The sequence below is a fragment of the Actinacidiphila glaucinigra genome (assembly GCF_900188405.1).
Classification (GTDB): domain Bacteria; phylum Actinomycetota; class Actinomycetes; order Streptomycetales; family Streptomycetaceae; genus Actinacidiphila; species Actinacidiphila glaucinigra.
The window spans coordinates 1-114025 of record NZ_FZOF01000020.1 but is presented as its reverse complement, the minus strand read 5'-3'; the positions used below and the strand labels follow the sequence as shown (position 1 = coordinate 114025).

100 protein-coding genes, 1 tRNA gene and 5 pseudogenes (1 of these 106 cut by a window edge) are annotated in these 114025 nt (G+C 72.4%); 61 read left to right on the top strand and 45 right to left on the bottom strand.

Annotated elements, in window-relative coordinates; genetic code table 11:
• Positions 1-270, bottom strand: a pseudogene (locus tag CHF15_RS30265) (Tn3 family transposase) (it extends 2865 nt beyond the left edge of the window).
• 255 nt (positions 271-525) lie between these two features.
• Between CHF15_RS30265 and CHF15_RS30260 the strand changes: the two are divergent.
• Together CHF15_RS30260 and CHF15_RS30255 are read left to right on the top strand one after the other, a co-directional pair.
• The gene (locus CHF15_RS30260; protein ID WP_089227084.1) at positions 526-1881 is read left to right on the top strand and encodes a M14 family metallopeptidase; all 1356 of its coding nucleotides are present in this window, start codon (positions 526-528) and stop codon (positions 1879-1881) included.
• Positions 1882-2016: 135 nt separating this feature from the next.
• Entirely contained in the window at positions 2017-2394 is a 378-nt protein-coding gene (locus CHF15_RS30255) for an MmcQ/YjbR family DNA-binding protein (RefSeq protein WP_089227083.1), read from the top strand.
• Here the strand turns inward: CHF15_RS30255 and CHF15_RS30250 are convergent.
• Positions 2372-2987, bottom strand: a pseudogene (locus CHF15_RS30250) (DUF4291 domain-containing protein). The gene CHF15_RS30255 and the pseudogene CHF15_RS30250 sit on opposite strands and share 23 nt — an antisense overlap.
• On the opposite strand from CHF15_RS30250, the gene CHF15_RS45130 reads away from it, so the two are divergent.
• The 3 genes from CHF15_RS45130 to CHF15_RS30240 all read left to right on the top strand — a co-directional run bounded on the left by CHF15_RS45130 (position 2889) and on the right by CHF15_RS30240 (position 4565).
• Positions 2889-3092 carry a hypothetical protein gene (locus CHF15_RS45130; RefSeq protein WP_179280022.1) on the top strand — a complete coding sequence of 68 codons (204 nt, stop codon included), beginning with the start codon at positions 2889-2891 and terminating at the stop codon, positions 3090-3092. The pseudogene CHF15_RS30250 and the gene CHF15_RS45130 overlap by 99 nt on opposite strands.
• 71 nt (positions 3093-3163) lie before the next feature.
• A complete protein-coding gene (locus CHF15_RS30245; protein ID WP_089227082.1) occupies positions 3164-4309 on the top strand; it encodes an inorganic phosphate transporter in 1146 nt (381 codons plus the stop codon).
• A 19-nt stretch (positions 4310-4328) separates the two neighbouring features.
• The gene (locus tag CHF15_RS30240) at positions 4329-4565 is read left to right on the top strand and encodes a hypothetical protein (protein WP_089227081.1); all 237 of its coding nucleotides are present in this window, start codon (positions 4329-4331) and stop codon (positions 4563-4565) included.
• 31 nt (positions 4566-4596) lie between these two features.
• On the opposite strand, the gene CHF15_RS30235 is transcribed toward CHF15_RS30240, so the two are convergent.
• Complete coding sequence (locus CHF15_RS30235; protein ID WP_245939104.1) at positions 4597-5337, bottom strand: PIG-L deacetylase family protein; 741 nt, start codon at positions 5335-5337, stop codon at positions 4597-4599.
• 327 nt (positions 5338-5664) lie between these two features.
• Here CHF15_RS30235 and CHF15_RS30230 point away from each other — a divergent pair, with 327 nt between their 5' ends.
• Positions 5665-6093: a peptidase inhibitor family I36 protein gene (locus CHF15_RS30230; protein ID WP_089227080.1), complete on the top strand. Its 429-nt coding sequence runs from the start codon at positions 5665-5667 to the stop codon at positions 6091-6093.
• 150 nt (positions 6094-6243) lie between these two features.
• On the opposite strand, the gene CHF15_RS30225 is transcribed toward CHF15_RS30230, so the two are convergent.
• From CHF15_RS30225 to CHF15_RS30190, 8 genes are all read right to left on the bottom strand, one after another.
• The gene (locus CHF15_RS30225) at positions 6244-6789 is read right to left on the bottom strand and encodes a hypothetical protein (protein WP_089227079.1); all 546 of its coding nucleotides are present in this window, start codon (positions 6787-6789) and stop codon (positions 6244-6246) included.
• 5 nt (positions 6790-6794) lie between these two features.
• Positions 6795-7148 (bottom strand): ArsR/SmtB family transcription factor, encoded by a 354-nt coding sequence (locus CHF15_RS30220; protein WP_089227078.1) that lies wholly within the window; start codon positions 7146-7148, stop codon positions 6795-6797.
• The gene (locus CHF15_RS30215; RefSeq protein ID WP_179280032.1) at positions 7145-7621 is read right to left on the bottom strand and encodes an SRPBCC family protein; all 477 of its coding nucleotides are present in this window, start codon (positions 7619-7621) and stop codon (positions 7145-7147) included. Before CHF15_RS30215 ends, CHF15_RS30220 begins: the two co-directional genes overlap by 4 nt.
• Positions 7622-7732: 111 nt before the next feature.
• Complete coding sequence (locus tag CHF15_RS30210) at positions 7733-8464, bottom strand: tyrosine-protein phosphatase (RefSeq protein WP_089227077.1); 732 nt, start codon at positions 8462-8464, stop codon at positions 7733-7735.
• Between the two features lie 29 nt (positions 8465-8493).
• Complete coding sequence (locus tag CHF15_RS30205) at positions 8494-9966, bottom strand: FAD-binding protein (protein ID WP_089227076.1); 1473 nt, start codon at positions 9964-9966, stop codon at positions 8494-8496.
• A gap of 156 nt (positions 9967-10122) precedes the next feature.
• Complete coding sequence (locus CHF15_RS30200) at positions 10123-11424, bottom strand: hypothetical protein (protein ID WP_089227075.1); 1302 nt, start codon at positions 11422-11424, stop codon at positions 10123-10125.
• A gap of 77 nt (positions 11425-11501) precedes the next feature.
• Positions 11502-12026, bottom strand: coding sequence for a SigE family RNA polymerase sigma factor (locus CHF15_RS30195; protein WP_089227074.1), 525 nt, complete (start codon positions 12024-12026; stop codon positions 11502-11504).
• A gap of 35 nt (positions 12027-12061) precedes the next feature.
• Positions 12062-13162: an MFS transporter gene (locus tag CHF15_RS30190; RefSeq protein ID WP_179280031.1), complete on the bottom strand. Its 1101-nt coding sequence runs from the start codon at positions 13160-13162 to the stop codon at positions 12062-12064.
• Between the two features lie 138 nt (positions 13163-13300).
• Between CHF15_RS30190 and CHF15_RS30185 the strand changes: the two genes are divergently transcribed.
• A complete protein-coding gene (locus CHF15_RS30185; protein ID WP_179280030.1) occupies positions 13301-13570 on the top strand; it encodes a DUF6343 family protein in 270 nt (89 codons plus the stop codon).
• Between the two features lie 91 nt (positions 13571-13661).
• On the opposite strand, the gene CHF15_RS30180 is transcribed toward CHF15_RS30185, so the two are convergent.
• Both CHF15_RS30180 and CHF15_RS30175 read right to left on the bottom strand, forming a co-directional pair.
• A tRNA-Met gene (locus tag CHF15_RS30180) sits at positions 13662-13735 on the bottom strand.
• A gap of 15 nt (positions 13736-13750) precedes the next feature.
• On the bottom strand, positions 13751-14146 hold the full coding sequence (locus CHF15_RS30175; RefSeq protein WP_245939103.1) for a hypothetical protein: 396 nt from the start codon (positions 14144-14146) through the stop codon (positions 13751-13753).
• Positions 14147-14415: 269 nt separating this feature from the next.
• Between CHF15_RS30175 and CHF15_RS30170 the strand changes: the two genes are divergently transcribed.
• Positions 14416-16029, top strand: a complete 1614-nt coding sequence (locus CHF15_RS30170) for an ABC-F family ATP-binding cassette domain-containing protein (RefSeq protein ID WP_089227071.1) — start codon at positions 14416-14418, stop codon at positions 16027-16029.
• A gap of 79 nt (positions 16030-16108) precedes the next feature.
• Here CHF15_RS30170 and CHF15_RS30165 read toward each other — a convergent pair whose 3' ends face one another.
• Positions 16109-16735, bottom strand: coding sequence for a hypothetical protein (locus CHF15_RS30165; RefSeq protein ID WP_089227070.1), 627 nt, complete (start codon positions 16733-16735; stop codon positions 16109-16111).
• 208 nt (positions 16736-16943) lie between these two features.
• Here CHF15_RS30165 and CHF15_RS30160 point away from each other — a divergent pair, with 208 nt between their 5' ends.
• The gene (locus CHF15_RS30160) at positions 16944-18395 is read left to right on the top strand and encodes a helix-turn-helix domain-containing protein (RefSeq protein WP_089227069.1); all 1452 of its coding nucleotides are present in this window, start codon (positions 16944-16946) and stop codon (positions 18393-18395) included.
• Positions 18396-18507: 112 nt separating this feature from the next.
• Here CHF15_RS30160 and CHF15_RS30155 read toward each other — a convergent pair whose 3' ends face one another.
• Positions 18508-18804, bottom strand: coding sequence for a DUF4190 domain-containing protein (locus CHF15_RS30155; protein ID WP_179280029.1), 297 nt, complete (start codon positions 18802-18804; stop codon positions 18508-18510).
• 28 nt (positions 18805-18832) lie between these two features.
• The gene (locus tag CHF15_RS45125) at positions 18833-18988 is read right to left on the bottom strand and encodes a hypothetical protein (protein WP_179280021.1); all 156 of its coding nucleotides are present in this window, start codon (positions 18986-18988) and stop codon (positions 18833-18835) included.
• A gap of 140 nt (positions 18989-19128) precedes the next feature.
• On the opposite strand from CHF15_RS45125, the gene CHF15_RS30150 reads away from it, so the two are divergent.
• Both CHF15_RS30150 and CHF15_RS30145 read left to right on the top strand, forming a co-directional pair.
• The gene (locus CHF15_RS30150) at positions 19129-19758 is read left to right on the top strand and encodes a TetR family transcriptional regulator (RefSeq protein ID WP_089227068.1); all 630 of its coding nucleotides are present in this window, start codon (positions 19129-19131) and stop codon (positions 19756-19758) included.
• A gap of 44 nt (positions 19759-19802) precedes the next feature.
• The gene (locus CHF15_RS30145) at positions 19803-20714 is read left to right on the top strand and encodes a YceI family protein (protein WP_089227067.1); all 912 of its coding nucleotides are present in this window, start codon (positions 19803-19805) and stop codon (positions 20712-20714) included.
• Positions 20715-20729: 15 nt separating this feature from the next.
• Here the strand turns inward: CHF15_RS30145 and CHF15_RS30140 are convergent, their stop codons facing one another.
• From CHF15_RS30140 to CHF15_RS30125, 4 genes are all read right to left on the bottom strand, one after another.
• Positions 20730-21524, bottom strand: a complete 795-nt coding sequence (locus tag CHF15_RS30140) for a VOC family protein (protein WP_089227066.1) — start codon at positions 21522-21524, stop codon at positions 20730-20732.
• A gap of 83 nt (positions 21525-21607) precedes the next feature.
• Positions 21608-22399, bottom strand: coding sequence for a VOC family protein (locus tag CHF15_RS30135; RefSeq protein ID WP_089227065.1), 792 nt, complete (start codon positions 22397-22399; stop codon positions 21608-21610).
• A 95-nt stretch (positions 22400-22494) separates the two neighbouring features.
• On the bottom strand, positions 22495-23265 hold the full coding sequence (locus tag CHF15_RS30130) for an ABC transporter ATP-binding protein (RefSeq protein ID WP_245939102.1): 771 nt from the start codon (positions 23263-23265) through the stop codon (positions 22495-22497).
• Positions 23258-24175 (bottom strand): ABC transporter permease, encoded by a 918-nt coding sequence (locus CHF15_RS30125; RefSeq protein WP_089227063.1) that lies wholly within the window; start codon positions 24173-24175, stop codon positions 23258-23260. The genes CHF15_RS30130 and CHF15_RS30125 overlap by 8 nt, the downstream gene beginning before the upstream one ends.
• A gap of 148 nt (positions 24176-24323) precedes the next feature.
• Between CHF15_RS30125 and CHF15_RS30120 the strand changes: the two genes are divergently transcribed.
• Positions 24324-24938 carry a TetR/AcrR family transcriptional regulator gene (locus CHF15_RS30120; RefSeq protein WP_089227062.1) on the top strand — a complete coding sequence of 205 codons (615 nt, stop codon included), beginning with the start codon at positions 24324-24326 and terminating at the stop codon, positions 24936-24938.
• Between the two features lie 27 nt (positions 24939-24965).
• On the opposite strand, the gene CHF15_RS30115 is transcribed toward CHF15_RS30120, so the two are convergent.
• The 3 genes from CHF15_RS30115 to CHF15_RS30105 all read right to left on the bottom strand — a co-directional run bounded on the left by CHF15_RS30115 (position 24966) and on the right by CHF15_RS30105 (position 28048).
• Positions 24966-25496: a SixA phosphatase family protein gene (locus CHF15_RS30115; protein WP_179280028.1), complete on the bottom strand. Its 531-nt coding sequence runs from the start codon at positions 25494-25496 to the stop codon at positions 24966-24968.
• Positions 25493-26218 carry a hypothetical protein gene (locus CHF15_RS30110; RefSeq protein WP_089227060.1) on the bottom strand — a complete coding sequence of 242 codons (726 nt, stop codon included), beginning with the start codon at positions 26216-26218 and terminating at the stop codon, positions 25493-25495. The genes CHF15_RS30115 and CHF15_RS30110 overlap by 4 nt, the downstream gene beginning before the upstream one ends.
• 1281 nt (positions 26219-27499) lie before the next feature.
• The gene (locus CHF15_RS30105) at positions 27500-28048 is read right to left on the bottom strand and encodes a hypothetical protein (protein ID WP_089227059.1); all 549 of its coding nucleotides are present in this window, start codon (positions 28046-28048) and stop codon (positions 27500-27502) included.
• A 147-nt stretch (positions 28049-28195) separates the two neighbouring features.
• Here CHF15_RS30105 and CHF15_RS30100 point away from each other — a divergent pair, with 147 nt between their 5' ends.
• Genes CHF15_RS30100 through CHF15_RS30070 form a run of 7 tightly spaced genes read left to right on the top strand, consistent with a single transcriptional unit; the run spans position 28196 to position 35968 of the window.
• Positions 28196-28738 carry a (2Fe-2S)-binding protein gene (locus CHF15_RS30100; protein ID WP_089227058.1) on the top strand — a complete coding sequence of 181 codons (543 nt, stop codon included), beginning with the start codon at positions 28196-28198 and terminating at the stop codon, positions 28736-28738.
• Positions 28735-31128 (top strand): xanthine dehydrogenase family protein molybdopterin-binding subunit, encoded by a 2394-nt coding sequence (locus tag CHF15_RS30095; RefSeq protein ID WP_089227057.1) that lies wholly within the window; start codon positions 28735-28737, stop codon positions 31126-31128. Before CHF15_RS30100 ends, CHF15_RS30095 begins: the two co-directional genes overlap by 4 nt.
• On the top strand, positions 31125-31982 hold the full coding sequence (locus CHF15_RS30090) for an FAD binding domain-containing protein (protein ID WP_089227056.1): 858 nt from the start codon (positions 31125-31127) through the stop codon (positions 31980-31982). Before CHF15_RS30095 ends, CHF15_RS30090 begins: the two co-directional genes overlap by 4 nt.
• A 16-nt stretch (positions 31983-31998) precedes the next feature.
• Positions 31999-33081, top strand: coding sequence for an AAA family ATPase (locus CHF15_RS30085; RefSeq protein WP_410169667.1), 1083 nt, complete (start codon positions 31999-32001; stop codon positions 33079-33081).
• Positions 33078-34217, top strand: a complete 1140-nt coding sequence (locus tag CHF15_RS30080; RefSeq protein WP_089227054.1) for a vWA domain-containing protein — start codon at positions 33078-33080, stop codon at positions 34215-34217. The genes CHF15_RS30085 and CHF15_RS30080 overlap by 4 nt, the downstream gene beginning before the upstream one ends.
• Positions 34210-35322: an XdhC family protein gene (locus CHF15_RS30075; protein ID WP_089227053.1), complete on the top strand. Its 1113-nt coding sequence runs from the start codon at positions 34210-34212 to the stop codon at positions 35320-35322. The genes CHF15_RS30080 and CHF15_RS30075 overlap by 8 nt, the downstream gene beginning before the upstream one ends.
• 13 nt (positions 35323-35335) lie before the next feature.
• Positions 35336-35968 carry an SRPBCC family protein gene (locus tag CHF15_RS30070; protein ID WP_089227052.1) on the top strand — a complete coding sequence of 211 codons (633 nt, stop codon included), beginning with the start codon at positions 35336-35338 and terminating at the stop codon, positions 35966-35968.
• A gap of 558 nt (positions 35969-36526) precedes the next feature.
• Here CHF15_RS30070 and lpdA read toward each other — a convergent pair.
• Both lpdA and CHF15_RS30060 read right to left on the bottom strand, forming a co-directional pair.
• Entirely contained in the window at positions 36527-37927 is a 1401-nt protein-coding gene (lpdA, locus tag CHF15_RS30065; protein WP_089227051.1) for a dihydrolipoyl dehydrogenase, read from the bottom strand.
• Between the two features lie 154 nt (positions 37928-38081).
• Positions 38082-38786 (bottom strand): glycoside hydrolase family 75 protein, encoded by a 705-nt coding sequence (locus tag CHF15_RS30060; protein ID WP_089227050.1) that lies wholly within the window; start codon positions 38784-38786, stop codon positions 38082-38084.
• Positions 38787-38984: 198 nt separating this feature from the next.
• Here CHF15_RS30060 and CHF15_RS30055 point away from each other — a divergent pair, with 198 nt between their 5' ends.
• The 15 genes from CHF15_RS30055 (at position 38985) to CHF15_RS29985 (ending at position 61469) form a co-directional block, all read left to right on the top strand.
• Positions 38985-39983, top strand: a complete 999-nt coding sequence (locus CHF15_RS30055) for a polysaccharide deacetylase family protein (RefSeq protein WP_089227049.1) — start codon at positions 38985-38987, stop codon at positions 39981-39983.
• Positions 39984-40155: 172 nt separating this feature from the next.
• Positions 40156-42648, top strand: a complete 2493-nt coding sequence (locus CHF15_RS30050) for a SpoIIE family protein phosphatase (RefSeq protein ID WP_089227048.1) — start codon at positions 40156-40158, stop codon at positions 42646-42648.
• A 510-nt stretch (positions 42649-43158) separates the two neighbouring features.
• Complete coding sequence (locus CHF15_RS30045) at positions 43159-43527, top strand: DUF485 domain-containing protein (protein ID WP_089227047.1); 369 nt, start codon at positions 43159-43161, stop codon at positions 43525-43527.
• Positions 43524-45149, top strand: a complete 1626-nt coding sequence (locus tag CHF15_RS30040) for a sodium/solute symporter (protein ID WP_089227046.1) — start codon at positions 43524-43526, stop codon at positions 45147-45149. The genes CHF15_RS30045 and CHF15_RS30040 overlap by 4 nt, the downstream gene beginning before the upstream one ends.
• A 284-nt stretch (positions 45150-45433) precedes the next feature.
• Positions 45434-46270 carry an ABC transporter ATP-binding protein gene (locus tag CHF15_RS30035; RefSeq protein ID WP_089227045.1) on the top strand — a complete coding sequence of 279 codons (837 nt, stop codon included), beginning with the start codon at positions 45434-45436 and terminating at the stop codon, positions 46268-46270.
• On the top strand, positions 46263-46979 hold the full coding sequence (locus tag CHF15_RS30030) for an ABC transporter ATP-binding protein (RefSeq protein WP_089227044.1): 717 nt from the start codon (positions 46263-46265) through the stop codon (positions 46977-46979). Before CHF15_RS30035 ends, CHF15_RS30030 begins: the two co-directional genes overlap by 8 nt.
• On the top strand, positions 46980-47855 hold the full coding sequence (locus CHF15_RS30025) for a branched-chain amino acid ABC transporter permease (RefSeq protein ID WP_089227043.1): 876 nt from the start codon (positions 46980-46982) through the stop codon (positions 47853-47855).
• 7 nt (positions 47856-47862) lie between these two features.
• Positions 47863-48957, top strand: coding sequence for a branched-chain amino acid ABC transporter permease (locus tag CHF15_RS30020; protein WP_179280027.1), 1095 nt, complete (start codon positions 47863-47865; stop codon positions 48955-48957).
• A gap of 88 nt (positions 48958-49045) precedes the next feature.
• Positions 49046-50362 carry an ABC transporter substrate-binding protein gene (locus CHF15_RS30015; RefSeq protein WP_089227042.1) on the top strand — a complete coding sequence of 439 codons (1317 nt, stop codon included), beginning with the start codon at positions 49046-49048 and terminating at the stop codon, positions 50360-50362.
• 79 nt (positions 50363-50441) lie between these two features.
• Entirely contained in the window at positions 50442-51161 is a 720-nt protein-coding gene (locus CHF15_RS30010; protein WP_089227041.1) for a TetR/AcrR family transcriptional regulator, read from the top strand.
• A 416-nt stretch (positions 51162-51577) separates the two neighbouring features.
• Positions 51578-51805, top strand: coding sequence for a type A2 lantipeptide (locus CHF15_RS30005; RefSeq protein WP_089227040.1), 228 nt, complete (start codon positions 51578-51580; stop codon positions 51803-51805).
• A gap of 104 nt (positions 51806-51909) precedes the next feature.
• Positions 51910-52716 (top strand): HlyD family efflux transporter periplasmic adaptor subunit, encoded by an 807-nt coding sequence (locus tag CHF15_RS30000; RefSeq protein ID WP_089227039.1) that lies wholly within the window; start codon positions 51910-51912, stop codon positions 52714-52716.
• Entirely contained in the window at positions 52713-54971 is a 2259-nt protein-coding gene (locus CHF15_RS29995; RefSeq protein WP_089227038.1) for an NHLP family bacteriocin export ABC transporter peptidase/permease/ATPase subunit, read from the top strand. The genes CHF15_RS30000 and CHF15_RS29995 overlap by 4 nt, the downstream gene beginning before the upstream one ends.
• 1 nt (position 54972) lies before the next feature.
• A complete protein-coding gene (locus CHF15_RS29990; protein WP_089227037.1) occupies positions 54973-57840 on the top strand; it encodes an NHLP bacteriocin export ABC transporter permease/ATPase subunit in 2868 nt (955 codons plus the stop codon).
• Between the two features lie 728 nt (positions 57841-58568).
• Positions 58569-61469: a S8 family serine peptidase gene (locus CHF15_RS29985; RefSeq protein WP_245939101.1), complete on the top strand. Its 2901-nt coding sequence runs from the start codon at positions 58569-58571 to the stop codon at positions 61467-61469.
• A 138-nt stretch (positions 61470-61607) separates the two neighbouring features.
• On the opposite strand, the gene CHF15_RS29980 is transcribed toward CHF15_RS29985, so the two are convergent.
• Entirely contained in the window at positions 61608-62129 is a 522-nt protein-coding gene (locus CHF15_RS29980) for a universal stress protein (RefSeq protein WP_179280026.1), read from the bottom strand.
• Positions 62130-62452: 323 nt separating this feature from the next.
• Here CHF15_RS29980 and CHF15_RS29975 point away from each other — a divergent pair, with 323 nt between their 5' ends.
• Entirely contained in the window at positions 62453-63640 is a 1188-nt protein-coding gene (locus tag CHF15_RS29975; RefSeq protein ID WP_089227034.1) for a low temperature requirement protein A, read from the top strand.
• Between the two features lie 49 nt (positions 63641-63689).
• Positions 63690-64091 (top strand): hypothetical protein, encoded by a 402-nt coding sequence (locus CHF15_RS29970; RefSeq protein WP_089227033.1) that lies wholly within the window; start codon positions 63690-63692, stop codon positions 64089-64091.
• Between the two features lie 13 nt (positions 64092-64104).
• Here the strand turns inward: CHF15_RS29970 and CHF15_RS29965 are convergent, their stop codons facing one another.
• The 8 genes from CHF15_RS29965 to CHF15_RS29930 all read right to left on the bottom strand — a co-directional run bounded on the left by CHF15_RS29965 (position 64105) and on the right by CHF15_RS29930 (position 75798).
• Positions 64105-64440: a hypothetical protein gene (locus CHF15_RS29965; RefSeq protein ID WP_089227032.1), complete on the bottom strand. Its 336-nt coding sequence runs from the start codon at positions 64438-64440 to the stop codon at positions 64105-64107.
• Positions 64441-64489: 49 nt separating this feature from the next.
• Complete coding sequence (locus CHF15_RS29960) at positions 64490-64819, bottom strand: hypothetical protein (protein ID WP_089227031.1); 330 nt, start codon at positions 64817-64819, stop codon at positions 64490-64492.
• Positions 64820-64979: 160 nt separating this feature from the next.
• The gene (locus CHF15_RS45120) at positions 64980-65936 is read right to left on the bottom strand and encodes a hypothetical protein (protein ID WP_179280025.1); all 957 of its coding nucleotides are present in this window, start codon (positions 65934-65936) and stop codon (positions 64980-64982) included.
• Positions 65937-66008: 72 nt separating this feature from the next.
• Positions 66009-67103 (bottom strand): mechanosensitive ion channel family protein, encoded by a 1095-nt coding sequence (locus tag CHF15_RS29950; protein WP_089227030.1) that lies wholly within the window; start codon positions 67101-67103, stop codon positions 66009-66011.
• A gap of 343 nt (positions 67104-67446) precedes the next feature.
• Complete coding sequence (gene fusA / locus CHF15_RS29945; RefSeq protein WP_089227029.1) at positions 67447-69462, bottom strand: elongation factor G; 2016 nt, start codon at positions 69460-69462, stop codon at positions 67447-67449.
• A gap of 413 nt (positions 69463-69875) precedes the next feature.
• Positions 69876-73664 (bottom strand): nSTAND1 domain-containing NTPase, encoded by a 3789-nt coding sequence (locus CHF15_RS29940; RefSeq protein WP_089227028.1) that lies wholly within the window; start codon positions 73662-73664, stop codon positions 69876-69878.
• Positions 73665-73880: 216 nt separating this feature from the next.
• Complete coding sequence (locus tag CHF15_RS29935) at positions 73881-75392, bottom strand: NlpC/P60 family protein (protein ID WP_089227027.1); 1512 nt, start codon at positions 75390-75392, stop codon at positions 73881-73883.
• A 145-nt stretch (positions 75393-75537) separates the two neighbouring features.
• Positions 75538-75798, bottom strand: coding sequence for a hypothetical protein (locus CHF15_RS29930; protein WP_089227026.1), 261 nt, complete (start codon positions 75796-75798; stop codon positions 75538-75540).
• A 390-nt stretch (positions 75799-76188) separates the two neighbouring features.
• Between CHF15_RS29930 and CHF15_RS29925 the strand changes: the two genes are divergently transcribed.
• The gene (locus CHF15_RS29925) at positions 76189-76728 is read left to right on the top strand and encodes a GNAT family N-acetyltransferase (protein WP_089227025.1); all 540 of its coding nucleotides are present in this window, start codon (positions 76189-76191) and stop codon (positions 76726-76728) included.
• Positions 76729-76747: 19 nt separating this feature from the next.
• Here CHF15_RS29925 and CHF15_RS29920 read toward each other — a convergent pair whose 3' ends face one another.
• Positions 76748-77326, bottom strand: a complete 579-nt coding sequence (locus CHF15_RS29920; protein WP_089227024.1) for a TetR/AcrR family transcriptional regulator — start codon at positions 77324-77326, stop codon at positions 76748-76750.
• 309 nt (positions 77327-77635) lie between these two features.
• On the opposite strand from CHF15_RS29920, the gene CHF15_RS29915 reads away from it, so the two are divergent.
• Positions 77636-79084, top strand: coding sequence for an MFS transporter (locus CHF15_RS29915; RefSeq protein WP_089227023.1), 1449 nt, complete (start codon positions 77636-77638; stop codon positions 79082-79084).
• Positions 79085-79481: 397 nt separating this feature from the next.
• Here the strand turns inward: CHF15_RS29915 and CHF15_RS29910 are convergent, their stop codons facing one another.
• Positions 79482-80759, bottom strand: coding sequence for a nucleotidyl transferase AbiEii/AbiGii toxin family protein (locus CHF15_RS29910; RefSeq protein WP_089227022.1), 1278 nt, complete (start codon positions 80757-80759; stop codon positions 79482-79484).
• A 150-nt stretch (positions 80760-80909) separates the two neighbouring features.
• Between CHF15_RS29910 and CHF15_RS29905 the strand changes: the two genes are divergently transcribed.
• From CHF15_RS29905 to CHF15_RS29885, 5 genes are all read left to right on the top strand, one after another.
• Positions 80910-81812, top strand: a complete 903-nt coding sequence (locus tag CHF15_RS29905) for a metallophosphoesterase family protein (protein ID WP_089227021.1) — start codon at positions 80910-80912, stop codon at positions 81810-81812.
• A 269-nt stretch (positions 81813-82081) separates the two neighbouring features.
• Positions 82082-82279 carry a hypothetical protein gene (locus tag CHF15_RS29900; RefSeq protein WP_089227020.1) on the top strand — a complete coding sequence of 66 codons (198 nt, stop codon included), beginning with the start codon at positions 82082-82084 and terminating at the stop codon, positions 82277-82279.
• 191 nt (positions 82280-82470) lie between these two features.
• Complete coding sequence (locus CHF15_RS29895) at positions 82471-84378, top strand: alkaline phosphatase family protein (RefSeq protein WP_089227019.1); 1908 nt, start codon at positions 82471-82473, stop codon at positions 84376-84378.
• A gap of 238 nt (positions 84379-84616) precedes the next feature.
• Positions 84617-85378 carry an alpha/beta hydrolase family protein gene (locus CHF15_RS29890; RefSeq protein ID WP_089227018.1) on the top strand — a complete coding sequence of 254 codons (762 nt, stop codon included), beginning with the start codon at positions 84617-84619 and terminating at the stop codon, positions 85376-85378.
• Positions 85379-85433: 55 nt separating this feature from the next.
• Positions 85434-86294 (top strand): alpha/beta fold hydrolase, encoded by an 861-nt coding sequence (locus CHF15_RS29885; RefSeq protein ID WP_089227017.1) that lies wholly within the window; start codon positions 85434-85436, stop codon positions 86292-86294.
• Here CHF15_RS29885 and CHF15_RS29880 read toward each other — a convergent pair.
• Both CHF15_RS29880 and CHF15_RS29875 read right to left on the bottom strand, forming a co-directional pair.
• On the bottom strand, positions 86289-87182 hold the full coding sequence (locus CHF15_RS29880) for a class I SAM-dependent methyltransferase (protein WP_089227016.1): 894 nt from the start codon (positions 87180-87182) through the stop codon (positions 86289-86291). The two genes, CHF15_RS29885 and CHF15_RS29880, sit on opposite strands and share 6 nt — an antisense overlap.
• 133 nt (positions 87183-87315) lie before the next feature.
• Entirely contained in the window at positions 87316-87858 is a 543-nt protein-coding gene (locus CHF15_RS29875; protein ID WP_089227015.1) for a glycine-rich domain-containing protein, read from the bottom strand.
• A gap of 707 nt (positions 87859-88565) precedes the next feature.
• On the opposite strand from CHF15_RS29875, the gene CHF15_RS29865 reads away from it, so the two are divergent.
• The 4 genes from CHF15_RS29865 to CHF15_RS29850 all read left to right on the top strand — a co-directional run bounded on the left by CHF15_RS29865 (position 88566) and on the right by CHF15_RS29850 (position 92497).
• Positions 88566-88841: a hypothetical protein gene (locus tag CHF15_RS29865; RefSeq protein ID WP_143681660.1), complete on the top strand. Its 276-nt coding sequence runs from the start codon at positions 88566-88568 to the stop codon at positions 88839-88841.
• 167 nt (positions 88842-89008) lie between these two features.
• Positions 89009-90889 (top strand): ABC transporter ATP-binding protein, encoded by a 1881-nt coding sequence (locus CHF15_RS29860; RefSeq protein ID WP_179280037.1) that lies wholly within the window; start codon positions 89009-89011, stop codon positions 90887-90889.
• Positions 90890-90961: 72 nt separating this feature from the next.
• Positions 90962-91624 (top strand): Type 1 glutamine amidotransferase-like domain-containing protein, encoded by a 663-nt coding sequence (locus tag CHF15_RS29855; RefSeq protein ID WP_089227012.1) that lies wholly within the window; start codon positions 90962-90964, stop codon positions 91622-91624.
• A gap of 198 nt (positions 91625-91822) precedes the next feature.
• Entirely contained in the window at positions 91823-92497 is a 675-nt protein-coding gene (locus CHF15_RS29850; protein WP_089227011.1) for a GAP family protein, read from the top strand.
• Between the two features lie 572 nt (positions 92498-93069).
• Here the strand turns inward: CHF15_RS29850 and CHF15_RS46460 are convergent.
• Positions 93070-93204 (bottom strand): hypothetical protein, encoded by a 135-nt coding sequence (locus CHF15_RS46460; RefSeq protein ID WP_265737412.1) that lies wholly within the window; start codon positions 93202-93204, stop codon positions 93070-93072.
• A 139-nt stretch (positions 93205-93343) separates the two neighbouring features.
• Positions 93344-93505, bottom strand: a pseudogene (locus CHF15_RS46755) (helix-turn-helix domain-containing protein); the annotation flags it as partial.
• An 846-nt stretch (positions 93506-94351) separates the two neighbouring features.
• Between CHF15_RS46755 and CHF15_RS29840 the strand changes: the two are divergent.
• The 3 genes from CHF15_RS29840 (at position 94352) to CHF15_RS29835 (ending at position 99954) form a co-directional block, all read left to right on the top strand.
• Complete coding sequence (locus tag CHF15_RS29840) at positions 94352-94885, top strand: hypothetical protein (protein ID WP_245939100.1); 534 nt, start codon at positions 94352-94354, stop codon at positions 94883-94885.
• Between the two features lie 237 nt (positions 94886-95122).
• Positions 95123-95419, top strand: a complete 297-nt coding sequence (locus tag CHF15_RS44505) for a hypothetical protein (RefSeq protein WP_143681659.1) — start codon at positions 95123-95125, stop codon at positions 95417-95419.
• A 275-nt stretch (positions 95420-95694) separates the two neighbouring features.
• Complete coding sequence (locus CHF15_RS29835; RefSeq protein WP_143681658.1) at positions 95695-99954, top strand: hypothetical protein; 4260 nt, start codon at positions 95695-95697, stop codon at positions 99952-99954.
• 63 nt (positions 99955-100017) lie between these two features.
• On the opposite strand, the gene CHF15_RS29830 is transcribed toward CHF15_RS29835, so the two are convergent.
• Positions 100018-101148 carry an SMI1/KNR4 family protein gene (locus CHF15_RS29830; protein ID WP_143681657.1) on the bottom strand — a complete coding sequence of 377 codons (1131 nt, stop codon included), beginning with the start codon at positions 101146-101148 and terminating at the stop codon, positions 100018-100020.
• Between the two features lie 1083 nt (positions 101149-102231).
• On the opposite strand from CHF15_RS29830, the gene CHF15_RS29825 reads away from it, so the two are divergent.
• Together CHF15_RS29825 and CHF15_RS29820 are read left to right on the top strand one after the other, a co-directional pair.
• The gene (locus CHF15_RS29825) at positions 102232-103851 is read left to right on the top strand and encodes a tannase/feruloyl esterase family alpha/beta hydrolase (RefSeq protein ID WP_089227007.1); all 1620 of its coding nucleotides are present in this window, start codon (positions 102232-102234) and stop codon (positions 103849-103851) included.
• 44 nt (positions 103852-103895) lie between these two features.
• On the top strand, positions 103896-104486 hold the full coding sequence (locus CHF15_RS29820) for a DUF308 domain-containing protein (RefSeq protein ID WP_089227006.1): 591 nt from the start codon (positions 103896-103898) through the stop codon (positions 104484-104486).
• Between the two features lie 86 nt (positions 104487-104572).
• Here the strand turns inward: CHF15_RS29820 and CHF15_RS29815 are convergent, their stop codons facing one another.
• On the bottom strand, positions 104573-104848 hold the full coding sequence (locus tag CHF15_RS29815; protein ID WP_089227005.1) for a hypothetical protein: 276 nt from the start codon (positions 104846-104848) through the stop codon (positions 104573-104575).
• Positions 104849-105165: 317 nt separating this feature from the next.
• Between CHF15_RS29815 and CHF15_RS29810 the strand changes: the two genes are divergently transcribed.
• Both CHF15_RS29810 and CHF15_RS29805 read left to right on the top strand, forming a co-directional pair.
• A complete protein-coding gene (locus CHF15_RS29810; RefSeq protein ID WP_089227004.1) occupies positions 105166-105642 on the top strand; it encodes an LppU/SCO3897 family protein in 477 nt (158 codons plus the stop codon).
• A 74-nt stretch (positions 105643-105716) separates the two neighbouring features.
• Entirely contained in the window at positions 105717-106601 is an 885-nt protein-coding gene (locus CHF15_RS29805) for a metallophosphoesterase family protein (RefSeq protein WP_089227130.1), read from the top strand.
• On the opposite strand, the gene CHF15_RS29800 is transcribed toward CHF15_RS29805, so the two are convergent.
• The gene (locus tag CHF15_RS29800; RefSeq protein WP_089227003.1) at positions 106602-107450 is read right to left on the bottom strand and encodes an endonuclease/exonuclease/phosphatase family protein; all 849 of its coding nucleotides are present in this window, start codon (positions 107448-107450) and stop codon (positions 106602-106604) included.
• A gap of 220 nt (positions 107451-107670) precedes the next feature.
• Between CHF15_RS29800 and CHF15_RS29795 the strand changes: the two genes are divergently transcribed.
• A complete protein-coding gene (locus CHF15_RS29795) occupies positions 107671-108762 on the top strand; it encodes a DNA polymerase III subunit beta family protein (protein ID WP_179280024.1) in 1092 nt (363 codons plus the stop codon).
• A gap of 419 nt (positions 108763-109181) precedes the next feature.
• On the top strand, positions 109182-109433 hold the full coding sequence (locus CHF15_RS46750) for a helix-turn-helix domain-containing protein (RefSeq protein WP_089227001.1): 252 nt from the start codon (positions 109182-109184) through the stop codon (positions 109431-109433).
• Between the two features lie 297 nt (positions 109434-109730).
• On the opposite strand, the gene CHF15_RS29785 is transcribed toward CHF15_RS46750, so the two are convergent.
• Positions 109731-110720, bottom strand: coding sequence for a helix-turn-helix transcriptional regulator (locus tag CHF15_RS29785; protein WP_089227000.1), 990 nt, complete (start codon positions 110718-110720; stop codon positions 109731-109733).
• 95 nt (positions 110721-110815) lie between these two features.
• On the opposite strand from CHF15_RS29785, the gene CHF15_RS29780 reads away from it, so the two are divergent.
• From CHF15_RS29780 to CHF15_RS29760, 5 genes and pseudogenes are all read left to right on the top strand, one after another.
• Positions 110816-111214, top strand: a complete 399-nt coding sequence (locus tag CHF15_RS29780) for a VOC family protein (RefSeq protein WP_089226999.1) — start codon at positions 110816-110818, stop codon at positions 111212-111214.
• Between the two features lie 41 nt (positions 111215-111255).
• Positions 111256-112083, top strand: coding sequence for an alpha/beta fold hydrolase (locus CHF15_RS29775; RefSeq protein ID WP_089226998.1), 828 nt, complete (start codon positions 111256-111258; stop codon positions 112081-112083).
• Positions 112076-112387, top strand: coding sequence for a hypothetical protein (locus tag CHF15_RS45115; protein ID WP_179280023.1), 312 nt, complete (start codon positions 112076-112078; stop codon positions 112385-112387). Before CHF15_RS29775 ends, CHF15_RS45115 begins: the two co-directional genes overlap by 8 nt.
• On the top strand, positions 112384-112752 hold the full coding sequence (locus tag CHF15_RS29765) for a hypothetical protein (protein WP_089226997.1): 369 nt from the start codon (positions 112384-112386) through the stop codon (positions 112750-112752). The genes CHF15_RS45115 and CHF15_RS29765 overlap by 4 nt, the downstream gene beginning before the upstream one ends.
• Before the next feature lie 42 nt (positions 112753-112794).
• Positions 112795-113681 (top strand): annotated as a pseudogene (locus tag CHF15_RS29760) (IS5 family transposase).
• A gap of 15 nt (positions 113682-113696) precedes the next feature.
• On the opposite strand, the pseudogene CHF15_RS45505 reads toward CHF15_RS29760, so the two are convergent.
• Positions 113697-114025, bottom strand: a pseudogene (locus tag CHF15_RS45505) (hypothetical protein); the annotation flags it as partial.

Below are 114025 nucleotides of genomic sequence, written 5' to 3'. Positions count from 1 at the left end.
GGCGTCCTCGATGCCGAGCTGCCCGGCCAGGTACTCCACAACCTCCCACGGCACCGCCAGCGGGTCCTCACCCAGGAATCGGCCGACGTAGCGGACCGTGCCGATCTGCACCGCCATCCCCAGCCGGTGCGCGTCCATACGACGCAGCGCGATCAGGTCGCGGTCGTCATCGTCGAGGAAGAAGAACCGCTCCAGCTCCGGACGCGTGGGCACCTCGGTGAACGTCCCGTACGCCTCGGCGTGCTCATCAGTTAAGAATTCCACCGGCATGCGGCGGACGGTAGCCATGCCCCGGCAGCGATCGAGGATCTTCCTCCGAACCCCCACACCAATCCGATCACGTGCGCTAGACGACCATGATCGTTCTCACCGGGATTTCCTGTACCTCAACTACTCACACCCGCAATCCGGCGGAGGATTCCGGGCGTTCGCAAGCGAAGCACGCATTCCGCCTTGACGCGCGCATGCCATGCCCGCACGATCGGTTCGAACTCCTGCGCCACCCCCACACCCAGGAGGACGACCATGCGCATCCCCAGGACCGGCAGACGGGCGACGGTCACCGCCGCGCTGCTCGCCTGCGCCCTCGCCACCTCGCTCGCCGTACAGGCCGACGCCTCGCCGTCCACCGCGGACGGCCGTCCCGTCGCGGCCGCCGCCGACGAAGTCGTCCGGCAGTACGAGGTGGCCGGCGCCGGCACCGTCGCCGCCCGTACGGCGCTCGCCGCGCACGGCGTGTCGATCGACGCGGCCCGCAGCCACTCCACCGTCGTCACCGCGAACGCCGCCCAGGCCGCCGCGCTGCGCTCCGCGGGCTACCGCCTCACCGCACTCCCCGCCCCGCCCGCGGCGAGCGCCGCCGGCCGCGGCACCGAAGGCGACGCCTCGGTGCTGGACTTCCCCGGCTCCGACTCCGGTTACCACAACTACGCGGAGATGACCGCGGACATCAACGCCCTGGTCGCCGCACACCCCGCCATCATGCGGCAGCAGGTCATCGGGACCTCCTACAGCGGACGGAACATCGTCGCCGTCAAGATCAGCGACAACGTCGGCACCGACGAGGCCGAGCCCGAGGTGCTCTTCACCCACCACCAGCACGCCCGTGAGCACCTCACCGTCGAGATGGCGCTCTACCTGCTGCACCAGTTCGGCGACGGCTACGCGACCGACAGCCGCATCGCCGGGATCGTCGACTCCCGCGAGATCTGGATCATCCCGGACCTCAACCCGGACGGCGGCGAGTACGACATCGCGACCGGCTCCTACCGCAGCTGGCGCAAGAACCGCCAGCCCAACTCCGGCTCCTCGGCCGTGGGCACCGACCTCAACCGCAACTGGAACTACCGCTGGGGCTGCTGCGGCGGCTCCTCGGGCACCAAGTCGAGCGAGACCTACCGGGGCGCGTCCGCCGAGTCCGCGCCCGAGGTCAGGCTCGTCGCGGACTTCGTACGCGGCAGGGTCGTCGGCGGCAGGCAGCAGATCACCGCGGGCATCGACTTCCACACCTACAGCCAGCTCGTGCTGTGGCCCTTCGGCTACACCACCGCGAACACCACCACCGGCATGACGGCCGACCAGTACAACACCTTCGCCACGTTCGGCCGCACCATGGCGGCCACCAACGGCTACACCCCGGAACAGTCCAGCGACCTCTACATCACCGACGGATCGATCATCGACTGGCTCTGGGCGAACCAAGGGGTCTGGGCGTACACCTTCGAGATGTACCCCGGCCCGAACGGCTCCTCGGGCTTCTACCCGCCCGACGAGGTGATCCCCGCCCAGACCAGCCGCAACCGCGAGGCGGTGCTGCTGCTCCTGGAGAACGCGGACTGCATGTACCGCGCCATCGGCAAGCAGGCGCAGTACTGCTCCTGAGCCGGACGGTACGACCGGCCTCGCGGCGCCCCGCGCGTCGCGGGGCCCGCATGCCCGGGGACGGGGCCGGCACCGGCCTACCATCGGGCGTACGCGTGCCCGTCGACCGCCGTCCGCGTCCGCCCGGGAGGCCCCGTGACCAACGACCACGACCCGCTCGCCGTGCGCGCGAAGGTACGCGCCTTCGCGCTCACGCTGCCCGGCGCGGGCGAGGAGTTCCCCTGGGGCGAGAGCGTCGTCAAGGTCAACAAGAAGGTCTTCGTCTTCCTCGGCGTCGGCGACGGAAGTCACCCGCCCGGCATCAACGTCAAGCTCAGGGACCCCCAGCTGCACGAGCACGCCCTGTCGGTGCCCGGCGCCCAGCCCTCCGGCTACGGCCTCGGCAGGGCAGGCTGGGTCTCCGTCCCCCTCACCGGGGACGCACCCGCCGTGGAGGTGCTGTGCGACTGGGTCGAGGAGAGCTACCGCGTGGTCGCCCCGAAGCGGCTCGTCACGGAGCTGGACGGTCGCTAGGCTCCGTCGTCGCGCCGATCACGGCGGCGGTCTGCGCGTCGAGGGGATAGGGCCGCTCCCGCGGCAGGAGTGCCGCGGCGGCCTCGCGGTCCCCGGAGCGCACGAGCTCGTGGACGCGGTGGGCGAGCCCGGTGACGTCCCGGATCCCGACGATCCAGTGGTCGGCGTAGTCGCGCGTCGCCCGTCCGGTGAGCCCGAGCTGCAGCGAGCGGTACGGCAGCGGACGCAGAAAGAGGTCGCGCTCCGGGTCCCACTGGACGCGGACCTGCGTGCTGCGCACGCGCTCGGCCCAGGTCTCGCGGTCGGGGTACACCGAGCGGTCGAAGTGCGACAGGCAGGCCCGGCGGAGCGCCGAGTCGAAGCCGTCGCGGCACCCGCTCCTGCCCCTCCTTACGGCCCCAGCCGCTGCGGTACATCATCCACAGGAAGGACGGCTTGATCCACGTCATCCGGGAGCGGCTCCAGCTCTCCGGGAAGCGGCCGTGGAGTGCGGCGTGATCACCGATCCCGGGGCGGTACGCCTGATAGACCGTCACGGTGTCGTCGGTGTGCGCGGCCCTGATCATCCGGCGCGGCATCTCGGTGTTCTCCATGATGCGGGCATCCTGCCCACCGCGTCCGCCGTCGCGCCACGGGTTTTGCCCCGGTCCGACCCCGGCGGCGGGCCGCGCGATGCGGACCACCGGCACGTCGCCTAGCCTGGAATCCCGAGCCGCCATCCGTACGGAGGGCCTGGTGAACCGCACCGCACCCGGGTGGGAGGTACGCGGTGGGCACTGTCTCCTTTCTCATCGTCGTCGTCATCGTCACGGCGCTCGCCTTCGACTTCACCAACGGCTTCCACGACACGGCCAACTCCATGGCGACGTCGATCGCCACGGGCGCGCTCGCGCCCCGGGTGGCCGTGGCCGTGGCCGGCGTGCTGAACCTGCTGGGCGCCTTCCTGTCCACCGAGGTCGCCAAGACCATCTCCAACGGCATCGTCGACGACGCCAGGGTGTCCGCCGTGATGATCTTCGCCGGGCTGGTGGGGGCCATCCTGTGGAACCTCGTCACCTGGCTGCTCGGCCTGCCCTCCAGTTCCTCGCACGCGCTGTTCGGCGGGCTCATCGGCGCGGTCTGGGTGGGCGCGGGCATGTCCGCCGTCAACGCGGGCGAGGTCCTGGAGAAGATCGTCATCCCGGCGGTCGCCTCACCGGTCGTGGCCTGCGTGGTGGCGATGCTGGCCACCTACCTGGCCTACGTGATCACCAGACGGACCCGGCGCGACAAGGTGAAGCGGGGCTTCCGGGCCGGCCAGGTCGGCTCCGCCTCGCTCGTGGCGCTCGCCCACGGCACCAACGACGCCCAGAAGACGATGGGGGTCATCACGCTGACGCTCATCTCGGGGGGCCTGCTCGCGCCCGGTTCCGGCCCGCCGTGGTGGGTGGTGCTGAGCGCCGGGCTGGCGATCGCGCTCGGCACGTACGTGGGCGGCTGGCGGATCATCCGCACCATGGGCAAGGGGCTGACCGACATCCAGACCCCGCAGGGCTTCGCCGCGGAGACCAGCGCGACCTCCGTGATCCTCGCCTCCTCGCACATGGGCTTCGCGCTCTCCACCACCCAGGTCTGCACCGGCAGCATCCTGGGCGCCGGCCTGGGCCGCAAACTCGCCCACGTGCGCTGGGGAGTCGCCGGGCGGATCGCGGTGTCCTGGGTGCTGACGCTGCCCGCGGCGGCGGCCGTGGGCGGAGTGGCGGCCTGGGTCGCGGACCACGGCGACCTGGGCGTCGCACTGGTGGCGGGTGTGGCGGTCGCCGCCGCGGCGGGCTTCTACCTGCTTTCGCGGCGCCGCCCGGTGAACGCGGACAACGTCAACGACACGCGGCCCGGCGCGCCGGAGCCGAGCCCCGCCGGCCAGTCGGCCCGGTAGCGGTGAGGAGGGGATCCGCATGGACATCAAGTGGGGCAACCTCGGCAGCGTGTTCGGGGCCAGCCTCGGCATCACGATCGCCGTCGTGGTGATGTTCTCGCTGGGCGTCGCCGCGTGGGGCCGCGCCGGCAGCGGCCCGCGCGACGGGCAGCCGCGGGACGGGCAGGAGAAGGCGGCCCTGGCCGTGGCGGCCGTGTGCTTCGCGGCGTGCCTGGCGGTGGCGGCGTACGGGATCGACCTGCTCGTCCCCGGCTGAGGCGGGCGGGCCCGGCCGCTCCGGCCGGCCGCTACCGCGGGTAGAGCTGGAACGCCACCGCCGGACGGTCCCCGAAGCCCCGCGCCGCGAGGTCCATGGTGCGACCGAGGAATTCGCGCGCGTAGTCGGCCGGTTCCTGGTCGCTCAGCGCACGGATGTACGCCTGGTGCTCGGCGAGGGACGCGACGGCCCGCTCGACGTCGGTGTCGCCGACCTCGACCGCGTGCGTGGGGTACGGCGATCCCGCGACGGCCATCCAGCGGATACCGCCCCAGGGTTCCAGGCCCTCGTCCCGGGTGAGTTCGGGGAAGATCCACCGGTTGCCGGCGTCACCCGCGGCGTCGAGGGCGGCCCGGCCGACGGCGCGGTGGTCCGGGGTGTTCCAGACCGTGCCGCCCCAGGTGTCGTGGTGGTTGAACGTGATCAGCAGCTCGGGGCGGTGCCGGCGGATCGCGGCGGCGATGTCGCGGCGCAGGGCCGGACCCTCCTCGATGACGCCGTCGCGGTGCTCGAGGAACTCGACGGTGCCCACGCCGACCGCCTTCGCGCTCGCGCGCTGCTCGGCCTCCCGTATGCGCGCCGCGTCCTCGGGGGGTATGCCGTCGATGCCGGCCTCGCCGCGGGTCGCCAGCAGGTAGCCGATCTCGCGGCCGGCCTCCGTCCAGCGGGCGATGGCCGCGGCGGCACCGTACTCCAGGTCGTCGGGGTGGGCGACGACGGCGAGCGCCCGCTGCCAGTCCTCCGGCATGGGGTCGAGGTGCTGCTCGGACACGGGGTCCGCCTCCTTGGATCCGGAACGGCGTCAAGGCCCCGATCATGGCACCCCGCTCCCCCGCTCCCTTCGGCGGCCCCTTCACCGCGCGGGCTCCGCCGGCGGGCCCGAGCGGACCGTGGGCTGGCGCCGGCGCGACTCCGGCGGCGATCCACCGGGTGACGGCGGAATCGTTTATCGGCAGGACTGTTCGGAATATGCGTGACAGCAAATTGCATATGAGTGCCGATTTGACTCCCCGTCGAGGTTGTTTATTCTTAAACCAGAGCTTCCGGATCCACCGGCCGCCTCTCGAGTTACTTGAGGAAACAAACCGCGAAGAAGAGAATGGGCGTGCTCGCAGCCGCGTTTGCCGTTGCCGCGACCGGCGCAACGCTCTCGGCGACCCCCGCGTCCGCGGCCGACAACTGCCGGGCGGGATACCTCTGCCTGTACAGCCAGACCAATTTCCCGGCCGGCGTCGGCGCAGGCTTCATCGTGGGCAACGGCGTCTCGAACAGCGATCTGCGCTATGCGCACTACCCCGAGAACAATGACGCGGTAAACGACACCGTGTCGTCCGTCATCAACAATACGGGACACACGATTCGCCTGTACGAAAGCACGGGATACCAGGGACGGTACATCAATGTGCCGCCGCTCGGGAGGGTCGCAGACCTGCGGCAGCGGGCACTCACGGTCTACCACAACAACGGTTCGATTTTCGCCAATCCCGGCGAATTCAACGACGTGACGTCCTCTTTCAAGGCTCTGTAGAGCCTTCCGCCCGGAGAATTCCGGTCGAACCCCCGCCGCCCCCTCCGGCAGGTTTACCGCACCATCCGGGAACGAACACGACGGGGCCCCTGATCCAGGATCAGGGGGCTCCGTCGTGGGAGCGCGCTACGGCAGCGGCGCCTCGGCAGGTCAGGCCGGGTCGCCGTCCGGCGCCGTGGCGGGTGCGGGCAGGGGCGTGACGGTGCCGCCCTCGTTCCCGACGGGCTCCGGAAGCGGGGCGGCGGCGGAGGCCTGCCCGGCGCCGTGCTTCTTCTCCACGACCTTCTCCGCGGTCTTGCCGCCGAAGTAGAAGCCCACCATCACGATCATGAAGGTGTTGAAGCTGCCGTAGACGTCGTCGAGGAAGCCGGACGTGTCGGCCATCGCCCGCGCGACCTCGTTGTTGAACGAGGCCGCGACGAAGCCGAAGTAGAGGACCGTGAAGGCGGACATCACGGCGGTGCGCACATCGCGGGAGTCGGTGAAAAGCACCAGAAAGGTGCACAGGCTCATGGCGGGCAGCGCCACGGACAGCCCGGCGATGCCGATGTCCTGACCGAAGAACCAGAAGGTGGAGGCCACGCCCAGCGCGAGCAGCACCACGTTCACCACGACGAGCAGCAGGCCCACCTGCCAGTTGATCCGGCCGTCGCCGATGCGGCCGGAGAACTTGTCCGGCGGCCTCTCCCCGTTCACGGCGCTCAGGTTACACCGGGGTCCCGCGAAGCGGGCTCCTCCGCAAGGCGCTTGATGGCCGACAGCCGCGCGTCCCAGCGGGCGGCGACGCGGTCCATCCACCGCGCCGCCGCGACCAGCCGTTCGGGCCGTACCGCGTACCGCATCTCGCGGCCCGCGCGCCGCCCCGCGACGAGCCCGGCGCGGTCGAGCACGGTGAGGTGCTTGACGATCGCCTGGCGGGAGACGGGGAGTTCGGCCGCGAGCACGGTGGCGGTGGCGTCACCGTGCTCGGCGACGGCGTCCAGGATGCGCCGCCGCATCGGGTCGGCCAGCGCGGCGAAGACGTCCTCCTCGCCACCGGTGCGGGTCTGCGTCATGCGGGCAGCTTCTCCACGTACGTCGCGAGTCCGGCCGTGACGTCCACCCAGCCCTGCGAGTGGCTCTCGTACCCGGCGTACGGGATGCGGTCCTCGGGGATGTCGAGGGCCGCGAAACCGCTCTCGACGACCCGCAGGCGGGTGCCGTCCCCGTCGGCGGTGAGGGTGAACTCGACGAGGGTGGAGTTGTCCTCCGAGGCCTCCTGGCCGGGGAAGGCGGTGGCCCAGCGGTAGGAGAAGTAGCGCGGCGGCTCCACGCTCACGATGCGGCTGGGGTAGGCGCCGAAGCCGTGGTCGATCACGAAGGCGCCGCCCGGACGCAGGTCCACCTCCGCGGGCGCGCCGCCGCCCCCCAGGTCCTCGCCGAACCAGCGGCCGATGTGCTCGGGCCGGGTCAGGACGTCCCACACGCGCTCGACCGGAGCGGCGATGCCGATCTCCCGCTCGATCCGGTCCGGGGTCTGGATGCTCATGATGGTTCCTCCGTCGCTGGACAGCTGGACAGCCTTGCGTGCAACTCCAGGGTTGCACGCAAGGACTCATCGCGCAACCGAAAGGTTGCACGTTGCGGGGTCCGCCGTCGGTCAGTCGGTGAGCAGTGCCTCCCGCAGGGCGGTGATCAGGGCGTCGTCGGTGCCGAGTCGCGCGCGGGCGTACCCCTCGACGCCGCCGTGCTCTGCGGCCAGTCCCGCGAGGAAGATCCGAATCGCGTCGGCGGGCGCCCTCCCCCAGCCGGGCCAGCGCAGGCTCCGCCCGGGGTTGGCCGCCGTCCAGTCCGCGAGCAGCCGGGCGGTCGCCAGCTCGCTCAGCGCGTAGTCGGCGACGATGTCCTCCTCCGGCACCCCCAGCAGCCCGAGCACGAGCGCCGCCAGCAGCCCCGTACGGTCCTTGCCCGCCGCGCAGTGGAAGACCAGGGGTCCGCCGCCCTCCGCGGCGATCAGCTCCAGCGCCCGCGCCAGTTCCTTGACGCCGTCGGCGGCGACCTCCGCGTGCAGCCGCGCGTAGAAGGCGGTCGTCTCGACCTCCGGCCCGAACGCGGTCTGGTCATAGGGCCGGTGCTCGATGCTGAGGTTGTGGTAGACGACTCCGGTGGACTCCGGGACCCTGCCCTTGGCCTCGATCTCGAAGGGGTAGCGCAGGTCGATGACCGTGCGCACCCCGAGGCCGGTGAACCGCTCCAGATCCGCGCCCCCGAGCTTCGAGAGCGCGTCGGAACGGTAGAGCCGCCCCCAGCGCACCGTGCGGCCCTCGGCCGTGCGGTAGCCGCCCAGGTCACGGAAGTTGTGCAGTCGCTCGAACGCCATGTGTCTCCCCATGGGGGGACCCTACGGGCCTGCCGTCCGCTTCAGAAGATGCCCTGACCGGGGACGAGGATCCCCCGCGGGTCGTAGCGCCGTCTGGCCGCCGCCAGGGCGGGCCACGCGGAGCCGAAGTGGACGCGCCAGTCGGCACGGCCGAAGGGGATGGAACCGACCGGGTACTGCGTGCCGCCGGCCGCCCGGGTGGCCTCGAACGCGGTCCGGTTGGCGGCCAGGAGGCGGTCGACCGTCGCGGTGTCCTGCGGCGGGGTGGTGCGCAGTACGGCGAGCAGGTACGGAACGGGGTCCTGGCCGGTCCGCAGCAGGGGCCGGTGCAGGCGTTCGCGCAGCAGCGGGTAGAGCAGCACGACGCCGGGGCCGAGGTCGGCGGGTGTGAGCGCGTCGAGGATGCCACCGGCCACCTCGGCCGCCTTCTCGCCCGGGATGAGCAGGTTGAGCCAGGGGTGGGCGAAGTCCCACAGGCCGGCGGCCTTGAGTGCCGCCACCGAGGCGGCGAGCCGGTCGAGGAAGTCGAAGTAGCCGAGGTCCTCGGTCTGCACACCCGCGGCGTCGTGGTGCAGTCCCGCCAGCAGCGCGGCGTCGTCGGGCGCGGCGTCGTAGGAGACGGCCTCCAGGACGTAGCCGCGGAAGGCGCCGTCGGCGTCCGGGACGACCTGGCCCTCGACGTAGCCGAACCGGCCGTCGGTGACCAGCAGTCGCTGGTCGGCCAGGAAGGTGCCGAGGTCGTGGTACGGCAGCAGATAGTGCCGGACCGTCGTCGGGGCCTTCACCAGGCGCAGCGTGGCGGAGACGATGACGGCGCACTGGCCCAGGCCCGCCAGCACCGCCTCGAACAGGTCCCGGTGCCGCGACGGGGAGCAGCGCACCAGCTCGCCCGCGCCGGTGACGACCTGCAGTTCGGTGACGTTGTCGACCTGCGCGCCGTGGTGGTGGCTCTGGCCGCCGAGGCCGCCCACGGACAGCGTGCCGCCGACGGAGAGTTCGAGGTAGTCCGTGAAGACGGGCGGCGTGAGGCCGTGCGCGAGGGTGGCCCTGGTGACGTCGCTCCACTTGGCCCCGGCGCCGACCGTGACGGTACGGCTGCGCGGCCCGACCGGGCCGATCCGCGCCAGCGGCGTCGTCTCGACGACCAGCCCGCCGTCCACCTGCGCCTGGCCGGACGTCCCGTGGCCCTGGCCGCGCGGCGCCGCCTTCAGCCCGTGCCGGTTGCAGAAGCGCACCATGGCGACCACGTCGTCCACCGACCCCGGCCGCAGCACCGCGACCGGCGTACGGTGCACGATGTGCCCGAAGTCGTCCGCGGCGGCGCCGAGGGAGGCGTCGTCGGTGAGCAGCGTCCCGTCCAGGTGGGGCAGCCCCACCAACGTGCCGTCCGCCCGGTCCGCGGCGGTCGCCGCCGCGGCCCAGGTCCTGCCGATCGGGTCGAAGCCGACGACCACGGCGCCCGCGGCCGTCGCCGCCGTCCGCAACATGGCACGCCTGGACGGGAGTTGGGACATTCGGGCTCCCCCTGAACGGGTCGGTTCACGGTGCGACAGTTGGGGATTCTAGGCCTGGTGCCGCCCCGTCAGCAGGAAGTCGGTCGATCCCGTGGGGCCACCGCGACGTTAACCGGCCCCGGGGCGGGCGGCCCCCGGTGTGGGCCGCTCAGGTGATCACTTCAGCTCCGCCCACCGGGGATCGGTGGCGGCCTTCACGAGTTCGTCCATGCTGACGCCGGGCGTCTTCCGGGTCACGGGGCGGTGGTAGCCGTCGGAGTTGAAGGCGGTGACGGCGACCCGCAGCCCGCCGGGGCGGATGGTGTCGGCGGTCCACCGCACGATGCCGGCGCCGCCCTTGTCCCCGGCGCCGCTGCGCTTGACCAGCTTCGTCCCGTCGGAAAGTACGGTCGCCTTCGTGAAGATCGGGTCGTCCACGTCTGCGGGATCCCATCGCTGGAAGTCGATCTCGACGAAGGTGGCGCCGTGGCCGTCGTCCACGGTGATGTGCTGGTACCCGGCCTCCTGCCCGCCCGGCTCGAGGACCTTCAGCCTCTGGGGCAGAACGTCCTTGAGCAGGGTCGTGATCTTCGCGGCGCTCGGCAGCCCGGTACCGGGCTGTGGGGGCTGGGCCGGGGCCTCGGGGATGTCGGAGAAGAACCTGTCCCACCGCGTGGAGAGCACGAGGTCGCCGAGCTGGGCGGCGCTCAGCGGTGGGTTCTCGCGGGTGGTGGGCTTGCCCTTCTGTGCCGGTGCGTTCCATTCGTCGGCCTGGATCTGACGGCCGTCGGGGGTGGTCAGGATCGCCCGCCAGTCCTTGGGGCCCGTGCGGTTGTCCTGGTATTCCCAGCCCTTGATGACGACGAGCACGGCCTCGCCGGGGAGTTCGGTGCGCTTGCACGTCGTGCCGGGCTTCATGAGCGCGAGGTCGGGGCACTCGTCCTGCCGCTGTCCGGCTTGGGCGCGGCTCAGGCTGACGGAGATCGTCGAGGCGCCGTTGCCGTCGTCCCAGACGGCCTGGGCGAAGGTCGCTCCCGCGTTCGGGGTGCCCTCGGCGTCCGAGGCCAGCCCGCTGAGGATCCTGCCCTCGGGAAGCAGGTGCCGCAGGACGGTGAACAGCTCCGACTGCGGGGCACCGCCCAGGGTGGCGCCGTTGCCGTCGCTGCTGCCGTCGCCCTTGTCCTTGTCCTTGCTGCTGTCGTTCCCCTTGTGCTGGTCGTTGTCGATGCGGCTGCTCGTCGGGTCGGGCGTACTCGGGTTCGCCGGCTTCACCTCCCGTGCGGTGCCGCCCGGTACGACCAGACCGGCGGTCACCACCGCCGCCGCCACGGCGGCCACCGTGCCCACCACTGCGACGGTGCGGCGTCGGCGGACGCTGCGGCCCTGGGCCAGGCCGGCCGCGGCAAGGGCGCGGTTGTCGGTGCTGAAGGTGTCGCCTGTCTGCCTCAGCGCGGCGCCGAGGTCGTCTTCGAAGGGCATGGTGAGCCACCGTCCGGAGGAGAAGCGGGAAGCAGGAGGGAAGGGGTGATGGTCGGGGGGATGGTCGGGGGATGGGGTCAGTGGGAGGAGACGAGTTCCGCGAGGCTGTCGCCGAGCAGTTCACGGAGCTTGGCAAGGGCACGGACCGACCGGGTGCGTACGGCGCTGGAACTGACCCGCATGGCGTCGGCGGTCTCCTCGATGCTCCGGTCCTCCCAGTAGCGCAGCACCACGACCGCGCGGTCCTTGGGCGCCAGCCGGGCGAGCGCGTCGAGGAGCGTCAGCCGCAGCAGCGCCGTGTCGCTGTCGGATTCGCCGGAGCCCGTGGGGACGTCGGGGAGCTCACCGACGGGGGCCTCGCCGCTGCTGCGCCGCCTCCGGTGGGTGAGGAAGGTGCGGACGAGCACGGTCTGGGCGTAGCCGGCGGGGTTGCCGACCCGGGACGCCCGCCGCCAGGTGACGTACATCTTGCCGAGGGTCTCCTGCACCAGGTCCTCGGCGAGGTGGGTGTCCCCGCCGGTGAGCAGGCATGCCGACCGGAAGAGGGGTGCCGCGCGGGTCGCCGCGAAGTGCAGGTACTCCTTTGTACGGTCCTCGTGCATGCCCCACCCCGTTGTCGTCCGGCACCGCCTTCACCTCACTGACGTCGTGAGGGCCGGAAAATGTTGCACCGCCACAGCAGAAGCACAGGAAGCAGCAGCGGAAGCGCCGCCAGGGCGAACAGCGGTCCCGGCCCCGACCAGTGCGAGCCCAGGGCCCAGAGGCCGAAGAGCAGCAGCGCCCCGGCCTCGGAGCCCAGGCCCGCCAGGGAGGTGACCGTCGCGCGGGTGCGGTCGGTGATGCGCTCCTGGAGGGCGGCGTCGGCGGCCGTCGTCGCCCAGTCGAGGAGGCCGAAGGCCAGGGCCACCAGGGTCAGGCCCGCCGGATGCGCGCCCGCCGCGCCCGCGGCCAGGCAGACCGCGGCCACCGCCGGTGCGAGCGGTGTCCAGCGCGTTCCGCGACCGGCGAGCCAGCCGCCGGCCGTGGCTCCCGCGGTCACCAGGAGGACGAGCAGGGGAACGTAGGACGGCCGCACACCGGTGGCCTGCGCGAGCAGGGGGACGTACTCGTCGAGCGCGGTCGCGCCGGCCAGCAGGGAGACGACCGCCACCCTGCGCCCGGCGCCGGGGGTGTGCCGGGCCTGGCCCAGGGCCTCGCGCAGCAGCCCGGCGTACGAGGCGGCTGCCTCGCCCTCGGCCGCGACGGCCCCGCGGCCGCGGGGCTCCGGCAGCGCGAGGGCGGCCACGGCGGTCAGCACGGTCACCGCGACGCTGGTCAGTCCGACCGCGCGGTCGCCGCCGGCCGCCAGGAGCGGCCCGGCGAGCGCGGTCGCGACCAGTGCCGCCGTGGTGCCGAGTGCCTGCGCGCGGCCGGTGAGGCGGGCGTAGGCGTGGCGGGCGCCGACGCGGGTCAGCTCCTCGTGGACGAGGGCCTGCAGCGCTCCGGAGCGCAGGGCGGACCCGGCGCCCCACAGGACGAACCCGGCCGCGAAGGAGGCGTAGCACGGCCACAGCGTCCACAGCGTGAAGCCCGCCCCGGCCAGCAGGGGCGCGACGGTGAGCAGGGCGCGCCGGGAGAAGCGGTCGGCCCACACGCCCGAGGGCACCTCGAGCAGGAACGCCGTGAGCGACCACACGGCGAACAGCGAGGAGATCCCGGCCTCGGACAGCCCGGCGTCGGCGAAGAGCACCGCGTACACCGGGTAGAGCGGGATCAGGTCCTCGAGGAAGGCGTAGGCGTAGAGCCTGCGCGCCAGTGGTGACTCCGGTGAGGATCAATGTCGCCATGTCATGGGACGAGCGTAGCCGGGTACGAACCGGATGAGGAGGCGTTTTCCATGCGCATGGGACGTACCGGGAATGAGCCCCTGCGGGCTCGCAGCGCATTGCGGATGCGGCTGGCGCTGGCGGCCTTCGGGCTGGCCTGGGCGATCGCGGGGACGGTGCTCTTCGCGGACCTCGGGCGCACCGGGTGGGCCGTGTTCTTCGGCCTGCTGGCGCTCGCCGCGGCCACCGACCTCGTCGTGATCGTCCGGCACATCCGCCAGGGGCCGCACTGGCAGCCGGGGCGCGACGTCCCGCCCTACGAACCGCTCCGCAAACGCTGAGGGGCTGAGGCACGGCCCGGCCGCACACGGGTGGGTACGGGCATGCAAAGACCGAGGGCCCGGTGCTGTTGCACCGGGCCCTCGGCTTCAGTAGCGGGGACAGGATTTGAACCTGCGACCTCTGGGTTATGAGCCCAGCGAGCTACCGAGCTGCTCCACCCCGCGTCGATGAACACAACCCTACGGGGTGTCGGCGCCAGGACCAAATCCATTTCCCGTCAGCCACCGCCAGCGGGGTGTCTCGGCCACCACGGCGGCCGCCGCCAGCACGCTGACCAGCGCCGCGACCGGGGTGGGCCAGGCCGCCCAGGAGGAGACGACGGCCGCGCCGAGCTGCAGCAGCACCAGTGCGACGGTCACCGCTCCGGGGACGGGGACGATCACCTGCGCCTTGTCGCCGGGAGTGGCGAACACCGTCGGCAGGCCGATCAGCACGACCACGGAGAGCGCGGCGAGCAGCCAGGAGTGCCCGGACAGGGCCCACGGGGTCGCGACCCAGGCCACGAGCTCGGTGGTGAAGCGGAGGGCGGCAGCGGTGCGCCCGCCGGGGGCGGTGGCCGGGGTCGGGGAGATCACGGCGTCACCCTGCCACGGGCCGGGCGCCCCGTAAATCCGTTGCCGGGGGCCCCGTCCCGGCGTAGCTTCGGCCCCGGCCCTGCCACCGTCCGATTGGAGAAGGCCGTTGCTCTTCTGAGGTCTGGGACACCGTGCCCGCGGCGCCGAACCGGCGACCGCGCGGGCCTGTGTGCGACCTCGGCCGTGAGCAGCCGCCTCCGTGCAGCGCCCGCCTTCCGGTGTCCCCGTGTGCCGACCCGTCGTCATTCACGAGCACCCCGGAGGACCACATGGGACATCCCACCCTCTCCGTCACCTGCACCGACCTCTCCTTCGCCTGGCCGGACGGCACTCCCGTGCTGGACGGCTTCCAGCTCGCCGTCGGCCCCGGCCGCACCGGCCTGATCGGGCTCAACGGCTCCGGCAAGTCGACCCTGCTGAGGCTCGTCGCGGGCGAACTGACGCCCACCGACGGCACGGTGCGTGTCGCCGGCGAAGTCGGGTACCTGCCGCAGGACGCCGTCCTCGACACCGCGCTGCGGGTGGACGAGGCCCTGGGCATCGCCGACGCGCGGGCCGCCCTGCACGCCATCGAGGCCGGTGACGTACGCGAGGCGAACTTCGCGGCGGTCGGCGACGACTGGGACGTGGAGGAGCGGGCGCGCGCCGGGCTGGACGGCCTCGGGCTGGGCCACGTCGGCCTCGACCGGGTCGTCGGCGAACTGTCCGGCGGCGAGTGCGTCCTGCTGCGGCTGGCGGCCCTGCTGCTGCGCCGGCCCGATGTGCTGCTCCTCGACGAGCCGACCAACAACCTGGACCTGGCGGCCAGGCGGCGGCTCCACGAGGCGGTCGCGGGCTGGAACGGCGTGCTGGTGGTCGTCTCGCACGACCGCGAACTGCTCCGGCACGTCGACCGGATCGCCGAACTGCGCGACGGCGGGGTCCGCTGGTACGGGGGCGGCATCGAGACCTACGAGGAGGCCCTGGCCGTCGAGCAGGACGCCGCCGAGCGCATGCTGCGCGTCGCCGAGTCCGATGTGCGGCGGCAGAAGCGGGAGTTGGCCGACGCCAACGTCAAGCTGGCCCGCCGGGTGCGGTACGGGCAGAAGATGTACGACACCAAGCGGGAGCCGCGTGCCGTGATGAAACTGCGCAAGCGCAGCGCCCAGGTGTCGGCGGGCAAGCACCGCGTCCTGCACACCGAGCGGCTGGCGGAGGCGAAGGAGCGGCTGGACGAGGCCGTCGAGGCGGTGCGGGACGACGACGAGATCCGCGTCGACCTTCCGCACACCGCGGTCCCCGCCGGCCGGACCGTGCTGACGCTGCGTTCGCTGCGGACGGCGTACGGGGCACCGGCCGGGGATCTGGAGCTGCGCGGCCCGGAACGGATCGCGCTGGTCGGCCGGAACGGCGCCGGGAAGACGACGCTGCTGCGGACGATCACCGGCGAACTGCCCCCGGCCGCGGGTGAGGCGCTGGCACACGTGCCGCTGCGCTTCCTGCCGCAGCGGCTGGACGTCCTGGACGACGAGTTGTCGGTCGTGGTCAACGTGGCGCGGTTCGCCCCGGAGGCCACGGGCAACCGCATCCGCGCGTCGCTGGCCCGCTTCCTGTTCCGCGGCGGGCGGGCCGACCAGGCGGCCGGTTCGCTGTCGGGCGGGGAGCGGTTCCGGGCCTCGCTCGCGGCGCTGATGCTCGCCCAGCCGGCGCCGCAGCTGCTCCTGCTGGACGAGCCGACGAACAGCCTGGACATGGCGAGCGTGCGGCAGTTGACGACGGCGCTGGCCTCCTACGAAGGGGCGCTGATCGTGGCGAGCCACGACCTGCCGTTCCTGCGGGGCATCGGCGTCACGCGCTGGCTGCGGCTCGACGCGGAGGGGCTGAGCCTCGTCGAGCCGCTGTGACGGGTGCGGTGCCGTTCCCGGCGGCGGGGCGCCCCCCGGTGCCCCGCCGCCGGTGTCCGTGGGCCGCCTGGCGGCTCCGTCAGCGGTACAGCTTGTTCACGGCGGTCCGGGTGGTCTTCTTGAAGGCCTTCAGCGGGATCTGGTCGAGGGTTCCCATCTGGCCCCACTCGACGACGGTGACGGTGCGGCCGTCGCGGCCGATGCCGTACAGGCGGACGTTGTGCTCGGACTCGGGGGGCGCGACGTGGACGCCGTAGACGTGCGCGCCCTCCTCCACGGCGAGGCCGCCGAAGTCCTTCCAGTCGGCCTGTGCGCCCGGGTTCTGCTCCAGGAAGCGTGCGACGCAGCCCCGCACGGACTTGCGGAGCTTGGCGGCGAGGTCGCGCGCCGCCTTGGTGTTCTTGGTCGTGAAGGTGACCTGCTGGGCGTTGGTGTCCAGTTCGGTCCAGAAGGAGCGGTGCGAGACGCCCTTGCGGGGCAGGCCGCGCAGGGTGCAGGCGGTGCCGCCCTCGGGCAGGCCGCTCTTGACCCGGTCGGCGTACCAGGGCGAGTTGGGGTACGGCGGCAGTTCCTTCGGCGCGAGGAACCTCGGTGCCGCGGTGGGCGCGGCTGCGCCGGCCTCCGCGGAACCGGCGGCCAGGAGCGAGGTGGCCGCGACCGTGGACATCACGGTCACGGCGGCGCGGCGGACGAGTGTGCGGTTCAAGGTGGTTCCCCCGTGGTCAGGTCGTGGACGAGGACCGCCGCCGACGGGCGGCGGTGCTGGTTCCCAGCCTGCGCGGCGCCGTCACGGCCCGGCAACAGCCGCAGCGGCTTCCGGGACGCCGGAACGGTTGCGCGTACCCTGGCCTGGGGAGACGTGAGCGCCCTGGAACGGGCGGCCGGGACACGGGAAGGCGTCGGGGGCGCGGGACATGGGTGGTACGGCGGCGGGCAGTGAGCACTTCGCCCGGAATTTACGTGAGCTGAAGGACCGTTCGGGGCTGAGCTACGGGCAGCTGGCGCGCCGGCTGCACGTCAGCACCTCGACCCTGCACCGCTATTGCAACGGCGACGCCGTGCCGGCGGACTACGCGGTCGTCGAGCGTCTGGCACGGTTGTGCGGTGCGGGGCCGGAGGAACTGGTCGAGCTGCACCGCCGATGGGTGCTCGCGGACGCGGTCCGGCGCGTGGGCAACCGCGGGGGCGGCGGCACCGGGGCGGAGCGCGGTGGACAGGGCGACGACGAAGAGGTCGGCAAGGACGGGGAGGTCGGCAGCGAAGGGGAGCTCGGGGGCGAAGGTGAAGGCGGCGCGGACGGCGGCGAGGGCGCCGCGCCCGCGGGTGACGACCCCGCCGGGCCGGCGCCCTCGCCCGAGGCGGCCGCTGAGGCGGCGGCCCCGGTCACGCCCGCGGAACTGGAGCCGATCGGCACCGTCCCGCCGCCGCGGCGGCCGCGTTCCTGGCGCCGCCGGCTGTCCCGGCCGGCCGTCGCCGGTTCGGTGGCCGCGCTGGTGCTCACCGGCGCCGTGCTGGCGATGACCGACGGCACCGGCGGCGAGGGCGCGCCGGCCCGTGCCTCGTCCTCCTCCCCTTCCGCGCGTCCCGGCGGTGCGGACGGCACGACCCCCTCGCCCGGCCGTACGGGCACCGTCCCGGTGTCACCCGCCGTTTCCCCCTCCGGGCGGGCCCCGTCCACCAGGCCGCCGGTGAAGGACACGAAGGGCGTTCCGCGCTCCCCCAGCGGTGGTACGGCCTCCCGGGCCCCGGTGCCGGCGCGGCCGCTGGTCTGGAGCGTGCGCTCGCACGTCTGGGAGAACGGCTGCGGGCACCACTACCTCATCGACCGGCCGCCCGCGGACGTCCCTCCCCCGCCCGTCTCCCAGGACGCGCGCGCCTGGGCCACCGCCCTGGGTGCCGTGCACGGCGCCACGACCATCGTCGAGACCACGATCCGCGGGCGCGGATCGGCTCCGGTGGTGGTGCAGGCCCTGCACATCCGTGTCGTCGAGCGCCGAGACCCGCCGCGCTGGTCCTCGTACTCGATGGACAACGGCTGCGGCGGAGCGCTGACGCCCGCCGAGTACGCGGTGGACCTCGACGCGGCCCGTCCGCAGCCGCGACCGCGCGACGGCAACGACAGCGAGCACACCCTCCCCGTGGTGCGTCTGCCCTACCAGGTCTCCGCGCAGGACCCGCTGGTGCTCAGGGTGCACGCCCGCACGGTGCGCTGCGACTGCGACTGGTTCCTGGAACTGGAGTGGAGTGCCGGAGGCAGGTCGGGCACGGTCCGCGTCGACGACGGCGGGCGGCCCTTCCGCACCAGCGGCGTCAAGGGCCGCCCCGAGTACGAGTACTGGTCCCCCGCGGGCTGGACCCCGAACTGAAAGAACCCGCCTGCGCGCCCCGGACCGGTCCCGGTGGTACGGAAGGGTCCCCACTCCCCCCGTGCGGAGTGGGGACGCTCTCCCCCGTTCCCGTCGGCCGCGTCCCTCGCGGTCAGAAGCCGAACGGCCAGATGAAGCCCTTGTTCATGGTGATGAGCACGACCAGCACCATCAGGTCGGCCGCGCCGAGCACCAGGCCCGCGATCGCCCGGACGGGGCGCTCGGTGCCCCGGACGAGCGCCATGCCGCCGAGGATCAGGGCGAAGGGGCCGAGCACGATGTTGAAGGCCAGCAGGCCGACCAGGCCCAGCGCGAACGAGGCCACGGCCATGCCGTCGGAGCCGTCCGAGCCCGACCGGGCCTGCCTGGCGCGCAGTTCGCGGTCACGAGCGGGTACGTAGGAGTCCATGGGTGGGTTCCCCCCTGGGAGACGTGGGTCAGCGGTGGCGGTGGCGCCCGACGCGCTCGCGGACGCAGAACGTGAGCAGCCAGGCACCGACCACGCCCGCGGCGACGAGGAAGACGGGGAGCGGGGTGTAGGAGACGGTGCCCAGGAGGATTCCCATGGCGACCAGGACGACGAGGAGGGTCACGGACGGGTGCCTTTCTCGGTTGCCGGACGGCACTGCGGGATGCGGACGTCAGAACTCAGTGAACAACTGGAATAACAGTTGTTCACTGAGTCGGTAGCCTACTCTCGCACAACTCGGCGAACAGCTGTTTACTGGATGACATGAGTCACACCCTCGGGGCCCGTGAGGCCCAGAAGCAGCAGACCCGGCGGGCCCTCCTCGACGCGGGCCTGCGCCTGCTGGAGAACCAGAGCCTGAGCAGCCTGGGACTGCGCGAGGTCACCCGCGAAGTGGGCGTCGCGCCCGCCGGGTTCTACCGGCACTTTCGCGACATGGGCGACCTCGGGGTGGCCCTGGTCGCCGAGTCGCTGGGCAGTCTGCACGCCATGATCCGGGCGATCCTGGCCGAACAGGACGACGCCGAGGAGGTCATCGCGCACTCCGTCCGGCTCATCGCCCTGCATGTGCGCGACCACCGGCCGCACATCCGCTTCATCGCCCGCGAGCGGCACGGCGGGGTGCAGGCCGTCAGGGAGGCCATCGCCGCCGAACTCTCACTCTTCGCCGACGAGGTGGCCGAGGCGCTCGGCACACAGCCCGTCGCGCAGGGCTGGTCGCCCGAGGACGTGCACATGCTCGCCGAACTGTACGTCGACCGCATGCTGACGACGGCGATCGCCTTCATGGAGGCGCCGGCCGACGACACCGCGGCCGAGGAGGGCATCACGCAACGGGCCCGCAAGGAGCTCTACCTGATCCACCTGGGACGACGGCACTGGCTGGACACCTGAGGACGAATTGACACTTGCGTGGATTCGCCATCCAAGGTGATCACATGGCTTTCGCACTCTTTAGGCGCAATCGGACGGTCAACGGCTCCGCGGACCCCGGGCTGTTGCCACCGATCGCCGAGGGCGCGGGACTGATCAGCTGTCAGGTGCTCGACCCCGCGGGCCGGCCGCTGGGCGGCGCCGAGGTCACCGTGTCCGACGTCCGCACCCACCGCCCGCTGGTGACGGCGACCAGCGACCCGTACGGGACGTTCCTCGCCACGCTGCCGCCCGGGCACTGCTCCGTCATGATCAGCGCGGACGGCATGCAGCCCTACCGGGGCACCGTGGAGATCGCGGAGGGGCTCCAGTCCCCCATGGGGGCGGTGCGGTTGGCGCCGTCGCCGGCACTCGAACTGCCGCCGCCGGGAACCTGGTTCTTCGACCCTCCGCACACGGCCGTCCGGTTCATCGCCAAGCACGTCGGCATGGCCCATGTGCACGGCCGCTTCGACCGCTTCACGGGCGGTATACGCGTCGCGGAGCGCATGGAGGACTCCCACATCGAGATCACCATCGACGCCGCGAGCATCAACACCGGCAACCGGACCCGGGACAACCACCTCCGCTCGGGCGACTTCCTGGACGTCGCCGCCTACCCCTGGATCCGCTTCGCGAGCGACCGCTTCGTGCACGAGGGCGGCTCGCGCTGGGCCGTCCACGGCCACCTCGGCATGCACGGCATCACCCGCTCGGTGACGCTGGACACCGACTACCTGGGGCTGGCGACCGGCGGCTACGGCGAGGAGTTGCGCTGTGCGGCCCTCGCCACCGCCGAACTGCACCGCGACGACTACACGCTCAACTGGCAGAGCATGCTGGCGCGGGGCATCGCGGTGGTGGGCCCGACCATCAAGCTGGAACTCGACGTCCAGGCCATGTTCTCCCGCCACGACACCCCGACGCCGCCGCAGTAGCCGCCGGGCGCCTCCTCAGCCCGCGGAGGCCGGGGGTGTGATGACGCCGAAGGCCGCGCCCTGCGTGTCGACGATCTGGGCGAAGCGCCCGACCTCCGGCACGTCCGTCGCGGGGACGCGGATCGTGCCGCCGGCCGACACGGCCCTGGCCAGCGTGGCGTCGCAGTCGGCGACGGCGAAGTACGGCAGCCAGTGCGGGCCCGCGCCCGCCGCGAGCATCTGCTCGTCGAGCTGCATGACGCCGCCGTGGGCGTCGCTCTCGCCGCCGCCCGCCGGGGAGACCAGGGTGTAGACGCCACCGGGCATCCCTGAGTCCTCGGTCCTCCAGTCGAACACCGAGCGGTAGAAGGCCAGCGCCGCGGGCGCGTCCGTGGTGAAGAGCTCCGTCCAGTACAGCGTCCCGGGCTCGTTGACGACGTCCAGGCCCTTGTTGGCACCCGGCTGCCACACGCAGAAGCGGGCCCCGGTCGGGTCGGCGTAGGCCGCCATCCGCCCGAGGTCGAAGACCTCCATGGCGGAGAAGCGCACGCCGCCGCCCGCCTGCTCGACGGACTTGGTGGTGGCGTCGGCGTCGGCCGTCTGGAAGAACGGCTCCCAGGCCGCGGTCGTGACACCGGGTTCGTTGTTCGGGCCGATGCCGGCGACCGTCCGGTCGGCGATCCGGAACATGCCGTAGCCGCCGGCCTCCGGTCCGGCCGAGACGAAGTCCCAGCCGAAGACCTCGCGGTAGTAGGCCACGGAGGCGTCGACGTCGGGAGTGCCCAGGTCGAGCCAGTTGGGCGCGCCGGGTGTGTAGTCGGTGCTGAGCATGCGGTGCTCCTTCGACGGGGGTGCTGTGCCCTGGTGACTCCCAGTCTTGCAGCGGGCACTGACAGTGCCCCCGCCTCGCCCCGTCAGCTCTGCTGCGGCTGGCTGGCGATGACCGCGAACAGCGCGCCGAAGGGGTCCGCGAGGTGCGCGAAGCGGCCGACGCCCTCGGCGTGCCGGGGCGCCATGACGACCCGCCCGCCGAGCTGCCCGGCCTTGGCCACGACCGCGTCGGCGTCCTCGACCTCGAAGTACGGCAGCCAGTGCGGGGTGACGCCGGCGTCCCTCATCTCGCCGGTGATCTCCACGATCCCGCCCAGGGACGCCTCCCGGCCGCCTCCCGAGGTCGACAGCACGGTGTACCTGGTCGTGCCGAGCGGTACGTCCTGCGCCTGCCATTCCAGGACCGCCCCGTAGAAGGCGCCGGCCGCCGCGGCGTCCGGTGCGTACAGCTCCGCCCAGCCGAGGCTGCCCGGCTCGGTGACCGCGTCGAGTCCCTTGGTGTCGCGGGGCTGCCACACGGCGAACTCCGCTCCCCCGGGATCGGTGAAGCCGGCCATCCGGCCGTTGGTGAAGACGTCGAAGGGCGCGAGCCGCACGGTGCCGCCCGCCTGCTCGACCGCCTTGGCGGTGGCGTCGGCGTCGGCCGTCTGGAAGTACAGCGTCCAGGAGGACCGCATGCCCTCCTCGCTGAGCGGCCCGAAGGCGGCCACGGTCTTCCCGCCGAGGCGGAAGAAGCCGTAGCCGCCGGCCTCGGGCCCGAGCGACTGCGCGTCCCAGGCGAAGAGCCCGGTGTAGAAGGAGACCGCCGCCCCGGTGTCCGCGCTGCCGAGGTCGATCCAGTTCGGCGCGCCGTTGACGTACTGGGTGGTGAGCATGGCGGTCTCCTTGGCCTGCGTGCGTGCCCGGTGCTGCCGTGGTCCCGATGTCCGTCCTCAGTCTGGCACCGGTGCCCGGCGCGCGCCGGGCGGCGTCACTTCGCCTGGGTGAACGCGTCGTAGGCCTTGATCACCTCGTCCGTCGGGCCGTCCATCCGCAGCGTGCCGTGCTCCAGCCAGATGGCGCGGTCGCAGGTGTCGCGGATCGACTTGTTGTTGTGGCTGACCAGGAAGACGGTGCCGGCTTCCTTGCGGAGCTCGCGGATCCGCGCCTCCGAGCGCTTGCGGAACCGGTTGTCACCGGTCGCCAGCGCCTCGTCGATCATCAGGACGTCGTGGCTCCTGGCCGCGGCGATCGAGAAGCGCAGGCGCGCCGCCATGCCGGAGGAGTAGGTCCGCATCGGGAGCGAGATGAAGTCGCCCTTCTCGTTGATCCCCGAGAAGTCGACGATCTGGTCGTAGCGCTCCCGCACCTCGTCCTGCGACATGCCCATCGCCAGGCCGCCGAGCATGACGTTCCGCTCGCCGGTCAGGTCGTTCATCAGGGCGGCGTTCACGCCGAGCAGCGAGGGCTGCCCCTGCGTGTACACCTTGCCGCTCTCCGCGGGCAGCAGCCCCGCGACCGCCTTGAGCAGGGTGGACTTGCCCGAGCCGTTGGAGCCGATGAGGCCGATGGACTCGCCCCGGTAGGCGGTGAAGCTCACGCCGCGCACGGCGTGCACGGTGCGGACGTTCGGGTTGACGCCCTTGCGGCGGACCAGCCGCGACAGTGCGTTGACCGCGGTGCCGCGGCCGCTGCCCGCACCGTGCACCCGGTACACGATGTGCAGGTCGTCCACGATCACGGTGGGGATGCGCTCAGCCACGGCCGTACCTCTCCTCAGCCTTCCAGAACCACACGAAGCCCCCGACGCCCATGACCACGGCCCAGCCCAGGGCGACCGCCCACACGTGGGGCGGCAGCTGCTCGGAGGTGAAGCTGTCGATCAGCGCGAAGCGCATCAGGTCGATGTAGACCGCCGCCGGGTTCAGGCCGAGCAGGATCTTCACGGCCTGCGGCGCGTGCGCCGCGACGTGGCTGATGCTGTACATCACACCGGAGGCGTACATCCACGTCCGCAGGATGAACGGCATCAGCTGCGCGAGGTCGGTCATCTTGCTGCCGAGCCGCGCCATCACCAGTGCCAGGCCCGCGTTGAAGACCGACTGCAGCAGCAGCGCCGGGATCACGAGCAGCCAGGACGGGCCGGGCAGCTCTCCGGTCATCAGGACGATGACGAAGAGCACGAGCATCGACATCAGGAGCTGCTGCAGCTGCATGATCGTCTGTGCGATCGGCAGGCTGGCGCGGGGGAAGTGCAGGGCCCGCACCAGGCCGAGGTTGCCCGAGATGGCACGGACGCCCGCCATCACCGAGGACTGGGTGAAGGTGTAGACGAAGACGCCGGTGACCAGGAACGCGATGTAGTTGTCCACGCCGCGGTCGGTGCCCAGCAGCAGGCCGAAGATCAGGTAGTACACGGCCGCGTTGAGCAGCGGGGTCAGCACCTGCCACAGTTGGCCCAGGCGGGCCCGCGTGTACTGCGCCGACACGCGGGCGGTGGCGTACGAGGTGATGAAGTGCCGGCGTCCCCACAGCTGCCGCACGTAGGCGCCCAGGCCGGGACGGGCCCCGCTGACCGTCAGGCCGTGCCTGGCCGCCAGCTCTGCGGGGGACGGCGCCGGAGCACCGGGCGGCGCGGTCGCCGCTGAGGAGGACTCGATGTCAAGGCTCACGAGGGTGGCGCTTCCGTTCGGGGGGTGAGGCGCGAGGGGGGCGGTTGTGCGCCGACGGAACGAGACCGTATCGTCGTTACCAGGACGTTAGACCACATGAGCGTTGGAACGCAACCGTTCCGTCCCGTCGTCGCGTAGGCTGCCGGACATGGCACCGGACACCGCACCCCCACGACGCGCCCCCGCCGGGGCGGCAGTGCTCCGAGACGATGTCACGGAGGCGATCCGCGCGGCCGTCTTCGCGGAACTCGCCGCGGTCGGGTACGGACGGATGTCCATCGAGGGCATCGCACGGCGTGCGGGCGTGGGCAAGGCCGCGGTCTACCGGCGCTGGCGCTCCAAGCTTCCGCTCGTCCTCGACGTGGTCTCCGCCGTCGCGGCGGTCGGCATGCCGGCGCCCGCCACGGGAAGCCTGCTGGGCGACATCCGGATGCTGCTGGAGGTGACGGCGCGGGCGCTGCGGCACCCCGTCGCCTCGCAGATCATCCCCGACCTGCTGGCGGAGGCCTCCCGCCACCCGGAGATCGCCGAGACCCTGCAGACCGCGCTGCGCGACACCCAGCGCGGTATCGCCACCGCCATCGTCGAGGCCGCCGTCGAACGCGGCGAGCTCCCCGCCGGCACGGACTGCGACCTCGCGCTCGACCTCATGGCCGGTCCCCTCTACTGGCGCCTCGCGGTCCTGCGCTCCCCCCTCACGCCCCGCTACCTCGACCGCCTCGCCGTCGCCACGGCCGCCGCCCTGGCGGCCTCGGTCCAGTAGCGCACCCCTCCCCGGGGGCGATCGGGATCAGCCGCGGGGGACGGCGAAGTCGTCGAGGCGGGCGTGTTCCGGGGTGAGGGAGGACCAGGGGGCGGGCCAGGTCAGGACGGCGAGGGCCGAGGTCGGGAACTTGTCGGCGGCGCGGAGCAGGGCGTCCGCGCGGGCCTCGCCGGTCAGGCGCAGGACGAGGTCCTGGACACCCGGGTTGTGGCCGACCAGCAGAAGGGTCGAAGCCTCTTCGGGGGCCTCGCGCAGGACGTCGAGGAGGGCGCGGGCGGTGGCCGCGTAGACCCGCTCGTCGAGGCGCACCGGCGCGGGCGGCCTGGCGCCCAGGGCCGCCGCGGCGAACTCCCAGGTCTCCTGGGTGCGCCGGGAGGTCGAGCAGATCACCAGGTCGGGGGTGTGCCCGGCGTCACGCAGCCAGCGGCCGACGGCCGGGGCGTCGCGCCGGCCGCGGGGGCCGAGCGGACGGTCGTGGTCGGGGACGTCCGGGGGCCAGGCGGACTTGGCGTGCCGCAGCACGACGAGCCGTCGCGCTCCCTCCGCGCGGCGCCTCACGACCTCACCCCGCCGACCTCGGCGGTCAGCTCCAGGGCGAGCACGCGGTCCGCCCGGGCGAACGTCTCGAAGCGGGAGCCGTCCGGCAGGGCGGTCTCCTCCTCCAGCCGGTCGAGGGCGGCCAGGCAGGCGGCGGTGTCGAGGTCCGTGCGCAGGGCCGCCTGGAGGCGTTCGACGTACTCGGCGCACATGGGCTTGGACGGCGACTGCGCCCAGCGGGCCACCGCGCCGCGCCAGTGCCGCAGGCCGTCCTCCGCCGCCTCGAGGCCTCGCGGGGTCAGTTCAGCGGGGGCCCGGCGGTCCAGCCGGAGCAGCGCGAGCCGTACCGCGGGGCCGGGGGCGGCTACCTCGTCCGGGTGAACGGGTCCGACGTCCAGGCGGGGGCCGCCGGTGTCCGTGCCCGCCGGTGCGACATGCACCCGGGCCGGTCCGGCGAGCGCCTCCTCGGCCTCGCGCCCGGTGTCGCCGCGGGCCTCGCGGGGCTTGATGCCCAGCGCCGCGGCGGCGGCGTCGAGTGCGGGGTCGGCCGGGCCCACCGAGGCGACCAGCACCTGGCCCCCGTAGGTCTCCGCGGTGCGCGCCAGCACGTCCGCGAGCAGCAGCACCCGCAGCGCGGCCGTCCGGCCCGCGGCACCGGTGTGGGCCAGCACCCTCAGCGGCGCGCGCCGCCCCGGGTCGAGTTCGACGGGCTCGCCGTTCCGGCCGTCCACGATGCGCAGCACGCCTTCGAATCTAACCTGTGCGGCCCACCGGCGCAGGTGCCCTTCGCGGGTGACGGGGTCTCGCACGGCGGGCCCGGCAGGACCGCCGGACGGCCGACGGGGGCACCCCCGCGCGCCCAAGTACCGCCGTCGCGGCGGAGGATGGGCCGCCGGGCAGGCCCGAACGGCGTCGGAGGCCATGCCGTCCCGGAACCAGCCTGTGCGGCGCCGTTGCGGTGGAGGTGCCCCTTGCGGCCGGTTGTTGTGTGCGGGTCGTTTGCGCCTGCGGCGGGCTGTCCCCCGCCCTCCCGCCCGATTGCCCCGGATGGTTGGTGCGGGCCTGCGCGCGGTTCGTGGTGGGCCGGGGGCGGGGCCTCCGGGGCTGGGCATTCTGTACCGCATATTTATGTGCATGGCGGGCACCCGCTCTTGCCGCCCCGGATGCCGCACAACAAATACACGTCAGCGTCCAGAACGCCCACCCCTACGACCCCGCCCCCTCCGTGTGTGTCGCGACCAACGGCCGGAGGAGGGTGATGGGGGGCACCCCTCCCCACACCGCTGGAAGCCGCCCTCCACAGGGGTCCCCGGCCGAAGGCCAAGCACCGGTGCACGCACCGGTGGCTGGCGGCACTTCCCGCGGGCGGTTGGGGACCCACAGGGGTTGCCTGCGTTACGGCGAGCCCCAGGATGGTGGGGGCGCACCCGCCCTGGCCTCCGGCGGGCCGCCGACCCGCAACCGGGTTCAGTCTTGGGACCACACTGACCGGGCCGGATGGGGCCGGCCCCCTGGCCGAAGGCTGAGGCAGGACACGCACGTGCACACGGCGGCAGGCCGCTCAGCGCCCGCGCGCCCCGATAACCCCGCCGGTCCGACCCACTCCGTTCCCTCATGGACGACCTAACAGTTGCGGGCGTTCGGTGAGACACGTGCGGCAACCCCGGACCGCCCTCTCACCACCCTCCGGCCGTCATGCGCCCCAACAAACGGGAGGGGGTGTGGCGGGGTGCGCCCATGGGGGTCCCCCCGGCCGAAGGCTGGGGGAGACGAGCGGCGAACCCGGGCGCCGAATGATGTCGGGCAAAACCGCGAGCGTTGAGGACGTGCGCCGGCGCGGCCCCGACCCAGCCACACGGTGCGAGGCGGTCACTGACCGCGCCGGGCAAACGGGAGGGAGGGCGGGAGACAGCCCGCCGCAGGCGCACACAACCCGCACACAACAACCCGGCAGCCCGGCGCAGCCGCCCGCACACAACAACGAACCGCAAGCGGCGACCCCGACAGCCCGGCGCAGCCGCCGCTCAGTCGCCCCCGCCGGACGCCGAGGCGTCGCGATCGGGCCCCTGCGCGCGGACGCGCTGGACGTGCTCAAGGGAATCGCGCAGGTCGCCGAGCCAGGTGTCGGTGTTGCCCCGGACGAGGCGGACGCACCAGGCGAGGGCCTCGCTGCGGCTGCGGGCGACACCGCCCGCGACAAGGGTGTCGAGGACCTGCCGCTCGGGCTGGCGCAGCCGGGTCATGACGGGGACGGAGACGGTGGTGTACATGGCCCGGCGCCCGCCGCACTCCACGCCCCAGGAGACCTTGCGCCCGAAGCGGTGTTCCGCCTCGCGGGCGACGGCGACGCGGTCCTCGCGGGTGCGCTCCCGGAACTCGGCGATCCGCCCGTCGAGCGCGGCCTCGCGTTCCACCGCCGACGCCTCGGCGCCGACCGCGGGTGCGGGGATGCGGCCGACGACGGTGATCTCCTCGCGGTCGACGGTCACGTCCACGAGCGCCTCGAACAGTCCTTCGGGGAGCCGTCCGGCGAGCCAGCCCCGCAGCGCTTCCTTCTGTTCGCTGGTAATCATGTAATCAACATTACGCCTCGGATTTCCGAGCACAAGAGGCCCGTGAAACTCGCGTCCGAGGCGTCGCGTTGTCCCCGGGCGCGACTTACAGTTGCGCGTATCAGAGCAGAACGGGGGATTCGCCACGCGGCGCCTCTGGGAGGGCATATGACCCGCATCTCGGTGAAGGTGGACGGCACGGCCTACGAGGACGAGGTGGAGCCCCGCCTCCTGCTCGTCCATTACCTGCGGGACCGGCTCGGCCTGACCGGTACCCCCGTCGGGTGCGACACCACGAACTGCGGTGCCTGCATGGTGGACCTCGACGGGAAGAGCGTGAAGAGCTGCTCGGTGCTCGCCGTCCAGGCCGACGGCGGCGAGGTGACGACGATCCAGGGGCTGGCCTCCGCGGACGGCGAGTGGCACCCGCTGCAGAGGGCCTTCCACGAACAGCACGCGCTGCAATGCGGCTTCTGCACCCCCGGCATGATCATGGCCGCGCGCGACCTGCTGCGGGAGAACCCCGACCCCACGCCCGAGGAGGTCCGCGAGGGCCTGGAGGGCAACCTCTGCCGGTGCACCGGCTACATGAACATCGTGCGCGCCGTGCTGGCGGCCGCCGCCGAGGAACGCCGGCACCAGGCGCCCGAGCCGGGCGCCGTCGCCGAGCACGCCGAGCCGAGCACGGCGGGGAGCGGGGCGCCGGTATGACCGACCAGCTCACCGGACGCGAACCCGAGGTCGGCCGGGCCCGGGTCCGCAAGGAGGACGCCCGGCTGGTGACCGGCCGGACCAACTGGACCGACAACATCACCGTCCCGGGCCTGCTGCACATCGCGATCCTGCGCAGCCCCATGGCGCACGCCCGCATCGAGCGGATCGACGTCACGCCGGCCCTGGAGCGGCCGGGGGTCGTCGCCGCCTACACCGGCCGCGACCTGGCCGAGGGGCTCGGGTCGCTGCCGTGCGCCTGGCCCGTCACCGAGGACATCGTGCTGCCCGAGCACCCGCCGGTCGCCGTCGACGAGGTCCGCCACACCGGCGACCCGGTCGCGGTCGTCGTCGCCCGGGACCGCTACGCGGCCGCCGACGCGCTGGAGGCGATCGACGTCGACTACGAGCCGCTGCCCCCGGTCCTCAACATGGAGGCGGCGCTCGCCGAGGGCTCCCCGCTGGTCCACGCCGACAAGGGCACCAACCGCTGCTACACCTGGCCGCTGGCCACCGGCGAGGACTACGCGACGGTGCGCGAGCGCGCCGACGTGGTGCTGCGACGGCGCTTCGTGCAGCAGCGGCTCATCCCCAACGCCATGGAACCGCGGGCCGTCGTGGCGGTCCCGCCGGACACCTCGGACCAGTACACCCTGTACTCCGCGACGCAGATCCCGCACATCGTGCGGGTGATGATGGCCGTCGTCACCGGCATCCCCGAGCACCGGCTCCGGGTCGTCGCCCCCGACGTCGGCGGCGGCTTCGGCTCCAAGCTCCAGGTCTACGGCGAGGAGGCGATCGGCCTGGCCGTCGCCCGCAAGCTCGGCCGCCCCGTGAAGTGGACGGAGTCCCGGTCGGAGGGCTACCTGGCCACCCACCACGGCCGGGACCAGATCCAGGACCTCGAACTCGCCGCGACGCGCGACGGCCGGCTGCTCGGCCTGAAGGTGGACCTGCTCGCCGACATGGGCGCGTACCTGATGATCGTGACGCCGGGCGTCCCGCTGCTCGGGGCGTTCATGTTCCCCGGCATCTACAAGATGGACGCCTACGACTTCACCTGCACGGGCGTCTTCACCACCAAGACCCCCACGGACGCCTACCGCGGCGCGGGCCGCCCCGAGGCGACGTTCGCGATCGAGCGCATGATGGACGAACTCGCCGCCGAACTCGGCATGGACTCGGTGGAGGTCCGCCGCCGCAACTGGATCGGCCACGACGAGTTCCCGTACACCACCATCGGCGGCCTCACCTACGACAGCGGGAACTACGAGTCGGCGACGGACAAGGCGCTCGCCCTCTTCGGCTACGACGACCTGCGGTCCGAGCAGCGCAAGCGCGAGGAGCGCGGCGACCCGGTGCGGCTCGGCATCGGGGTGTCGACCTACACGGAGATGTGCGGGCTCGCGCCCAGCCGGATCCTGCGCGACCTGCGCTACGGCGCCGGCGGCTGGGAGGCGGCGTCCATCCGCATGCTGCCCACCGGCAAGGTGGAGGTGCTGACCGGCACCAGCCCGCACGGGCAGGGCCATGTGACGAGCTGGAGCCAGATCGCGGCGGACGTGCTCGGCGTGCCCTTCGAGGACGTCGAGGTGCTGCACGGCGACACGCGCACGGTGCCGCAGGGCATGGACACCTACGGCTCGCGCTCGCTGGTGGTCGGCGGCGTGGCCGTGCACCGCGCGGCGCGGAAGGTGGTCGACAAGGCCCGCAAGGTCGCCGCGCACCTGCTGGAGGCGAGCGAGGACGACCTGGACTTCGCCGACGGCGTCTTCTCGGTGAAGGGCTCCCCGGACGCGCACAAGACCATCCAGGAGGTGGCGTTCGCGACGTTCACCTCGCACGACCTGCCCGACGGGCTGGAGCCGACGATCAACGCCGAGCACGTGGAGGACCCCGAGGCCTTCTCGTACCCGCACGGCACGCACCTGTGCGCGGTGGAGGTGGACACCGAGACCGGCCGGGTGCGGATCCGCTCCTATGTGTGCGTGGACGACGTGGGCAAGGTCGTCAACCCGATGATCGTGGAGGGCCAGGTGCACGGCGGCCTCGCCCAGGGCATCGCCCAGGCGCTGTTCGAGGAGGCGGTGTACGACGAGGAGGGCAACCTCGTCTCCGGCACCATGGCCGACTACCTGGTGCCCTGCGCGGCCGACCTGCCCGACTTCCTCACCGACCGCACCGAGACGCCGGCGACCACCAACCCGCTGGGCGTGAAGGGCGTCGGCGAGGCCGGGACGATCGCCTCGACCCCCGCGGTGGTCAACGCCGTGGTCGACGCCCTGCGGCCGCTGGGCGTCACGGACGTGCGGATGCCGTGCACGCCGGAGCGGATCTGGCGGGCGCTGCGGGACGCGCGGTCCGCCCGTCCGGAGGAGGGCAGCTCATGATTCCCGCGTCGTTCGAGTACGCCAGGCCGCGCACTGTGGAGGAGGCGGTGGGGCAGCTCGCCCTCGCCGGGGAAGAGGCGAAGGTGCTGGCCGGCGGCCAGAGCCTGCTGCCGATCCTGCGGATGCGGCTCGCCTTCCCCGAACTCCTCGTGGACGTCGGCCGGATCCCCGGCCTGCGCGGGGTGCGGACGGACGGGGACACCCTCGTCATCGGCGCCCTGACCTCGCACCACGACGTCGTGCACGACCCGCTGGTGCGGCGGCACGCCGGGCTGCTGGCCGCCGCCACGGCCACGGTGGCCGATCCGGCGGTGCGGCACCGCGGCACGATCGGCGGCTCCCTCGCCCATGCCGACCCGGCCGGGGACGTGCCCGCGGCCGTCCTCGCGCTGGACGCCGAGCTGGTCGTCCAGGGCCCGGACGGGCGGCGGAGCGTCCCGGCGCGGGAGTTCTTCACCGACTACCTGCAGACGGCGCTGCGGCCGGACGAACTGCTGGTGGAGGTGCGGGTGCCCAAGGCGGACGCCTGGGGCTTCCACTACGAGAAGTTCCAGCTCAGCGCCCAGGCATGGGCCGTGGTGGGGGTGGCCGCGCTGGTACGGCGCGACGACGGCCGCATCGTCGAGTCCCGTGTCGGACTGTCGAACATGGGGCCCACCCCGGTACGCGCCACCGCCTGCGAGGAGGCCCTCGCGGGCGCCGACGCCGCACCGGACGCGGTCGCCTCGGCCGCCGACAGCGCGGCGGAGGGCACCCGGCCGGCCTCCGACCTGTCGGCGTCCGCCGAGTACCGGGAGCACCTGGCGAGGGTGCTGACCCGCAGGGCCGTCCTCGCCGCGGCGGACCTGACATGAGGAGCGGACGCAGCGCATGACCTGGCCGGCGCACGGGACTCCGCCGGGGTGGACCACCCCGGCGGGCCCCTCCTGCGGGCCGCTTCCCGTGACGTCGGCGCGCGCCGGGGCGGTGGGGCCCCACGGCCCCGGCGCCCCGAGTTCCGGCCCCGCCACCGCCCCCGCCGCCTCCGGGATTCCCGCTGCCGCGCCCGCGGCCGGAGCGGCGGCGGGGATCGCCGGTCCCGGACAGATGCGGGCCCGGCTGGAGGAGACCGGCTACCTGGTCGACGACGGCCTCGCCGTCGCCTGCTACCTGGCGCTCACGCTGCACCGCCCGATCTTCTGCGAGGGCGACGCGGGCGTCGGCAAGACCGCGCTGGCGCACGCGCTGGCCGAGGCGCTCGGCGCGCCGCTGATCCGGCTGCAGTGCTACGAGGGCATCGACGCGTCGCAGGCGCTGTACGACTGGGACTTCCCCCGGCAGTTGCTGCACCTGCGGGCGGCCGAGGCGGCCGGCGTCAGCGATCCCGGGACGCTGGAGGGCGAGCTCTACAGCCGGCGGTTCCTGCTGGCCCGGCCGCTGCTGCGGGCCCTGGAGACCAGCCCCTCGGTGCTGCTGGTCGACGAGGTCGACCGGGCGGACGACGAGTTCGAGGCCTTCCTGCTGGAACTGCTGTCGGAGTACTCCGTCACCGTCCCCGAACTGGGCACCCTGCGGGCGCAGTCGCCGCCCGTGGTGGTGCTGACGTCCAACCGGACCCGCGAGGTGCACGACGCCCTCAAGCGGCGCTGCCTCTACCACTGGTTCGAGCACCCCGGCTTTGAACGGGAGCTGGCGATCGTACGGCGCCGGCAGCCGCACGTGGCGGCGCGGCTCGCGTCCCAGGTGACGGCCGTGGTGCAGTGCCTGCGGGAGCAGGACCTGGTGCGGCCGCCCGGGGTGGCGGAGACCATCGACTGGGCGGAGGCGCTGGCCGCCCTGGGCGCGACGGAACTCGACGCGGACCTGGCGATGACCACCCTCGGCTCGGTGCTGAAGTACCGCGAGGACGCGGAGCGGGCGCGCTCGCTCGACCTGTCCGAGATCCTCGCCACGCGCGCGGGCGGGTCGCGGTGAGCACGGTGCGCACGGTCACGGCGGACGGCACGGCGGGGGTGGTGGGCTTCGCCCGCGCCCTGCGGGCCGCCGGGGTGCCGGCGGGCCCCGACCGGGTGGCCGCGTTCCTCGCCGCGCTCGGCCGGCTCGACCCGGGACGGCGCCGCGACGTGTACTGGGCGGGGCGGCTCACGCTCTGCGGCGGGCCGGACGACCTGGAGCGCTACGACCGGGTCTTCGCGGCCTTCTTCGACGGCGAACGGCCGCCGCGCCGGGTGCGTCCGGCGGTCCGCCCGGTGCGCCCGCCCGCGGTGCCGCGGGCCGAGCCCGGGGAGCGGACCACCGAGGAGGGCGGTGAAGGTCCCACCGCGACCGCGCTCGCCAGTGCGACCGAGGTGCTGCGGCACCGTGACGTCGCCGTACTGACCGCGGCGGAGCGGGCCCAACTGAACCAGCTGCTGGCGGTGTTCGCCCTCGACGGCGAGCCGCGCCGCAGCTCCCGGCGCCGCCCGGCACGCCGCGGTGGCGTGGATCCGCGGCGTACCGTGCGGGAGTTGCTGCGCCGGGGCGGGGAGCCGGCCGTCCTGCTGCGGCGGGCCCCGGCCCGCAAGCCGCGCCGGGTGGTGCTGCTGCTGGACGTCAGCGGGTCGATGGCCCCGTACGCGGACGCGCTCCTGCGGTTCGCGCACGCCGCCGCGCACGGTTCGCGCGGCCGCACGCCCACCGAGGTCTTCACCCTCGGCACCCGCCTGACCCGCGTCACCCGCGAGATGGCGCGCCGCGACCCCGACGCGGCGCTGGCCGCGGTCGGGGCGGCGGTGCCCGACTGGAGCGGCGGCACCCGGCTCGGGGAGACGCTGCGGGCGTTCCTCGACCGCTGGGGCGCGCGGGGGACGGCGCGCGGCGCGGTGGTCGTGCTGCTGTCGGACGGCTGGGAGCGCGGCGACCCCGCCCTGCTGGCCGCGCAGATGCGGCGGCTGGCACGGCTGGCGCACCGCGTGGTGTGGGCCAACCCGCGCAAGGCCAGACCGGGGTACGCCCCGCTGGCGGCGGGGATGGCGGCGGCGCTGCCGAGCGTCGACGCCTTCGTGGAGGGGCACAGTCTGGGCGCGCTGGAACGTCTGGCCGCCGTGGTGAGAGGAGCCGACGGTGCGTGAGATCCTTCCTGCGCTGGACGACTGGTACGCCTCGGGAACCCCCTTCGGGCTGGCCACGGTGGTGGCGGTGAGCCGCAGCGCCCCGCGCGGGCCGGGCGCGGCCATGGCGGTGGGGCCCGGTGACGAGGTCGTCGGCAGCGTCTCCGGGGGCTGCGTTGAGGGCGCGGTCTTCGAACTGGCCAAGGAGGTCGTCGCGTCGGGCGAGGCCCGGCTGCACACCTTCGGCTACAGCGACGCCGACGCCTTCGAGGTGGGACTGACCTGCGGCGGCGAGCTCACCCTGCTGGTCCGTCCGGTCTCCCCGGCCACGGACGCGGGCTTCGGCGAGGTGGCGGCCTCCGTCGCCGCGCACCGCCCGGTGGTCACGGCGACGGTGCTCGACGGTCCCGCGCCGCGCGGCGCCACGCTCACGGTGTGGCCGGACCGGGTCGCCGGCACCCTCGGCTCGGAGGGCCTGGACGCGGCGGTCACCGACGACGCCCGCGGCGAGCTGGCCCAGGGCGCGACCGGGCAGCGCCACTACGGCCCGCACGGCGAGCGGCGCGAGGACGACGTGACGGTGTTCCTGCAATCCTTCGCCCCGCCGCCGCGGATGCTGGTGTTCGGCGCGATCGACTTCGCGGCGGCGGTGGCGCGCATCGGGCTGTTCCTGGGCTACCGGGTGACCGTCTGCGACGCACGTCCGGTCTTCGCGACCCCGAAGCGCTTCCCCGAGGGTGTGGAGGTCGTCGTCGACTGGCCGCACCGCTACCTGGGCGGCACGGAGACCGACGACCGCACGGTGGTGTGCGTCCTCACCCACGACCCCAAGTTCGACGTGCCGCTGCTGGAGGTCGCGCTGCGCCGCCCCGCCGCGTACATCGGCGTCATGGGCAGCCGGCGGACGCACGACGACCGGCTCAAGCGGCTGCGCGACACGGAGATGGATCCGGCCGAACTGGCCCGGCTGCGCTCGCCGATCGGGCTGGACCTGGGCGCGCGCACCCCCGAGGAGGTCGCGGTGTCGATCGCCGCAGAGATCATCGCGCTGCGCTGGGGCGGCAGCGGCACCCCGCTCTCGGGCACGGCCGGCGCGATCCACCCCCCGGTGCTCAGGCCGGTATGACGAGGAGGAGAGCATGGAACTGCACCACGAGTTCGGGGTCCCCGTCCCGGTGGCGGACGCCTGGCGGGCGCTGCTGGACATCGAGCGCGTCGCGCCGTGCATGCCGGGCGCGACGGTGGAGGAGTACGACGGCGAGACCGTCAGGGGCACGGTGAAGGTCAAGGTCGGCCCGGTGACGGTGACGTACCGCGGCACGGCGGTCTTCGAGGAGCGGGACGGCACCGCGCACCGCGTGGTGCTGGCCGCCCGCGGCAAGGAGGTCCGCGGCCAGGGCACGGCGCGCGCGACGGTGACCGGCACGCTGACGGAGAAGGACGGCGCGACGGTCGTCTCGGTGACGACCGACCTCGCCGTGACCGGCCGGCCCGCGCAGTTCGGACGCGGAGTGATGGCGGAGGTCGGCGACCGCATCATCGGCCAGTTCGCCGACTGCCTCGCCGGACGTCTCGCCGCGCCGCAGGCTCCCGCCGGGGGCGAGGACGCCGCGAAGGACGCGCCCCTCGTACCGGCCGGCCACGAGGACGAGCCCCTCGACCTGCTCAGGGTCGCCGGCGCTCCGGTCGCCAAGCGCGCCGCGGTGGCGGGGCTGGTGGCCGCCGCCGTCGGTGCGGCGGCCGTCGTCTTCCTGCGGCGCCGCCGCCACTGACGGGTACGGCCGGGCTCAAGGGTGCGGGCGGCGCCGGTGGTTCGGCTGTCCCGCCGTCTCGCGCCCTCCGGGCGCACAGCGGCCGGCTGCGGACGGGGAGGGTGGGGCCCGGCCTTGTCTGCAGGGTGCGGGTCGGTTGCTGGCTGGGGTTCAGGCGCCGGAGCGGGGCCGGTTGTTCGTACGGTCCCGGTCTCGTCGCCGTCCGCGGGTGCAGATGGCCGGTGGCCACGCCCACCCTCCGTGGGTGGCGCGCCCGCCGTGACCGGCGTCTGCACGTGATTCCCCCGACATCGCTCGACAGCACCCGGAATCAGCCGCAGACGCCGGTCACGGCGGGCGCGCCCAACACCCACCGAAGGCGTGGAAGCGGCCATCTGCACCCGCGGACGGCAGCGAAACCCGCGCCGCCGCAGAGCCCACCCGCTCCGGCGCCTGGACCCCGGCCGCGCACCCGCCCGCACAGCCGGAACAGGCCTCAGGCCCCGCCCTCCCCTCCGCAGCCCGCCGCTTTGCGCCCGCAGGGCGCGAGACGGCGGGACAGCCGAACCACCGGGCGGTTCAGAAGTTGATCATGTGGCCGGCGAGGCCGTGGACCGCCTCCTGGACTGCCTCGCTGAGCGTCGGGTGGCCGTGGACGTTGCGAGCCAGTTCGGCCGCCGTGAGGTCCCACTTCTGGGCGAGCGTCAGCTCCGGCAGCAGCTCGGTGACCTCGGGGCCGATCAGGTGGCCGCCCAGGATCTCGCCGTACTTCGCGTCGCTGATGAGCTTCACGAAGCCGCTCGCGTCGCCGAGGCCGTGCGCCTTGCCGTTGGCGGTGAAGGGGAACTTGGCCACGCGCACGTCGAAGCCGCGCTCGCGGGCCTGTGCCTCCGTCCACCCGAAGCTGGCGATCTGCGGCTGGCAGAAGGTGACGCGCGGGATCATCACGTAGTCGAGCGACATGGTCTCGGCCTCCGCGATGGTCTCGGCGGCGACCACGCCCATGGCCTCGGCGGCGTGCGCGAGCATCAGTTTCGCGGTGACGTCGCCGATGGCGTAGATGTGCGGGACGCTGGTCCGGCAGAACTCGTCGATGTCGACGGCGCCGCGCTCGGTGAGCCGGACCCCGGTCTGCTCCAGGCCGTAGCCGGAGATCCGCGGCTGGAAGCCGATCGCCTGGAGCACCTTGTCCGCCTGGAGCGTCTGCCGCTGGCCGCCGGTGGTCACCATGACCTTCACCGAGTCGCCGGCGTCGTTGATCGCCTCCACCCGGGTCGAGGTGAGCACGTCGATGCCCAGCTTGCGGTACTGGCGGGAGAGTTCGGCCGAGACCTCCTCGTCCTCCAGCGGCACGATCCGGTCGAGGAACTCCACGAGGGTCACCTTCACCCCGTAGTTGTGCAGGACGTACGCGAACTCCACGCCGATCGCGCCGGCGCCCGCGATGAGCATGCTCCCCGGGAGCGTGTCCGTCATGATCTGCTCCTCGTACGTCACGACCCGCTCGCTAAGCGAGGTGCCGGGGAGCAGCCGGGTGGTGGCGCCGGTGGCGATGATGCAGTGGTCGAAGGTGACGGTCTCGCTGCCGCCGGTGCCCAGCCCGACGTGGAGGGTGTGGTCGTCGGTGAAGGTGCCGTGGCCCTCGAACTTCGTGATGTCGTTCTTCTTCATCAGGAAGTGGACGCCCCTGACGCGGCCGTCGGCGACCTTGCGGCTGCGCGCGAAGGCCTCGCGGTAGTCGAAGGCGACCTCGCCGTTCACCCGGATGCCGAAGGTCTTGGCCTCCTTGGTGAAGATGTGGGCCAGTTCCGCGTTGCGCAGCAGGGCCTTGGAGGGGATGCACCCGACGTTGAGGCAGACTCCGCCCCAGTAGCGCTCCTCGACGATCGCCGTGCGCAGTCCCAGCTGGGCGGCCCTGATCGCGGCGACGTACCCGCCGGGACCCGCGCCCAGGACGACGACGTCAAAGTGTGTGCTCATGCGGCGACCCCCTGGGTGGACCACGGTGCGGAAGCTCGGGCGGGCCGGAGTGTCCCTTGGCCCACGATCAGGCCCCGGGGGCGGCCGCGCAACACGGAGGGGGCGTGCGCCGCGTCGCATCGGCCGCCCGGTGTACGTCCGGGTCGACGGCGGGTCAGTTGTTCGCCAGGAACTGGCGGGCGAGGGCGTCGCCTACGGAGACCGCCTTGGCGTGGCTCTCGATCGGCGAGACGGAGGAGTTCTTGAAGAGGATGTACGTCACGCCGGTCTCCGCTCCGCCGGTCTCGGGGTCGGGGTCGATGCCGAGGGCCTGAGCGGTGGCGTAGGAGGCCTCGCCGATGATCGCGGTGGGTCCGGTGTCGCCGACGACGGCGTACTCGACCCGGCCGCCGTACACGACGGCGACGACGCCGCCGCCCTTGATGCCGGCGCCGCGGTAGTCCCAGGTGCCGCTGGGGCTGGGGACGACGACGTAGGGGAGCGTCTCGGAGTTGAGCGGGCGGCCGTCCGACTGGTGGAAGGCCGTGTCGTCCTGGAACCAGGGGTCGGTGTCCCAGTTGCACTGGGCGGTGACCTGGCCGTCGCAGTCGATGTCCATGTCGGCCTTCCAGAACACGGCGCCGTTGGCACCGCAGACCGGGACGGTGGCGGTGGTCTCCTCGTCGGTGCGGTACCTGCCGTTGGAGATCTGGCTGCAGCCGCCCACCTTGGCCAGTAACTGGGCGGCGGTGACGGAGCCCTCCTGCGGGCTGCGGGGGGAGGTTCCGGCGGTGCCGGCCGCGCCGGCGGCCGGGGTGAGGAGGGCGGCCAGCAGGGTGGCTGCGGCACCGGCGGTGGCGAGTGCGAGGCGCTTGCGCACGAGGGATTCCTTCCGTTAGGAAACTTTCCTAACTCGCATCCTGGCAGCTTGTCGGAGTCATGCCAAGAGGACCAAGGTCCCGCCGGCAAAGGACCCGAGGATGACCGAAAGACCGAGGGCACGCCGCCGCGCGCCCCCTACGGTGGGGGGCTGATCCGCATGCCCGGCATGCGGCAGCCGGCCCCTGGAGGTACCACCGTGGCACTGACGACCCGCGCGACCCGAGCGCTCGGAGCAGTCGCGGCGGTGACGCTCGCGGGGGCCGCGCTCGCCGCCTGCGGCACGGAGCACATGATGAGCAGCGCCGGCGCCGCCGCCCCGGCGCCCTCCGCCCCTGCGACCGTGCCTGCCACGCCGTCCGCGCCCTCGTCCGCGCCCGCCGCGACGCCCTCCACGGGACACGCCACCCCGCCGGGCACCCCGGGCCCGGCCCGCACCCCGGCGGCGGGCACCGGGCACCACGGCAACGCACACCACGGCCCCACCGCCCCGGGGACCGGCCGTCCGCAGGCCCCCGCACACGGCTCGGACGCGCCCCGCGGCACCGCGGCCCACGGCACCGCCGTCCAGGCCCCCGACCGCGGCACGGCCGTGACCGCGCGCTCGATCCAGCACGGCGTGGAGGCCCCGGGCAGGTCGGTGGCGCTCACCTTCGACGACGGCCCGGACCCGGTGTGGACCCCCAAGGTCCTCGAGGTGCTCGCCCGGCACCACGCCAAGGCCACCTTCTGCGAGATAGGCCCCAACGCCCGGGCCCACCCCGACCTGGTCCGGCGGATCGCCGCCGCGGGCCACCGGCTGTGCGACCACTCCGTCCACCACGACGAGGCGCAGAGCGGCAAGTCGCAGGAGTACAACCGCCACGAGATCCTCGACGCCCGCGACGAGATATCCCGCGCCTCCGCCGACGCGCCGCTGTGGTACTACCGCGCCCCGGGCGGCGACTTCTCCCCCGCGATCCGCGCCATCGCCGCCGACCACGGGCTGCGCCCGCTGGGCTGGACGGTCGACTCCGACGACTGGCGCCGCCCCGGCGCGGACGCCATCCTCGCGACCGTGAACCGCGAGCTGAAGCCCGGCGCCATCGTGCTGATGCACGACGGCGGCGGCGACCGGAGCCAGACCGTGCAGGCGCTGGAGACCCTGCTCGACCGGCTCGACGCGGCCGGCTACACGTACACCTTCCCCCAGCGCTAGGCCGTGTCGCGGCGCCCGCGCGCGCCGTCGACGCCGGGACCGTGGTTGACCTGCGCGGGGGGCCGGCCGAGACCGTGGGGGAAGCAGGCCCGGGCCGGCGTTCTTGTCACGATCCGTGACGTTTCCCTGCACACGGGCTGCGCCGGGGCTCCGGAGGCGGTGTAATGACGACGTGGTCAGCGACGGCGCGAAAGGACGCAGAGTTCGGGCGCTGTCCGCCGAGCTCGCGCTCAAATCGCTCCGATCCGACCTTGGCCAGTCCGCCCGCCTGCGATCCGTCATCGAACAGGCTCTGGTCTTCACCGGTGCGACCCACGTCGCGGTGTACGCGCCCTCGGAGACCGGCGGGCAGTTGTGCCTGGTCGCGTCGGCCGGGGTGCCGCGCGTCCTGCACGGGCTGCGCCAGAGCTACGCGACGGACGGCGGTTCCCCCATGGCCGTCGCCGTGCGCCAGGACCGCGTGGTGAGCGCGGGGCCCGCGGAGGTCGCCCGGCTGGTGGGGAACGGGGCGTCGGAGACGCCGGAGGTCTCGCTGACCGCCCTGCCGCTGCGGGCGGACCACGTGTGCGTCGGCTGTCTCGTGGCGGTCACCGACCGGCCCGGCGGCTTCGACGCCGAGGACCGGCAGAGCCTCGAACTGTTCGCCACCGCGATCGGCCATCCCGGCCCCACGCCCGGTGACGCGTGCGCCGACACCGATCCGGTGGCCGGGGCGGAGTCGCGGGCCACCGGATTCACCCTCGACATGGACACCGGCTGGATCAACGTCGGCGACGACGTGCTCGCCCTGTTCGGCCTGGAACCCGCCGGCTTCGACGGCCGGGTGGAGACCCTGCTCGCGCTGACCGTCCCCGAGGACCTGCCCGCGCTGATGTCGGTGGTGGAGGCCGGGCACATGGCCACCGGCGACCGCGAGCTGGAGTTCCGCATCCGCCGGCCCTCCGGGGAGCTGCGCTGGCTGCGGCTGCGCGGGCGGGTGCTGTTCGCCCCGGACGGCCGTCCCGTACGGCTGCTGGGCACGGTCGGCGACGCCTCGCGGATGCGGGCCGGGGTCAACGACGTGGGCCGGGTGCAGCAGCTCGCCGCCGACCTGGCCAACGCCTCGACCGTGCGCGACGTCAGCACGGTGGTGGTGACCTCGCTGCGCCGCCCGCTGAACGCCGACCGGATCGCGCTCGCCGAACTGGAGAACGACCGGCTGGTGGTCACCGTCCTCGACCCGGCGGACCCCTCGGCGTGGCCGGAGGTGTGGCGCACCGAATGGCGTTCGGAATGGCCGGACGCGCCGACCCGGGCCATGCCCACACTCGCGACCGCGCTCCGCGAGGGCCGGGTCGGCTTCTGGCCGGCCGGGGCGCCGCTGGAGTCCACGCTGGCCGGGGTCGGCCCCGGCGGCCTCGCGGTGCTGCCGCTGCCCGCGGCCGGCGGGGTCGTCGGATGCTGCATCATCGGCTGGGACGAGCCCCACGAGTTCGGCGCGGACGAGCGGGCCGTGCTGACCGCCGCGGCCGGCCTGGTCGGCCAGGCGCTGGTGCGCGTGAGGGCCTTCGACGCCGAGCACGAACTGGTGGGCACCCTCCAGCGCACCCTTCTGCCGCGCCGGCTCCCGGTGCTGCCGGGCGGCGTCGCGGTCGCCCGGTACCTGCCGACGACCGGCGGGCTGGAGGTCGGCGGCGACTGGTACGACGTCATACCCCTGCACGACCACCACGTCGCCCTGGTCATCGGCGACGTCCAGGGCCACAATGCCGGGGCGGCCACGCTCATGGGCCAGATGCGCACCGCGATCCGCGCGTACGCCGTGGAGGGCCACTCCCCCGACGTCGTCGTCTCGCATGCCAACCGCCTGCTCGTGGGTATGGAGACCGACCTCTTCGCGACCTGCTGCTACGTCAGCATCGACATGGAGGAGGGCAGCGCCTGGTGCGTGCGCGCCGGTCACCTGCCCCCGGTGCTGCGGCTGCCCGACGGCGGCACGCGGACCGTGGAGGGCGACGGCGGGCCCCCGCTGGGCGTCGTCGACGACGCGGACTTCCCGCTGATCCCGCTGCGGCTGCAGATCGGCTCGGTCCTCGCGCTCACCACGGACGGCCTGGTGGAGTCCGCCGAACTCCCCCTGGACGAGGGCATGCAGAGGATGTCGCGCGAGCTGTCCGAGGCCGATCCCTCCCACCTGGGCCGCATGGCCGACGCCCTGCTCAGCGCCGCCACCCGCAGTGACGACGTGGCGCTGCTGCTCATGCGCTACGACGGCATGGCCGTCAAGCCCGTGCGCGAGAGCTGGACGGTGTGGCGGCTCCCCGACGCCGCCTCGCACGCCCGCCGCTTCACCGCCCGCACCCTGCGCGCGTGGGGGCTCGGCGAGGCGGCCGACACGGTGCTGCTGGTCGTCTCTGAGCTGGTGACCAACGCCCTGGTGCACACCGAGGGCCAGGTCCGGCTGGATCTCACGCTCACCGGCGACCGGCTGCGGATCGCCGTCGGCGACGGCTCGCCGCGGACACCGGTCAAACCGGCGATCATCAACTGGCACGACACCGGCGGCCGAGGCATCCTCCTCGTCGAGGCCATGTCCGCCGCCTGGGGCACGATGCCGCTCAGCGGCGGCAAGCAGGTGTGGTGCGAGGTGCCGGTGCACCCCCCGCACACCGATCCCTCCGGCTGAGGCCGTCGCCCGCCCGGACGCCACGGGGGCTTCGGCGCGCGGGCGGCGGTTCGGCCCGGCCGAGGGCGGGACGGCGTTCAGCTCCTGTGCGAGCGGCCGCTGTTGCCGGCCACAGGGGCCGATCCCGGGCCCGACAAAGCGACCGGGCGGCCCCCGATCCGGCTGCGGCATCCCGCAGTCGGCCGCCGCCCACCCGCGCACAAGGCCGGGCCCGCCGCGCGGTGTTCCCCCGTCAATCCGCCTGTGCCCCGGGGCCCTCACCCGCCCCACGAAACCGCCGTCGGCAAGGGGCGGTTGCCGCCCCACCGGCCGCCGGACCAGGGCCGGGGCGGGCCCCCGCGGGGCGGTGCCTCAACCGTGACCTGCAGCACCTCTTCCCGACATGCCGACCAGTCGGTATCGTGCGGCCACCCCGGGGCACCGACGCCCGGGGCGTACCGGCCGAACCTTGCCCCGTCCCTCCACCGCGCCCGAACACCCTGGCCACGCAAGCCGCTTGGAGACCGCGCGATGACGTACTACGGCGACACCTGGCACCACTGGCAACCACCGCCACCGGCGGCACCACCACCGCGACCACCGGTGCGGCCCACCGAGCTCCGACGGCTGCGCTCGGCCTACCGGCTGCTGCGGCGGGTCTCGGCGCTCACCGCGCTCGGCTACTTCGTGCTCTTCCTCCTGCTCTCCGTCCTCGCCCGGGACACGATGGGCACGCGGGTCGCCGGGGAACTCACGCTGGGCACCCTGATGGGGCTGTCGCAGCTCGCCGTCACCTTCGCGGCGGTCCGCTGGTACGAGCGCAGCGCGCGGCGGTCGGTGGACCCGCTGGCGCGGCGCGTACGGCAGCAGACGGAGTCGGCCGGCGGAGCCGCCCGGTGAACCAGTTCGCGGCCGGATACGACTCGGGGACGCAGACCGCCGTCCTCCTCTTCTTCACGTTCCTGGTGACCTGCACCCTGCTGCTGAGCGTCTTCGCCGGGCCGGAACGGGACGACCTCGCGGAGTTCTACACCGGGTACCGCACCCTCACCCCGTTCAAGAACGGCCTGGCCATCGCGGGCGACTACATCTCCGCCGCGACCGTCCTCAGCACCACCGGCATCATCGCGCTCTTCGGCTACGACGGCTTCGTGCTGGCGACCAGCACCGGCATGTCGCTGGTGGTGCTGATGTTCCTGCTGGCCGAACCCCTGCGCAACGCCGGGCGGTTCACCATGGGCGACGTCCTCGCCCGCACGATGCGCGGCCGGTCGGTGCGGATCGCCGCGAGCGTGGTCACGCTGGCCGCCTGCCTGCCGTTCCTCATCGTGCAGCTGTCGGGGGCGGGTTCGCTGCTCACCGCCATCCTGGGCATCCACCTCGACGGCGCGCGCACCGTCTCCATCGCCATGATCGGCACCCTCATGGTGGCCTACGCGGCGATGGGCGGCATGCGGGGCACGGCGCTCATCCAGATCATCAAGATCGTGATGCTGCTGGGCAGCAGCGCCGTGGTCGCCGCGCTCGTCTTGAGCCGCTTCGGCTGGAGCGCGGACGCCCTGCTGCGCGCCGCGCAGGCGGGCAGCGGGGCCGGCGAGGCGTACCTGCGGCAGGGCCTGGAGCTGGGGCGGACCACCGAGGGGAAGCTGGACTTCATCGGGCTGCAGCTCACGGTCGTCCTCGGAGTTGCGTGTCTGCCGCATGTGACGATGCGTCTGTACTCGGCGCCCGACGCCCCCGCCGTGCGCCGCTCGATGTCCTGGGCGGTCGGCGCGGTCACCACGTTCTGCCTGCTGGGCACGGTCATGGGCGCGGGCGCGGCCGCCATGGTCGGCGCACGGCTGATCACCGGGGCCGACCCCGAGGGCCGCACCTCGGTGCTGATGCTGGCCCGGGCGTTCGGGGCGGCGGCGCCGTCGATCGGCGAGACGCTGCTGTACGCCGCGGTCTGCGGGACGGTGTTCGTGACGCTTCTGTCGTCGGTGTCGGGGCTGACCCTGGCCGCCGCGTCGTCGCTGGCGCACGACCTGTTCGGGCACGCGATGCGCGACGGGCGCGCCGCGGCGCGCACCGAGCTGGCGGTGGCCCGGTGGGCGGCCGTGGGCGTCGGCGCGACGGCGGTGGCCCTGGCCGCGCTGGTCCAGGACTGGAACGTCGCCGTCATGACGACGACCGCGCTGGCGATCGGTGCCTCGGCGGTGGCGCCGGCCCTCACCTACTCGTTGTTCTGGCGGGGCTTCGGCCGCACGGGCCTGCTGGCCGCGCTGTACGGCGGCACGGGGTGCGTCCTGCTGCTGACGGTGTTCTCGACGGCGGTGTCCGGCGGCCCCACGGCGCTCTTCCCGGACCGCGACTTCCACTGGTTCCCGCTGCAGACCGCCGGGTTGGTGTCCATCCCCTTCGGCTTCCTCGCCGGCTGGCTCGGCAGCCGCTACGACCGGCGGCGCCGGGACGGGACGGCCGCCGAGAGCAGGCGGCGCTACGAGGCGGGCGAGGCGCGCCTGCTCGCGGGCGCCGGCTAGCCGAACTCCTCGCCACCGGGGGCTTGTCAGCACTTCGGGCAGGGGTCACCCTCAGTCGGAACCGAATCCGATTCTGATTCGGTCGGGCTGGGGGGAGTCCTCCCGAACGGCAGGCCACCGCGCGCGAGAGGCCCGGCGCAGCGACCCGAACGACCCCGCGCCGAGCCGGCGGACGACCGGGCGACCGGACCGTCCGCGCAATCCGACCCCCGACCCCCGATCCCCGACCCCTCGCCCCTCTCGTCCCGTACCACCCCCGCCGAACTCCCAAGGAAGGGTGACTGGTGGAAAGCCTCCTGCGCATCGACGGACTCGAGGTCTCCTTCGGAGGCCTGTCCGCCCTCGATGCGGTGTCCCTGTCGGTCCGGCCGGGCGAAGTGCTCGGCGTCATCGGCCCCAACGGGGCCGGTAAGACGACCCTGTTCAACGCCGTGTGCGGCTTTGTGCGCCCCGCTGCCGGGACGCTGCACTGGCAGGACCGGGCACTGCCCTGGCCCCGCCCGCACCAGCTGGCCCGGCTCGGCATCGCCAGGACCCTGCAGGGCCTGGGGCTGTTCCCCCGGCTCACCGTGCTGGAGAACGTCATGGTCGGGGCGACCCGGCACGCGCGGGCGGGCTTCGCCTCCGCGCTGCTGGGCCTGCCCCGTTCGGACCGCGACGAGCGGCTGCTGCGCCACCGTTCGCTGGCCGTCCTGCGGGAGCTCGGCGCGGAGGACGCCGCCGGCCGGCTCCCCGGCGAGCTCCCCTACGGGGTGCAGAAGCAGGTCGCGCTGGCCCGGGCGCTGGTCGGCGAGCCGCGGCTGCTGCTGCTCGACGAGCCGGCCTCGGGGCTGTCCGAGGACGGCATGCGCGAACTGGGCGAGGTCATCTCCGGGCTGCGCGAAAGGATGTCGGTGATCCTCGTCGAGCACCACATGGACCTGGTCATGCGGGTCTGCGACCGGGTCCTGGTCCTCGACTTCGGCAAGGTCATCGCCTACGGCACCCCGGACGAGGTACGCGACGACCCGCTGGTGACCGAGGCGTACCTCGGCGACGAGGTCACCGAGGGGACACCGGCGCCGGCCGACACCGCGGCACCGGCGGCGCCCGGGTCACGAGAGGAGTCCTCCCGTGCTTGAGGTCCGTGAACTCGCCGTCTCCTACGGCATGGTGCGGGCCCTGGACGAGGTGTCCCTCACCGTGGACCAGGGCAGCATCACCGCCGTGCTGGGCGCCAACGGCGCCGGCAAGACGACGCTCCTTCGCACCGTCAACGGGCTCGTGCGGCCCCGCTCCGGCAGCGTCCTGCTCGACGGCACCGACATCACCCGGCTGCCCGTCGAGGAGGTCGTACGGCTGGGCCTGGCCCATGTGCCGGAGGGCCGCGGGGTCATCACCGAGCTGACCGTCCAGGACAACCTCCGGCTGGGCGTCCTGTGGCGGAACCGGCGCGAGCGCAGGGCGCTGCAGTCCACCGGGCTGGACGAGGTGTACGCCCTGTTCCCCGCGCTGGCCGAGCGGCGCGCACGGCTCGCGGAGACGCTCTCCGGCGGCGAACGGCAGATGCTGGCCATCGGCAGGGCGCTGATGACCCGGCCGCGGCTGCTGCTGCTCGACGAGCCGTCGCTGGGGCTCGCTCCCCGGGTCACCGCGCAGATCCTCGCGGTCCTGCGGGAGTTGCGGGAGCGGCAGGGGCTCACCGTGCTCCTGGTGGAGCAGAACGCGCGCAGCGCCCTGTCCGTCGCGGACCACGGCGTCGTGCTGAACCTGGGGCGGGTGGTCGCGTCCGACGCGGCCGCGAGCCTCGCCACCGCGGACGACCTCCGCCACGCCTATCTGGGGTTCTGAATGTACTTCATCAATCTGACGCTGGGCGGGGTGAGCAGCGGCATCGTCTACGCCGCGGTCGCGCTGGCCCTGGTGCTCATCTGGCGGGCGACCCGGATCGTCAACTTCGCCCAGGGCGGCATGCTGATGATCACGACCTTCGTCGCGCTCGGCGTGATCGACGCGACGGGTTCGTACTGGCTCGGGCTGCTGGCCGCCCTCGTCTCGGGGTTCGTCCTGGGGGCGGTCGTGGAGCGGGTGCTGGTCCGCCCGATCGAGAACGGGCCGCCGATGAACGCGGTGATCGTCACCCTCGGTCTGCTGCTGTTCCTGCAGGCGGTGGCCGGGATGGTGTGGGGCGGTTCGCCGCGCTCCTTCCCGCCGCTGCTGGGCATCAAGGGCTTCACGGTGGGCGACGCCCGGTTGCTGCTGTCGCCCTCGGACCTGTTCGTCATCGGGGCCGTGCTGGTGGTGATGGCGCTGCTCGTGCTGCTCTTCCGGGTCACCCCGGTGGGGCTGCGGATGCGTGCGGCGGCCTTCTCCCCCGAGGTGGCCCGGATGTTCGGGGTGCGGGTCGGGCGGGTGCTCACGCTGGGCTGGGCGCTGGCGGGGGCGGTCGGGGCGCTCGCCGGGGTCCTGGTGGCGCCGGCGACCTTCGTCGGGCCCAACCAATTCGACGCGGTGCTGGTGTTCGGTTTCGCCGCCGCCGTCGTCGGGGGGCTGGACAGCCCGCCCGGTGCGGTGGTCGGCGGGCTCGTGGTCGGGCTCACCCTCTCCTACGTCTCGGGGTACCTGGGGTCCGAGGTCGCGCTGCTGGGCGCGCTGGCGGTGCTGATGACGGTGCTGATGATCAGGCCCAACGGCCTGTTCTCGCGTACCTCCGTGCGACGGGTGTGAGGGGCACATGACCGACACGACCGACACCTCGAAGGACCTGGGGTCCCCGCTCGGGGGCCCGGCGGCCGCCGGCCTGGCGGCCCGGCTGCGGGGTCCGATGGACCGCACCGCGGTACGGCACCTGGTGCCCGCGCTGCTCGGGCTGCTGGTGGTCTGCGGCGTCAGCGCGCTGCTGTCGCCGTTCCAGAACCTGGAGGTCGCCACCGTCGCCACGTACGTGTGCGCGGTCGCCGGGCTGACCGTCCTGACCGGGACCAACGGCCAGATCTCGCTGGGGCACGGCGCGCTGATGGCGGCGGGCGCCTACGGGACCGGCCTCTTCCTCACCGAACTGGGCTGGTCGCTGGCCGTCTCGCTGCTGGCGGGCACGGCGGTCGCGGCCGCCCTCGGCGCGCTGGTGGGCGCCGCCGCGGCGCGGCTGCAGGGCCCGTACCTCGCGGGCGCGACCCTCACCCTGGCCGTCGGGCTGCCGGCGCTCGCCAACTACCGGCACCTGACCGATCTGCTCGGCGGCGAGAACGGGCTCGTGGTGGACTCGCCCCCGCCGCCCGAGGCGCTGGGCCCGTACTTCCCGATGGAGCGCTGGCAGGCCTGGGTCTGCGTGCTGTGCGCGGTGGTGGTGCTGGTGCTCCTCGCCGACCTCGGGCGCAGCCGCGTCGGCCGGTCGTGGCGGGCGATCCGGGACGACGAGGTCTCCGCGGCGCTGGCCGGCATCCACGTGGCCCGGCTGCGGGTGCTCGCCTTCGTGGTCAGCGCGGCCTGCGCGGGCCTGGGCGGCGCACTCCTCGCGGTGGTCAGCTCGCTGGCCGCGCCCGGCGCGTTCCCGCTGGCGCTCTCGCTGTCCCTGCTGACCGCGGCCGTGCTCGGCGGCCTGGGCAGCCTGGCGGGCGCCGTGTACGGCTCGGTGCTCCTCGTCCTGCTGCCCAACTGGACGGGGGACGTGGCGGACGCCCTGCACCTGTCCCGGGGCTTCTACGCGAACCTGCCGCTGGCCCTGTACGGCCTCGCCCTCGTCCTGTCGATGCTCCTGTTCCCGCAAGGGATCCAAGGGGCCCTCATCCGTCTGGTCCGGCGGCTCCGCACCCGGGGTTCCGGTACCTGACCGTCCACATCCCGTTCCGTCAACCACCGGCACGTCACGTGAAATCCGTTCAAAACCCACCGAATCCGATTCGGTTCCAGGAGGGGTCATGAGAAGAAGTCACCGACACGGCCTGCGTCTGCGCGGCGGCGCCGCGCTGGCCGTGCTGGCCCTGGTGCTCACCGCCTGTTCGGGCGGCTCCGGCGGCGGTTCCGCCGCGCCGGGCGTCACCGAGGACAGCATCGTCATCGGCAGCCACCAGCCGCTCACCGGGCCCGCGGCACCCGGGTACAGCAACGTCTCGGCGGGCGCCAAGGCGTACTTCGACCACGTCAACGCCAACGGCGGGGTCAACGGCCGGAAGATCGACTTCCGGTACAAGGACGACGCCTACAACCCGACCCAGACGGTGAAGGTCACCAAGGAACTCGTCCTGGAGGACAAGATCTTCGCCATGGTGGGCGGCCTCGGCACGCCGACCCACACCAAGGTGGTCGACTTCCTCAACAGCCGCCGCGTGCCGGACCTGTTCGTGTCCTCCGGCTGCCGCTGCTGGGACCAGCCCGACAAGCACCCGCAGACCTTCGGCTGGCAGCCGGACTACCTCGTCGAGGGCAAGATCCTCGGCCAGTACATCAAGGAGAACTTCGCGGGCAAGAAGGTCGCCTACTTCTACCAGGGCGACGACTTCGGCAAGGACGGCGTCGAGGGCCTGGACCAGTACATCCCCAAGGAGTCGGTGGTCAGCCGGCAGAGCTACCAGCCCGGCGGCACCGACATCGCCCCGCAGGTCACGGCCATCGCCCAGTCCAAGGCGGACGTGGTGGTGCTGTTCACCATCCCGACGTACACCGCGCTGTTCAAGCTCACCTCGCTCAAGCTCCAGTACAACCCGCAGATGGTGGTGACCAACGTCGGTTCCGACCCGACCACCCTGGCGGGCCTGCTGCAGTCCTTCGCCAAGCAGGCGGGCGGCACGGCCGACCCGGCGGCGCTCATGGACGGCATCATCACCGACACCTACATGCCGCCCACCAACGACGCCTCCAACAGCTGGATCAAGCTCTTCCGCGGGATCCACGACAAATACATCCCGAAGCTGCCCTTCGACGGCAACGTCGAGTTCGGGATGTCCATGGCCTACACCTTCGTCCAGGCGCTGCAGGGCGCCGGGAAGAACCCCACGCGCGAGTCGCTGGTGAAGGCCGTGGAGAAGGGCGGATTCACCGGGCCCGGGCTGGTGCCGTTCCGGTTCAGCGGGGACTCCCACGCGGGCTACACCGGCGTCCAGATCGGCATCCTGAAGGGCAGCACCGAAGTCGCCCTGCAGGGCACGCCGCTGGTGACGGACGACGAGCAGGGCGCCATCACGCCGTACACCACGGCGCCGCCGGAGGCCCCGGCCAACGGCATCCCGGCGTCCTGAACGACCAGGGGTAGTGTGCTGCCCCTCCAGGCAGTGGGTTCACGGCGCGACGCGACCGTGACGGACGGAAGGTCCCGGGATGGGCGACACACGCGGTGACGAGCTGCTCATCGGCGATCCCGCGGACCTTCCCACGACCGGTGGGGCGTCCGGGCCGGCCCCGGCCCGGACGCCCGGCCGGGCGGCGACCACCCGGCAGGCGCTCCTCAAGGCGGCCCGCGAGGTCTTCGGGGAGTCGGGGTACGCGGCGGCCGGCATCGCCGAGGTGGTCCGCCGCGCGGACGCCAGCGTCGGCGGGCTCTACCACCACTTCGACGGCAAGGTGGACCTCTTCCTGGCCCTGTGGGAGGAGTTCCGCACCGCGCAGGCGCAGACCACGGCCCGGGCGGTGGCCCGGCTCCGGGAGACCGGCGAGAGCCGCCCGCGCGCCCTCTTCCTGACCGGCACCCGCGCGTACCTGGAGCACACCCGGGCCCGGCGGGAGATGGCCAGGCTCTTCTACACCGGGGACACCCCGCCGGGCTTCGACCTGCTCGGCCGGCAGAACCTCAGGACCTGGATCAGCCACAACGCGACGCTGCTCGGCATCACCCACGAACGGCCGGGCGACCGCGCCCTGCTGATCGCGCTCACGACGACGATCGCCGAGATCGGGCGGGAGCTCGTCGTCTGCGACGACGCCCGCGAGGCCGCGGACCTGACCGACACCGCTCTGGAACTCATCGGCAGGCTCTGCGACTTCGGGCTGTCCGGCACCGAGGGAGACGCCGCCGGCCGGGCCCGTCCGGCCACCGCCTGAGCCCGTCCCGCCATCGGCCCCCGGTGCCCGCGCACCGTGGATCACCCCTGCTCACGGGGCGGCAGGCCCGGCTCAAGCGCAGGGCTGAACATTACCTCCGGTAAATCTGCACACCGCACACGTGGGCGACATACGCCCGCACGTCCGCACGGGACACCCCGCACCGGTGCGCGCGGTTTGATCCGGAGTGCCCGGTTCCGCGACTCCGGCGCCCTCCCCGGGTGTGAAGGAATTGCCACCGCGAGGTGGGAAACAGCGCACACCGGTGAAGCCATGGATCCGAACCAAATTCGAACGCCCTGATCGGCAATTGGCCGCGCCACCGGCTCCCATGCTTGTATCCCGTGCCGTGGCGAAGAGGTTGCCCCCCTGATGATTCGCCACATGAAATGTGTTCACACGAAGGGAAACCCCCCATGGACTTCACCTCCCAGGTTGAGACCCGCGAGATCTCCGACGCGGACCTGGACAACGTCTCCGGCGGTCTCGTGGGCGGCCTCGTGGCCAGCGCCACCGGCACCGTCGAGTCGATCGCCCCGGTCGCCGGCACCGTCTCCGGTGTCGTCGGCACGGTCGAGGGCATCTCCGGCGTCAACACCGGCGCCGTGACCGGCCTGGCCACCGGCCTGATCGCGGGTCTCTGACACAAATGGATCCGCGGGTCCCGGATGCCTCCCTTCCGGGACCCGCGGACGCCATTGCGGCCTTGTGTCCCAATGGCGAGGGATGCGGCTGAGGGAAGAGTTCCGTGCAGTTTCGCCAAAAGGCCCTTGCCAAGCTCCAATCACCGGAGGCGCTCGATCTCCCGGTGCGTTTCGCGCGCCCGCAGGGCCGTCTCGTACTGGCCGTCGCCATTCTCGTGATCGCCGCCGCGAGTTCCTGGGCGGTAAACGGTTCCGTGTCCTCGAAATTGAGCGTACCGGGAATTATCGGCTACGGGCAGGGCAGTTACGTCCTGCAGAGTCCGGTCGCCGGACAGGTCACCCGGGTCCTCGCCGAGGAAGGGCAGCGCCTGCCCGCCGACGCCCCTCTGCTCAACGTCCGTACGGCGCGCGGCGACACCGTCGTCCGCACCGTGGCGGCGGGCCGGGTCACCGCCCTGGTGGCCTCGATCGGCACCGTCGTCACCGTCGGCGCGGACGTGGCGGCCGTCGAACGCGTCGCCCGCACCGGCGACCCGCTCGTCGCGACCCTCTACGTCCCGGCGACCGGTGCCTCCTCTGTACCGGTGGGCGCCGCGGTTGACCTCACCGTCGAGTCCGCGCCCCAGGCCCGGTACGGGGTGCTGCGCGGCCATGTGCAGACCGTCGGCCGCACCTCGCGCACCGCCCGGCAGATCGCCGCCGACCTCGGCGACCCCCAGCTCGCGGCGCAACTCACCCGCGGGGGACGCCCGGTGGCCGTCGTCGTGAGACTCGACGCTTCCTCCCGCACCCCGACCGGATACCGCTGGTCCAAGGGCGACGGTCCCTCGTACGAGCTGGACTCCATGACCCTGGCCACCGGCGCCGTCCACCTGGCCGCACAGCGCCCGATCGATTGGCTGCTCCCTTGACCGCGCCGACCGCCCGGCCCCAGCAGCGGCCGCTGCCGCCCGACGGCCGCCGCAGACACCGCCCCGAGCCCGCACGCACCCGCCGGCAGCGTCCGCGCCGCAGGCCGCGCACCGTCCGCACGCCGACCGTGCTGCAGATGGAGGCGGTGGAGTGCGGCGCGGCCTCCCTGGCGATGGTGCTCGGCCACTACGGCCGGCACGTGCCGCTGGAGGAACTGCGCATCGCCTGCGGCGTCTCCCGCGACGGCTCCCGCGCCAGCAACCTGCTCAAGGCCGCCCGCGGCTACGGCCTGCAGGCCAAGGGCATGCAGATGGAGACCGCGGCCCTCGCCGAGGTGCAGGCACCGGCCATCCTCTTCTGGGAGTTCAACCACTACGTCGTCTACGACGGCACGGGCCGCCGCCTCGGCCGGCGCGGCGTCCACGTCAACGACCCCGACAAGGGGCGGCGTTTCGTTCCGGTGGAGGACTTCGACACCAGCTTCACCGGTGTCGTGCTCACCTTCGAGCCGGGCCCGGACTTCCACCGCGGCGGCCGCAGGCCCGGCGTCCTCGGCGCCCTTCCGGCCCGGCTGCGCGGCACCAGCGGCACCATGCTCGCCGCGCTGGTGGCCAGCCTCCTGCTGGTCGCGGTCGGAGCAGCGCTGCCCGCGCTCAGCCGCACCTACATCGACCTGTTCCTGATCGGCGAGCAGACCTCCCTGCTGGGCGTGCTGTTCGCGTCGATGGCCGTCCTGGTCGCGCTCACCGCCGCGCTCACCGCGGTCCAGCAGTCCAACCTGCTGCGCGGCCGCATCATCTCCTCCACCCTCGGCAGCGCCCGCTTCCTGCGCCACCTGCTGCGGCTGCCGGTCACCTTCTTCACCCAGCGCAGCCCGGCCGACCTCGTACAGCGCCTGCAGTCCAACGACGCGGTCGCCGAGACCCTCGCCCGCGACCTGGCCGCGGCGGCCGTCGACGGCGTCGTCGTGGTGCTCTACGCGCTGCTGATGTGGACGTACGATCCCCAGCTCACCGTCCTCGGGGTGGGGATCGCCCTGCTCAACGCGGTCGCCATGCGCGTGGTGACCCGGCTGCGCGCCACCCGGACGCAGAAACTTCGCGCCGACAGCGCCCGGCTCACCAACACCTCGTACACCGGCCTGCAGTTGATCGAGACGATGAAGGCCACCGGGGGCGAGAACGGCTACTTCCGCCGCTGGGCCGGGCAGCACGCCTCCACCCTGGAGGAGCAGCAGCGGCTCGGCGTGCCCAGCGCCTGGCTGTCGGTCGTCGCCCCGACGCTCGCCACGCTCAACAGCGCGCTCATCCTGTGGATCGGCGGACTGCGGGCGGTGGAGGGTCACATCTCGATCGGTCTGCTCGTCGCCTTCCAGGCCCTGGTCACCCGGTTCACCGCGCCCATCACCCGGCTCAACGGCGTCGCCGGCCGCATCCAGGACTTCGCCGCCGACGTGGTGCGGCTCAAGGACGTCGAGAACTTCCCCGTCGACTCGCTGTACGCGCGTCCGGAGTCCGGGGCGAGCAACCGCCGTCTGAGGGGCCACGTCACGCTGGAGGACGTCACCTTCGGCTACAGCCCCCTCGACAAGCCGCTGCTGTCCGGCTTCTCGCTCTCCGTCGCCCCCGGCCGCCAGGTCGCGCTGGTCGGCGGCTCGGGCAGCGGCAAGTCCACCGTCTCCCGGCTCATCGCGGGGCTCTACAGCCCCTGGGAGGGCACGATCCGCATCGACGGGACGCGCCTGGAGGACATCCCGCGCGGCGCGCTGGCCGCGTCCGTCTCGTTCGTCGACCAGGACGTCTTCCTCTTCGAGGGCACGGTGCGCGACAACGTGGCGCTGTGGGACCCCTCCATCCCCGACGGGGACGTGGAGGCAGCGCTGCGCGACGCCTGCCTGTACGAGGTGGTCGCGCGGCGCCCCGGCGGCCTCCACAGCCGCGTCGAACAGGACGGCCGCAACTTCTCCGGCGGCCAGCGGCAGCGGCTGGAGATCGCCCGGGCCCTGGTCCGGCGGCCCAGCGTGCTGGTGCTCGACGAGGTGACCAGCGCCCTCGACGCGGAGACCGAGCAGGCCATCATCGACAACCTGCGGCGCCGCGGCTGCGCCTGCGTGGTGATCGCGCACCGGCTCAGCACGGTCCGCGACAGCGACGAGATCCTGGTCCTCGACCACGGCACGGTCGTCGAGCGCGGGCGCCACGAGGAACTCATCGCCGCGGGCGGCGCGTACGCCGCACTGGTCAAGGAGCACTGAGTTGACCCCCGTGGAGCCCGGCACCGCCGCCGACGACCCGGTCCTGGCCGCCCTCGGCGGGCTGGGCACCCCCCTCGACTGCACCGGCCTGCGCAGCCTCCCGCTGGAGGGGCCGCACGTGCTGTGGCTCGTGGTGGCGGGCGCGCTCGACCTGTTCGCGGTCGACGCGGCCCAGCAGGGCCACTGGCACTACCTGGGCCGCCTGGAACCCGGCACCCTCCTGCTCGGCCCGGTCGAGGGGCCCCGGCACACCCTCGTCGGCCGCCCGCTGCAGGGCTGCCACCTGCGCCGCGTCCCGCTGCGCGAGCTGTACCGGCCGCCCCACCCGCAGCAGGCGGCGTACGGCGACGGCTGGGACCGGCAGGGCCCGTACGGCGCCGGCCACGACACCCGGGAGCTCGCCCTCAGCCTCCTCGAGCACGCCTTCGCGCTCGGCGTCGGCCGCAGCCAGCGCGTGCTGTACGAGGCCCCGTTGACCGGCCGCGCCACCGGCGCCGAGCACGTCGCCGACGACGACATCCTGTGGCTGCCGGTCCTGCCGGGCAGCGTGCAGTACGGTGCCGCGTACTCCGCGGAGGCGGCGGGCGACCTGCTGATCGACGGCACGATGTGGCAGAGCATGGTCAACCAGCAGTACCGGTTGCTGTCCACGCTCGACGGCTGGATCGAGGGCATGGAACGCGCCCACGAGGACCGTACGGCCGCGGGCATCAAGGCCGGGGAGGCCGTCCGGGAACAGGCGGACCGCGATCTGCTGGCCTCCATCGCCACCTCCCGCAAAGCCCCCTCGCGTACCGCCGCGGCCCCTTCCGACGACGCGACGTACGCCGTCTGCCGCCAGGTCGCCGAGGCCGCCGGGATCACCCTCGTCCCGCCCTCGCGCAGCGGTGCCGTCAGCGACCGCATGGACCCCGTCGAGCGGGTCGCGCTCACCTCCGGCATCCGCAGCCGCCCGGTGCGCCTCGACGGCGAGTGGTGGCGGGAGAACACCGGCCCCCTCGTCGGCCGGCGCGCCGCGTCCGGCGCGCCGGTGGCCCTGCTGTGGCGGCGCGGCGGCTACGAGGCGGTCGGGCCCGGCGGCGGCAGCCGCGTACGGGTCGCCGAGTACAACGCGGAGGACTTCGAGCAGCGCGCGGACATGCTCTACCGGCCGCTCCCCGAACGGGGAGCCGGGCTGGCGCGGCTGCTGCGCTTCAGCCTCCGGGGCTCCACGGGCGATCTGCGCAACCTCGTCCTCAGCAGCATGGTCACCGTCGGCCTCGGCGCGCTCGTGCCCATCGCGACCGGGCAGGTGCTGGGCACGTACGTACCCGACGCCGAGAGCGGGCTCATCGTCCAGGCCGCGCTCGCCGTCGCCGTCACCGGCCTGGTGTGCGCCGCGTTCATGCTGACGCAGAACCTCACCGTGCTCCGCATCGAGGGCCGTATCGAGGCCACCCTGCAGCCCGCGGTGTGGGACCGCCTGCTGCGTCTGCCGACCGGGTTCTTCGCCGGGCGCTCCACGGGTGAGCTCGCCAGTGCCGCGATGGGCATCAGCGCCATCCGCCGCGTGCTCGCGGGGGTCGGCCCGGTCGCGGTCCAGGCGACGACGGTCGGCGCGATGAACCTCGTCCTGCTGCTCCTGTACAGCGTCCCGCTGGCGCTCGCCGCCCTCGGCATGCTCGTCGTCATCGGCGTCCTGCTCCTCGGGCTCGGCCTGTGGGAACTGCGCTGGCAGCGAAGGCTGGTGGAACTCGGCAACAAGCTCAACAACGAGGCCTTCCAGACCCTGCGCGGCCTGCCCAAGCTCCGCGTCGCCGCCGCGGAGAGCTTCGCGTATGCCGCGTGGGCCCGCCGCTTCGCCCGCAGCCGCGAACTCCAGCGGCGGGCGGGCCGCATCAAGAACATCACGACCGTCCTCAACGCCGTCTACCTGCCGCTCTGCTCCCTCATCATGTTCATGCTGCTGGCCGGTCCGGCCCGGGGCTCGCTGTCCGCCTCCGGCTTCCTCACCTTCAGCACCGCCATGACCATGCTGCTGACCTCGGTCACCCAGCTCACCGGGGCGCTGCTGTCGGCCGCGGCGGTGCTGCCGATGTACGAGCAGGTCAAGCCGATCCTCGACGAGGCCCCCGAGGTGCGCGGCGGCAGCACCCAGCCCGGCGTCCTCTCGGGGGCGATCGAGGCCCGCAACCTCTCCTTTCGCTACTCCGACGACGGCCCGCTCGTCCTGGACGACGTCTCCCTGCGGGTCGGGCCCGAGGAGTTCGTGGCGATCGTCGGCCCCAGCGGCTGCGGCAAGTCCACGCTGCTGCGCCTGCTCATCGGCTTCGACCGGCCCGCCTCCGGCAGCGTCCTGTACGACGGCCAGGACCTGGCCGCCCTCGACCAGGGCGCGGTCCGCCGCCAGTGCGGCGTCGTGCTGCAGAACGCCCAGCCGTTCACCGGCTCGATCCTCGACTGCATCTGCGGCGCCGAGGCGTACTCGCAGGAGGAGGCGATGGAGGCCGCCGCGATGGCCGGTCTCGCCGAGGACATCAAGCGCATGCCCATGGGCCTGCACACCATGATCGCGGGCGGCAGCACCATCTCCGGCGGCCAGCGCCAGCGCCTGATGATCGCCCAGGCCCTGATCCGCCGGCCCCGCGTCCTCTTCCTCGACGAGGCCACCAGCGCCCTCGACAACGAGACCCAGCGCATCGTCATCGACAGCACCCGGCGGCTGCGGGCCAGCCGTGTGGTGATCGCCCACCGGCTCTCCACCGTCCTGGACGCCGACCGCGTCGTGGTGATGGAGGACGGGCGCGTCGTGGAGGAGGGCCGCCCCACCGACCTGCTGGCGAACCCCGGCGGCCGGCTCCGCGAGCTGGTCCGGCGTCAGATGAGCTAGGTCAGGGCGACCGCTCCCCCGTACCGTGCGGACGCCGGCGTACGGCTGACGCGGCGTCTCGACGGGCTTCCGCTCTCGTCCGTTCCGGATCGGGCTCGCGAGGGCTCCTGCGGCGGCGGAGCCGAGGGGGACGTATCCGCGCTTGCCGTATGTGACGACGACCGTACGGCCTGCGGATGCGGTCCCGGATCCCTGGCGAGCGAGAGCAGTTGGCCCACGCGCACGGGAGGTACGTTCCGGTGCACTCGCTCAACCGTGAACGTCCTCACGGTGTCGGCATCCCGACACCTGTCCGTAAAACGACAGACGGCCGGGTACGCAAGCCGCTGAGGGTCTCGGCAACGTGCCACCTCCCGAGAACCCCTCGATCAGCACCCAGGAACACGGACCGAACCACCCCCTCCCGTATCCGAGTTTGCGCTGCTCACAGCCTCGAGAGGCTCGAATACGCGCACCTCTGCGGTCGACCGGACGGCCTTCCCGTCGGGCGGAACCCACCGCGCCCGCGGCGGCGAAACTCCCCCAACAGGCGGCCTCGGCAACACCGGGCGGGACGGATCGTCATTCGAACGTGATCTTCCTGTAATCGCCCGGAGGTTGGGTGTGACGGACATTCACACCGTTCACTTCATGGGAGGAGACTCGTGGTCTCGAGCGCGAGCCTTCGACGACGACGCCGCATCGCCGTGGCGTCGGCAGTCACCGTTTTCGCCACCATATTCAGCGGCTTGGGGAGCATCGGGCCGGCCGCGGCACAGACCGGGGCTCCGCTGCCGGACCTGAAGCTGGGTCAGTACGACCACTCCCGAGCCGCCCTCACGGGCGGCGGCGCCCTGCACACCGCCGCGCAGCCCGACACCATCAAGGGGCAGTACGTCGTGCGGCTGCGGGAAGCGCCCGTCACGTCGTACACGGGCGGCGTCGAGGGACTCGCGGCGACGAAGCCGACGGCCGGGCAGGAGCTCAGGCCTCATTCGGCCGCGGCCGAGAAGTACCGGCAGCACCTGGGCGAGGCGCAGCGCGACGTACTCGGCGACTTCGGTGTGCGGGCTCAGCGGACCTACACGACCGCCTTCAACGGCTTCTCGGCCAAGCTGACCGGCGCTCAGGCCGGCAAGCTGTCCAAGGACCCGCGCGTCGCGGCGGTCACCCCGGCCCGTCTCGTGAAGGCCGACGCGGCGACGACCCCGACCCCGCAAGCGGCGCAGCACCCCGCACAGGCACCGACGGCGGCGCAGACGGCGGCGCAGACCAAACCGGTCCACGGCTCCAATACGGTCATCGGCGTGATCGACACCGGAATCTGGCCGGAGAGCGCCTCCTTCGCCGCCACCATGGCGGCGCCCGCGGGCTGGCACGGCACCTGCCAGACCAGTGCGGACTTCCCCGCCACCGCCTGCAACGGCAAGATCGTCGGGGCACGCTACTTCGCCGACGGGTGGCTCAGCGCCTACGGCTCGCTGCCCGAGGGCGAGAGCCTCTCGCCCCGGGACATGATCGGACACGGCACCCACACCGCCTCCACCGCGGCGGGTCTTCCCGTCAAGCACGCGATGGTCCTCGGGCATGACTACGGCGCGATCTCCGGAGTGGCGCCCGACGCGCGGATCTCCGTGTACAAGGCGCTGTGGGGCGGCTCGGGCACGGACGCCGACATCATCGCGGCGATCGACGCGGCCGTGGCGGACGGCGTCCAGGTCATCAACTACTCGATCGGCACGTCGATGGGGGACTACCAGCCGAACAGCCCGATCGGGAACGCCTTCCTCAACGCGTACCTCGCCGGGGTCTTCGTCGCGGCATCCGCCGGCAACGACGGCATGTCCGGAATGATCAGCAACGCCGAGCCCTGGGTCACCACGGTCGGTGCGACGGTGGAACGCTCCCACGAGGCCACCGTTCGACTCGGCGACGGCACGCGCATCGTCGGCACCTCCATGGACCGACTGCCGTCCCGCCGCAGCACACCGATCGTCTTCGCCGACCAGGCCGGATCGCTCGACGACGGCGCGCAGTACTGCTGGTCCGGAAGTCTCGACCCCGCCAAGGTCAAGGGCAAGATCGTGGCCTGCGACTTCATCGACTCCGTCGACGCCGTGGCGACGGTCAAGGCCGCCGGCGGTGTCGGCGTGGTGCTCTTCCAGTCGACCGGCAACACACGCCTCAACGTGATCTACGACTTCCCGACCGTCTACCTGTGGAGCGCCGAACAGGCGGGCAAGCTCTTCAACTACCTGTGGGCGCACCGTACCGACGGGACCGCCTCGCTGGCCGAGGGCGGTGACGGCAAGAGCGTCGTGGGTCTGCCGAGCGTGGCAAGCCTCTCGTCCTACGGCCCCGACCAGACGCACACCGGACTCCAGAAGCCCGACCTCGTCGCGGACGGCATCGACGTGGTCGCGGCGGTGTCGCCGATGGCCGGCGGGCGTCTCTTCGACGCCTACTCCGGCACCTCGATGGCAGCCCCGCACGTGGCCGGCATGGCAGCACTGCTGCGCACCCGGCACCCGAAGTGGTCGCCCGGCGCGACCGCCTCGGCACTGCGCACCACCGCCGCCGACACCAAGGGCACGAGCAGCCCCCTCCGCCAGGGCTCGGGCATGCCGCGGACCTCGTCCGCCGACGACCCCGGGCTGGTGATCGAACCTTCGGCGGCCGAACTGACCGCCTTCGCGGCCGCGGCGACTCCGGACGGCAAGGAGATCAACCTGCCGTCGATCGCGCTGCGCGAGTACGACGGGACGAAGCCGGTACAGCTCACGCGACGCCTGACCAACGTCGGCACGCGGACCGAGACGTACACGGCGCACGTCGACGGGCTCGCCGGGATGAAGGTGACGGTCAGCCCCCGGACGATCTCGGTGAAGCCCGGCGCCACCGCCAAGGTGACCATCACCCTGGAGCGCGGCACCGCGACCTGGGACCGCTACACCACCGGCTCACTCGTCTTCAGCAGCGCCAAGCACCGCGTGCGCCTGACCGTCGCCGGCCGCCCGTGGGGCTTCACGCCGCGGCCGTACGACGACACGGGAATCGAGTTCGGCCGTACCGGCGGCCAGGGCCAGGGATTCCTGGAACCGGGCTTCACCGGACCGCTGGCCGGCCGCACCACCGGCTACACCCCCGTGACCTGGACCGACAAGAAGCTCACGACCACGGTCAGCGGCGGCGTCTTCTCCCCCGGCGGGGTGGGCACTCAGGGCACGAAGATCGTCGTGCCGCGCGGCTCGGCCGGACTGGTCGTGCAGACGGCCTCGGACGACCCCGGCACGAATCTCGACCTCTACCTCTACAAGGACGGCAAGCTGGTCGATCGAAGCTGGGCATCGTGGCACAGCAGCGAGCGCAGCGCCCGGTTCTTCCCCGAGCCCGGCGTCTACACCGCCTACGTGCACGCCCAGACGGCGACCTCGACCGACGTTCCCTACCGGCTCGGGGTGACCGTCGTCCCTGAGAACGGCGACCGGCGCAACGCCACCTTGACCACACCGGCCAAGGTGGAGCGGGGCGGGTCCGCACAGGTGACGCTGAACCCCGTGGGTCCGCAGCCCGACGTCGAGCAGTGGGCGTACACCGAGTTCCGCACCGGCCGGACCGTCGTACCCGGCCTGCTGATCAGTTCGCGCTGACCGCAGACCGATGCGCTGACCGGCCCACACGCCGAGCGGGGGCCGGCCTTCCCGAAGGAAGGCCGGCCCCCGCGCGTGTGCACGATGCACCCCGCGTCATGCGGCTCGGCCGTTCGTCACGTCACGGCGTCCGGTTCGTCAGGGGACGACGATGACCGGGCGCTGGGCGCTGCGCGCCAGGCGGTCGGAGATCGAGCGGAAGAGCCTGATGCCGGCCGCGCGCCCGCTCCCCACGATGATGGCGTTCGCCCGGTACTTGCGCCCGGCCTTCTCCAGCTCGTCCGCGACGGCCCCCTTGCGGTGGATGAGCGTCCAGGGCAGCCCCGACAGATGGTCCTCGCGGGCGAGCTGCCGCAGGAGCGTGTGCGTGCCGGCGTGCGGACCCCTCCCGCCGCCCGCGTCGTCGTAGCCCAGGAGCGACGCGACGGGGTTCTCCTTCGCGACGTGGACGATGAGGAGTGCCGCGCCGGTGCGCCGCGCCATCCCGGCCGCGTACGACAGCGCCCGCCTGCTGGTGGCGGAGCCGCTGTATCCGACGAGCACCCCGTACCTGTCGACGGACGTGTGGAGCCCGCCGGTCACGGGGGCCGGCTGCCCCGCGGTGGACGACCGCGGCAGGGGATCGTCGCCGAGGGGTCCGGGAACGCCATGGCCTGCCATGAGAAACCTTTCGGGGCTGAGCTGAACGGCTGTGCTGAACGGGAGACGGCCTCGGGAACCGGAGGAGGTCACACGAGGACGACCGGGCATCCACCGCTACCGACCGGCGCCACCCGCGAAGTGTGACAACCCCGGCACTACGGGACGGGACGGCGCGCCCGCCGGCGCCGTGTTCGCCGCGGTGTGTCACACGCGCGCGGGACGCCCGGTCTCAGTGGAGGTAGCAGAGCCCTGTCCCCCTGGAATGTGAGGAAAGACACCGTGAGCGAGGAAGCGGTTCGCGGGAGGCGCGGCGCGTCGTCCGCCGTGGGGACGGGAGCGGCGTGAGCGCGCCGCAGACCGCAGGCACGGCATGGCGGCGGCGGATGGTCGCCCGCGTCGCCGACGAGAAGCACCGCACCGCCACCGCGCTGGAGCTGTTCTTCGACCTCTGCTTCGTCGTGGCCGTCGCCCAGACGTCCGCCGCGTTCGAGGAGGAACTGGCCGCGGGACATGTCGGCGGCGGCGTCCTCGGCTACGCGCTGGTGTTCTTCGCGATCTGGTGGGCGTGGATGAACTTCACGTGGTTCGCCTCCGCCTACGACACCGACGACATCCCGTACCGCCTGCTCACCGTCGTGCAGATCGGCGGTGCCCTCGTCATGTCCGCGGGCACCGCGGCCGCCCTGCAGGACGGCGACTACACGGTCATCACCTGGGGCTACGTCGTGATGCGGCTCGCCATGGTGAGCCAGTGGCTGCGGGCCGCCCGCTCCGACCCCGAGCGGCGCCAAAGCTGCCTGCGGTACGCCGCCGGGATCCTGGTGGTGCAGACCGGCTGGCTGGCGCACCTCGTCGTGCCCGGCGACCTCCGCCTCCCGGCGCACGCCGTCCTCGCGCTGGCGGAGCTCGCCGTCCCCGTCTGGGCCGAGCGGGCGGCCAACACCACCTGGCATCCGCGCCACATCGCCGAGCGCTTCGGCCTGTTCACCCTGATCGTGCTGGGCGAGTCCATCACGGCCGCCGCCGGGGCGGTGCGCGCCGCCCTCGACACCGACGCCACGTTCGGCGACATCGCCACGCTGGTACTGGGCGGCACCCTCACGGTCTGCGCCCTGTGGTGGCTGTACTTCGCCCAGAACGCGTCCCGCCGCCTGGGCAACTTCACCACGGCCACGCTGTGGGGCTACGGCCACTACGCGGTCTTCGCCTGCGCCGCGGCGGTGGGCGCCGGACTGGCCGTCAACGTCGCCCAGGCGACCGGGCACGGTCATCTGACCGCGTACGGCGCGGCAGCCGCCTACACGGTGCCCGTCGCCGGATTCGTGCTGTCCGTGTGGCTGCTGCACCGTACGGCCGCCGCCGGGCACCCCACCGCGCCGGACGTGGTGCACGCGCTCGCCGTGGCGGCGATCCTGGCCGCCACGTTCGCCCCCGCTCCGGTCCTCGTGACCGGCGTCGTCGCCGCGCTCCTGGTCGCCGCGACCTGTGTGCCGCGCGAGCGCGGCGGCATACGGGCGGCGGCGGCCTGAACGGGCGCCGCCGACGGAACCCGTCCCGCGGCGGCGGCGTCCAACCGCCATGACCATCAGGCACTTCGCTCGCGCCACCGCCCTCGCGGCTCTCGCGGCCACCGCTGCCGCGGCCGTCCTGACGGGCTGCACCGGCCGGGACCCCGCCCCCGTCGCGCGCCCCACCGTCGCCGGGCATCCCACCACCACCGCGGCCGCGACCGTCATCCCCTACGAGCTCTACACCCACTGCGGCATCGACGAGGCCCGGATCGGCTCCACCTACTTCGAGGCCGAGACCCCGCTCTCCGACGGCTCCTTCAATCCCCCGCCGGGCTGGGACAACCCCACGCAGCACGGCACGATGACGCTGCTGTCGCCGACGGAGGCGGTCTTCACCGACCCCAAGGGCCACGAGGTGCGTTTCCGGGCGCGGAAGGGGGCGGACGACTTCAAGCGCGTCTGCGAGTGACGGCCGTGAGCCGTCACGACACGGCCCAGGTCGAGAAGATGTGGAGCGCCGCCTCGATCCGGCCCCTCTCCGCCTCGCCGGGCTCTCCGGCGAACCGGACGAAGACCACGGCCGAACCGGGGTCGTCGGCGACGAGCAGCGTCAACGGGACACGGCCGGACAGCGGGTGGGCGTACCAGCCGTCGTGACGTTCCGCGTCGGTCGCCGGGAGGGCGCCGTCGATCGCCTGCCAGTCCCAGTCGTCGAACGCGTACCCCGTGAAGTGCGCCACCGCCTCGCACAGGGGCCGCAGGTTCGTCTCGAAGACCCAGTGACCGGTGAAGACCCGGTCGTCGTCCCCAGTGGTCAACTCCCACCCCCCTGCGCCCGTGTCCTGAGGGAACCATGGTGGACCGGGCTCAGCAGTAGGAGTTCCAGCCGGAGCGGTAGCCGTCGCGGTAGCCGCGGCGGTATTCGGAGTTCCAGCTCTGGGGGCGGTAGGAGTCCCACTGGTTCCGGCAGCGCGGGCGGGAGCGGGCGTCGTGGCGTCCATCGTCGCGGCCGTCGCGGTAACCGCGCCAGTACCGGGTGCCCGCCTGCGGGGCGAGGGTGCCCGCGGCCTGCGCCTGTACGGTGCCGGCCGTGGCGTGACCGGCGGTCGCGGCCTGCGCGGGCGCCGCCGGCAGGACCGCCAGGGCTCCTACGGCCACCGGGCCTGCGAGCAGTGCGAGGAATCGCTGTGCGCGCATGGCTGTTCGTCCTCTCGGAAGCGTACGGGGTGGGTGCCTCGTCCCTGGTCAGGCCCAAATCCGGGTGTCAGGTGCGCCTTTGGGGAGCGGCGGGGCACCGGCTCGAAGGGGCGGATCGCGCCCACCCCCGACCGTATCGAGCCGGATTCAACATGTCCACTTATGGAGTAATCTGCCCGATATTTTCTTGCGGGCGCGCACCGTCCGTGACCCCTCCGTCACCATCGGCGGTCCCGACAGGGCCGGGCCGCTGTCCGGGCTGGTGACAGGGCCGGAAGCCTTCGTCCCAGGGCAGCGGATCGGGACGGCGGTACCACCACCAGCCGCGCCCGGCCGGGTCGTCGCCCCCGGTGATCTCGCGGGCGAGGCGGTGTTCCGGGTCCTCGACGGTGTGCGCCAGGAAGAGTTCGTCCAGTCCGGCCAGCGCGGCCCGGAGCGCGGTCGCGTCCTGCGGGGGCAGTTCGGCCTCGGCGACGGAGAGTCGGTCGCGGGCCTCGAGGCGCCAACCGTAGAGCTTGGACGGGTACCATCCCGCGGGCCGCCATGCGTCGGCCATCGTCCGGACGAGCATTTCCCACGCCCCCAGGCTGTCGACGGCAGGCTCCTCCCGCTCCCCCACAAGCCCATCCCGGAAGGCATCGGCTACGGGAGTGGCCACCCGCAGGTCGTAGACGGCTTCCGGGATGCGTATCACCCGAACGTGCGGCAGCCGGGCCACCGGCGCCTCCACCGCGTCCACGAGGAACTCGTCCGGGTCGTCCGTGTCGGCCACCCTGGCCCGCGCCACGACTCCCTCCGGGGTCGCCACCCAGTAGGCGCTCGGCCGGACGCCCTCCGCCGGGAAGAGGACGGCCGTACGCAGCAGTGCCGCCAGCGCGGCCGCGAGGTGGTGCTCGGCGGGCTGGTCGGCCACTGCGTCCAGGGCGTAGACGTCCAGTGACAGCGCCACGTCACCGAACCGCTCCTCGGTGGTGCACGTCACCAGCGCCCCCCAGTTGCGGTCGAGCTCGCCCTCGGCGGCCACGTCGACCTCGGCCGGCGGCACGCCGAATGCCTGCGCCAGGGCGGCGGCAACGGCTTCGGCGGACGGCCGGTCGACGAGGTGGAGGATGTACATCGGCGTCCTTTCCCGGAAAGAAGAAGCCCGCCGGGCACGCACGCGGGAGTGCGTGCCCGGAGGGGCCGGCCGTCAGGCGCCGGGGGTGCGGTCCGGCGCCGGGACCGTGCGCTGGTGCGGCAGCGTTATCCCGTCGGGCTGCTCCTGACGCAGCACCACGTTCCGCGTCGGGAAGGAGATCTCGATGCCCTCCTCCTGGTAGCGGCGGTGCAGGCGCTTGATGAACTCGTGCTTGATCCGGTACTGCTCCCCGTACTCCGAGGTCCGCAGGATCACCGAGAAGTCGATCCGCGACTCGCCGAAGGTGTGGAAGCGGACGACCGAGTCGTGCTCGGGGATGCCGCCCTCGACGTGCGCCATGACCTGACCGGCGACCTCGATGGTCACCCGCTCCACGTGCTCGAGGTCGTTGCCGTAGCCGACTCCCGCCTGGACGATCAGCGACATCTGCTGCTCGGGCTGGTGGAAGTTGGTGGCGATCGCGCTCGCCAGCTTGGCGTTGGGGATGATGACCAGGTTGTCCGACAGCTGGCGCACCACGGTGTTGCGCCAGTTGATGTCGACGACGTAGCCCTCCTCGCCGCTACTGAGGCGTATGTAGTCGCCGGGCTGCACGGTCTTGGACGCGAGGATGTGGACGCCCGCGAAGAGGTTGGCGAGCGTGTCCTGCAGGGCCAGGGCGACGGCGAGACCGCCCACGCCGAGGGCGGTGATCAGCGGCGTCACGGAGATGCCCAGGGTCTGCAGCAGGACCAGGAAGCCCACCGCCATCACGGCGACACGGCTGATGTTGACGAAGATCGTCGCGGAGGCGGCCACCCCGGACCGGGACAGCGCCAGCGACCGCACCGTCTCGGCGACCATGCGGCCCGCGGCTATCGTGGTCGCCAGGATCAGCACCGCGACGAGCACCTGGGCGACCGTCCGGTCCACGACGCGGGTCAGCGGCAGCGCCGCGGCCCCCACCCAGGCACCCGCCGCCAGCGCCGCCCACGGCACGACGGTGCGCAGTGCGGCGACGACGATGTCGTCACCGCCCCACCTGGTGCTCCTGGCGCGCTCGCTCAGCCACTTCAGGGCCAGCCGCAGCAGCAGCCCCGCCAGTGCGCCGGCGGCGATCGCCGCACCGGCGACGATCAGGTCGTGCAGCGTGAGGGCGCGGTTCACCGGTCGCCTCCCCACGTGCGTACGGATTCGCCCACGGGGCGCGGGGGATGCTGTGTCGTCACTGGTCGCCTCATCGTTCGGGGGACGTTCGGGGGACGTTCGAGGGAACCGCGCCGAACAGGCGTTGTCCTGGCGCGATCTGACACATCCTGCCGCAGCGGTGAGGCGGCCCGCATACGGCCCCCACCCCTGCGACCCGATCCCGCGAAGATCGCGGCGGCCGGACCCGGCGACCCCGGGCGTGGCGGTATCCTCCCTGGTCACGATGCCCGATGCCCGATACCCGACGCCCAACGCCCCGCCCCGCCCCCGCGCGGACGAGGGGGCGGGGCCGGGCGCGCCGCTAGCGGGTCACCGTGCCCGCCGGGGCCGGTGCGTACCCGGCGGGGCGGGTGGTGAAGGTGCCGCGGCCCTGGGTGCGGCTGCGCAGCCGGGTCGCGTAGCCGAACAGTCCGGCCAGCGGCACCGTGGCCGTGACGACTGCCGTGCCGGAACGCGTCGTGGAGCCGGTGACGCGGCCGCGGCGGGCGGCGAGGTCGCCGAGGACGGTGCCCACGGCGTCGTCGGGGACGGTGACCGTGAGCTCGACGACCGGTTCGAGCAGGGCCATGACGCCGCCGCGCAGGGCCTCCCGGAGCCCGAGGCGGCCCGCGGTGCGGAAGGCCGTCTCGGAGGAGTCGCGGGAGTGCGTGGCGCCGTCGGTCAGGGTGACCCGTACGCCCGTGACGGGGTGGCCGCCGAGGGGGCCCTCGGCGAGGGCGTCCCGGCAGCCGGCCTCGACCGCGCGGACGAACTCCTTCGGCACCCGCCCGCCGACGACCGTCGAGGCGAACGCGAACGCGGACTCCGCGTACGGCTCGACGTCCAGGACGACGTGCGCGAACTGGCCCGCGCCGCCGTCCTGTTTGACGTGCCGGTAGACCAGCCCCGGCACACCGCGGACGAGTGTCTCCCGGTAGGCGACCTGCGGCCGCCCGACGCGGACGTCCAGCCCCCGCTCACGGCGGATCTTCTCCACCGCGACCTCCAGATGCAGTTCGCCCATGCCGGACAGGACCGTCTGGCCGGTCTCGGGATCGGTCCGCACGGCCAGCGACGGGTCCTCCTCGGCCAGCCGGGCCAGCGCCACCGCCAAGCGTTCGCCGTCGGTGTTGCGGGCGGCCTCGACCGCGACGAAGACGACCGGCGCGGCCGCGGAGGGCGGTTCGAGGACCAGGGGTGCCCCCGGGGCGCACAGGGTCGCGCCCGCGGCGGCGGACTTCACCCCGGCCACCGCGACGATGTCCCCGGCGACCGCGGCGTCGACGTCGACGTGCCGGTCCGCCTGGACCCGCAGGATCCGCCCGATCCGCTCGGTGCGTCCGGCGCGCGTGTCCAGCACCGCGTCCCCCTTCCTGATCGTGCCCTCGTAGACCCGCAGATGGGTCAGCCGCCCGGAGGCGGTCACGTTCACCTTGAACACCAGCGCGGCGAACGGCGCGGCCGGGTCGGCCGCCTCCCGTACCGCCGGGACGTCCAGCGGTGACGGCAGGTAGTCCACCACGGCCTCCAGCAGCGGCTCGATCCCGCGGTTGCGGTACGCCGAGCCGCACAGCACCACGACGCCCCCGCCCGACAGCGTCAGTTCACGCAGCGCGGAGCGCAGCGTCGCCTCCGACAGCGCGGACCGTTCGCAGAACTCCTCGAGCGCAGCCGGGTGGAGCTCCGCCACCGCCTCCTCCAGCGCGCGGCGGCGCCGCAGCGCCTCCTCGCGCAGGCCGTCGGGTACGGAGCCCTCGGCGTACGTGCCCTGACCGTCCGGCCACACCAGGGCGCGCATGCGCAGCAGGTCCACGACGCCCGTGAAGCCGTCCTCCCGGCCGATCGGCGCCTGCACGACGAGCGGCACGGTGTGCAGGCGTTCGCGCAGGGAGTCGACGGCGGCGTCGAGGTCGGCGCCGGCGCGGTCCAGCTTGTTGACGAACGCGATCCGCGGCACGCCGTGCCGGTCGGCCCGCCGCCACACCGACTCGCTCTGCGGCTCGACGCCGGCGACCGCGTCGAAGACGGCGACGGCGCCGTCGAGGACGCGCAGGGAGCGTTCGACCTCGTCGGAGAAGTCGACGTGGCCAGGGGTGTCGATCAGGTTGAGCCGGTGGCCGTCCCAGTCGCAGCTGACGGCCGCGGCGAAGATGGTGATGCCGCGGTCGCGTTCCTGCGGGTCGAAGTCGGTGACAGTGGTGCCGTTGTGGACCTCGCCGCGCTTGTGGGTGGCGCCGGTGAGGTAGAGGATCCGTTCGGTGACGGTGGTCTTGCCCGCGTCGACGTGGGCGAGGATGCCGAGGTTGCGGACGGCGGTCAGCGGATTGACGGTGCGCATGGCCCGGTGGCCTTTCGGGTGATCCGAACAGTGGGCGGCGCGGTTCCCGGACGAGGCGGCCCGAGGGCGGGCCGTGGCGATGCCCCCGCGCACGGCGGTAGGGACCCGGGACGTGGCGGGGCGTACCCGGCCGTCGTCCCCGGCTCCGCCGGTGCGGGAGGGGTCAGTCGGTCGTCGCGGACTTCCGGTGCCGGCCGCGCAGCGGGCACCGGGCCGGCGAGGACACCAGGATCACCTCATGCCGTGACGGGGGCACGACGGCTGCGGTACGCCAACACACGGCCGGGCTCCCTTCGTTCGTCACGGACGCGCCGCGCTGTCAAGCGGCGCGCGATGGACGTGAGTGTAGGGGGCGGGACGGGCACGGGGCACCGGGTTTTTCCGGGGCGGTCGCGAGGCGTGCCGACCGCGTCCTACCGGCCGGAACCACAGGCGCCCGGCCAGTCGTAGCCGGGCAGCAGGTGCCGCCAGCGGAGGGCGTCCGAGGGTCCGGCCAGGCGGCACAGGACGGCGGTGCGGTGGCGGACGTCCGGGTCCCAGAGGCGGATCGTGCCGTCGTTGCCGGCGCTGGCCACGGTGGCGCCGTCGGGGCTGAAGGTGACGCTCCACGCGGCGCGGGCGTGCCCGGTGAGGGTGGCGGTCAGGCTCCGCGCCGACGGGTCCCACAGCCGTACGGTGCGGTCGTTGCCGCTGCTGGCGAGGGTCCGGCCGTCGGGTGACCAGGCGACGCCCCGGACGGAACCGGTGTGGCTGGTGAGGACCCCGGCGGGGCGGCCCCCGGGGGCGTCCCACAGGCGGACGGTGCCGTCATTGCCGCTGCTGGCGAGGGTCCGGCCGTCCGGGGCGAAGACGACGCCCCGGACGGACCCGGTGTGGCCGGTCAGCACGGCCGCGCGGCTCCCCGTCGCCGGGCGCCACAGGCGGAGCGTCAGGTCGTCGCTGCCGCTGGCCAGCAGGCGGCCGTCGCTGCTGAAGGCCAGGCAGTTCACGAAGTCGGTATGTCCGGTGAGGGTGGCCGTGGTGCGCCCGGTCGCGGTGTCCCACAGGCGCACCGTGCGGTCGGAGCCGCCGGTCGCGAGGGTGCGCCCGTCGGGGCTGAAGGCGAGCGCGAAGACGGCGCCGTCGTGGCCGCGCAGCACGGCGCGGCTCCGCCGGGTCCGGGGGTCCCACAGCCGTACGGTCCGGTCGGCGCCCGCGGAGGCGAGCAGCTGGCCGTCGGGGCTGAAGGCGACGTCGTAGACGGGGCCGCTGTGCCCGGTGAGGGTGTACGCGGGGGTGTGGCGGGCCATGTCCCAGACCCGTACGGTGCCGTCGCCGCCGGCCGAGGCCAGGGTGCGGCCGGCGGGGTCGTAGGCGGCCTTCCAGACCTCGGTGACGGGGGCGGTGTCCAGTGTGCTGCGCCTGAGGTCCCACAGGACGACGGTGCGGTCGAAGCCCGCGGTCGCGAGGAGGTCTCCGTGGGCGGCCACGGCGACGGAGAGCACGTAGTCGGTGTGGCCGGTGAGGGTCTCGACGGGCAGGTGGGTGTGGACGTCCCAGCGGATGACGGTGCCGTCGCCGCCCGCGGAGTCGACCGTGTGGCCGCCGGGCCCGAAGGAGAGCCCGTTCACGTCGTCGTCGTGCCCGGCGAGGGTGGCGGTGCGGCGCAGTGTGGCGACGTCCCGCAGGCGTACGGTGCGGTCGGCGCCGCCGCTCGCCAGGGTGCGGCCGTCCGGGCTGAAGGCGAGGGCCAGCACGTCCCCGCTGTGGTCGCGCAGGACGGCGCGGCTCCGCCGGGTCCGGGGGTCCCACAGGCGCACCGTGCGGTCGGCGCCCGCAGAGGCGAGCAGCCGGCCGCCGGGGCGGTAGGCCAGGGCGAGGACCTCGTCGGTGTGACCGGTGAGGACGGCCTCGCGGCGTCCGGTCGCGGCGTCCCACAGCCGTACGGTGCCGTCCGCCCCGGCGGAGGCCAGGGTGCGGCCGTCGGGGGCGAACGCCACAGCACGCACGGGTCCTTGGTGGTCCGTCAGTACGGTGACGGTGCGGCGCTCCGGCACGGACCACAGCCGCACGGTGCCGTCGGTGCTCGCGGAGGCCAGCAGCCGGCCGTCCGGGGAGAACGCCACCGACCGCACGGGGCCGCGGTGCCCGGCGAGGACGCCCGCGGCGGCGCCTGCGGCGACGTCCCACAGCCGCACCGTGCGGTCGGAGCCCGCCGAGGCCAGCAGCCGGCCGTCGGGTGAGAACACGACCGCGTTGACGGCCGCGGTGTGGCCGGTCAGCCGTCCGGCGAAGGCGTTGGCCTGGGTGCTGAGCAGGGCGCTGCGGGCCTCGGTGGTGGGGGCGGTGCGGTACGCGGCCTCGGCCAGCAGCATCGCTGCCTCGGGGCGTCCGGTGGCCAGTTGGGCGGAGCGGGCGGCCATGGCCTGGGAGAGGGCCGTGGCGCGCTGCCGGTCGGCGCCGAGCCGCTGCTCGACGGCGACGCCGCCCGCCAGCACCGCCAGCACCAGGAGGACGGCGAGCACGACCAGCCCGGTCCGCTGCTGCCGGGCCCGGCGCCGTACGAGAGTGCGCCGCAGGTCCTCCTCGTGGGCGGAGGCGGCGAGGAAGTCCGTCTCGACCGGGCCGAGTTCGCCGTCGCGGCGGCCGGGTCCCGCGGCCCACTCGCGGGCGGCGGCCAGCCGTGTGCCGCGGTGGAGCAGGGCCGGGTCGCGGTCCTCGCGTTCCCATTCGCGGGCGGACGAGGCTAGTTGCTGGTGCAGCAGCAGGTCGGCGCGGGCCGCGTGGATCCAGGTGCGCAGGCGCGGCCAGGCCCGCAGCAGTGCCTCGTGGACGATCTCGACGTGGTCGGTGCCGACGGTCAGCAGGCGGGCGGCGACGAAGGCGTCGAGCGCGGTGCGGGCGGCCGCGGCGTCCGGCAGCCCGTCCAGCAGGTCGGCGGTGCCGCGCGGACGGCGCGACTGCTCGTTGTCCTCGCCGACCCGGACCAGCCGCAGCAGCAGTCTGCGGGCGGCGAGTTGCTCGGCCGGGGAGAGGGCGGTGAACAGCGCCTCGGCGGCGGTCGCGACGGAGCCGTGGATGCCGCCGGCCGCGAGGTAGCCGGCGACCGTCATGGTGTGCCCGGTGCGCTGCCGCCAGGTGGCCATCAGGGCGTGCGCGAGCAGCGGCAGCGCACCGGGGTCGCCGCCGGGCGGGGCGGCGCCCGCCGGGTGGCCCGCGGCGTCCGCCGTGCCGAGGTCCCGCAACAGGACCTCGACCAGGCCCGGTTCGAGTTCGGTGCCCTCCTCCATGGCCGGCCGCACGATGCACTCGCGCAGTTCGTCCGGGCTCATCGCGCCCAGTGCGAACAGCCCGTCGCTGATGACGGGGACGAGTGCGGGGTACTCCAGGCAGCGTCCGGTCACGTCGGCCCGGATCCCGAGGACGACGAGGGCGCCACCGGTCGCGGCGAGCCCGGTGAGGGCGGCGATGAAGGAGCGCCGCTCGGCCTCGTCGTCGCAGAGGGTGAACGTCTCCTCGAATTGGTCGACCACGAGGACGCATCCGGTGTGCGGCGCGCCGTCCTCGTCGTCCCCCTCGGAAACCCGGAGGGAGACGACGAGGGCCGCGGCACGCGCGGAGGGCGGCGCCTGTTCACCCGGGGCCACCGGGGCTGCGCCCGTGGCGTGCGCCAGCGCGTGCGCGAGGGAGTCCAGGGGCCGCGCGGTGGGGGTGCAGACGGCGACCGGCCAGTGGCCGTACGGGCCCCCGGCCAGGGCGGGGAGCAGCCCGGCCCGCAGCAGCGAGGACTTCCCGGCCCCGGAGGGGGCGACCACGGCCAGCGGCCCCTTGCCGGCCCGTCGCCCGAGGCGTTCCACCAGGTCCGCGACGGCGCGTCCGCGGCCGAAGAAGCGTCCCACGTCCTCCGTGCCGTACGCGGACAGCCCCGGATAGGGGCAGTGCGCCGCCTCGTCACCGTCCCCCGGCGGGCGGGCACTTCCGACCGCGGGCTGCGGCGGCAGCAGGGCGAGCAGCGCGCCGCCCGCGTCCAGCGCCTCGTCGCAGCGCCGGGCGACGTCGGCGTTGACCGGTTTGCCGCCCGTCTCGATCTTGCTCAGGTACCCCTTGCTGTAGTGGGTGCGCCTGGCCAGCGCCGACAGCGACAGGCCGCGCTCCAGGCGCAGTTCGCGCAGTGCCGGGCCGAAGTGCCCGTTCGGCCTGTGTGGTGTCCGGTCCCGGTCCATCCCGTCCCCGCCGCGTACGGCGCGGAGGGCGCCGTTCCCTGTCTCGGGCCGCCTCGCCGGCGTGCCCGTCGGAAGGTGAGGAGTGCGCCGGGCGGGGCGTGGTTCCCAGGGTCGCGGGGGAAGGGGTGCGCACGGTCGAGAAATGGCCACGGGCCGGCGGGCCCCACCGCCCCCGTGAGCGGTGGGACCACGCCGGCCGTGGCGGACCGGGGTCGCTCAGATGGCGCCGCCCGGAGCGCCGCAGCTCGGCACGCCGGACAGCCAGGCGTCGCCGCGCATGTAGATGTTGCTGATCCAGCCCTGGTACTCCGGCAGGTACGACCAGGCGTCGTTGGTGTAGCCCTCGGCCGTCACCTCCTCCGCGTGCTTCTGGCAGGACACCGCGACGTCGGTCGGACCGGCGAACCGGACCACCACGGCGGACCCGGTGGACGGGTAGGCGTGGACCGCCACTCCGGTGCCCCAGGTGCCGTATGGGCTCGCGCCGGCCGGCGTGGAGGTGCCCTTGCCGTCGCAGGCGGGGATCCCGGCGAGCCAGGCGTCGCCGCGCATGTAGATGTTGGTGATCCAGCCGCCGTACTGCGGCAGGTAGGACCAGGCGTCGTTGGTGTACCCCTCGGACGTCACGCTCTGCGCGTGCGTCTGGCAGCTGACGGCGACGTTCGTCGGGCCGGCCAGCCGGGCCACCGTGGTGCCGGTGGTGGTGGACGGCTCGGAGCGGATCGCGACGCCGGTACCCCAGGTGCTGTAGGCGCCGCCCTGTGTGACCCCGCCGCCGCCCCCGGAACCGGTCTGCGGGTCGTAGGCGGAGCCGGTGCAGGTGGGCACTTCCGGCAGCCAGGCGGGCCCTCTCAGGTAGATGTTGCTGATCCAGCCGCCGCGGTTGGACAGGTACGTCCAGGCGTCGTTGGTGTAGCCCTCGGCGGTGACGTTCTCCCCGTGCTGCTGGCAGGTGGCGTACACCAGGTCCGGCCCGGAGAGCCGGGTCACCAGCGCCGCCGTCTTGTTGGGGTGCTGCCGCACCGCCACGTCGGTGCCCCAGGTCACCTGGAGGGTGCCGTCGTAGCCGGGCGGCTCGGTGAAGGGGCCGCCCTGCGGCATGCGCGCCGCCCCGACCAGGCGGTTGTTGTCGATGCGCGCGTTGATGTCGATCACCCGCATGGGGCGCTGCGACTGGTACGCCTCCACGACGTACCCGTCGCCGAGGTAGAGCATCACGTGGCTGATGCTGTCGACCGTGCCGCCGACACCGGTGAAGACGATGTCACCGGGCTGCAGGTCGGAGACGGCCGGCTTGCCGCCGCCGCTGCCGTGGACCGCCTGGTAGGTGCGCCCGGCGCTCCGGTACATCGCCTCGGCGGTGCCGCCGCCGAGGATGTCCCACCCGACGGCCTTGTACCAGGCCCAGCGGACGAACCCCGAGCAGTCGAAGCCGCGGGTGTACGGGTCGTTCCAGGTCTCTTCCAGGTCGTGGATGTCGATGGTGCCGTAGCTGATGCCGGGCGCGGGGCCGTGCCCGCCGCCCCACGTGTACAGCGTGCGGTTGCGCCACTCCTGGCAGGCCGCGTCCACGGCCCGGTGCGCCTCGTCGGAGGCGATGCCCTGCAGGCTGCACCAGTTCTGCTCCCCGGTCCCGGCCGCGCGGGCGGCGGCGGCCGGAACGAGCGCGAGGAGCAGGGCGGTCACCAAGGCGGCGACCAGCCCGGCTCCCCAGCGTCGTGCTCTCATGCGGTCTTCCCCCCAGGACGGGGCGGCGCCCGGCGCCGCCCTCGGTCGCGTGTCGGCCCTCACGGTGGCCCCGAACGGACCGCCGGCAACAGGGGTTTCCCGTTTCCTCTTCGCCTCCCGGCCGGAAAACCCCTGGTGGGAGAGGTCAGCCGCGCCAGACCTTGATGAAGGTGACGGCGTCGTCGAGATCCGCCCCCACGTACGGCACGGCGCCGGTGAAGGTGGCGCTGCCCCTCGGGCCGGACGCGAACGACGTGTCGCAGCCGCCGGCGACGAGGTACGAGGACAGCCGGATCGACCACCAGCTGCTGGGGCTGAAGCCGTACCCGGCGGCGTCGCAGGGACCGGCGTCGCCGTAGATCGTGGTGTACTCGCCGCCGTAGTCGATGTCGAAGGCCCAGGTCATCGGTTCGGTGGCCGCGGCCGCGCGCAGTCTCTCCGGCTTGACCTCGTCCAGGACGACGACGCGGTGCCTCGCCGTCGCGGCGTCGGCGCTGACGGGAGCGGCGTGGGCGGGCCCGCCGACGGGGGGCGAGGCACACGGCGGCCGACGCGAGTCCGAGCAGCGTGCGGGTACGGGTCGTGTTCACGAAGTCCTCCGGGAGTGGGTGGACTGCCCGGGCCGGGGAGCCGCCGCCCGCGTCGCGGCGGGCACTTGTCTTGTTCTCGCCGTACGCGTGCCGCTCCCCGGCGACCGGGCCGCCATCACGCCGTCGCCCGCTCGGCATCGCCCGTCATGGTTTTCCAGGCGGTTCCCGCTGCCGGTGCGACGGGCGACCTGTGGTTGCATTCCCGGATGCGCGAAGAGACGGCAGGTACGGCGATCCGGGTCCGGCGGCGGGAGGAGGGCGACCTCGACGCGTGCGTGCGGGTGCTCGCCGCGGTCCACGACCGGGACGGCTACCCGGTCGACTGGCCCACCGCGCCGGCCGCGTGGCTGTCCGGGGCCGCCTCGCTCGCCGCCTGGGTCGCCGAGTCGGACGGTGTCGTGGTCGGCCACGTCGGCCTCGGGCCGGGCACCGGGAGCGACGCCGCGCCGGGCCTGTGGAGCGCGCGCGAGGGCGCGGGCGCCGGACCGACCGCGGTCGTGGGCCGGCTGTTCGTCGCGCCGGGCGCCCGGGGCCGCGGCGTCGGAGCCCTGCTGATGGCCGCCGCCGTCGGGGAGGCGCGGCTGCGCGGTCTGCACCCGGTGCTCGACGTCGTCGCGTCGGACACAGCCGCGGCCGCCCTGTACGAGCGGCTGGGATGGACGCTGCTGGCCACCGTCGAGCAGCGGTGGGGCCCGGACCGGCGGGTTGCCGTCCGCGCCTACGCCGCGCCGCGGCCGGGCGGCTGACCGGCGCGTGCGGCGCGGTTCAGCGGTTCGCGCGGACCCCGTCGAGGGCGACGCCGAGGATGCGGTCGCGCTGGGCGTCGTCCGGGAAATAGGTTCCGGAGATGCCGGAGACCATGCGGAGCAGGTCGTCGAAGGAGATGTCGCCGCGGACCTCGCCGGCCTGCTGGGCACGGTCGAACAGCGGGCCGCCGGCCTGGAACATGGACTCGCGGCAGGCCAGGAAGACCTCGGACTCGTTGTCGAGGGCCTCGCGGATGGCCCGCTTGGTCACGGTGTAGGCGACGAAGCGGCCCAGCCAGGAGGTGAGCGCCTCCCACGGCTCGCGGTCGGCCACCTCCCGGGCGACCCGGCACAGGTCGTCGACCTCGTCCGCGTAGACGGACTCGAAGAGGTGCCGGCGGGTGGGGAAGTTCCGGTAGAGGGTGGCGATGCCCACGCCCGCGCGGCGGGCGACGTCCTCCAGTGAGGCCTCGGCGCCGTTCTCCGCGAAGGCCTCGCGGGCGGCCGCCAGCAAGGCGTCGTAGTTGCGCGCCGCGTCCTTTCGGTGCGGGCGCTGGGACGCGACGATCGCGCTGACGGGGAACGTGTCGGCCGTCACTGCTGCCTCCTGACCGGAACGTTTGAAGTGGAGGGTAGCCTCCGCTACAGTGGAGGCATACCTCCACTTTACCAGTCGGGGTGTGGTCCCCTCCGCCGCGTGCCGAGCGCGCGGCGGTACGGCGTACGCACCCCGGTGTGACCCAGTGTGACCCCTTCCCCGGGCCCTGCGCCGACGCATCGCCCGTCCCCCGACGTTCCCCGGTGGCCGCCGCGCGCGGTCACCGCTTCCCAGGCTGCCCACGCGGCCCGTACGACCACGGCCGGACGCTCCCGGCCACGCCCCCGTCCGGAATCGGAGAGGCATCCCATGCCACGCAAGTCCACCCGCCTCACCTTCGCGGTCCTCGCGACCGGTGCGGGCGTGTTCTCCATGCTCCAGTCGCTGATCGCGCCGGCCCTGCCGACCGTCCAGCACGCCATGCACACCTCGCAGTCCACCGTGACCTGGGTGATGACGGCCTACCTGCTGTCCGCCTCGGTCTTCACCCCCATCCTCGGCCGGGTCGGCGACCTGATCGGCAAGAAGCGCACCCTCGTCGCCGTCCTGGTGACCCTCACGCTGGGCTGCCTGCTCGCCGCGCTCGCGCCGTCCATCGGCGTCCTGATCATCGCCCGCGTCATCCAGGGCATCGGCGGCGCGCTCTTCCCGCTGTCCTTCGGGATCATCCGGGACGAGTTCGCCGCGAACCGGGTGAGCCCGAGCATCAGCAACCTCTCCGCCGTGATCGCCGCGGGCGGCGGCGTCGGCATCGTGGCCGCCGGCCCGATCGTCTCGGCGCTCGACTACCGCTGGCTGTTCTGGCTGCCCGTCGCCGTCGTCGCGATCACCGCGCTGATCGCCTTCCGCTACGTGCCCGAGTCCCCGAGCCGGGCCGAGGGACGCGTCAACTGGCTCGGCGCCATCCTCCTGTCGAGCTGGCTCGTGGCGCTGCTGCTGCCGCTCAGCCAGGCCACCCGGTGGGGCTGGACCGCGGGCCGCACCCTCGGCCTGTTCGCCGCCGCGGTCGTCCTCTTCGCCCTCTGGCTGACGGCCGAGGCCCGTTCCCGCCACCCCCTGATCGACCTGCGCATCATGCGGCTGCGCGCCGTGTGGACGACCAACGCCGCCGGTCTGCTCTTCGGCGCGGGCATGTACTCGATCTGGTCCTTCCTCCCCGGCTTCGCCCAGACCCCGCGTGCCGCGGGCTACGGCTTCGGCGCCAGCGTGACGGGAGCCGGCCTGCTGATGCTGCCGATGCTGATCGCGATGTTCCTCTCCGGTGTCCTCAGCGGCCGCCTCGAACCCGTGGTGGGCGCGAAGCGCCTGCTCACGACCGGTGCCGCGCTGGGCGCGGTGGCCTGTGGCTTCCTCGCTGCATGGCACGATCAGCAGTGGCAGGTGGCGTTCGCGGCCGGCATCTTCGGCCTCGGCATCGGCCTCGCCTTCGCCTCGATGGCCAACCTGATCGTGCGCAGCGTCCCGCCGGAGCAGACCGGCGCCGCGAGCGGCATGAACGCCAACATCCGCACCATCGGCGGCTCCATCGGCGCGGCGGTCACCAGCGTCCTGGTCACCAGCCGGCTCCAGCCCTCCGGCCTCCCCTACGCCTCCGGCTACACCCACGCGTTCGGGCTGCTGGCCGTGCTGTGCCTGGCGGCGGCCCTGGCCGCCCTCCTCGTCCCGGTCCACCGGGCCGCCACCGCCCGCCACGCCGCGAGCGGCGCCGCGGCGGCCCCGGCGGAAGCCGAAGCGGTCGCGTCGGGCGCCCGCGGCTGACCTCCGACGCGGGTGCGGCGCCCCTCGCAAGGGCCGCCGCACCCGCCGCACCGCGGGCGAGCCCGCACCGGCCCCGGCGGAACCAGCAACGGCGGTGACGGGGCAGGCGTCCGCCGTCTCTGCGGACGGCGCCCCCAACCCTCCGGCCACACAGGTGCTTTCGGTTGCCGACGGAGTCGAGCCGACCGCGAGACGGACACCCTGACGGCGCCTGGCCGCACCACGTGCGGGCGCGGCCGACCTCGCGAAGGTCACGGCACCTGCCCGCACGGCGCCGTCATTCCCCGGCCGGGAACGGTGCTCCTGCCCCCGCAGGTGCCCTGCCCCGACGCCGGACATCCGCCGTGGTCACCGGCCGCCCTCCGGCCACAGCGCAGGCCCCGGCCGGGGGCCGCCCTCACTCCCCCGGCGGGACCAAGTGCTCCCGGCGCCACTGCGGTTGACGCTCGTAGATCTTCACCCACGGGGACCAGGCCGGGTCGGCCAGCATGATCGCGAGAGCGTCCTCGGGGCTGCACCGGCCGGGCCCGAGCACATGCCGGGTGATGACGACGGCGACCGGCGGGCCCGTCTCGGCCGCCAGCCGCTTCTGCAGGCCCGTCATGCCCTCGCGCTCGTGGACCTCGCGGTACTCCGCGAGCCAGGGCGCCATCCACCAGTCCCGCAGTGCGGCGCCCCGCGGGGCGCCGTCGAACGTCGGGGCGAGTGCGTCGGTCAGGCGGCGGCCGTACGGCGCCGCGTCACCGCCGAGCCGGGGGTACTCGGCCGCGAAGTGCCGCCACTCCACCGCCGGCACCAGTTCGCCGAGCCCGTCCGCGGTGACGGGCCGCAGCGCGTACGAGCCCTCCGCGTCGAGGAAGACGTCGCGCAGCACCTCGTAGCGCAGGCGCCAGGACTCGGCGAGCAGCACCGCGTCGTACAGGTCCTTGCCCTGCGGGTGCCGGTCGCTGACCAGCCACATCAGCTTCCACGCCAGCGACAGTTCCGGGGTCACCCCGAGCACCGCCGCCTCGGGGCCGCCCGCCGACAGGGCGGGGAGCCGGACCGGCTCCGGCGGCGTGGGCAGCCGCTCGTTGAAGACGATGTCGATCTGGACGATCCCGCCGGGCAGCCCGTCCGCCGTCCACGGCAGGACGAGGCGGCGTCCGGGCACGCGCTCGTACGTCCAGATGTCCTCGGCGATCGCGTCCTCCGCCGAGATCCGCACCGGCCCGGACGCGGAGCCGTGCCCGGCCGCGCGGGCGATGCCGTCGAACATCGCCTTCGTCCGCGGCTCCTCGATCCGCCATTCCCGGGGCACGACGACGAAGTCCAGGTCACCTGGCTCCCGGGCGCCGTCCCCGAACCACGCGCGCAGCAGCCTGCTGCCGCGCAGCACCAGGTGCTCCGCCCACGGCGAGTCCGCGACGGCCGCGAGCACGAGGTCCGTCGCCAGGCGACGCGCCTCCAGCCACGCGGCCTCCACCTCGGGGTCCGGGAACCGCGGGTCGGCCGCCCGGTAGGCGTTGGGGTGCTGCTTCAGCGCCGGATCGAACACCGGCCGCTGCACGGCTCGCCGGTCCTCCACGGCCCGCAGCGTCAACGGCACCCCTCGTTGCAGGCGCTGCCCGTCGTCCAGTGGCGCCTGCGGCACCTCGGTGGCTGTCCAGCCGAAGCCCTTCCACGACCGCCGCATGGCCCTCCCCCTCTTCCCCGCACCTTCTTGCCGGGCTCAGCCTCACGACCTGCGCGCCGCGCCGCAACTCCGTTCCGCGGCTCCCCGCCCGTCCGTTGCGCGGCGCAATGATCGGTGACGCCACGGCGCGAGCCGGGTACCGTACGCGCAATGCGGATCCTGCATCTCTCCGACACCCATCTCGACCGCTTCGGATCACCGAAGGCGGGTGGTGTCAACGCGAGGGAGTCGCTGCGCGGGCTCCTCAACGACCTGGAACCGGTGGCGGACATCGACGTCATCGTCATCAGCGGCGACATCGCCGACGACGGATCGCTGGACGCGTACCTCTCCGTGCGCGACATCGTGCGGGACTTCGCCCTGCGCCGCCAGGCGCCGGTGTTCTACAGCACCGGCAACCACGACGAGCGGCGGGCCTTCGCGCGGGCGCTGGGCAGCGGGCACCTGCGCCCGGACGGCCGCAACCACGCCCGGGCGATGCTGACCTCGCCCGCCGGGGAGCGGGCGGCCGTGAGCATGGTCGACGGCTACCGCTTCATCACCCTCGACTCGCTGGTGCCCGGCATGGGGTACGGCCTGCTCGGCGGGGCGCAGCTGGCCTGGCTGCGGGAGGTCCTGGCCACCCCGGCCCCCATGGGCAGTGTGCTGGTGCTGCACCATCCGCCGATCGCGCTCGACGTCGAGGTACAGCACGCGCTGGGACTGCGGAACCCCGGCGACCTGGCCGACGCGATCCGCGGCACGGACGTGCGGCTGATCCTCTGCGGCCATTTCCACCTCCAGCTGTCCGGGCACCTGGAGTCGGTGCCGGTGTGCGTGACCTCGGGGGTTGTCGGCCGGGTCGACCTCACGGCGCCGCCCGGCACCGAGCGCGCCGTCCGGGGCGCCTCGGCCACCCTGGTGCAGATCGGGCCCCACGGCGGGCCGTTGTTCCACACCCTGCACGCGCGCGACCCGAGGGCGGGCGAGACGATCTACGAGCTCGACCGGGAGCAGCTCCGTACGATCATCGACCAGCTCGGCCCCAGCGCCTGGGCCGCGCCCGGCAGCTGACTCCCACGGACACCAGGCCGGGCTCACCGCGCGACCGCCCGCCGCGTGACGCCAACTTTGTTCGCAGCAGCAAACCCTGACCACCGGACGCCCCACAGGCCCGCGGCGTCGCGTGCCGCCGTCCGGGCGCAGGCCGCGACGGCGAACCCCCGGTGACGCCAGAGCCGGAGCGCGGCCGCAGTCCTCCCGCCCCGGGCACACGCCCGGTGAACGGCCGGGACGACCGGCGGAGTTGTCGTCGACGCCACGCCTCCCCCCGCGGGCCCGAGGTGGAGCGCCGGCTCCACGAGGAGACCGACCAGCTCCTCGGCGGCGTCCCCGTGCCGTCCGGCGCGACCGTGCCGTTCAGCGCGTACGCACTGCACCACCTGCCGCGGCTCCGCCCCGCCCCGCTCGCCTTCGACCCGGACCGCCGGCCACCCGTCCGCGCGGCGTGCATGCCCCGCACCCGCCCGGCAGCCGGGTGACGCCGGAGGCGACAGCCGGGTGAAACCCTCCCTCTTCCGTAAAGACATGCCCATGCAATGGTCCGTTTTCCCGATGAACGGAGGGAGGGTGAACCGGGGCGGTCGGCGAGCCGTACAGGCTTGCGGTGGCCCAAGCCTCTCCAGCCTGGGTCACCCTCCATCACCGTGGCTCGTTTGGAAGGAACTTCGGGTTGTCGCTCTCCAGCGCTCATCAGCGGCCGGCAAAGGACCAGGCGGACTCGAAGGAGCAACCGCCCCCAGGTGACGCCCCGGAGGAGGCGGTCGCGGAGCCGGCCCCTGAGGACGCCGCGGAAGCGGCCGGACCCGAGGCTGCCCCCGCCCCCGACGACGGGCCAGACGCGGAACAGACGCATGCCGAGGACCCCGCCGAAGCGGCCCCCGCCGAACCCGAACCCACCGATCCCGCCCCGGCCCCCACCTCGAAGAACGCGCTCGCCCGATGGCGGGAGCGGCACCCCGGCGTCACCCGCGGCCTGTCGTGGAGCCTCACGGCCCTCGCCGCCGTCCTGGTGCTCTTCGCCTTCCTGATGCCCGAGCGGCTCCCGCAGCTCACCGCGTCCCGCTTCGCCCGCGTCCCGGCCGAGCCGATCCTGCTGGCCGCCCTGCTGCTCGTCCTGCCGCCCCGCCCCCGCCGGGTCGTCGCGGTTGTCAGCGGGGTCCTCCTCGGCCTGCTGGTCCTCCTCGACTGCGTCAACATGGGCTTCTACCAGACGCTCGAACGTCCCTTCCACCCGCTCTTCGACTGGCCGCTCTTCTCCGACGGGCTGTCGTTCCTGAAGGACTCGGCCGGTGAGGCGACCGCGTACGGCGCCCTGGCGGGAGCCCTGCTCGCCGTCCTCGTGCTGCTCGTGCTGATGCCGCTGGCGATCGTGCGGCTCGTCACGGTGATGCTGCGGCACCCCTCGGTGGCGCGCCGCGGCACCCTGGTGGCCGGGGTGGTCTGGATGACGTGCGCGACCCTCGGCATCCAGGTCTCCGGGCTGAACCTCGCCGCCAAGGACGCCGGCCTGCGGGTCCGGAGCCAGGTCGGCATGGTGCGGCAGGGCCTGGCCGACCGGAAGGTGTTCGCCGAGAAGGTGGCCGACGACCCGTTCGCGAAGGTGCCGCCGGACCGGTTGCTGTCCGGACTGCGCGGCAAGGACGTCATCTTCACGTTCATCGAGAGCTACGGCCGCGGCGCGGTCGAGGACCCGGCGATGGCCCCGGGTGTCGACGCGGTGCTCCGCGACGGCACCCGGCAGCTCGCCGACGCGGGATTCTCCGCACGCAGCGGCTGGCTGACCTCCCCCGTCACCGGCGGGGGCAGCTGGCTCGCCCACACCACCTTCCTGTCCGGGCTCTGGGTCCAGGACCAGCAGCGCTACCGCTACGTCAGCTCCAGCGACCGGATGACCCTGACCAGCGCCTTCAAGCGCACCGGTGACTTCCGGACGGTCGGCATGATGCCCGGCGTCACGCGGGCGTGGCCGGAGGGCAAGTTCTTCGGCCTGGACCACATCCACGACTCGCGCTCCATGGGCTACCAGGGGCCCAAGTTCAGCTGGTCACCGGTGCCCGACCAGTACACCCTGTCGGCGTTCGAGCGCCTGGAGCACGGGAAGGCGTCGAACCAGCCGATGATGTCGGAGATCATCCTGACCTCCAGCCACAACCCCTGGGCACCGATCCCCCGCATGATCGACTGGGACCGGGTCGGCGACGGCTCGGTCTACGACGCCATCGAGAAGGAGGGCAAGGACCCCAAGGAGGTCTGGAAGGACCCCAAGCAGGTCCGTCAGGAGTACGGCAACGCGATCCAGTACTCGCTGAAGAGCCTCGTCGAGTTCGTGACGAAGTACGGCAACGAGAACACGGTGCTGGTCTTCCTCGGCGACCATCAGCCGGTGTCGACGGTCGTCGGCGTCGACGCCAGCCGGGACGTGCCGATCGCGATCGTCGCCCACGACCCCAAGGTGCTGGACCAGGTCTCCGGCTGGGGCTGGAGCGACGGGCTGCAGCCCGAACACGACGCTCCCGTCTGGCGGATGGACTCCTTCCGCGACCGCTTCCTGAACGCGTTCTCCGCCCCTCGGCCGTGAGGTCCCTCCCGTCGTCCTCCCAGCAAAACCGGGGGGCGACGGGAGCCGCGGGAAGGCGCCGAAAAACCGGCTGCCCCGCGACCACCGGTCTGATAGCGTCACCGCGCAGTGACGACCGAGGAGGTGAGACCCATCAACGCTGTATCAGGACGGGTACTCCCCTCTCGCACGGCTGCGCGGATCCTCTGACGCAGGTGTCCCCGGGAGTGCCCGAAGGCATCCCGAAAGGCACCGAACCATGCGCTTCCTCTCGGAGACGACCGCCGACGGCGTCTCGGAACACCACTTCGTCCTCGGCGACATCACCGGCGTGCTCTGGTCCCCCGCCGGCGCGGACGGCGACCGCCCGCTGATCCTGCTGGCCCACGGCGGCGGACGCCACAAGAAGGCCCCGGGCCTGCTGGCCCGCGCCCACCACCATGTGACGACCGGAGGCTTCGCGGTCGCCGCCATCGACGCGCCCGGGCACGGCGACCGCCCGCGGACCGCCGCCGACGAGGCCGCCGCGGTACGCATCAGGGAGGCGGTGGCCTCGGGCGGACCCGTCGCCCCGCTTGTCGCGGCCCACAACGCGGCACTGGCCACCCGTGCCGTCCCGGAGTGGCGCGCCACCCTGGACGCCCTGCTTGGCCACGGCCGCGTCGGCCCGGACGTCCCCGTCGGGTTCTGGGGCGTGTCGCTGGGCACCGCCGTCGGCGTGCCGCTCGTGGCCGCCGAACCCCGGATCACCGCCGCCGTGTTCGGGCTGCTCGGCCACGAGTCCCTGGCCGGCGCGGCGGCCCGGATCACCGTCCCGGTCCGTTTCCTGCTGCAGTGGGACGACGAGCTGGTGCCGCGGTCGTCGTCACTGGCCCTCTTCGACGCGTTCGCCTCGCGCGACAAGACGCTCCACGCCAACCCGGGCCGGCACATGGAGCTGCCCACGTCCGAGGTGGAGAGCGAACACCGCTTCTTCGCCGGCCGTCTCCGGGCCTCCGGTGCGCGGCAGGCACACCACTGACCCCGCGCCACCCCGTTACCGCGCTTCCCCCGGCACCGCCGAAAGGACCTCCGCCATGCCCTTCTTCCCCTCGTACGACGGCACCGAACTCGCCTACCACGACCTCGGCTCGGGCCGCCCGCTGCTCTGCCTGCCCGGCGGGCCGCAGGACTCCGTGTACCTCGGTGACCTCGGCGGCCTGTCCGCGCACCGGCGGCTGATCAGGCCGGACCTCCGCGGCACCGGCCTGTCCGGGCTGCCGGAGGACCTCGCCTCCTGCCGCTGCGACCGGCTCGTCCACGACGTCGAGGCGCTGCGCGAGCACCTCGGCCTCGACCGGATGGACGTGCTCGCGCACAGTGCCGGGGCGAACATCGCCGCCCAGTACGCGGGCCGCCATCCGGACCGTGTCGGCAGCCTCGTCCTCGTCACGCCGAGCGTCCGGGCCGTCGGCCTTCCGATCCCGGGCGACCTGCGGCGCGAGACGGCTCTCCTGCGCCGGGACGAACCGTGGTTCCCGGAGGCGTTCGCGGCGCTGGAGGCGATCGTGGCGGGCGAGGCCACCGCCGAGCGGTGGCAGGCCCTCGCGCCGTTCTCCTACGGCCGCTGGGACGATGCGGCGCGGGCCCACCAGGCCGCCGAACGGGAGCAGATGAAGGACGAGGTGGTGGCCGCGTTCGGCGCCGAGGGCGCCTTCGCCCCGGACGGCACGCGCGCCGCGCTCGCCCGGGTGACGGCGCCGGTCCTGCTGCTGGCCGGGCAGGTCGACCTCGGGGCTCCCCCGGCCGCGGTCGCGGAGTTCGCCGGGCTGTTCCCGGACGCCGCGCTCGTCGTCCAGCCCGGCGCCGGGCACTTCCCCTGGCTCGACGACCCGGCCCGCTTCGTGACGGCCGTGGCGGATTTCCTGGGAGGTGGGGCCGGGGTCAGGGCCTCATGACGTACGGCGGTGGCGGGACGCCCGCACGGCACGGGCCAGGGCCGGCGGGACGAGGTCCTTCGCCAGGCGGCGGACGGCGCGGGCCCGTTCCCTGACCGGGGACGTGCGGCCGCGGAGCGAGGCGTGGCGGGAGACGGGCGGAGCCGGGGACTTCGCCTTGGTGCCCCTGATGCGGATCAGGGGCACGCCCGCCACCTGGTCCACTGCGTGCCACAGGTCCTGGCGCGTCCTCAGCCACCGCTGCAGTTCCTCGCCCGCCGCGGCCGGGTCGCCCCAGGTGCCGTAGAGCTTGGTGCCGGTGACCGCGATGGGCTTGAGTCCGACCGTCGCCACCGCCGCCCACACGGCGGCGGCGACGCCCGGGCAGTGCTCGCTGCGGAAGTCGTCGAAGGCCGCGATGCCCTCCGGGACGAGCAGTTCGCGCGCCGCCGCGATGTCGCCGGAGACGTGCTCGTACAGGTGCGACGCGTCGACGTGCACGAAGCGGCAGCTGCCGGCGCCGACGTGCGAGGTGATCACCGAGGTCGGGCCCTGCACCATCGTGGGGAGCCGGTCGTGGAACGAGAGGTAATTGGCCTCGAAGGCGCGCCGGGTGAGCGTCGCGTACGCCTTGTTCATCTCGGCGCTGTTCGGGTTGTCCACAGCCGGGGAATCCCACAGGTCGCACACCGTGAACCGCTCCCCCTGGCGGAGGTAGTTCCCCATGAAGATGGCGCTCTTTCCCATGTAGGCGCCGAGTTCCAGCAGGTCACCGGGGTTTTCCCGGTCGTGCTGCCGTCGCAGGAACCAGTCGAAGAGCAATTGGTCGACCGGCCAGAACCAGCCTTCGACATCGGCGAACCGCTGCGGCCGGGGAATTACGTCCGCGGTTTCTCCCGAATGTGGCATGAACTGCTCCCTGGAGAAGGTGGTCCACCGGACCGAACGCGAGGATATCGATCCCGGGCCGGAATTCCGGGGACGCCGCCTCCCGGGGGCGGGTGGCGCGAGGGCCGGCGTACCCGGACCGGGGAGCGGTCCGTCACCACCAGATGACGACGTATCCGTCGCCGCCCGCCGAGCCCGGAACGTCGGTGTCGCCGCCGCCGTCGCCGCCCTCGCCCGCACCGGGCGGAGCGGGCTGGACGACGCCGTCCACCGGGGGGCGGCCCCCCTGACCCCCGGCGCCCGGTGTCGGGTTCCCGATCAAGCCGTCCGCGCCCTCGCGGACGGTTCCCTGCCCGGGACAGACGCCCGTGCCGCCGGTGCCGGGCAGGAGCAGCGACGCGCCCCCGCCGCCATCGGCCGACACGACACCGCCCAGGTTGTTGTCCACTTCGGTCGGCGTCCCCGGAGAGCCGTTGGCCGCGCCTGCCCCTCCGGCGCCGCCGGCGCCGACGTCCACCGCGACCGGTGTGCCGGGCTGGACGGGGAGGACGCACCAGGCGAGGCCGCCGGCGCCGCCTCCGGCGCCGGTGATCGCGCCGCCGCCTACGGCTCCGCCCCCGCCGGCGCCCCATGCCTGGACGAAGACCGTGGTCACCGCGGCGGGCGGTACGAACTCACCGTCGTCGACGAACTCCACGAGGCCGTGGTCGGCTGCGGTTCCGGGCGGCCCCTGAGGCCCGGCGGGCCCCTGGGGACCTTCCGGTCCGGCGGCCCCGGCGGGTCCTTGCGGGCCGGTCCCGCCCTGCGGCCCCTGAGGGCCGGCGGGGCCTGCGGGGCCCTGCGCACCGGGAGGGCCGGCGGGCCCCGGCGGACCAGGGGGGCCTGGCGGACCGGGGCGGCCCGGCCGGCCCGGGCAGTGCCAGGGCAGGTAGGGGAAGGACGAGCACGGCTGAGCCGCACGCTTCCCGGCGCGGGGTCCGCCGGCCTCGGGCGCGGGGCCCCCGTCCCCGCCGGCCGCGTAGGCGGCACCCGCCATCGAACCGGCGGCCAGGGCCACGCTCGTGACCACCGCCTGCAACATGCGGGGTATGACTGTTCGAGACACCACGTCACCTCCAGGAACGGCCCGCGACGGACGACAGGTACCGCTTCCGGGAGAGTGAGCGGTCGTGGAGGGCGGCGGGCCCACATCAAGAGTCGCCTCGGGCACCTCGCCATGCACATTCAGTAGCCGGACCGGGTGATCGCCGGGCCTCGGAACCTCCGTGCGAGGCATTTTGTCATCTTGTCGACTTGGCGGGGTTGCCCGCATTCTCGTTGTCTGTCGACGGATCGGGGGATGCGGTGGCGGTGTTGCAGTGCAAGCGATGCGGGTCCACTCAAGTGCAGAGACTGGAGCTGTACGTGGCGACGATGGATCCGGGCTCGGCGCTGAAGAAGGGTTTCGCGCAACCGGCGGAGGAGAAGGCGGCGCTGGTCGGGCCGCTGCTGGTGGCCGGATTCGGGGTGGCGCTGCTGGTGTCGGGGGTGATCCTTCCGGGGCTGCTCGTGACGGTCGGCGGAGCGGTGTGGGGTGCGCGGGAGCGAGGCAAGGAGCAGACCTCTCAGCGCAAGCGCGCGCAGTGGCTGAAGCAGATGATCTGCATGCACTGCAAAGAGCTGTTCCCGTCCGTGGCGTAGCCCGGGCACAACGAGGCGGCCCGCCCGCGGTGTCGGGCGGGCCGCTTCGGCGCCCGGTGGAGAGGTGATCCCGGCCCGGGACCGGGTGTAGGCACCCCGGATCCGGTGCGTTCGCGGGGGTTCCTTGACCTCAAGGTCGGTCGAGGTTCTACGGTCGGTGCATGAGCATGGAGACCACGGCCTGGACCCAACTGCACAGCGTCATGAACGCCACGCAGGACCGCCGCCCCCTGGCCCGCGACACCCTGCGCCGCGTCGGCGCCTTCGCCCGGCCGCACCGGCGCCGCATCACCCAGTTCGTCCTGCTGAGCACCGTGACCGCGCTGCTCGCCGTGGCGACCCCCGTACTCGCCGGATGGGTCGTCGACGCCATCGTCTCCGGCGGGGACCCCGGACGGGTCACCACGCTCGCCGTGCTGATCGCCGTGATCGCCCTGGCCGAGGCGGGCCTCGGGCTGCTGGGGCGCTGGCTGTCCGCGAACCTCGGCGAGGGCCTCATCCTCGACCTGCGCACCGCCGTGTTCGACCACGTCCAGCGCATGCCGGTCGCCTTCTTCACCCGGACCCGCACCGGGGCCCTGGTCAGCCGCCTCAACAACGACGTGATCGGCGCGCAGCGCGCGTTCAGCAACACGCTCTCCGGGGTCGTCGGCAACCTCGTCACCCTCCTGCTGACCCTCGGCGTCATGCTCACCCTGTCCTGGCAGATCACCCTGCTGGCCCTCGCGCTCCTCCCGGTCTTCGTCGTCCCGGCGCGCCGCATGGGCACCCGCATGGCGCGCCTCCAGCGGGAGGCCGCGGAGCACAACGCCGCCATGGGCACCCAGATGACCGAGCGCTTCTCGGCGCCCGGCGCCACCTTGGTGAAGCTCTTCGGCCGGCCCGCGGACGAGTCGGCCCGGTTCGAGGAACGCGCCCGCCGGGTCCGGGACATCGGCGTGCGGACCGCCATGGCGCAGTCGGCCTTCATCACCGCCCTCACCCTCGTCTCGGCTCTCGCGCTGGCGCTCGTCTACGGCCTGGGCGGCCACTTCGCGCTCACCGGCGCCCTCGACGCGGGATCCGTCGTCACCCTCGCCCTCCTCCTGACCCGGCTCTACGCGCCCCTGACCGCGCTCGCGGGCGCCCGCGTCGACATCATGAGCGCCCTGGTCAGCTTCGAGCGGGTCTTCGAGGTCCTCGACCTGCGGCCCCTCATCGCGGACCGGCCCGGCGCCCGCCCGGTGCCGGACGGGCCCGTCGCCGTCGAGTTCGAGGACGTCCGCTTCGGCTACCCGTCCGCCGACAAGGTGTCGCTGGCCTCCCTGGAGGAGGTCGCGACGCTGGACACCCGCGCCGGCGGCGAGGTCCTCCACGGGATCTCCTTCCGCGCGGAACCCGGCCACACCGTCGCGCTCGTGGGCTCCTCCGGCGCCGGGAAGTCGACCATCGCGCAGCTGCTGCCGCGCCTGTACGACGCCGACGAGGGCGCCGTCCGCGTCGGCGGCACCGACGTCCGCGACCTGACGGCCGCCTCGCTGCGGGCCACGGTCGGCATGGTCACCCAGGACGGCCACCTCTTCCACGACACGATCCGGGCCAACCTGCTGCTCGCCCGGCCGGAGGCCACCGACGAGGAACTGCGCGACGTGCTGCGCCGCGCGCGTCTGGACCGTCTGGTCGCCGAACTCCCCGACGGCCTCGACACCGTCGTCGGCGAGCGCGGCTACCGCCTCTCCGGCGGGGAGCGCCAGCGCATGACCATCGCCCGGCTGCTCCTGGCCGGGCAGCGCGTGGTCATCCTGGACGAGGCCACGGCCCACCTCGACAGCACCTCCGAGGCCGCCGTCCAGGAAGCCCTCGCCGAGGCCCTCACCGACCGCACCGCCGTCGTGATCGCCCACCGCCTCTCCACGGTGCGCGCCGCCGACCTCATCCTCGTCGTCGAGGACGGCCGCGTCGTCGAGCGCGGCACCCACACGGAACTCCTGGCGGCGGAGGGCCGGTACGCGGAGCTCTACCGCACGCAGTTCAGCACGGAGGGCCTCGTGCCGGGCACGCTGCGCTGACACTTGAGCTGTTCCAGCACGGTCCCGGGTGTTGCGGCACATGCACCTTCCGCGCACGATTCTGGAGGTACCTTGAAGCTGTTGCTCACGTCGGGCGGCGTCACGAACCCGAGCATCCGCTCGGCGCTCGTGCGGCTTCTCGGCAAGCCGGTCGACGAGTGCCACGCCCTCTGTGTCCCGACGGCACAGTGGGGTCACCCGATGTGCGGTCCGGCATCGGTGCGGGGCTTCGCAGCCGCCGAGCGCCGGTGGCAGCACCTGTCCGGCCTGGGCTGGGCCTCGCTCGGTGTCCTCGAGCTCACCGCGCTGCCCACCATCGGCGCGGAGCGATGGGTCCCCTGGGTCCGGGAGGCCGACGTGCTCCTGGTCGACGGCGGCGACGCGACGTACCTGTGCCACTGGATGCGGGAGTCCGGGCTGGCCGATCTGCTGCCTTCGCTGCCCGACACGGTCTGGGTGGGAGTGAGTGCCGGAAGCATGGTGATGACGCCCCGGATCGGGGCGTACTTCGTCGAGTGGCCGTCCGCGCCGGACGACCGCGCCCTGGGAGTCGTCGACTTCTCGATCTTCCCGCACCTGGACGCCTTCCCGAGTAACACCCTGGCCGACGCGGAGCGCTGGGCCGCCGACATCGGCGTCCCGGCGTACGCCATCGACGAACAGACGGCCATCGAGGTCGTCGACGGCTCCGTCGAGGTGGTCTCCGAGGGGCGATGGACGAAGTTCGGGTCATAGCCGTGACGGCGTTGGTGACGTCGCGTCGCCGGAAGGGCCGCGCCTGGGGCACCACGTCCGTCGGTCACCCATACGGCACGGATACCGCGCCCCGGCGTGGCCCACGTCTGACGATCGGTGAGCGGAGCCTGTCCGGCGCGCACGTCCACCGGTCCGGACGGATGCGTACGTGATCTGACCACTCGCGAGGAGGCCGCCTTGGGACACGCCGTCGGCGATGTACTCGGCCTGGCCGCCGCTGTCGCGATCAGTCCGCTCCCCATCGTGGCGATCATCCTCATCCTGGCCACCCCGCAGGGACGGACGAACGGCACGCTGTTCGCCGTCGGCTGGTTCCTGGGACTGGCCGTCCTCGGCGCGATCACCCTGGCGGTGGGCGGCCCCGGCGGTGCGTCCGCGCACGGTCAACCGGCCACGTGGGTGGGGGCCCTCAAGCTGGCGCTGGGCGTCCTGCTCCTGCTGTTCGCCGCCCGGCAGTGGCGGGGACGTCCGCGCGACCCCTCACAGGCGCAGCTGCCGAAGTGGATGGCGGCGATCGACCACTTCACCCCGCCGAAGGTGCTCGGCCTCGGCCTGCTGCTCTCTGCCGCGAACGCCAAGAACGCCCCCCTGACGATCGCCGCCGGCGCCTCCATCAGCTCGTCGGGGATTTCCGTGCCGCAGCAGATCGGGGCGCTCGCCGTCTTCGTGGTCATCGCTTCGCTCGGGGTCCTCGCCCCGCTCGCCGTGTACCTGTGCATGGGTGAGCGGGCCGAGGGCATCCTCGCCAACTGGCGGGACCGGGCCGCCCGACACAACGCCGCCATCATGGACGTCCTGTTCTTCGTCCTCGGCCTGAAGCTCCTGGGGGACGGCATCAGCGGCCTGGTCTGAGGCCCCGCAGGCCCGAATCGGGCTTCGCGTCCCGGTGTCGCGGCTGCGCCGCAACCACTCGGTCGCGTCGACCAGGCCGGACACGCTGTGCGGCTTCTCGACCAAGCCCGAATTCTGCGCAACTCCGCGGTCCACCCCCAAGCCGTCGTCATCTCTCTTGGCCGCGCACGAGGCCTTGGCACGGGCACTTCGGCCGACGGCTGGATGATGCCGGCGTCGGCGAGGGCGTCGAGAGCACGGTGGAACTTGGCGTCGGGGTAGGGGGCATCCTGAGCGAACGCCGCTTGGCGGCCGCGGGAGACGTGCCCGGCTACGGCGACCAGGTCGTCGAACGCGGCCTGTGGGGCGGAGCGGAAGACGATGCGGGAGTGGCCGTCAGCCAGGTTCTCCACGCGGCCGATGGTGATGGTGGGCACGGGGCGGGTGGGACTCGGGGGAGTGGGCGCATTCGCCCCAGACGAGGGTTTGGGCTTGAGGCTTGCGGCAGGCGCGGGCGCAGCCGTCAAAGTCGCGGCCGGGTTCCTCGGCGAGGAAGGCGTCCGTACGGCGGGGCCGGGCCGATGGCTGTCCGGTCACTGGCACTCAGGCTCCTCGCATTCGCCGGTCCCGTCCGCGTCATGGGGGCAGGGATCATCGAGGGGTCGGACGAGCTCGGCGATGACGTCCGACACGAAGTCGAGGGGGCGGCAGAGCAGGTCGAGAAGCATCTGTGTTCTCCTGCCTGCGTTGTGGGCTGGTCGGTGGAGTCGTCCCAAGCGAAGGGTGTCCGTTGTCCTGATCGACGACGGGCGGAGGAGTGCCTCCTCGGCGGGCGTCAGTGGTCGGCGCTCGGGCGCGGCGGCGGCCTCAGGCACGCCGGTTCCCTTGGGGTGGGAGCTCAACGTCGTCCTCGATGAGGAGGCGGTGGGCGGTGCCGTAGGAGCAGCCGATTTCGGCGGCGACGCTACGAATGGTCCCGCCGGCGGTGTAGAGGGCGGCGGCGCGCTGGCGTGCGGCGTCGCGGTCGGCGAAGCGGACTCGGAACTACGGGTGGTGCTCCTTCGCTGATGGGTGGGCCCGTATGGCGACTGCCAGGCGGGCCGGTCCGGTCGTGGGGTGGTGGCGCGGCAGGGGCGGGTGCGGATGCGGGCGGTGAGTGGGGCGAAGGCTTCGCTGAGGCGGCGGCCCAGTTCAGCCATGGCCTCCCGGATCTGGGCGAGGGCGGTGTGCACTGCCTCGTTCTGATCAACGAGCGGGGCGCGCGGACGGCTTCGTTTGGTCACCGGGTGCGCCGTTCTCCCCGGGACGCCGACCTTGACGTGTGGAGCACAGGGCTTGGGCGTGCCCGTCGATGACCTATGGCCACTGAGGAAGCAGAGGGGTGACTCATAGACGTCTTCCATGCTGGTGTTTTTGACGTCCACTAACCAGAATTTTACTTCTGGTTGGGTTGAATGAAAACCAAACGTGTTGCGACATCCGGCGAAGACGAAGCTTTCGGGGCTCACGCGGGCTGATGAACTGTCGCCTCAGTGAACGACTTATCCGTACTACCCCCCATCGCTCACGATTGATCAAATAGGGTGGGTGCATGGCCTTTCTTGGCCTGCCGCACCTATGCGCACTTCGTAAACGTTTGCAGTGGACTCAGACCTTCGGGCACCTGTGAGAAACCTGTGGACCCATCTTTCGGTCACAGGGCAGCGATAACTAGCCGATCACGCACGCGTGCGATCTACACACTTCCCGCACGAACGCGCGTTCCCGTACCTTTCCTGAGTTGATCAGGGGGGGCACCCGACGCGCATCGCCAACAGAGCGGCGGGTGAATCGGTATGCCCACCTACGTCCCTGAACGGAACGTACGGAGGAACCATGCACCTCATCGCAAAGTCCGTCACCCGGACGACAGTGGCAGTGTTGAGCTTCGCTGCACTAAGCCTCACCGCGCCGTCGGCCTATGCCGATAACGACACCATCGGCAGTCTCTCCATCTCGGCGCACGCGGACCAGAAATCTCGAGCAGTCGTCGCCGCCGACCCGGCCGCAGCGCAGGCTGCATCAGTCGAATGTGGATCTGGCTACAGCCTCCTCGTAGCTGAACGCCTCCCCACGGCGACTGAACGTCGAGGCACCCTCTTCATGTACACAGACGGTGGCACGGGTCCGGACAACTTTGTGTGTGCCGTCTTCGACAACAACGACCCCGCCGGCACGCGGTGGATGAAGTTGCAGCTCTGTGAGAACAAGGTGAGCAGTCCGCGTTGTGACGTCGATCAGGGCAACCTCAGCCAGTACGCCGGGCCGGTCTACATGGACAACTGCCCCAAGGTCACGGCGCTGATGAAGGTCAGCTCCAGTTCCACCACGTACCTCATCAACCGGGTTGAAGGCAGTTTCTGCAACTAGGAGTTGACGTTGCACATCGATGCCTTGACGTTGCACCACAACGGGCGCCGCGGGAAGCACGGCTTGGCCGTGCTAGTTGGGGCAGCTCTGATAGTTGGCTGTAGCGCATCCGCTAAGACCGGGGCAGCTTCAGAAGCGTCGCCGACGCCATCTGGCCAGCCAGTTGCGTCAAGCCCAGCGTCGCCGAGCTCACCTGATGAATCCTCAGGCGCGGAAAGCCCCGTGGGTGACCCCGCTGTGGCCGCCTCCAAGGACGGCGTCACGGTGAAGCAGCCCGTACTCAAAGACACTGGTGACGCATTCTGGGTGGCCGTGGAGGTCACCAATACGAAGGCCAAGCCAGCAGATGTCTGGGCTGTTATTCGGTTGACGGGACCTCTCGGCTATCAGGTTCTGATGGACGTGAGGGCCGACGGATTGGCGCCCGGCGCAACCCATGACGGTGTATATACCGCGCAGGACCGAACGGAGGGTGCGGTCGTCCCGAAACACCTGACGGCAGTCATCGTCAACGTGACCCGCGCCCCGACATAGTCCGCTCCCTCTCCATCACCTCTCCGCGTGGGGCCGCACTCGATTGGCGAGCCCCGCGCGGAGAGGCCGTTTCCGTTCCAAGATCTGCGCGGGAATCCCCAACTCATCCGGGAGATATTGTGAAACGCAGAAGACGGACATCTACACCCCTTACGGCCCTGGCTGCCGGGGCAATACTCGTGACTGTGGTTCAGCCAGTAGCGTGGGCTCAGTCCAGCGACAAGCAGCCTGCTTCTACTACGCAGTCTGCGAAGCCATCCGCCAGCGCTGACTCAGTGCCCTCAGAGAAGCGCGAATCGCTGCTTGGATCCGACTGGTCTTCGTCCGGTGACGTCGCATGGACGACGAGCGGAGATGCGCAGGGCCTACACATCCTGACGGCCAAGGAACAGGACGGCTATACCTGGAAGACCGCTGCGACGCTGTCCGAGCCCGGTTTCGACGCCGATGCCTGGATCGGCAACGTCTGCGTCACAGGCTCCGGGCAACGCGCGGTCGTCGTTTACGCGCCACGTACATTCACGAACAAGCCTCAGCTCATGGCACGGGGCGCATTCACGGCGATCGTGAACCTCTCCTCGGGCGCCGTACAAAAGCTGCCAGTGAAGACATCGTTGTCGTACTACAACCCTGGCTGTGGCACCGGCGAGACCGCGGTGCTCACCCAGTCGGGTGGGGACGACCTGCCCGGCACTCGTCTCATTCGCCTGGACGCCGCTTCAGGAAAGACCTCCGCTCCGGTGAAGGTGACCGGCCAGGTCACCTCGACGGTTCCCGCCGAGAACGGGGAGATGCTTGGCGCGAGCGGAGCCCAGATCGTCCGCATCGACCAAGACGGCCACCGCACTCCAGTGGTGCGCACCGATCAGGTACCGTACCGGCTCACTCCGGATGGCAAGGGCGGGCTCGTCTTCCTTGATAAGCGCGGTACCACTTCCTCGGTCAAGCGCCTTGCCGCTAAGGATGTCAACGCTCCGCACGTTGGCACCGCGAAGGCAGCACTGCTGGCCGAAGGCGCCGCAACGGAGACTGGTCTGACGCGCAGTGCCGGCACTGTGTACATCACAGGACGTACCTCCCGGCCCCGCGCAGTCGCCGCAATGCCGTCAGTCGTCGAAAGGCGGACGGAGCTGCCGAGGGACGCGACTGTGTCCACTCGCGGAGCGGCGGCGATCACCGGCACGCAGTGGGGCGACGGCAAGGGCACGATGCTCCTGCCCGGTGAGGCGACGAAGGCCCGTGCCGTCAAACTGAGCATGGCGGTCACGAGTTCCAAGGCCAAGGCCTCATTTGTTGTGGACCCCGAGCGGCGTGAGTCCTCGCGCATCGCCGAGGGCACTGCCCCGTCGCCGGCACTGACCGGGCACGGCAACGCCCCGAAGCGGATGCAGGCCGCGGTCGCCGGAGACCCGTCGGATCCGGTCGAGGAAGAACGCACCTGCTCGGTGCCACGCAATGACCCGCGTAACCAGGCCATGCAACCCAAGCCGCGTCAGGTGGAATGGGCGGTCGACCAAGCAATCAAGGGCTACCTCAACACGCTCGTGCAGCGCCCGGCAAACTGGAAAAACCTCGGCATGCCCTCCTACATGCCTCAGTCGCTCTTCCCCAACCCAGCGTTGGTGGACGGCGACCGGGCGATGGCGCAGGTCATGCTCGGCATCACCACGCAAGAGTCGAACATGTGGCAGGCCGGCCGTGAAGCCGTACCCGGCGTCACCGCCAACCCGCTCATCGGCAACTACTACGGCATCGACCTCTACGACGGTGACTCCAGCAACGACTGGGACATCGACTTCGCCGAGGCAGACTGCGGCTACGGCATCACCCAGGTCACCGACCACATGCGCATGGCAGGCCGCGAAGACGGCCACGGCGGCGCAGCCTGGGACTACCAGAAGCAGCGCGCGGCCGCTCTGGACTACACCGCGAACATCGCCGCAGGCTTGCAGATCCTGATCTCGAAGTGGAACGAGACTCGCTCGGCTGGCCTCATCGCCAACCATGGCAGCACTGGCCGCCCCGAAAACTGGTACTTCGCCGTGTGGGCCTACAACTCCGGCTTCCACCCGAACAATGGTGACGGCTCCCCATGGGGCCTGGGCTGGGCCAACAACCCCGCCAACCCCGAATGGGATGCAGGGCGCCTGCCCTTCATGGAAAGCGCTGCCGGCGGCGAAGACGCCAGCGCCGCCGCCCGCCCGCAGAACTGGCCCTACCAGGAAAAGGTCCTCGGATTCGCCGCGCACCCACCGTCCTTCCTGGAGTCGCCCGGAAACATGGTTGCCGCCTTCCGCCCCTCCACCTGGAACGGAACAGGCGAGGCCGTCACCGTCAAGGGCAGCGCCCTATACAATCGCGCACACCTGAAGGCCCCTGAGGACGCATTCTGCGTCCCCACGTCCAACGACTGTTTCCCAGGGCGCATTTCCGACGGTGCCAGCAACGACAACGGATCCTCCGGCCCATGTGGGCGAGAGGACTTCATGTGCTGGTGGCACGAACCGGTCACCTGGAAGACCGACTGCGTCGACACCTGCGGATTCGAATTCATCCGCTTCAACCAAACCTATCCTGAGGAAGCAGATGGAACCGCTTACCCGCCCAATTGCACCATCAGCGGCCTTCCATCTGGCGCATTGATCGTCGACGACGTCCCACAAGGCACCCCCGTCGCCCGTCCAGGATGCACCAACTCGACGTGGACAAACTCCGGTACGTTCACCATGAACTTCGCTAACAACGGAGTTGAGGCCGCCTATCCAGCTAAGGTCGATTTGCATCAACTGGGCGCCGGCTTCGGAGGCCATTTCTACTTCGGCCACACTCGCGCCGACGACGCGAAGGGCCAACGTTTGCAGATCACTGGCACCTGGAAGCTCGACCGCACGCTAGACAAGGACGCCCGCGTCTGGGTGCACTTGCCGGACCACGGGGCCCAGACCAAGCAGGCCATGTACCAGATCAAAACGGTCAACGGCTGGGTGACGAGGCTGCTCCCACAGGCCGGCACCGGCAACCGCTGGGCCAACATCGGCGTACACAGGGTCAAGGGCACCGTCCCCGAAGTCAAACTGTCGACAATCACCCCTGACGGCACCGGAGACGACGACATCGCGTTCGACGCCGTGGCCTTCGAGCCAGGTGACTTCGGCAACTTGCCTGACGTCACCGTCCCCGATCCCGACCCGAACTCCCCAGAGGCCAACTACGAGGACCAAGTTCCGATGGTGGGCACCCTGGGTTCTAGTGCAGTTACGGCCAAGTCTGCTGCCGAGCCTAAGCGAACCACGTCGTGCTCCAAGCGTGACGCTCAAGGCCGCCAACAGTGCGTCACCATTACCCGCGGGGCGGACGTGCCGCTCTCGGCTCTCCCCAAAGAAAATAAGCGAACGACACAGCAGGAATCCCCGGGGGGCTTGGCCCCCTGGTGCGATTTCACCTCCCCCACCAACATAATGGTGCGGACCCGGTTGCAAGCATGTGAGACGTTCAACGTAAGCGCCACCTGGTCGGTGAACGACATAGAAGTCGGGACGGCGAAATTTTATGGCGTGCAGGAGTTCAAGACCTACAGCCAAGCACCCACAGTCATCGAGTCACTGACGCTCACGGCTACAAGCGTGCCGACCCAACTGGGCGCTGTAACGCTGAAAAAATGGAGTTCCAGTTGCGCTCCCAACTGCGAAACTTCCACCCAGCCAGACTGGAACGGCGTTCCCACTTGGGCCGCCGCGGTCGACCATCATTCAATAACGGGGTACCGCTCACACAGCTGGACGAACACGGAGCCTGCGCCCAAAAATGTAGACGAGCTCACCCTGAGTTCGGCCCTGGACTTCGGTTCCGCGCTCGTATCGGGCGACGACAGCAAAAAATCCCTTGCGACTTGGGCGGACGTCGATGAGGTGCGCTGCGACTCCCTATTTCCGGCCAACACTCGAGGTTGCGTATTCCAGAAGTATCCCCCGACCTTGGAGATGAACTTCAAGAAGTATCCGGCGGCAGCACTCTACTACTGGATCCTTCAAGAAAAACTGGATAGCCATCCCGGCCAGTTCCCTGACCACCCGCTACACAAGGAAGGGACCAAGGCGGTCAATGATCGCAACCGAGAAGTAGTGTGCGAACTCGGAGGCAAGGGCATCAGACTGAAGCCTGAATTCCACCATCTCGCGACAGGGGATAACTTGAATCTACAATGCGACGAATACCCATTCGCCAGCTCCAAGGAAAGCGGCGGTCAGTTCCTGGACAATGGCAGCACAACTAAGACCTACGGCTCCGAATGCACCACGCTATACGCCAAGAAGGATCCGAACGGCTGGCACATTTACAACGACGAACGGTTCCCCGTACCAACGTGGACCGAGATCTGCGGACGGGCATCAATGCCAGGCCAGCAAAACCAAGATGCGGGAAGTAGTCTGTCGGGCTTCGTGAGCTCGCTACGACTCCACGACGATGACCCGTACTTCATCAAGATTCCCGAGTTGGAGGGCTGCGACCCGGATGCCCACTGCACCATCTCGTAAGGCTCTGGGCTCCTGAGTTGGTCATCGGCCCTGCACTTGCCGCGGGGCCGATGACCCTCACATCTATCGTGCAACGTCCTCGCACAGTTCCACCAGGTCCAGCCAACGAGTCCGGTAGTCGTTGACCCCTGGATCCCAGACAAGTACCGAGCCGTGCCGTGTCCCTCGCTCCTGACAGAGAAGGAGCTCGTCGCCTGTCACTGAGACCGCGAACGGGATCCACGAGACATTTACAGGACATGCATGCCCGGACCTTGAGGAGTGCGTCGGGACCTGTTCGGAATCCGGAACAGGCCGAGGGCTGCCTCCGACCACCGCCTCCCCCGAGAGGGCGAGGAAGCCCACCTCAGGCGCGGCTGCCCGCGCCGCGTCCTTCATCCGACCGTGCGCAATGCGCAACTCGGCCGCACTGTAGAGACGGTAGCCGCCCGGCACTATGTTGTGCCCGCCCGGCGCATCGGCCCCATCGTGCAACAAGAAGAGGGCGCGCAGTTGGGCGTGGAGTGGGGCGGGCGTCTCGGCGGCGCGGATGTCCTGCGGCCGGGCGGGCGGACGCAGACAAGCGAACGCGTCGGGTGCGGTGCTCAGGAGGCGCTGCTCCGCCCGCTGCCACGCCTCGCGCAGTCGCACCCTTGGATCCGTCGAATCCGGAACGAGTTCCCAGTTCAGCCGGTGCCCGCCGACCGGACGGTAGGCGGGACATCCCGGCATCTTCAGTGGAGTGCCGGATTCCAAGACGCCGCCGAGTTCTGTGACCAGGGCGAGCAGGCTCGGCCAGGCCTTCCGGCCGGCGAGCCCGACCTCGTGGTCCACCTGCAAGACCGCGCCGTAACCCGGCCCGGGCCGATGGTCGACCACCAAATACTCGCCGGTGCCCGTGATGGCAAGCGGCACCCACCAACGGGCCTCCGGGGCAGCGCTGACTGGGCGATGACGGGCCATCTGCGCGGCGGACAAGAGCGTGTGCCGCGGCAGCAGGTATCCGGTGGCAGAGGTCTCCTCACTCCCGTTGTGTGCAGAGAGCAACGCCATCAATTGGTGATGAAGAGCGAAGCTGTCGGTGACGTCGGCAAGTTCATGGTCAGAGACAGGACGCCGTAGAGCCGCGAAGTCCTCCGGCGCGTGCTCTCTCAACCAGTCCTCCACGCGGCGCCAAGCAGTGCCGAATTCATTCGCAGCATTGTCACTGTTCACGGCTGAACCCTACCGTCGGGATTTTGCGACGGCGAGGGCACTATCCTCATGCCATGCGGTATCGGTGCTCAGAGGTAACTGCCAAGCGCGCCAACATCAGGCGACGTTCAGCGATGGCCGTGGATCGTCTTGACCGAAACTCCAGATCCCTGACCATATCTCGGGGCTTCTCGTCGTCGGCTAAGTGCCGGCGGATCGCGCACGCAGACTGGATGTCAGCTTCGGGTCCGACAGGACCGCAGCGCCGCGGCGGCGGTCGCCGCGCTGCTTCCAGTCCCGCGCCGTGGGGGGCGCCATCACTGCGGGGTCCCGGGGTACTTTCCCGCCGCGATCTCCATGAGCCAGCCCGTGCCGCCCTCGACGTCGCGGATTGGGCAGACGGGCTCCACGTACGGACCCTGGGCCAGGGCCATGAGCGCGCAAGTCTTGCGGTCGGCGGCTCGATCACGGCGATCACGTGGCCGGAGTGTAAGCCTGGACCATAGCCGTCCCCGGTGTGTTCGTAGTGGGCCAGGAGGTCGCGGGCGATCTCGGGGGTGACCTTTGTGAGGTTGCGCTGGGGGTCGCCGAGGAGGAGAGCGTTGGCGATCCGGGCGGCGACGGCGTCGGGGGCTGCCGTCCCAGGTCGGCGGTGGGGCGTCCAGGAAGTCGGCGGCGAGGCTCGGTTCTCAGGGAAGAAGATCAGGTTGACGGCGACACCGGCCTGGGCGAAGCGGGGCGAAACTCCTCGACGACCCGAGCGCCATGGCGCCGGTCGGCACGGTCATGCCCGGCCCGCATGGTTCCGCGCGTTTGGCGTCGCGCCGCCGTCGGCGCCGGTCCTCTCGTTCGCGTAGTCGACGCAGCCCTCCGCGACATCGGCGAGATACCCGGAGCGGATCGGCCGCATCACATCGCCGCACTTTCGTCACCGCCTTAACCGGTGATACGTTCTGATCGGCCCTGGCGCCCCAGGCCTTCCCGGGGGCACCTGCCGAGGTCACGGGGCAGCCCGTCCGTAGGCCAACCCCTCCCTTCTCAACGTGTGATGTGCACATGTGTCGCTGCAGTCGGGCGCGCACCTACTTAGCGGATGTGAAAGCAATGAAGAAGAAACTCCTGGCGGTGATCGCGGCCGGAGTGCCGCTGGTCGCGGCGGTGTACCTGCCGACCGCTTCGGCGGAGACCCGCGCTCCCGCCTCGGCCGCGCCGTTCACCTGCGCCTCCATGCAGGTGCCGGCCCCGGCCGGTACCGAGGTGGAGGACGTGACGGCGGTCCGCGACGCGGGCGGCACCATCAAGGGAACCGGCGTCCTGCAGGGCGAGGTCACCGGCGTCCCGGCCTTCTGCAAGGTGACCGTCACCCTCACCCACCCGGGCGAGGACGACCACGCCACGGTGACCACCTGGCTGCCCGAGAAGAGCTGGAACGGCCGCTTCCAGGCGCTCGGCGGCAGCGCCTACCTCGCCGGGGACAACGGGGTCGGGATGGGCACCGCCGTCAAGACCGGTTACGCGGCGACCACCACGGACGCCGGCGTCGGTGACGCCCTGGACGTCAGCTGGGCGCTGAACAGCGAGGGCGAGATCAACACCGCCCCGCTGAAGAACTTCGCCTCCCGTTCCCAGCACGAGGCGGCGGTCGTCGGCAAGGAGGTCGTCGACGCGGTCTACGGCAAGCGCGCCGACTACTCCTACTTCACCGGCTGCTCCACCGGCGGACGCCAGGGCTACATGGAGGCCCAGCGCCACCCCGACGACTACGACGGCATCCTCGCCGACGCGCCCGCCGTCAACTGGGACGAGTTCGAGGTCGCCACCCTGTGGCCGCAGGTCGTCATGAACAACGAGAAGACCTACCCGGCCGACTGCGAACTGGACGCGTTCACCGACGCCGCCGTCAAGGCCTGCGACGCGCTCGACGGTGTCAGGGACGGCCTGGTCAACGACCCGGAGCGGTGCGACTTCGACCCTCGCGAGCTGATCGGCACCAAGGTCGTGTGCCACGGCGCGGAGTTGACCGTCACGGCGGCCGACGCGGCCGTGGTGCGCAAGATCTGGGACGGCCCGCACACCCCCTCCGGCAGGAAGCTGTGGTCCGGCGTCCCGGTCGGGGCCGACCTCAAGGGCCTCGCGGCCACCACCACCGACCCCGACGGCACCGTCAAGGGCAACCCCTTCCCGGTACCGGCGGCGTGGGTCCGGCTCTGGCTGAAGAAGGACCCCTCCTTCGACCTCTCGAAGATCACCTACCGTCAGTTCACCGAGCTGTTCGAGCAGTCCCGGGCCGAGTACGACAAGGTGATAGGCACGGACGACCCCGACCTGTCCGGCTTCCGCACCTCCGGCGGCAAACTGCTGACCTGGCACGGGCAGGCCGACCAGTTCATCCCCGCCCAGGGCACCGTCGCGTACCGCGAGCAGGTTGAGCGGACGATGGGCGGCGCCAAGCGGGTCGACGACTTCTACCGCCTCTTCCTCGCCCCGGGCACCGACCACTGCGGCCTGAACGGCACCGACGGCTCGGCCGACGGCCTTGCCGCGCTGACCGCCTGGGTCGAGCACGGCAAGGCCCCCAAGACGCTGCCCGCCACCCTGGTCGGCGCCTCCGGCAAGAGCGTCAGCCGTGACCTGTGCAGCTACCCCGAGGTGTCCCGCTACAAGGGTCACGGAGACCCCGACGTCGCCTCCAGTTTCCGGTGCGTCCTCCCGCCCCGGCACTGACCCCGCCGCCGCCCACCCGACCCACCTGAGAGAGGCCAAACCCCATGAGCACGCAGACGGCGAATCCCCCGACCCGGGGAGCGGCGGGAGAACGTTCCTCCCTGCTGAGGCTGTACCTGGGCCGCGGCGTCCTGGCCGTGGTGTGGGCCCTGGTGTTCGCCGGCGCCCATGACTCCGTCGACGCCCCGGCGATCACGCTGCTGGTGCTCTACCCGCTGATCGACGCCGTGTCCTCGCTGCTCGACCTCCGCGCCACCCCCGACGGCTCCGAGCGCCGGGTCACAGCGTTCAACGGCGTGTTGAGCACGTTCGCCGCCCTCGCCCTCGGCATCGCCGGAGCGGGCGGCGTGGAGCCGGTGCTCCACGTGTTCGGCGCCTGGGCCGTCATCTCCGGAGCGGCCCAAGTGGTCGTGGGCCTGCGGCGGCGCGGCTCCGAGCTGGGCAACCAGTGGCCGACCCTGATCTCGGGCGGACTGTCCCTCCTGGTCGGCGTCTTCTACAACGTCCAGGCCGTGGGCGAGAACCCCTCGCTCGACGTGCTGTCGACGTACGCCACGGGCGGCGGGGTGTGGTTCATCCTCCAGGCCCTGCTGCTGGGCTGGAAGAGCCGCCGGCTGCGCACCCGGACCGCCTGACGGGCGCTTGCGCCTCCGACGACGGGTTCCGGCCCGGCGGTTACCACCGCCGGGCCGGAACCCGTGTGTCTCCGGGCGGCCCCGGCTCAGTAGTACACCCAGTACCCGTCGTAGTAATCGTAGGAATCCGTGTAGTAGTAGTCCGTGTACTCCCAGTATCCGTAGTCGTACTCCCAGCAGTCGCTGTCACCGCCGTGACCGGCGGTCCTGGTCTCCTGGTGGGGCGCCTGGGTGGAAACGGCGCTCGTCTGCGCGGATGCGGGGGCGGCGAACGCGGTGGTGGGGACCAGCGCGCCCCCTGCCGCCAGGGCGGCGGAGGCCGTGAGGATCGCGAGACGCCGGGTGCGAAGTGTGCGGGGCATGGCAATTCTCCTTGGGAAGTGGTGAAGGGAAAGGAATTTCCGGCAGGCTGCGGGACGTGTCCCGCACCGCCCGGGTGATCCCGGTGGGGGCCGTCTGCTGTGCTCGACCCCGTGACTCCATTGACCCCGGCCCGGTGCGTCACGTCACGCCCCTGGAATTCGGGGCTTGACAACCATGGCAGTACTCCCGGCGCCCGCCGGCGCTGCCGACGGTCACGCCAAGGCCACAGATTTCCCTCTCCTGGCCACATGACCCGCTCCCGGTGATAGCTTCCACCGGCCACTTGACCTTGCCTTTACGCACCCAGGGGGACCCGATGACCACTCCGCCGCCGCCCGGCACCAACCCGTACAACCAGCAGCCGTCCGGCAGCAACCCGTACTCCCAGCAGCCGCCCGCCCCGTACGGCCCTCAGGGCGGCAACCCGTACAGCGTGCCCGGCCCTCCGGCGCCCGCGCCCCGGCGCCCCCGGAGCGTCAAGGGCATCCTCAAGGGAGTCGTCAGCCTGGTCGTGATCGGGGTCGTGGCCTACGGCGGCTACACCACCTGGTTCGGGGGCGCGGCGACCGCCGACGCCGGTGACTGCCTGCACGCCGGGAACGCGGCGGCCACGGGTGTGATCTCCGTCGGGGACCCGGAGTTCGAGATCGTGGACTGCGGTGACCCCGGGGCCCAGTTCAAGGTCGCCAGCAGGCAGTCCGGTACGGACGGGGACTGCGACGAGCCGTACAGCCGGTACACCCAGGGCGGCTCCGGCCGGGACTTCACCCTCTGCCTCGAACGGCTGAAGTGACACCGCGCCGGAACCGCTGAGCCCGGCTCCCGGCTCCGGTGACGTCGCGTCAGGCGATGCGTACCGTGGTCGGGATGCGGATCCTTCACCTGTCCGACATCCACATCGGCCCCGTCGAGGGGCCCGACTCCCGCGGGATCGACGCGAGGGAGTCCCTGCGCCGGATGCTCGCCGGCCTCGACTCGGTCCCGGACGTCGGCGCCGTCGTCGTCAGCGGCGACGTCGCCGACGACGGCTCCGCGGAGGCCTACACCGCGGCCCGCGACATGGTGCGGGAGTTCGCCGCGCCCAGGCGGGCGCCCGTGGTGTTCTGCACCGGCAACCACGACGAGCGCGGCGCCTTCGCCAAGGTGCTGGGCAGCGGCCACCTGGGAGCCGACGGCGGTGACATGGCGACCGCGGTCGTCGACTCCCCGGAGGGCGAGCGGGCCGCCGTGAGCGTGATCGGCGGCCACCGCTTCGTCACGCTCGACTCGCTCGTCCCCGGCAAGGTCTACGGCCGGATCGGACCGCGCCAGCTCGACTGGCTCCGCGAGGTGCTGGCCGAACCCGCGCCGCACGGAACCGTGGTGGTCCTGCACCACCCGCCCGTCACCCTCGACGTGGAGGTCCAGCAGGCCCTCGGGCTGCAGGACGGGGCCGCACTGGCCGAAGCCGTACGCGGCACGGACGTACGGCTGGTCCTGTGCGGCCACTTCCACCTGCAGCTCTTCGGCCATCTCGGGACGGTCCCGGTGTGGGTGACCCCGGGGGTCCTCAGCCGTATCGACCTCACCGGCCCGCAGGGCACCGAGCGGGCGGTACGCGGGGCCTCGGCGACCCTCGTCGACCTCGGCGGTCCGTACGCCCCGCTGTTCCACGTGCTCCACGCACGCGACCCGCGGGCGGGCGAGACCGTCTACGAACTCGACCGCGCCCAGCTCCGCTCGATCGTCGAGCGACTGGGCCCCGGCGCGTGATCAGGGGGTGACCAGGACCTTGCTGACCAGCGGCAGGTGGTCGGAGGCCGTCGGGTCGGCCTGCACCACGCGGGTGACGAGCGGCTTGATGTCGCCGGTGGTGTAGATGGCATCGATGCGCTCGGTCGGGGCCTCGGCGGGGTAGGTCGCGCCGTCGCCGCGGCCGTGCAGCGACCGGGCCCACGCGTCGGTGTAGCGGGACTGCAGCGGCTGCGACTCGGGGGCGGTCGGCAGGGCGTTGAAGTCACCGACGAGGACGGCCGGTTCCTTGTCGCCGATCAGGTCGACGATCTGCGGGGTCTGCTGCAGGCGGTCGGTCTGCGAGCTGGCGGCCAGGTGCGTGCAGTAGAACTGGACGGCCTTGCCGCGCACGTTCAGGGTGGCGTGCAGCAGCCCGCGCTGCTCCTGGCCGGGCGACTTGTAGAGCCAGGTGTTGTCCGACGCGGTGATCGGGTAGCGGGACAGGATCGCGGTGCCGTACTGGATCCGGTGGTCGCTGCCGGCCGGGGGCGCGTTGTCGATGTTGGCGCCGAAGACGACGTGGTAGCCGAGCAGCTTCGCGAGGTCGGCGGCCTGGTCGGCCCAGTCGCTGCGCGCGGAGTAGTGGTTGTCGACCTCCTGCAGCCCGACCACGTCGGCGCCGCTGCGGCGGACGACGTCCGCGATCCGCGGGACGTCGAGCACGTCGTCGGTGCCCTGGGCGTGGTGGATGTTGAACGTCATCACGTCCAGCACGCGGGCGCCGCGGCCGTCGGCGGCCGGGGCCTTGCCCGTGGTGGCGGCGGCGGTGCCGGTGGTGGCGGCGAGCGCGAAGACGACGGCGAGTGCGGACACGGTCCGGCGCAGCATGACGAAGATCCTCCAGGGACGGCGACAGGAACGATCACGATCGTGGTCGGGGCTCCTGGCGGTCGCGTGACGGGCAGATGAAGAACGCCTTCCCTCCCCGGTGCGGGACGTCATGCCCCGTTCAACCCTCCGACCTGCGGGTCTGGTTGGAGCCCGGCCGGGGAGGCGGGTTGACCCTCGACCTGGTGGAGGGGGCAGAGTCCCGGGTGTGGAGAACGACATGCGCAGTATCGGTGAGCTGGCCCGGGACAGTGGACTGGGCGTGAGCGCACTGCGGTTCTACGACACCGCCGGGGTGCTCGTCCCGACCCGGGTGGACCCGTCGAGCGGCTACCGCTGGTACGGCCCCGAGCAGCTGGAGGAGGCCCGGTTGCTGGCGCGGCTGCGCCGCACCGGTATGCCGCTGGCGGACGTCCGCCTGGTGCTGGCCGCCTGGTCCGGTGAGGACACCGGCCTCGTCCGCAAGCTGCTCGACGCGCAACTGCGCCGTCTGGAGCGGGGGCTGTCCGAGGCCCGCGTCGAGTTCTCCGCGATCCGTGCACTACTCGACCGCAAGGAGAATCCCATGTCCTCACCCGTCACCGACGGCACCGTCCGACTGGCCGTCCCCGCCTCGGACATGGCCGCCGCGCTGGACGCGGTCCGTTTCGCCGCCGGGACCGATCCCGAGCTTCCGGTGCTCGGCGGCGTCCTGTTCGACATCGAGGACGGGACGCTCCATGCCGTCGCCACCGACCGGTACCGGATGGCGGTCGCGCGGACCGAAGTCACCGGGCATGGCGGGCCGCGCAGGCAGGTCGTCGTACCGTCCCCGCTCGCCGACGCGATGCGGGCGCTGCTGGCCGACGACCCGGCGTCCGTCGAGCTCACGGTGGACGGTGACCGCGTCGCCCTGGCGGCGGGGGACCGTCAAACGGCCGGCCGGTCGCTCGACCACGAGTACCCCGACTACCGGCGCCTCGTGCGCCTGCCGGAGGGACGCCGCGTCCTCGTCGAGGTCCCGGCCCTGCGTACGGCGCTGGAGACCGGCCCCGTCCGCGCCGGCGAAGCGCGGGAGCAGGACGGGAAGTCCCCCGACATCAGCGTGCTCACGGTGGCGGACGACGGCACGGTGGGCGTGTGCGGGGACGGCGACGAGGGCCCGGACGACGTCGCGGTCAACCGCGAGTACCTGCTCCAGGCCCTCGCCGCGGCGGCCCGGGACCGGCTGGTGCTGGAGTTCGGCGCCCCCACGGCCCCCCTGGCGGTCCGCCGCCCGGACGACTCCGACGGCACGTTCTCCCTCTTGATGCCGGTGCGCCTGGACGCCTGACGGCCTGACCGCTTCCGGGGATCCGGCTCGGCCGCGCGCAGTGATGTCGGCACGGGGGCCCGCTCACGAATGTCACGACGGCGACCGCGGTCGGAATGACAGGGCTGCCTCGGGGACGGCGGCGTTCTGGGCCCAAGGGCGGTGGCCGCGGCAAGTCGGCGGTTGCGGAGCTCTCGGTTTCCTCAGCCGGGTCGCGAGACGGCTCTTGCTGATGCGCCGCTGGGCGGCCGGTGTTCGATAACCGGTCAGCAGCGCCAGGGACGCCTTGGAAGCGCCGTAGTCGAAGGCCCGCTCGAGGGCCGGAAAGCTATCCGGCGGCCGGGCTCGCATCCGGTCGATCGCCCTCGTGCGACGCGCAGCCGGGTCGAGCCGGACTGACTGACCTTGGCTGATCATGTCGTTGATGCCAGTCCGTATTCATGGGCACTGGGCGAGGGGCCGGTGACTTTCACCGGGTACGGGAGCAGAGGCGCCTGACGGCGGGCCAGTTATTCGAACAGGGTGGCCGGTCGGATGCGGAGATCGCGCGCATGCCGGGGGTGAGCGCGCAGGCGGTGCACAACTGGCACCACCCCTGGAACCAGGGCGGTCGGAGGCCCTGCTCGGGCACAGGTTCGCCGGCGCGCAGTGCGCCCTGGACGAGAACCAGGTTGCGGGATTTACTCTCGTGACGTGGCCCGATCGGGTGAGTCGTTGTGCATGACGCGAGTGCAACTGCCATATGTGTAGTGGGAGTTGATTGCCATTTTTGCCGATCGGCGATCACGGCCCGCATCCCGCGCGGCTGCGGCAGCAGTTCGAGGGCTCGCGAACGGCGACGACTCGGCGTTCCGCCTCCACGGCAAGATCAGTAGAGGTCAGGTGCTCGAGGGTGCGGCGGGTCGGCGCAGGACGCCTCCCCGGCGGGGGTGAGTCATGTCCGTGCTGACTGATCGTCACCACGACATGGGCGCCGGCTGTTCGCGCTGTCAGGCGTCGCGGGCGTAGGAGGCGAGGCGACCGGCGAACGCGGTGACCATGTCGCGCAGTTCGGCGGGACGTTCGATGACGAACGGCCGGTCGAGTGAGGCGAGTACCGGCGGCAACCAGTCCAGCCGCTCCGCCCGCAGCTCGGCGCGCAGCCAGCGTTCGGCCGCCTGGTCCTCGCCCGTCACAGGCGCGTCCTCCTCCAGGCTCGCGACACTGGCCGGAAGGTGGGCACGGATCTGCGCGACGGTGCCGTGGATCCGCAAGGTCACCTCATGCCGGTACTCGGCCGTGGCGAACGCCGTCACCACACGCCGCGCCGGATCGAGGTCCTCGGGCGCTTCGAACGAGCCTGGCAGGGTCCGCGCGTCCGCGATGCGGTCGAGGCGGAAGGTTCGGTCCTCGTCGAGCCGGGCGTCCTTGCCCGTGACGTACCACCGGCCCGCATGGGCCACGATCCCGTACGCGTGCAGTGTGCGTTCACTGCGCCCACCGCCGCGGTCGGTGTAACGGATCGAGACCGGCCGGCGGTGGCGCACCGCATCGGCGAGGGTGAGCAGAACCTCGCCGTCCGGCGTGTCGAACTCACCGGGCTGGTCGGTAAAGGCGAGAGCTTCCAGGAGGGTGTCGAGGCGGTGGGCGATGTGCTGGGGCAGCACCCGCCGGATCTTCGCCGATGCCGTCTCGCTTGCCGTGCGTTGCGTCGTCGTCAGCCCGGCCCGGCGGCCGGCGACCAGGCCGAGCAGCACCGCCAGTGCCTCGTCGTCGCTGAGCATGAGCGGAGGGAGCCGGTACCCGGGGGCGAGCCGGTACCCCCCGTAGCGGCCCCGTACCGACTCCACCGGCACGTCGAGGTCGATCAACTGGTCCACGTACCGCCGCACCGTGCGCCCTTCCACACCGAGTCGCTCGGCGAGCTCCGCCACAGTGCGGGTGCCGCCGGACTGCAGCAGTTCCAGGAGGGTCAGCACGCGGACAGTGGGGCGGGACACATTCCCAGCCTAACCCGAATACGGGACCGATTGTGTCCTCTATTTCTCCTAGCCTGCGACATGCAACGACCACCGCCACAGCCAAGGAGATTCCCATGGACTTCGTCTCGATCCGCATCATCACCGGCGACGTCGCCCGCCTCGTCGACTTCTACGAGCGAGCCACCGGCGCGCGGGCGACATGGGCCACCGAGGACTTCGCCGAGCTCAGGACCGCGGGCGCCACCCTCGCCATCGCCGGAACCCGCACCGTCCCGCTGTTCGCCCCGGGCTCGGCCCGCCCGGCGGACAACCACAGCGTCATCACCGAATTTCTCGTCGACGACGTGGACCGCGTCCACCAGAACCTCACCGGCTTCGTCACCGACTTCGTCACCGAGCCCACCACCATGCCCTGGGGCAACCGGTCCCTGCTGTTCTGCGACCCCGACGGCAACCTCGTCAACTTCTTCACCCCCGTCACCCCGGCAGCCATCGAGAAGTTCGCGCGCTGACTGACTGACCCGGCACTACGAGATTGACTACGGAGATCGACATGACTGAGTTCCTGAACGTGGAAGGTGGCACCATCGCCTACGAGGTGACCGGCTCCGGGCCGCTGATGGTGCTTGCGCACGGGATCGGCCAGAGCCGCGACGCCTATCGGTTCATGGTTCCAGAGCTGGTGGCCACCGGTTACCGGGTCGCGGCCGTGGACCTGCGAGGCAGCGGCGAGTCGACCGCGACGTGGCCCTCATACACCCGCACCGACATCGCCGGCGACCTGATCGCACTGATCGAGCATCTCGGCGGTCCCGCAGTGCTGGTCGGCCACTCCATCTCCGGCGGTGCCGCGACGATCGCCGCTGCGAAGGCGCCGGCGCTCGTGAGCGCCGTCGTCGAACTGGCGCCGTTCACCCGCAAGGTGGCGTACTCGCTGAGCGCCCTGGGCGTGTCCCGCTACCGCAAGGCCGCGAAGGCGATCTCGGCCGTCGCGATGTTCGGCAGCCACAAGCAGTGGCGGAAGTACCTGGAGCTCGCGACCCCGGAGCCGCGCCCCGCGGACTGGGCCGCGAGCCTCGAGCACACCGACGCGATGCTGCACGAGCCGGGCCGGATGAAGGCCCTGCAGAAGCAGATGAACAGCGCCGCCGACGCCGGCGCCCAACTCGGCAACGTGCACTGCCCGGTCCTGGTCGTCATGGGCACCCTCGATCCCGACTGGGGTGACCCGAAGGCCGAAGGCGAGGCCATCGTGGCCGCGCTTCCGGAAGCCGTCGGCCGGCTGGAGATGCTCCCGGGGGCTGGCCACTACCCGCAGGTCCAGTTCCCGTCGGCAGTGGTCGGCCTGGTGCGCTCATTCCTGAAGACGGCCCGTGCCTAGGGCCGGACTCGACCGGGCCACGGTCGGTGCGGCCGCGTCGGAACTCGCCGACGAACTCGGCTTCGCCGGCCCGACCATGGGCACGCCGGCCAAGCGGGTCGGCGTGCGGACACCGTCGGTCCGGGCCCTGTGCACCGTCATCCACGGCTTCGTCGGCCTCGACAGCAACGATGCCTTCCAGACGGAGCGCGACCCCGCCGACAGCCACCGGTTCGTCGTCGACACGCTCATCAACGACATGCGACCCGAGGCCGCCAACGGCGGGCCCGACACCGCACCGCTCCATGCCGGGGAGGGAGCATGACCCAGGCCGCCGACTCCCCGAACCGCGCCAACGCCGCCTCCGGGCTACGGTTCCTGACCGAACTGATCGGCTGGACGGCCACCCCGTGGGCGCTGCACCGGGTCGACTGGGCGGTCGCGACCGCCGCGCTGGTCCTGCTGATCGGACTGCCGGCCGTCGTCGGAACACCCGGCGACCGCCCCTTCGACCCGCCGGTGGCGATCCCCGGCGCAGCGATGCTCCTGCTCGTGCTCCTCGAAGTGGCCGCCGCAGCGGTGGCGCCGTGGTTCGCGTGGCCCGCGTGGGCCGCGGTCGTCGCAACCGCGCTTGCCGCGACGTCGGTCGTGCTCGAACAGCCGCGCTGGCGTTGGCTGTTGCGCCACTAGGAGCTGTCCGGTCGATCATGTGACTGGCTCGCTCCTGACTCGTTGGTCGGGGTATGGGGGCGTGATCAGCGTGGTGACTTGTCGGATGTCGAGTGGGAACGGCTCTGGCCGTTCCTGCCGGTGAGCAATGGTCGTTGTGGCCGATGGCGAGACCATCGGCAGGTAATCGACGGGATTCTGCACCGAGTGCGGACCGGTGTGCAGTGGCGCGACCTTCTCGAGCGGTTCGGGCCCTGGAAGACGGTCTACGAGCGCCACCGGCTGTGGTCCGCAGACGGCACCTGGGAACATCTGCTGCAGCAGATCCAAGCCGCAGCCGACGCCGCGGGTGACGTGGACTGGGACGTCTCGGTCGACTCAACGAGCGTGCGCGCTCATCAGCATGCCGCCGGCGCCCGCAACGACCCGCCACCTACCACGGCCGCTCCAAAGGGGGGACGACGCGGCGGAACACCTGGCCGAACCTCCGTGGCAGAGCCTGGTCGGCCGACTGGCGGAGGGGGTTCAGCAGGTGAGGCACTGGGCCGCTCGCGAGGTGGCTTCACCAGCAAGATCCACCTGAGCGCCGACGGTCGCTGCCGCCCGCTGTCCCTGCTCATCACTGCCGGCCAGCGGAGTGACAGCCCCCAGTTCCGACCGCTGACAAGGCCTACAGCAACCGGCCGTGTCGGGAGTACCTGCGACGCCGGGGCATCCCGCACACGATCCCGGAGAAGGCCGACAGCCGGGCCGCCCGCCTGCGAAGGGGCGCACACGGCGGCCGGCCACCGGGGTTCGACGAGGACCGCTACAAGAAGCGCAACACCGTCGAACGAGCCATCAACAGGCTCAAGAACCACCGAGCAGTGGCCACCCGCTATGACAAGCGTGGCTACGTTTTCCTCGGCACCATCACGGCGGCAAGCCTCGTCATCTGGCTCCACACATGACCGACCGGAGAGTTCCTAGGAGCTCACCTCAACCGGTGCGTTGTTGTGAGCGACCATCAGCTGAGCCATCCTGTGCAACCGAGTCCATACGTGCACGCTGTCATGTTCAGCCAGTTCGGGAAGGACCCTTTCAATCTCGTCAGAGATGAACCTCACGGTCGCCATCCCCCGCTCGTGGAGGGAGCCGCCATTGGTGATCCACGTGTACGTGCAGCCCTCCATCCTGGTGTAAATCGACACTAGATCGACGCCCGCCACCGCAAGGCTGTTCCACCTGCCGTCCCACGGCTCATCCAGCAAGCACGCAACCACGGCTACAGGGTCTTCAGCAGCATCCATACCCA

What these genes read in the sequence shown, in the direction of transcription:
- CHF15_RS30260 (WP_089227084.1), top strand. Translation starts at nt 526, where the DNA reads ATGCGCATCCCCAGGACCGGCAGACGGGCGACGGTCACCGCCGCGCTG.
- CHF15_RS30240 (WP_089227081.1), top strand. Translation starts at nt 4,329, where the DNA reads ATGGACATCAAGTGGGGCAACCTCGGCAGCGTGTTCGGGGCCAGCCTC.
- CHF15_RS30230 (WP_089227080.1), top strand. Translation starts at nt 5,665, where the DNA reads ATGGGCGTGCTCGCAGCCGCGTTTGCCGTTGCCGCGACCGGCGCAACG.
- CHF15_RS30220 (WP_089227078.1), bottom strand. Translation starts at nt 7,148, where the DNA reads ATGACGCAGACCCGCACCGGTGGCGAGGAGGACGTCTTCGCCGCGCTG.
- CHF15_RS30215 (WP_179280032.1), bottom strand. Translation starts at nt 7,621, where the DNA reads ATGAGCATCCAGACCCCGGACCGGATCGAGCGGGAGATCGGCATCGCC.
- CHF15_RS30210 (WP_089227077.1), bottom strand. Translation starts at nt 8,464, where the DNA reads ATGGGGAGACACATGGCGTTCGAGCGACTGCACAACTTCCGTGACCTG.
- CHF15_RS30205 (WP_089227076.1), bottom strand. Translation starts at nt 9,966, where the DNA reads ATGTCCCAACTCCCGTCCAGGCGTGCCATGTTGCGGACGGCGGCGACG.
- CHF15_RS30200 (WP_089227075.1), bottom strand. Translation starts at nt 11,424, where the DNA reads ATGCCCTTCGAAGACGACCTCGGCGCCGCGCTGAGGCAGACAGGCGAC.
- CHF15_RS30195 (WP_089227074.1), bottom strand. Translation starts at nt 12,026, where the DNA reads ATGCACGAGGACCGTACAAAGGAGTACCTGCACTTCGCGGCGACCCGC.
- CHF15_RS30185 (WP_179280030.1), top strand. Translation starts at nt 13,301, where the DNA reads ATGCGCATGGGACGTACCGGGAATGAGCCCCTGCGGGCTCGCAGCGCA.
- CHF15_RS30170 (WP_089227071.1), top strand. Translation starts at nt 14,416, where the DNA reads ATGGGACATCCCACCCTCTCCGTCACCTGCACCGACCTCTCCTTCGCC.
- CHF15_RS30160 (WP_089227069.1), top strand. Translation starts at nt 16,944, where the DNA reads ATGGGTGGTACGGCGGCGGGCAGTGAGCACTTCGCCCGGAATTTACGT.
- CHF15_RS30155 (WP_179280029.1), bottom strand. Translation starts at nt 18,804, where the DNA reads ATGGACTCCTACGTACCCGCTCGTGACCGCGAACTGCGCGCCAGGCAG.
- CHF15_RS30150 (WP_089227068.1), top strand. Translation starts at nt 19,129, where the DNA reads ATGAGTCACACCCTCGGGGCCCGTGAGGCCCAGAAGCAGCAGACCCGG.
- CHF15_RS30145 (WP_089227067.1), top strand. Translation starts at nt 19,803, where the DNA reads ATGGCTTTCGCACTCTTTAGGCGCAATCGGACGGTCAACGGCTCCGCG.
- CHF15_RS30140 (WP_089227066.1), bottom strand. Translation starts at nt 21,524, where the DNA reads ATGCTCAGCACCGACTACACACCCGGCGCGCCCAACTGGCTCGACCTG.
- CHF15_RS30135 (WP_089227065.1), bottom strand. Translation starts at nt 22,399, where the DNA reads ATGCTCACCACCCAGTACGTCAACGGCGCGCCGAACTGGATCGACCTC.
- CHF15_RS30120 (WP_089227062.1), top strand. Translation starts at nt 24,324, where the DNA reads ATGGCACCGGACACCGCACCCCCACGACGCGCCCCCGCCGGGGCGGCA.
- CHF15_RS30105 (WP_089227059.1), bottom strand. Translation starts at nt 28,048, where the DNA reads ATGATTACCAGCGAACAGAAGGAAGCGCTGCGGGGCTGGCTCGCCGGA.
- CHF15_RS30100 (WP_089227058.1), top strand. Translation starts at nt 28,196, where the DNA reads ATGACCCGCATCTCGGTGAAGGTGGACGGCACGGCCTACGAGGACGAG.
- CHF15_RS30095 (WP_089227057.1), top strand. Translation starts at nt 28,735, where the DNA reads ATGACCGACCAGCTCACCGGACGCGAACCCGAGGTCGGCCGGGCCCGG.
- CHF15_RS30090 (WP_089227056.1), top strand. Translation starts at nt 31,125, where the DNA reads ATGATTCCCGCGTCGTTCGAGTACGCCAGGCCGCGCACTGTGGAGGAG.
- CHF15_RS30085 (WP_410169667.1), top strand. Translation starts at nt 31,999, where the DNA reads ATGACCTGGCCGGCGCACGGGACTCCGCCGGGGTGGACCACCCCGGCG.
- CHF15_RS30070 (WP_089227052.1), top strand. Translation starts at nt 35,336, where the DNA reads ATGGAACTGCACCACGAGTTCGGGGTCCCCGTCCCGGTGGCGGACGCC.
- lpdA (WP_089227051.1), bottom strand. Translation starts at nt 37,927, where the DNA reads ATGAGCACACACTTTGACGTCGTCGTCCTGGGCGCGGGTCCCGGCGGG.
- CHF15_RS30045 (WP_089227047.1), top strand. Translation starts at nt 43,159, where the DNA reads ATGACGTACTACGGCGACACCTGGCACCACTGGCAACCACCGCCACCG.
- CHF15_RS30025 (WP_089227043.1), top strand. Translation starts at nt 46,980, where the DNA reads ATGTACTTCATCAATCTGACGCTGGGCGGGGTGAGCAGCGGCATCGTC.
- CHF15_RS30020 (WP_179280027.1), top strand. Translation starts at nt 47,863, where the DNA reads ATGACCGACACGACCGACACCTCGAAGGACCTGGGGTCCCCGCTCGGG.
- CHF15_RS30015 (WP_089227042.1), top strand. Translation starts at nt 49,046, where the DNA reads ATGAGAAGAAGTCACCGACACGGCCTGCGTCTGCGCGGCGGCGCCGCG.
- CHF15_RS30010 (WP_089227041.1), top strand. Translation starts at nt 50,442, where the DNA reads ATGGGCGACACACGCGGTGACGAGCTGCTCATCGGCGATCCCGCGGAC.
- CHF15_RS30005 (WP_089227040.1), top strand. Translation starts at nt 51,578, where the DNA reads ATGGACTTCACCTCCCAGGTTGAGACCCGCGAGATCTCCGACGCGGAC.
- CHF15_RS29980 (WP_179280026.1), bottom strand. Translation starts at nt 62,129, where the DNA reads ATGGCAGGCCATGGCGTTCCCGGACCCCTCGGCGACGATCCCCTGCCG.
- CHF15_RS29970 (WP_089227033.1), top strand. Translation starts at nt 63,690, where the DNA reads ATGACCATCAGGCACTTCGCTCGCGCCACCGCCCTCGCGGCTCTCGCG.
- CHF15_RS29960 (WP_089227031.1), bottom strand. Translation starts at nt 64,819, where the DNA reads ATGCGCGCACAGCGATTCCTCGCACTGCTCGCAGGCCCGGTGGCCGTA.
- CHF15_RS45120 (WP_179280025.1), bottom strand. Translation starts at nt 65,936, where the DNA reads ATGTACATCCTCCACCTCGTCGACCGGCCGTCCGCCGAAGCCGTTGCC.
- fusA (WP_089227029.1), bottom strand. Translation starts at nt 69,462, where the DNA reads ATGCGCACCGTCAATCCGCTGACCGCCGTCCGCAACCTCGGCATCCTC.
- CHF15_RS29940 (WP_089227028.1), bottom strand. Translation starts at nt 73,664, where the DNA reads ATGGACCGGGACCGGACACCACACAGGCCGAACGGGCACTTCGGCCCG.
- CHF15_RS29935 (WP_089227027.1), bottom strand. Translation starts at nt 75,392, where the DNA reads ATGAGAGCACGACGCTGGGGAGCCGGGCTGGTCGCCGCCTTGGTGACC.
- CHF15_RS29930 (WP_089227026.1), bottom strand. Translation starts at nt 75,798, where the DNA reads ATGACCTGGGCCTTCGACATCGACTACGGCGGCGAGTACACCACGATC.
- CHF15_RS29925 (WP_089227025.1), top strand. Translation starts at nt 76,189, where the DNA reads ATGCGCGAAGAGACGGCAGGTACGGCGATCCGGGTCCGGCGGCGGGAG.
- CHF15_RS29915 (WP_089227023.1), top strand. Translation starts at nt 77,636, where the DNA reads ATGCCACGCAAGTCCACCCGCCTCACCTTCGCGGTCCTCGCGACCGGT.
- CHF15_RS29910 (WP_089227022.1), bottom strand. Translation starts at nt 80,759, where the DNA reads ATGCGGCGGTCGTGGAAGGGCTTCGGCTGGACAGCCACCGAGGTGCCG.
- CHF15_RS29905 (WP_089227021.1), top strand. Translation starts at nt 80,910, where the DNA reads ATGCGGATCCTGCATCTCTCCGACACCCATCTCGACCGCTTCGGATCA.
- CHF15_RS29890 (WP_089227018.1), top strand. Translation starts at nt 84,617, where the DNA reads ATGCGCTTCCTCTCGGAGACGACCGCCGACGGCGTCTCGGAACACCAC.
- CHF15_RS29885 (WP_089227017.1), top strand. Translation starts at nt 85,434, where the DNA reads ATGCCCTTCTTCCCCTCGTACGACGGCACCGAACTCGCCTACCACGAC.
- CHF15_RS29880 (WP_089227016.1), bottom strand. Translation starts at nt 87,182, where the DNA reads ATGCCACATTCGGGAGAAACCGCGGACGTAATTCCCCGGCCGCAGCGG.
- CHF15_RS29860 (WP_179280037.1), top strand. Translation starts at nt 89,009, where the DNA reads ATGGAGACCACGGCCTGGACCCAACTGCACAGCGTCATGAACGCCACG.
- CHF15_RS46460 (WP_265737412.1), bottom strand. Translation starts at nt 93,204, where the DNA reads ATGCTTCTCGACCTGCTCTGCCGCCCCCTCGACTTCGTGTCGGACGTC.
- CHF15_RS29840 (WP_245939100.1), top strand. Translation starts at nt 94,352, where the DNA reads ATGCACCTCATCGCAAAGTCCGTCACCCGGACGACAGTGGCAGTGTTG.
- CHF15_RS29825 (WP_089227007.1), top strand. Translation starts at nt 102,232, where the DNA reads ATGAAGAAGAAACTCCTGGCGGTGATCGCGGCCGGAGTGCCGCTGGTC.
- CHF15_RS29820 (WP_089227006.1), top strand. Translation starts at nt 103,896, where the DNA reads ATGAGCACGCAGACGGCGAATCCCCCGACCCGGGGAGCGGCGGGAGAA.
- CHF15_RS29815 (WP_089227005.1), bottom strand. Translation starts at nt 104,848, where the DNA reads ATGCCCCGCACACTTCGCACCCGGCGTCTCGCGATCCTCACGGCCTCC.
- CHF15_RS29810 (WP_089227004.1), top strand. Translation starts at nt 105,166, where the DNA reads ATGACCACTCCGCCGCCGCCCGGCACCAACCCGTACAACCAGCAGCCG.
- CHF15_RS29805 (WP_089227130.1), top strand. Translation starts at nt 105,717, where the DNA reads ATGCGGATCCTTCACCTGTCCGACATCCACATCGGCCCCGTCGAGGGG.
- CHF15_RS29800 (WP_089227003.1), bottom strand. Translation starts at nt 107,450, where the DNA reads ATGCTGCGCCGGACCGTGTCCGCACTCGCCGTCGTCTTCGCGCTCGCC.
- CHF15_RS29795 (WP_179280024.1), top strand. Translation starts at nt 107,671, where the DNA reads ATGCGCAGTATCGGTGAGCTGGCCCGGGACAGTGGACTGGGCGTGAGC.
- CHF15_RS46750 (WP_089227001.1), top strand. Translation starts at nt 109,182, where the DNA reads ATGGGCACTGGGCGAGGGGCCGGTGACTTTCACCGGGTACGGGAGCAG.
- CHF15_RS29780 (WP_089226999.1), top strand. Translation starts at nt 110,816, where the DNA reads ATGGACTTCGTCTCGATCCGCATCATCACCGGCGACGTCGCCCGCCTC.
- CHF15_RS29775 (WP_089226998.1), top strand. Translation starts at nt 111,256, where the DNA reads ATGACTGAGTTCCTGAACGTGGAAGGTGGCACCATCGCCTACGAGGTG.
- CHF15_RS29765 (WP_089226997.1), top strand. Translation starts at nt 112,384, where the DNA reads ATGACCCAGGCCGCCGACTCCCCGAACCGCGCCAACGCCGCCTCCGGG.